This window comes from Granulicella tundricola MP5ACTX9, from assembly GCF_000178975.2.
In the GTDB taxonomy this organism is placed as follows: Bacteria; Acidobacteriota; Terriglobia; order Terriglobales; family Acidobacteriaceae; genus Edaphobacter; species Edaphobacter tundricola.
The window spans coordinates 745633-860975 of record NC_015064.1 but is presented as its reverse complement, the minus strand read 5'-3'; the positions used below and the strand labels follow the sequence as shown (position 1 = coordinate 860975).

The following is a 115343-nucleotide window of genomic DNA, read 5'->3' as shown; positions in this document are numbered from 1 at the left end:
TTATGAGTCCTTCACGCTGCGGCGGTTCGCTGGTGTTGACCTGGGCGTGGCTCCGGCACCGGATGAAACGACAGTGCTGCGCTTCCGCCACCTGCTCGAAAAGCATGACCTTGGCGGTGCCATGCTCGACGCGGTGAACCTGCATCTGGCGGCCAGGGGCATCCGCATCGAGACCGGCACGATCGTGGATGCGACCATTATTCATGCGCCTTCTTCGACCAAGAACGAGAAGAAAGAGCGTGATCCGGCGATGCGTCAGACTCGTAAGGGCAAGCAGTGGTACTTCGGACTGAAGGCGCACATCGGCGTTGATGCAAAAGAAGGTCACGTGCACTCAGTGGCAACGTCGGCGGCCAACGTCTCCGACGTACACATGCTGCCGGATCTGCTACATGGGGAGGAGCGCAAGGTGTGGGGCGACGGCGGCTATCAAGGCCAGACCAAGGCCATCCGGCAGGCCGCGCCCAAGGCCCAGGACATGACCTGCAAGCGAACCAGGTTCAAGAACTATGTCGATGAAGCGGCAAAGAAGAAGAATACGACGAAATCAAAAGTAAGAGCGAAAGTAGAACACGTCTTCCGTATCCTGAAGCGCGTCTTCGGCTTCGACAAGGTACGCTACAGAGGCATCGCCAAGAACCATCACCGGCTATGCGCCAACTTCGCCCTCATCAACCTCTACCTCCACCGCAAGCACCTGGCGGGAACCGCCGCCTAGCGCCGGGAGACGGGCTATGAGTCTTCGACTCCGCACAAACCCCAGCCAGAACAAGCAAAGCACGGCCCAACCGCAGAAAAACTTGGCCGCCGACTCAAGTCACACACCGACATCGTCAAATCGGCCGCCTGCGCAGAGGCTCCCTAGGTCGTTAAGGACTTCATAGCCATAGGCATATTTAGGAAAGTCTGAGAGCTTTAGCAGGACTGCTAATTCTGCCTCAGTGGCAAACTTACTGATTCCAGCCCGTGCCTGATTTACTCGGAATCCACATGCCAAACTCACCCTGACAAGGTTTTCCCGGTTAACTAGAAGATCGCGGCTGATGTAGCCGTTGCGAAGCCCATCACTAAACTCTCCCCGCTTACGTTCGTACAACAAACCAAATTTCTCGTAGAATGCTTTTTGAAGATCCATTTGTAATGGATCATTAGACCTCCTATCGTAGTCATCTACTTTTGTTTGAGCGTTAGTGGCCTTGGAAATCGCGGCGACAAGGAACGTCCTCTCCTTCACTTCCTTTGCAGGAGCGGTTCCTACAAAAGTTATGACCTTAACAAGAACTTCCTTTCCTTGAAACACGCCAAAGTTTCCAGAGTCTATACATGATTCATAAATTTGGCAAAGGGTGTATGCCGTCTGAGCACCATTTACTAACTGCGGATTAGTCAAAACCAGTTGAGCGGTTCCACGCCGGCCAGTATCTTGACTAATTTTCGTATTGTCTGTCGTGATTGTGATGCCGTTGTTGAACAAAGCAAACTCATTTGTTGATTTGTTACGTATAGAGGCTTCAATTTCGCGATTAACCTGATTACGATCGAGTTCCAAGAAACTCCGGGGGTTGAACTTCAGGATGGAGTTTCTGTAGGTCATCATGACACGGCCTATTTCTTTAGTCGGGACGAAGATCAGCTTGATATTCGTCTTCTGTGACTTTGTTTGCGCGTCATAGTCCAGATGTGCTTCCGCCCCTCGGACATTCCCAAGATTTATCTTTATAAGTAGTTTAGGATCATTATAATAAGTCCCCGTAATAACAGGAAAGAGAAGCTCTTGAAAGATTCTCTCGGAAGGATATATTTCGTAATGGTAACCATCTACCAGCCTCTTCAACTGAGCAGTTGATAGGTTCGCGACATTTCCTATCAGGACTATCTCGCGTGCATATCCCGCGGCATCTGGGAGGCGTCTAATTGCTGCTTGAAGATTTTTCTTGATCCGATCGTTGTAGGGTATACCACTCTCATTTTTTAACTCGCCGCTTAGAATCCTCTTGACATCCATTTTTAGAAGATCATTGGCCGTCATGTTTGTGCTGGCAAAATTCCCTGCAGTCGCCCGGAATTTAGACTGAACAAGGTAGATCACTTTCCGTTGATCATCGATATAGAAAGCATCTATTCCTCCGTCATTTGAGCCATCAGTGACGAATGATTCGCGCTGCTGAAAAGCCAAGACGCCGAATCGTGATTTAAGGAAGAGGTGTAATAGCGATCGCGATCGCGCTTGAATCAAGGCATCCCCATTGCTCGGGGGCGGGTGGTAGAGTGCGCTTGAAGCAGGAGCCTCTGCCCGCAAGTCATCTAGCACACCACATAAAACTTGGTAGAGTCTGGCGTTTCCTGCGGCGGCTTCATTAGTGGTTGTTTTAGTGGGCATTGTCAGTCTTACTCCACGGTGACGGATTTCGCTAGGTTTCTGGGTTGGTCTACGTCGCAGCCTCTTCGCACGGCTATGTGGTAGGCGAGGAGTTGGAGGGGGACTACTTCGAGGATGGGGAGGAGGAGCTCCGGGGCGGCGGGGATGTGGATGGTGTGCTCGACGAGCTGGGTGATCTCGTGGTCGCCCTCTACGGCGATGGCGATGACTCGGCCGGAGCGGGCGGTGACCTCCTGGATGTTGGAGAGGGTCTTTTCGTACTTGAGGACGGAGCTGGGGTCGGCGGGATCTTTGGTGGCGATGCAGACTACGGGGAGGGTCTCGTCGATGAGGGCGTTGGGGCCGTGCTTCATCTCGCCGGCGGGGTAGCCTTCGGCGTGGATGTAGGAGATCTCCTTCAACTTGAGCGCGCCCTCCAGCGCGATGGGATAATGGATGCCGCGGCCGAGGAAGAGAAAGTCGCGGGCGGTGCTGAAGGATTTGGCGAGCTCGCAGCACTGAGCATCGACTGTCCGCAAAACCTCTTCGAGTTTTGCGGGGATCTTTGAGAGTTCTGTTACATAGTGCAACGACTCTTCCGGCGTTATCGTCCCGCGCTGCTGGGCGAGGTAAAGGGCGAAGACGAAGAGGGCGGTGAGCTGAGCGGTGAAGGCCTTGGTGGAGGCGACGCCGATCTCCGGGCCGGCGTTGGTAGTGATGGTGCCCTGGGCGGCGCGGGTGATGGCTGCGCCGACGACGTTGCAGATGGCTAGGGTTTTGGAACCCTTTCTGATGAGTTCTTGTTGGGCGGCGATGGTGTCGGCGGTTTCACCGGACTGGGTGATGAGGAGGCCGAGGTTGGTGGCGTCGGGGATGGGGTCGCGGTAGCGGTACTCGGAGGCGTAGTCGACGTCTACGGGGAGGCGGGCGAGGCGTTCAATCATGAACTTGCCTGCCAGGCCGGAGTGCCAACTGGTGCCGCAGGCGGCGATGGTGATGCCGGTGGCTGCTTTGAACTCCTGCTGCGAGATTTGCATTTCGGGGAGGAAGATCTCTCCGGTTTCGAGTGAGACGCGGCCGAGGGTGGTGTCGCGGACGGCGCGGGGCTGCTCGTTGATCTCCTTGAGCATGAAGTGCTTGTAGCCGGCCTTTTCGGCCTGGATGGGGTCCCAGGCTATGCGCTGGATTTTTAGGGGGAGTTCGTTGTTCTCGAAGTCGGTGATGCGGACGCCGGTTTTGGTGAGGACGGCAACCTCTCCGTCCTGGAGGAAGTGGATGTTGCGGGTGTGGTGGAGGATGCCGGGGACGTCGGAGGCGAGGAAGAACTCGCCTTCACCGATGCCGATGACGGCGGGTGGGCCCATGCGGGCGGCGACGAGGGTGTCGGGTGCGTGGGCGGAGAGGACGCCTATGGCGAAGGCTCCGGTGAGGCGCTTGACGGCTCGGCGGACGGCTTCGTCCAGGGGGAGGCGGTCTGGAGTGTTTGAGATTAGGACGGCTTGGGATTCGTTGGCTTCGGTGGAAACCCACGTCTCAGAATCGAGACGTGGGGCACCCATTTTTTCGTGGAGTTCTAGTTCGTCCTGGATGACGTGGGCGATGATCTCTGTGTCGGTTTCCGACTGGAAGGTGTGGCCTTTGGCTATGAGGGATTTTTTCAGGGCCAGGTAGTTTTCTACGATGCCGTTGTGGACTACGACCAGGGTGCCGGTGCCGTCGCGGTGGGGGTGGGCGTTTTCTTCCGTGGGGCGGCCGTGGGTGGCCCAGCGGGTGTGGCCGATGCCGTAGGTGCCGTCGATGGGGGAGGCGGCGATGACGGTTTCGAGGTTCTTGAGCTTGCCGGGGGCGCGGCGGAGGTCGAGCTTGTTGGGGTGCTCGGGGGAGCCGCCTACGGCGATGCCTGCGGAGTCGTAGCCGCGGTACTCGAGGCGGCGCAGACCTTCAATGATGACGGGGACGACTGACTTAGGACCGATGTATCCGACGATTCCACACATGCGGTCTAGTGTAGCCGGTGCGGGTGGTGACGGTCAGTTGACCGTCACCACGAAGCTGAGGGAGGAGGTTGCGCTTCCGCCGGTGGCGGTGACCGGGATGGTGTAAAGGCCCTTGGGTGCATTGGCCGAGGAGCTGCCGGAGCAACCGCTGAGGCCGAGCACCGCTCCGGAGGAGAAAAGCAGGAGGAGGCAGAGGAGTGGGAGGCTGCGGAGATGCCTGCGGCGGAAGACGAGAACGCCAAAGAAGGGGAGGAGCGAGCAGGCTGCGATCGCCTGGAGGGTATTGGAGCCGGGGCGGGTTCGGTTGAGTTGGGAGATGTTGACGCCGGCTGTGTTGACGGTGAGGGTGCTGGTGAGGGTGTTGTTGGCACCGGCGAACGTGAGTGTGGCGGGGGAGAAAGTACAGGTGAGAGGCGATGGGAGAGGCGCGCACGATAGGGAGACAGTACCGGAGAGTCCGCCGACGGTGGCGACGGTGAGAGCTTCTGAGCCCGTGGATCCGCTGGCGATCGTAAGCCCTACGGGAGTGGCGGTGAGGCTGATGGCCGGGGCGGTGACGACCTCCGAGAGGGCGGTGGAGGTGGAGGCATTGAAGTATTGGGAGGCAACGTAGGCAGCGGTGATGTTATGCGTGCCGGCCGTGAGGCTGGAGGTGGTGTAGGTGGCGACGCCGGCAGTGTTCAACTGGCCGTTGCCGATGGCGGTGGTTCCGTCAAAGAAGGTGACGACTCCGGTGGGGATGCCGGCGGGGCTCTTGACCGTCGCGGTGAGGGTGACGGAGGCGTTGAGGTTTGCGCTGAGATTGGAAGAGGCGAGTGTGGTGGTGGTGGCGCCGGGGGCGATGAGGGCTGCGGCGGCGAGGGCTAGTTGATGGTGGCCGGCGGTGGTGGGGTGGAGACCGTCCCAGAAGAGATAGGTATCCGGGTTGACGGCGAGGAAGTTGGAGCTGATGGTGACGTTGGCGAAGCCGTAGGTTGAAGGGGCCGCGATGATGGTGTTGAAGAGGGTGAAGACGTCGAGCGAGTAGAGGTGAAGGGACTTGCCGGGATTGGCGGCGGGGAGTGCGGCAACGTAAGCGGCGAGGGCCTGGTTGAACCCGGCGGCGGCAGCAGTGGCGGAGGCCGCGGAGGCGGTGGTGTTGAGGCGAGGGACGGCACCGAGCGGTGGGAGATTCGGAATGATGAAGTCTGTGGCACCTGCGGCGATGAGAGCCTGGATGACGGCGGCTTCGTTGGCGGCGGCGGTGGTGACCGCAGCGGAGGAGGTGGCGTTGAGGATGTCGTTTGCTCCGCCCCAGACGACGAAGAGGGTCTTGCTGGTGATGGTGGGGTTGGTGGCGAGATAGGTGGAGAGCTGCAGGCCCATGTTGTTGACGGGGAAGGTGAATACATTGCCGGGTCCATACGCGAAGGGGGTAGTGCCGGAACCGGTGAAGGCGAAGCCGTAGGCGTAGTTGGCACCTCCGTCGAGAGAGTTCAGGACGGGCGGCTTGGCGGCGAGCATGGCGGCGAGTTGCTTGATCCAGACGCCGCTATAGAGCTGCGCGGCGGGTGCAGTGTCGGCGCCGTCCGTGAAGCTGCCCTGGGTGTACCCGGTGGCGGGTGTGGGGACTGCGGCGGCTGCGGTGTAGAGGGCGGTGGAGACGTGGGCGTCGTTGCCGGTGTCCGAGAGCGAGTCTCCGATGACGACGATGGAGGTGTACGCCTGGGCATGAAGGAGAACGGCGGAAAAGACGAGAAGGGCGACGGTAAGGGCGTGGCGCAAGGCGGACATGATCAATCCTCCAAATTCCAAACTAGGTTTCCCGGGGTGGGAGGATTAGACCATACGGACGGGAGATCGGAAAAGATGAATTTTCCGATTGCAGGCGACACGGGGCGGCGGGGTGGAGTCATAGGGGAGCGAGCCGTGGTGGGGCATGCTACAGAACGACAAACCCACGGGCATCACAGACCAAGAAGGTTCAAGGGGTAGGGCGATGGCGAAGTTGGGACATGAAGAAGCGGCGGATCACAGCATAGGCAATGGCGGTGAACTACACCAGGCAGCGGGCGAAACTCATCCGCCGATGTCATCGCAACGCGGACTGATTATTGCGGATGACGAGAACTCTCTGAAGGCGAATGAACGTGGTCCTGTGCTGATTGAGGACCATCTGTTGATCGAAAAGACGCAACACTTCGATCATGAGCGGATTCCGGAGCGCGTGGTGCATGCTCGTGGTTATGGCGCGAAGGGATACTTTGAGCTGACCGATAGCCTGGAGGGCATCAGCAAGGCCGGTGTGCTGACACGGGTGGGCGAGAAGACCCCTGCGTTCGTGCGTTTTTCTACGGTGGCCGGCAATGCGGGATCGAGCGATCTGGCGCGCGATGTCAGGGGCTTTGCGGTGAAGATGTATACGCCGGAGGGTAACTGGGACATTGTGGGGAACAACATTCCGGTGTTCTTCATCCAGGATTCGATCAAGTTCACGGACCTGATCCACTCCGTCAAGCAGGAGCCGGACCGTGGTTTTCCGCAGGCTCAGTCCGCGCATGACACGTTCTGGGACTTCGTCTCGCTGGTGCCTGAGAGCACGCACATGCTGATGTGGATCATGTCCGATCGCGCGATTCCGCGTTCCTTCCGGATGATGGAAGGTTTCGGTGTGCATACCTTCCGGCTGATCAACAATGCGGGCAAGTCCACGTATGTCAAGTTCCACTGGCGGCCGAAGCTGGGGATGGAGTCGGTGATCTGGGATGAGGCGCTGAAGATCTCCGGGGCGGACCCGGACTTTCATCGGCGCGATCTCTGGAATGCGATTGACGAAGGAAACTTTCCGGAGTGGGAGCTTGGTGTGCAGTTGTTCGACGAGGAGTTTGCGCAGAGCTTCGACTTTGACGTGCTGGATGCGACGAAGCTGATTCCTGAGGAGACGCTGCCGCTGCGGATCATCGGCAAGCTGGTACTGGACCGCAATGTGGACAACTACTTTGCCGAGACGGAGCAGGTGGCGTTTGCGACGACGAACGTTGTGCCGGGCATCGACTTCAGCAATGACCCGTTGCTGCAGGGGCGCAACCTCTCGTATATCGACACGCAGTTGACGCGGCTGGGCACGCCGAACTATCAGCAGATCCCGGTGAATGCGCCGCGCTGCCCGGTGATGAACATGCAACGGGACGGCCATCACCAGATGTTGCCGCAGAAGGGCCGTGTGTCTTACTCGCCGAGCTCGCTGGAGGCGGATGCTCCTCGTCCGGATGCGGTGAAGGGATTCAGCTCCTTCAAGGCGCATGAAGAGGGCGACAAGATGCGGGTGCGGGCGGCTTCGTTTGCGGATCACTTCAGCCAGGCGTTGCAGTTCTTCAACTCGCAGACTGAGCCGGAGCAGAATCACATTGTGTCTGCGTTCATCTTTGAGTTGAGCAAGGTGGAGACGAAGGCTATTCGTACGCGGATGCTGGGGCAGTTGGCGAATGTGGACGCAACCATTGCGCAGCGTGTGGCTGATGGCCTGGGGATGACCGAGCCGATCAAGCCTGCAGCTACGACCGTGACGGTGCGTACCGATCTCAAGGTCTCTCCGGCGTTGAGCATTGTGCAGAAGATGGTGCCGGGGCTGAAGACGAAGTTGATCGGCGTGCTGATTGCGGATGGCACCGACGCGGCGGAGGTGCTGGCGCTGGAGACGGCTGCAGGCAAGTTGGGGGCGAAGGTGAAGATCGTCGCGCCGAAGATTGGCGGGGCCACGACCTCCGACGGCAAGACGCTGGAGGCTGACTTCCAGCTTGCGGGCGGTGCTTCCGTGCTCTTCGATGCGGTGTTCGTTGCGTTATCCGAGGATGGGGCTAAGCTGCTTTCAACCGAGGCTGCGGCCGTTGGTTGGGTGCATGATGCGTTCAGCCATCTGAAGGTGATCGGCGCGACGAGCGGTGCGCAAGCGCTGCTGGACGCGGCGGGAGTTGTTCCGGATGAAGGCGTGCTGGTGGGTGCGGATGCTGACGCTTATCTGAGCGCTGCTGCCAATGGGCGCATCTACGACCGTGAACCGAATGTGCGGACGGTTTACTAGAGTCTCGTGCCTGATGACGAATATTGGGGTGTCCGCCAATCCTGGTAGGCACCCCTTTTTGCTATTGACGCTGGTTGAGGTGAAGCTCTTTGGTCTTGAGGACGATGAGGTACTCGTAGATGCTTTGGAGGATGGCGTAGGTGACGCCGGCGGAGCCGTCCAGGATGGCGCGGCGGACTACGAGCATGTAGACGAGCTTGATGAGGGGGCGGCCGGGGAGCTGGTAGAAGATGGCCTTCTGGTGGAGGCGCCGAGTGTGGAAGTCGGAGTCTCGCAGGGCGGTGCGGAGGCTGGGGTTGGTGAGGCCCTGCTGCGAGTGGATGAGCTGGGCTTCCATGGTGCTGTACTGGTTGTGCTTGGCCACCCAGTGGGCGATGCCCTTGGAGAAGGGGAAGTGGTCCAGGGGCTCGTGGAGCTCTGCGATGGTGCCTTCGACTTCGAGGACTTCGTTGATGGCTCGGGTGTAACGGCTGCGCTCGGGGCGGACGAGACGGATGTAGAAGGGGCTGAGCTGGGCGTGCTTGAGCCAGGTGTTGAAGAGGAAGTCGCGGCGGCGAAGGCGGAAGCCGGAGACGTCTGCGGGGGCGTTGGCGGCTTGCAGGAGCATCTCGCGTGAGAGCTCGGGGGTGGGGCGCTCATCTGCATCCAGAATGAGGAGCCAGGGGTACTTGAAGGGGAGCTGGAAGCCGAAGTTGCGGTGCGCGGCGTAGTTGTCGAAGGGGCGCTGGGTGACGATGGCTCCGGCGGCCTGGGCGATGGCGACGGTGGCGTCCGTGGAATGGGAGTCGAGGACGTGGACGTCGTCCGACCAGACTACGGAGGCTAGGCAGCCGGGGAGATCCTGGGCTTCGTTTTTTGTGAGGATGAGGACGGAGATCATCTGTGGTGATTATCTCCTGAAGCGGCTTAGAAGGTCCTCAGGGCGAGGATGGCGTTGAGGCCTCCGAAGGCGAGTGAGTTGGCGAGGGCTACGGTGGGGCCGGTGGGTTGTGGGGCTTCAAGGATGAGGTTCAGGTTGAGGGTTGCGTCGGGAGTGATGGTGCCGGCGGTGAAGGGGAGTTGGCCGTGGCGGAGGGCCAGGGCGGTGATGAGGGTTTCGATGGCGGGGGATGCGCCCATGCTGTGGCCGTGGAGGCTCTTGGTGGAGGAGACGGAGATACGCGAGGCGTGGTCGCCGAAGACGGCGTGGATGGCGGCGGCTTCGACCTGATCGTTGGCCTGAGTGGCGGTGCCGTGGGCGTTGATGTAGCCGATTTCTTGCGGGTCTAGTTTTCCGTCTGCCAGGCAGATGCGGATGGCGGCTGCGGGGCCTTCCGGCTTGGGTTGGGTGATGTGGTGGGCGTCCGTGCTCATGCCGAAGCCTAGGAGCTCCGCATAAATGGGGGCGTTGCGGGACTGGGCGGACTCCAGGGTTTCGAGGGCGAGGTAGGCTGCGCCTTCTGCGAGGGTCATGCCGTCCCGGTCTGCGGCGAAGGGGCGGCAGGCGGTGGGGGAGACGACCCGGATGGAGTCCCAGGCGCGCAGGAAGCCGAAGGTAAGTGGAGCTTCATGGCCGCCGGCGATGGCGGCTGAGACGGCTCCGCCGCGGATCATCTGGAAGGCGAGGCCGATGGCGTGAGCGCCGGAGGAGCAGGCAGTGGAGAGGTTGAGGGCGGGGCCGGTGATGTGGAGGTCGATGGCGATCTGGGAGGCGCCGCTGGAGGCCATGGAGCGGGGGACGGTGAGTGGATGGACTCGGGCGTTGGAGGTGTAGAGCTTGGCGGTTTCAGGCTCCTCCGCCTGGCGGCCGGCGGTGCTGCAGCCGGTGAAGATGGCGATGCGGTCGGGGGCGTGGTGGGCGAGGAGTTGGGATTCCACTGCCGCCTGGCGGGCGGCTACGATGGCGAACTGGGCGGCTCGCTCCGTGGTGAGGATCTGGCCGTTGGCGAGATGATCTTCGGGGCGGAAGTCGCGGACCTCACCCATGCGGGTGAAGCGGAGGCCGGGGTGCTCGACCTGCATGGGCGCGATGCCTGTGCGGCCTTCGAGGACGGACTGCCAGAGAGCTTGCGGGGTGTTGCCGATGGGAGTGATGCAGCCCAGACCGGTGATGACGACGCGATGCATGATTCCCTTCCCTGTTTGCGGGCTTTTATTTGACGGGCGCGAAGAGGCCGTGGCGGCTGAAGAGGAGTAGCGCGAGTGCGCCGAGGGCGAGCGCTGAGAACCAGAGCCGGAAGGCCAGGAGGAAGGCTCTGGGTGGGAGCGGACGGCGGCTGTGACGGCGGAGATGGTCTGTGAAGCGGCCGAAGAAGAAGGCTATGGCGCTGAAGATGACGAAGGCAAAGGCTGTGAGGAAGAGGAACTCGTTATCAAGCTTCATGAGGCGGCGGACTTCTCTGCTTGCAGGCGCTGGACTCCGGTGATGACGTCCTGGACGGTGCGGAGAGAGCTGAGGGAATCGTCCGGGATGGTGATGTTGAAGGCTTCTTCGATCTCGAAGGTGAGGTTGATCTTGTCGAGCGAGTCGATCTGGAGATCGTCGAAGTTGCTCTCGGGCTGGATGGACTCGGGCGGGAGGGATTTCGATTTGGCGATGATGTGGATGATCCGGGTGGCTGTGTCTTCCATGGGAGTCCCTATAGATGTGAGTTTACGCTGAGCGTTGGGGTCTTGACTCGGGATGGTTCTGTGGAAGGGTCGTTTGCTGCCGCAAACGATACCCCACCCTGCCGCGATAGGACCGCGTCGAGGATGGGGCACCCGATGTGTCTTAGGGTCTAGCTACCACTGGAGGAGGATGAGTTCGAGGCAGAAGGCGGGGCCCATGGCGGCGAGGATGGAGTAGGTGCCGGGTGCGCCGGGGTGGTTGGTGAGGGTGTCTTCGAGGACGCAGAGGACGGAGGCGGCGCTGAGGTTGCCGACCTCACGGAGGGACTTCCAGCTCAGGGCGAGGGCTTCCGGTGGGAGGGTGAGGGCTTTCTCCGCAGCTTCCAGGACCTTGGGGCCGCCGGAGTGGAAGATCCAGGAGGTGATGTCTGATTGCGTGAGGGATTGCGAGGTGAGGAAGGTGTCTACGTCGCCTTTGAGGTTTTCGAGCACGACCTTGGGTACATCGGGCGAGAGGACGATGCGGAAGCCTGTGTCTCGGATGTCCCAGCCCATGACGTGCTCGGTGTGGCGATAGAAGGTGCTGCGGGTTGCCAGGATTTTTGGGCCGGCGGTGGGTCCAGGGAGCTTTACGTTGTCGCCTGCTATGACGACTGCTGCGCAGCCATCGCCGAAGAGGCCGGTGGAGATCAGGTTGGCGACGGACTGGTCGTCGTCCTGCCAGGTGAGGGAGCAGAGCTCGACCGAGAGGAGAAGGGCGATCTGGTCCGGGAAGGCGCGGACGTAGTCTGACGCGCGTGCGATGCCGGCGGCTCCGGCGACGCAGCCCAGGCCGAAGATGGGTGTGCGCTTGACGTGCGTGGGGAACGGCATGCGGTTGATGAGGCGGGCGTCTATCGTTGGGGACGCGATGCCGGTGACGGAGGCGAAGAAGATGGCGGAGACGTCGGCTGCGGTGAGGCCGATGGGTGCGAGGGCGCGGGTGATGGCTTGCTCGCCGAGATCGACGGCGGCAGTGATCCATGCGCCGTTGGTCGCGCCGAAGCCGACCAGGGATGGGTAGGCTTCGAGCGGGAGGACGGTGTATCGATGCTCTACGCCGCAGTTGAGGTGGAAGCGGGTGAGAAGACGAGGTTCCGGAAGCTTGTCGCGCCAGCGTTCTACGAGGGCTTCTGCGATTTCGGCTTGTGTATAGCGATGAGGCGGGAACGAGGTGCCGACTGAAGCGATCTGCATGGAATCCTTTGTGGTGCGGGGGCCTGCGAACTCCAGTTTAGATGCGGGATTCCGGTGCGTACGGTGTAGCTGCGAGGGTGTGACAAGGAAATGACATTCGCGGGATGAAAGATGGTTTAGTCGGGGAACTTCTGGCGGATGAGAACTGTGCGGTCTAGCTCGTCGGAGAGTTCGAGGACTTTGAGGCGGAGGTCAGGGTCGATGTCCTTGCGGGTGAGCCAGGCGTGGAAGATCTGCTGGGCCTCCGGGCTATGCTGACCGCCGATGAAGGAGCCGAGCCATGCGCCGAGGAAGAAGATCTTGCGATTGCGCTTGATGTCCGGCAGGGCGTCCAGGGCTCGGGTGAGATAAGGCTCGGTGAGCGGTGTCTGGTTCCAGGAGTTGAAACGGCCGAGGGACTGGGTGAGCCAGTCTTCTTGCACGGCGGGCGGGCCGCCGGGTTGGGAGGACGTTCGGAGGTAGTCTGCGAAGTATTGTTGCTTGGTGGCTTCGGTGGGGGTGGCGGCTTGCTGAGCGTAGGCGTACTTCTGGCCTTCGCCGGATTGATCGCGTTGTTTCTCTGCGGCTAAAAGGGCTGGGGCTTCGGGGTCGTTCTGCTGGATGAGCGTGCCGATGAGGTTCCAGCGGTCCAGCGGCTTGAGGGGCATGCCTTCGATCGTAAGCTTACCGGAGAGGAGGTCTTTGATTTGGGCAAGGGCTGTGGGGGTTTGGGCGATGCTGGTGAAGGTGCGGTAGTTGACGATGCGCAGGCCGAGGGTGGGGGCGTGGATCATCCGGTCGGCGGTGACGGATTCTGCTTGCGGGGCTAGAGCTTCCCTTCCCTTGTCCGACAGGTACGCGTGCATGGCTGCGGAGATGCGGCCACCGAGGATGCGGGCTATGCTCTCATCCTGCTCGGTGGGGAGATCTTTGAGGGCTAGCTCTGCGTATGCGCGAGGGGAGGCCTGAGCGGTGTGGACTTGGTCCCAGAGGGCACCCCAGAGTTGGGACTTGAGGAGGGGATCGGTGGGGGTGGTGCTTAGAGCGATGAGCGAGGCGGTGACGGCCTTTTCGCTGATGGGATCAAGGAGGAAGCGGCCGTAGGCTTGATCGCCGTAGTTGGCGAAGATGGAGGTCGGGCATGCTGCATGGTTGCTTATTACATTGATGGCGGGCCGGTTCCAATCTACCCGGATCGGCTCCATCTCATAGACAGGAAGATCAAAAGGCTTTGCCGATGCGGGCTTTGCGGGGAAGCTGAGGAATATCTGGTTTGAGATGGGCCAAACAGCATCCGTCTCGAGTACGTCATGCTGCATGAGATGGATGTTTCCGAGACGATCTCCTCTGCAGGAGAACTCAACCGTGACCTCTGGCATGCCGCGCTGGAGTATCCACGCGCTTGCCCAAGCCTGCACATCGCTCTTACCGGTGGCTTGAAAGGCGCCGATGAGGTCTGCCCATTGGGCGTTGGCATAGGCATGTTGCTTGAGGTAGAGGCGGAGGCCGTCGCGGAAGTTCTGATCGCCGAGGAAGTAGTCGAGCTGCTTCAGGACGGCTGGGGCCTTCTGGTAGACGATGGCTCCGTAGGCGCTTTTGGCATCCTTGAGGTTGGGGATGTTCTGGTAGATGGGGGTGGTGCCCTGGGTCTCGTCGATGGCGTAGGCGAGGGGTTTGATCTCTTCGTAGAAGTGCTTCCAGGGGTTGGTGTCCGGTTTGAGTTGGGCCATGGCTTTATAGGCCATGTACTGGGCAAAGCCTTCCTTGAGCCATAGGTCGTCGAACCAGCGCATGGTGACGAGATCGCCGAACCACTGGTGGGTGGTTTCGTGGAGGACGAGGATGTCGCGGCGGAAGTAGTCGGATGCGGTGGGCGCGGTGCGGAAGAGGACGCCGTCCTCATTGAGGAAGGTGTCACCAGCGTGCTCCATGCCGCCGAAGGGGAAGCCGGGGATGAGGACGAGATCGTACTTGGGAAAGGGGAAGGGCTGGGCGAAGTAGTCGGAGAGATAGGCTACGCCGCGGGCGGTGATCTGCTGGACCTGCGGGGCTTCGGCCTTAGCCCGGGTGAGTTGGGACTTGCGGACGTAGATCGTGGGCTCGCCTGGGTTTCCTTGGATCGCTTCAAACGGCCCGGCGGCAAAGGCGAAGAGATAGGTGCTGATGGGACGGGTCTCAGGGAAGATGGACTGTGCGGAGTCGCCGCGTGCGGTCTTGCTGGTGGCGGCTGTATTGCCGATGACGGTCCAGTCCGTGGGCGCGGAGATGTCAAGGGTGAAGCGGGCTTTGAGGTCGGGCTGGTCAAAGCACGGGAAGGCCATGCTGGCGTCCATGGGGACGAAGAGGGTGTAGAGGTACTCGGTCTTGTCGTCGCGGTCTGTGTAACGGGTGATGGCCTTGCCGGCTGCGGCGATGTTGCTTTGGAAGGCGATGGTGAGGGTGTTCTGGTCTTTGTGGAGGGCGGCGGCGGGAAGGATGATGTGGCCGTTGACGAGTTGCGTGGGGATGGTTGTTCCGTTGAGGGAGGCGGAGGTCAGGGTGCCGTCGCGGTAGTCGAGCGGGAGGTCTCCGGTGCCGGTGTCCGTGAAGGTGAGGGTCTCGTGGGCTTGAGTGACCTCCGCGTGCGGATGGAGCTCATAGCTGAGCTTGTAGTGGAGATCGGACAGACGAGCGGCGCGGGCGGAGGCCAGTGCACGAGAGATGCCGGCTTCGGGCAAACTCTGCGCTGCAAGCGGTGACGAGATGGCAAGCAGGGCCAGCAGCAAGCGTGATGCACGGAAGACAGGACTGCCTGCGAACATTCGTACTCCTCAAATCAGCTTGGACTGCCTGATGGAGTGATCGTAAATGAAGTGGGCTGGGGGGACGCTTCAGTTCTTGACGGGGACGTCTGCGAGTTCGGCTTCGGCGAGCTCGCTGGGGATGAAGAGGGAGAAGACGGTGCCGCCGGGGCAGCCTTCACGGCGCTCCCGGCTGCGGGCGCGGAGGGTGCCCTTGTGCTTGTCGATGATCTCCCGCGAGACCCAGAGGCCGAGGCCGGTGCCGGTGATGCCCTTGGTGGAGAAGAAGGGTTCAAAGATGCGGTTGAGCGTGGCCTGGCTCATGCCGGTGCCATCGTCCGCGACTGAGATGCGGATGCCGGTGCGGCCGGTCTTCCAATCGCGCGAGAGGCCGGTGCGGAGGGTGATGACGCCGCCATTGGGCAGCGCGTCAATGGCGTTGCCGACGAGGTTGGCGAGGACCTGGCGGATCTCTCCGTCATGCGCGAAGATGGGGGGAATTTCTCCGAACTTACGAACCAGGGTGATGCGCTGGCGGTTCATGCGCGAACCGAGCAGGGCGGCTACGGTCTCGATGAGATCGTGCAGGTTGGTATCGGCAGCGTGGGTGGAGCGGCGATAGAAACGCAGGGTCTGGACGGTGATCTGGGCGACGCGATCGAGCTCATCCTGGGCCAGTGCGAGATAGGTGCGGGCATCGGGCGGGAGCTCGGTCTTGCCGACGAGGTAGAGGCAGTTGGTGATGGCCTCCAGCGGATTGTTGATCTCGTGCGCGATGGAGGCAGCGAGGCGGCCGGCAACCGCGAGCTTCTCCGTGCGGCGGAGTACCTCCTCCGACTTCTTCTGGAGCGTGAGATCGGCGATGAAGGCGGCGATCTGGCGGTCCGCGGGCGCGGCTTCAGGATTGAGCAGGGCAACGCCGAGGAGGACCTCAATCTGAGTACCGTTCGCGGTGACGCAGGCGGTCTCAAAGGGCGCGGCGGCGAAGCTGTTCGTATTGCCGAGGTCCTCATTGTAGGCTGCGCGGAGGGTGGGGCAGATGGAGTCAAGGGTGATATCGCCGGAGAGCATGGAGCCGTTGGAGTAGCCGAGAAGGCGCTCCACTGCGCCGTTGGCGTAGACGATGCGGTCGGTCGCGTCGCCGATGAGGAGGCCGAGGGGCATGGCTTCCACGAGGCGATGAAAACGGGCCTGGCTGGCCTCAAGGGCTTCTTCCGCCTGAACCTTCTTGCGGCGGGCGGAGGCCTCGCGGAGCTCTCTGTCCAGGATGGGGACGAGGCGTGCGAGGTTCTGCTTGGTGACGTAGTCCTGTGCGCCGGCGCGCATGGATTCCACCGCCGTCTCCTCCGAGATGGCTCCAGACATCATGATGAAGGGGATATCCGCGCCGGAGGACTTGATGAGCTGCAGCGCGGCAGGCCCGCTGAATTTGGGCAGGTTGTAGTCCGCGATGATGATGTCGGGAACGTTTGGAGGATCGAGGGCGCGGAGCATCTCCGACGCCGTTTCTACACGGGTGAGATCGAGCGAGAAGCCATTGCGGCGGAGATGACGCTCCAGCAGGAAGGCATCATCCGGATTATCCTCAACCAGCAGGACGCGCAGGTGCCCCGGCCTTGAGCCTGAGTTGGAGTCCGCGATCGTCTCTGGATCTAGCTTTTGGGGGGGCATTCGTTGAGGACCAGCCAGTACATTCCGAGCTGACGGGTGGCCTCCGCGAAGTCGTCGAAGCTGACCGGCTTGCGGATGTAGCTGTTGACGCCGAGCTGGTAGCTGCGGACCACGTCACGCTCTTCGTCGGACGAGGTCAGGACGACGACGGGCAGCATCTTGGTGGAGTCGCTTTCACGGATGCGGCGGAGGACCTCAAGGCCATCGACCTTGGGGAGCTTGAGATCGAGCAGGATCACCTGAGGCTTGACCGGCTCAGCGCCGAAGAGCAGATTGATGGCCTCTTCGCCATCGCGGGCGACCTTGACCTCATTGGCGATGTTCGACTTTTTGAGCGCGCGGATGGTCAGGAGTTCGTGGTCGGGGTCATCTTCGACCAGGAGAATGAGTTTTGTTGCCTCTGCCATGCTGGTTATCCTAACGTAAAGAAGAAGGTCGCGCCATGATCCACAGCACTGTCCGCCCAGATGCGGCCGTGATGGCGGCGCACGACGCGGGCGACGGTGGCGAGGCCGATTCCGGAGCCCTTGAAGTCCTTATCGCCATGCAGCCGGTTGAAGGCGTTGAAGAGCTTGTCCGCGTAGTACATATCAAATCCTGCGCCGTTGTCGCGGACAAAATAGGCCTTCTGGCCTTCATCCCATCCGAACTGGACGCTGGGGTGTTCCACTTTAGAACTGAACTTGACCGCGTTCCCCAGCAGATTCTCAAGCGCCACCTGGAGGAGTTTTGGGTCGGCGTCAGCGGTCAGGCCGTCCTGAACCGTGAAGAGGACGCCGTGGCCGGAGACCTTCTGGGCGAGGTCGGCTTCCTGAATGTCAGCGACGATGCTGCGTGCGATGGCGGAGACATTGACGTCCTCACGGGAGATCTCGGCGCGGGTGATGCGGGAGAGCTGAAGCAGGGCGTCGATCAACTGGCCCATGCGCTGGACGCCGGAGCGGACACGGCGGATGTAGTCGCGGCCGGTGGCGTCGACCTCATTGGCGTAGTCCTCTTCAAGCGCGAGGGAGAAGCCGTCGATGGTGCGGAGCGGGGAGCGCAGATCGTGGGAGACGGAGTAGCTGAAGGCTTCCAGCTCTCTGTTGGTGCTTTCGAGCTCTGCGGTGCGCTGGCGAACGCGCTCCTCCAGCGTAGCGTTGAGCTGGCGGATCTCCTCGGCGCGGGCTTCGGTCTCGGCGTGGGCGATCGCGAGACGGTCCGCGGCTTCTTCGGTCGCGATACGCAGACTGCGTTCGTGGGCGAAGTAGCGGAACATCAGGACGATGAGCAGCATGTCCAGACCGCTGGCCAAGGCTATGCTGAAGAGGGCTCGGTGGCTGGAGGAGGTGGCAGTGGCGGTGCGGATGACCAGCAGGCGCTGCTCCTCCTGCTCCATCTGATCTGCGATGGCGCGGAGGTGATCCATCTGGATGCGGCCGGTCCCGTTCTGGATGAAGGCATGGGTGGATTCGACATCGTTCGCGCGCCGGAGTTCGATCACCTCAGCCAAAGTGGCCATGCGCTGCTCAAGGACGGCCTGCATCTCCGTGATGCGAGCCTGCTGAGATGGATTGTCGCCCGTGAGGGAGCTGAAGGTCTTTAGCTCCTGCGGCAGCTCCACCTGGGCGGAGTTGTAGAACTCCAGGTTCTGCTCTTTGCCGGTGATTACGAAGCCGCGGGCACCGCTCTCCGCGTCCTTGGCTGAGCCCATGATGCGCTCCACCTGGTTGATGACCTGCCAGGTGTGCTGGACCCAGTACTCGCTCTGCAGCAACTCTTTGACGGAGACGAAGGCAAACCGTGCGTTCAGAGCCACGATCAGGATGGCGACCGAGAGCAGGATGACGGTGACTTTACGATTGGCCTGACGCTTCATGTTGGATGATTGTACGGCTAGGGTATGAGCTCTGTTGCCGAGGCCGCGCTCAATTGGTGGATGGCCATCCAGGTTTGGGAATAGGCGTTGAGTGCGTCGGAGGTGCTGGATCGTGCGTCGCGGAGGGCGTCGAGGTAGTCGATGAGGGCGAGGCCGCCGTGATCGTAGGCGAAGCGCGCGATGCCGAGGACGTCGATGGACTCATCCAGATAATGCTGGCCGAAGCGGTCTGAGAGCGCCTTGGCTCGGGTGTAACCGACCCATGCCTGATCGACGTCGGAGGTGACCTGGTTGCGGGCGGCGATGCTGGTGAAACGGGTGGACTCTGCCTGCAGGCGAGCCGTCTCCTTGTTGCCCTGATTGCGATCGAAGAAGCGTAGCGGGATGTTCACGTTAAAGCCGAAGGAGTTGTAGCTGCCGGAGCGGTCGTACTCGCCTTCCAGCGTGGGGTCCGTGGTGCCGTTGGCGATGGCGAGGCGGGCGTTGGCCTCAGCCGCGACGATGCCGGCGCGGGCGGCGGCGTAGTCCGGGCGGCGGGTGAGTGCGGCCTGGGTGAGCTCGGCCTGGGTCTGGGTGAGGATGGGCGGGATGATGTCGCCGGTGACATCGAAGTCAGGACTGGAGGTCTGGGAGCCGAGGAGGGTCTGGAGCTGGTATGAGGATTGCAACAGGGTGATCTCGGCGTTGGCCTGGTCCGACTCGAAGGAGCCGAGTTGCAGGTCGAGGCGCTCGAAGTCGAGCTTGCCGATGTCTCCCGCCTTGTAACGGTCGTTGGCGATCTCAACCTCATGGCGATAGTCGGCGAGATTGGCGTTCGAGAGCTCGAGTGCTTCCTTGGCGATGAGCATCTTCGTAAACGCCTGCTTCACCTGGAGGATGGTCTGGCGGGCGGTGTCCTCAAGCTGGGCTGCGGTCTGGACCGTGGTGGCACGGGCGTCTTCCAGGCGATACTCGCGCTTGTTGCCACGCTCAAAGAGGCGTGTGACCTGGACAGCGTAGGACGGGGGATTGCCTTCCGAGCCATCGTTGGGAAGGGTGACGGTTGTGCCGTTGACGCCGAGGGTTGGGTTGACGCGAACGCCTGCCTGGATCTCCTGGGCGCGGACGGCGCGGAGGTTGGCCTCTGCCGCGAGAAGCGTGGGGTTCCTGGCGCGGGCTTGCTCGACGACCTGCTGGAGGGTGAGTGCGCCGGGTTTGGAGGCGGGCGGCTTGCGTGGGTCGGCAGCGGGTGCGGCTGAGGCGGCGTAGGCAGCGGCTGGCGATTGCGGAGCCTGGGCATGGGCCTGGGCAGCTTGCGCGAGTGTTGCGAGGGCCAACGTGAGGACGAGAGATTTCATCAGGCTTCGAACTCCTCATCGCGAATGGGGAGGACGTCGGTGTCGCGTGCGATCCAGACGTAGAGGGTGGGGAGCAGGAAGACGCTGATCAGCAACGCTCCCACCAGGCCGCCAACGATTACGATGGCGAACGGCCGTTGGGAGTCTGAGCCGATGCCGTGTGAGAGTGCCGCGGGCAGCAGGCCAAGTGTGGCGACCAGCATCGTCATGAGGATGGGACGGAGGCGAAGCACCGCGCCCTCAATGGCGGCGCTTTCAACGGAGTGACCGGCGACGCGCATCTGGTTGATGTACTCCAGCATGATGATGCCGGTCTGAACGGAGACGCCGAAGAGCGCGAGAAAGCCGACGCCGGACGAGACCGAGAAGTGGGTGCGTGTGACCAGCAGCGCAAGCAGGCCGCCGATGGGGGCCATCGCAAGATTGCAGAGGATCAGCGCGGCCCATTTGAAGGAGCCGAACATGCTGTACAGGATCATGAAGATGAGGCCGAGCGTGATGGGCAGCACGATGAGCAGGCGGCGAGAGCTGCGCTTCTGGCTTTCATACTCGCCGGCCCAGTCTGTCTTGTAGCCGGGCGGCAGCGGTACTTGCTTGGAGACCTTATCGATGGCCTCCTGCACGGTGGAGCCGAGATCGCGGTTACGCACCGAATACTTGATGGCCACGTAACGCTGGCCGTTCTCACGTGTGATCTCCTCTGCGCCGTCCTCGGTCTTGAGCTTGGTGACCTGGGCGAGGGAGACTCGCTCCCCTGACGGCGAGACGAGACGGATGTTCTCAATGGACTCCGGCGTGGCGCGGAACTGCGGGTTATAACGCACCGTCACGTCGTAGCGAGCTTCGCCATCGAGCACCTGTGTCACGGCGTTGCCGCCCACGGCCGACTCGATCGCATCCTGGATATCGGCGACGTTGATACCGAAGCGTGCGGCTGCATCGCGGTCCACGACGAAGTTGAGGTTGGGCTGGCCGATGACGCGGAAGAGACCAAGGTCCTGCACGCCGCGGATGGTCGACATGACGTTGACGATGGCGTCGCCCTTCTGTTCCAGAGTCTTGAGATCGTCGCCGTATATCTTCACGGCAAGCTCTCCCTTGACGCCGCTGACGGCCTCTTCCACGTTGTCCGAGATGGGCTGCGAGAAGTTCCAGATGACGCCGGGGATAACGTCAAGCTGACGATTGATGGCAGAGATCAGCTCTTCCTTGTTCTCCTTGAAGACGGGACGCCAGTCCTGCTTCTGCTTCAGGTCGACGTAGTACTCCGTGTTGAAGAAGCCGGTGGTGTCTGTTCCGTCGTCGGGCCGGCCGATCTGGCTGACCACCTGCTTGACCTCCGGGAACGAGGCCAGGATGATGCGGGCGCGGTTGGCTACGGCGAGGCTTTCCGTCGGGCCGGTAGACGGCGCGAGCGTGCCTCGGACCCAGATGGCACCTTCATCCAGATGTGGCAAAAACTCAGAGCCGATGACGCCGGTGGTGACCATCAGGATGGAGGTCAGGAGCGCAAGACCGGCGACCGAGAAGGTGATGGCGCGATGCTCGATGGCGAAGGTGGCTGCGTGGCGGTAACGATTCGTCAGCCAGCGCAGGATCGGATTCTCCCACTCCGTGGCTCCGTTGCGGAAGAGGAAGCTGGCAAGCACCGGTGCCAGCAGCATGGAGAAGATCAGTGCGCCGAGGAGCGCGAAGGCGACCGTCCAGCTCATCGGCTTGAACAGGCGTCCTTCCACCGACTGCAGCGTAAAGATGGGCAGGTACGCGGTAATGATAATGCCGATGGCATAGAAGACGGGCCGCTGGACCTCATGCGCGGCCTCGCGGATCTGCTCGGTGACCGTCATGTCTTTCTTGCGGCTGTGCGAGAGGTGGCGGACGATGTTTTCAATCATCACGACTGCACCATCGACCACCATGCCGAAGTCCAGCGCGCCCAGGGAGAGCAGGTTTGCGGGGATGTGGCGGAGATCGAGACAGATGGACGCGAAGAGCAGCGCAAACGGAATGGTGAGGGCGACGATGAGCGCACCGCGTAGGTTGCCGAGGAAGACGAACAGGATCACCACGACGAGGACGATGCCCTCGGTCAGGTTATGCATGACCGTGTGGGTGGTGAGTTCGAGCAGGTTGGAGCGATCCAGGAAGGCGACGACCTTCACGCCCTTGGGGAGGACGCGCTCGTTCAACTCTTTGACCTTGGCGTGAATGGCCTCGAGCGTCTCGTCAGAGTTGGCACCCTTCTGCAGCAGGAGGACGCCTTCGATGGCATCGCTATTATCAGCCAGCTTGCCGTCCACGCGGCGGATGGTCTTGCCGATCTGGCCGAGACGGATCTTGGGCCCCTGCACCACAGTGGCGATGTCCGAGACCTTCAGCGCCGTGCCGTTCTGCGCCTTGAGGACGGTGTTGCCGATGTCATGCGTGGAGGTGAAGAGGCCAATCTCACGCACGTTGATCTGCTGTGCGCCCTGCTCGATGAAGCTGCCACCGGCGTTGACGTTATTGGCTGCAATCTGCTGCTTGACCTGCGAGATGGAGAGGCCGTACGAGACCAGCTTCTCTGGATCGAGAATGACCTGGTACTCGCGCGTGATGCCGCCGAAGCTTGAGACGTCTACAACACCCGGGACGGAGCGGAAGTTCTTCTCGAGCGTCCAGTCCTCCAGGCTCTTCAGCGCCATGGTGTCGTACTTGGGGTCGGAGCTTTCAAGGGTGTACCAGAAGATCTGGCCGACCGGGCTCCAGTCCGTGCCGATCTGCGGCTGCAGGCCTGTGGGCAGCGTGACCTGCGAGAGGCGCTCCAGAACCTTCTCGCGATTCCAATCGTTCTCGCTGTCGTCGTCAAAGACCATCGTCACGCTGGACAGGCCGGCCAGCGATGCAGAGCGCAGATGCGACATGTGCGGGATGCCGGCGAAGGCGATCTCGAGCGGCACCGTGACCTGCTGCTCCACCTCTTCCGACGCGCGGCCGGGCCACTGCGTGATCACCGTGACGTAGTTATTGGCGACGTCCGGATAAGCCTCAACCGGGAGATTGTGAAAGGAGATGGCGCCCCAACCAAAGAGGAAGAAGGCCATCACCAGAATCAGAAAACGGTTGTTGAGCGCAAAGTCTACAAGCTTGCGGATCATTACTGCGCCGCCGTGTTCTGGAGTTCGAGCGCGTTGCCCACGACCTGCTGCCCGGCTGCGAGACCGTTCAAAACCTCAATGTAGTTTGCCGTGGAATCACCTGGAAGCGAGCCGCCCGACTTGATCTCCTGGCGGCGAAAGTCACCTGCACTGCCCGCAGGCACGAAGACGTAGTCCCGGTCATGCAGATGAAGGATGGCGTTGGCGGGGACCGCAACCGTCTGCTTGGGGGTCGCGCCCTTCAACGTGGCCGTGGCGAACATGCCGATGCGCAGGAGGTTATCCGGGTTCTGCACCTGGATGCGCACCTTGGCAGTGCGGATGGAGGGATCGAGGATCGCGCCGATGTCCGAGATCGTGCCGGTGCGGACCTTTCCGGGGAAGGCGTTGAGCGTGATCTGGGCTGCCTCGCCCAGGCGAACGTTGGGCAGGTCATTCTCATACACATCACAGACCACCCATACATGCGAAAGATCTGCGATGGTCAACGAGCCGGCCGCGCCTGCGAAGGTGATTCCAGCCGCGCCGGCAGTGGTCGTGTTCTGGCTGACGACGACGCCCGTGATGGGCGCGTAGACCTTGACGAGTTCGCTGGGATGATTCTTGTCGACGCCCAGGATATGCAACTGCTGCTCTGTGGCTGTCAGTGCGGACTGCGAATCTTCCTCCCCATTTTGAGCGACCTCAAGCTGACTCTGCGCGATGGCCCCCTTGTCATAGAGGAGCTTGTCGCGGGTGAGCGTGGTCTGCGTGAGGTGCTCGTCCGAGACCGCCTTGAGATAGTTTCCGAAGGCCGTGGTCACATCCGGCGACTGCACCTCCATCACAAGCTGCCCCTTCTTGACGTAGTCCCCGAGCCCGACATGCAAGGCCACAACGCGGCCGTTTGCGATCGAAAGTACCGGCAGCTCACGCGAGACATCCGGCTGCACCGCGCCCGTCACGTTGAGCGTGGAGAAGACAGTGCGGGAGGTTGTGGTGACGAGCGGAAACTGATTTGCCTGATCGACGTGAACCACGTTCGCCTGGCCGGCAGGGACGACCTGCGGCACGCTGGGCGGGGCCTCGGCGGCCTGCTTGTTCGTCTCCTGCTGGTGGCAGCCTGCGAGCGTGAGCATCCCAAGGCTGAGGGTGATTGCGTGGGTCAGGTTTGCACGACGCATCGCCGGTAAGACCTTCCCAGCGATGCTGCCCGTGTCCGCTTCTCGCTGCTCAATCGACATGCTGTGCTGGCTCCCTGGACGCTCCAGCTTCAGGAGTCGTATCTGCAATGAATGTGCTGTAACTGAAAACACCGTTGATCGTTTTACGTTGCGGAGCCTTGATGAGTTTCGAGCGCCGGACGATCGCAGGCAAGCCCACTCCGAAGCCCATCTACCAATCTTGCACAAGCTTATCGTGAGATCGCATGAAAAGTACGTGAGTAATCTTCGCTTTTACTTCGGCGGAGCGTAGTACGGGAGCTTCTGCTGCTCTTCGCTGGCGCGTTTCACGCCGATATCTCCGAAGAGCAGGCTGGGGGCGATAATCGTCTCCGGAATGGGGCCGGTCATGTTGTCCACGTATGGGTCGCCACCGGCGGCGACGATATCCGACCGCAGGCTGCGGTTATCGAGCTCGTCGAAGATGGCTCCGCGTACGAGCTGGCGGGTGCCATCGGGATGGACGCGGTAGAGCAGACGCGGTGCAAGTTCGCCGCCCATGGTCTCCACCTCATAGACGTCGCGGCCCTGCTCCTTCGCCATGCCGATCAGCTTCTGATGCAGCTCTGCCGAGGAGATGGGGCTGGTCGATTTGAAGATCATGACACCGGCGCGGGAGTGCGCGGGCTGCCCCGGCGCGGCGCGGCCATGGCCGTTTGAGATGGGGAAGTCGCGGACCGGCGTGCGGCCGATGAGATAGTTCTCCAGCTTGCCTTTTTCAACGAGCTCAACCGGCTTCGCAGGCACGCCTTCGTCATCGATTGCGTAAGCACCGATGAGGCTCTTGCCGGCGAAGGTTGCCTCCAGAGGATTGTCCGTCACGTCCAGTACATCCGGCAGCACGCGTGCGCGGAAGCTCGATTGATACGCGCCGACCGTGCGTGCAGTAGTTCCCATCTCTGGACGGTCTGCTTCGACGTTCGGTAGAAAGAGGCGGCTGAGGACGTCGGCGGAGGCATCGCCTGAGAACAGGACGGGACCGTGGAAGTCCTCAGCGTCCGCCACCGGAGCGTTGCGCAGAGCCTCATAGCTGAGGACATCGTCCACCACTCGCTTGTGGAAGGCGGCTGCGGACTCAAGCTCATCTGCCTTTGCGGCGGCGGTGCCGTTGGCTCGGCTCAGGCTCATGCCATCGTCCGCCTGGCCGCCGACGTTGTAGTTGGCCCCATAGCTGGCGTAACCATGGCGAAAGACGGTGCCCTCCGTGTTGACGAGGTAGCGATTCACCGCGAGGCCACGCACATCGGCGCTTGAATACTGCACATGCGGAGCAGCGGCGGCGAGCGCGGGATCAGTCAGAAACAGTCCACTGGCCTCCGCGATACGCTTGTTCCAGGCCGCCTCATCAAGCGAAAGAGAGACAAGCGGCTCAATCCGCTGCACTGCTGGGATGCGTGAGAAATCCTCTGCGGTGGGGGCCTTCTCAAAGCGCTTCAGGGCAGCCTGCTTGGCGGCATACGCGCGCAGAGCACCCTTGTAGGCTTCGTCGGTCGCGGTCCACAGTGCGTAGTGCAGCGCCTGCGGATCGTTGTCGCGCGGGGCCAGTTCGACGGTGCCATCGCCCCGGCTGGTGCTGGAGTCTGAGGCGTAGTCGCCGATGCGAACCGAGACCCGCACGATGCGCTGATGGCCGCGCTGCTCACGCGAGACCGCGCCATAGTTGGCGACGGCCTCATAGCTGGCAAAATCATCCAGGCGATACTCCATGAAGTAAGGCCGCTGCATGCCGGGCAGGATGAGCAGTTGCTGCTCACGCTGAAGCTCAGCCAGCATAGCCGTAAGCAAGGGGTCGGCGGCGGCTGTGTGCTCCGCCGCAGTGAAATCAATTGGGGCGGCTGGCTTTGGCTCCGCACCCTGCGCGAATGCAGTGAGTGCGAACCCAAGGAGGGAGGACGTGGCAATGCGGAGCGCCCTCATCGGCCAGCCTCACTCATCTTTGCGACTGCAGGCGGTGGAACAATGGGTGGACGGGACGAGCCTTGCGCCTGGCGCTGCGTCTCAATCTCACTGACCAGCATGGCCGGTGCAACCGCACTGACCGGAATGCTTCCGCTCTCCGCGCCGCAGATGCCGTTGAAGACATCCTGATGATTGCCTGTGGCGACGATGCGGCTCAACGCGGCCTGCGGGGTTCCGACGATGGATACGCCGCGCACCAGCTCATCCGGGCGGCCATCGACATAGATCCTGTAGACGACCAGCGGGATCACCGAGAACGCCTGGGGTGAGCGGCGGCTCGTCACGGCGAAGCCCGAGGAGATGTCCTCAAAGTAAAGGCCGTACGGCTTGTTCTGCTTCTTCGCTTCAGCCTTCAACATCTCCCGCAGCTCCGGTTCGCTGACCGACTTCGAAGAGGTCACGATCAGGTTGCCCTGACGCCCGGTCGGCATATGACCCGCTTCAGAACGGCCATGGCCGTTTGAAGCTGAGAAGCTCGCGATGGGCAGGCGCGACATGAGAAACGTCTTCAGGACGCCGTCCTGGATGAGATCGACCTTACGTGCCGGCTGACCTTCGTCGTCAAAGCTATAGTGGCCGCTGAGCGAGATGCCGTCGAAGGTCTTCAGCGTCGGGTCATCGGCGACCGAAAGAAAGGTCGGCAGGATGGGCTTGTTGAGCAGTTTGGTGAAGGTCTGACCCTCTTCGTCGCCGCGCTGCCGTTGTCCTTCCAGCCGATGCCCCAGCACCTCATGGAAGAAGACGGCGCTGGCACGTCCGCTCAGGATGGCCGGGCCATCAAACGGCTCCGTCACCGGCGCAACCCGCAGCTCCTCAAGGTTCTTCGCCATCGCCAGCGTCTTCTCGGTCAGGGTCTTCTGGTCCGGCAGGCGGCCAAGTTCATCGGACTCGAACGTCTCCACGCGAAACAGGTCCATGCCGTCCGCGGCGCGGGTGCGGGCGACGACCACGATGCGCGCGACGTGGCTTGGCGTGCTGATGCGGGTGCCGTCGCTATCGATAAAGTAGTCCACTTCGTTGGAGGCATCGAGCGCTACGGTGTTGGAGAAGATGTCCGGAAATTGCTTGAAGAGGCCGGACAGCTCGCGCAGCCGCTCCTCCCAGGCTGACTTATCCTTCATCAGGGGCGCAGCCGGAGAGAACTTCGCATCGGACGGGACGAACTCCTGCGAGGTCGTCTCATGCGAAAAGTCCGCCGAGGCGTCCTCTTCCTTGGCGCGAACCTGCTGCTCCGTCTTGACCTTCAGGTAGCTGTCCAGCGCCTTGCCGTAGCCGCGGTTTGTCGCAAACCAGAAGCTCCGCGCAAGGGCCTCGCGATCGTCCGTCAGCGGCAGCGGCACGGTGGTCAGGGCGCTGGTGCGATGGTCGCCGTGGGTGTTGTCCTGCGCGTAGTCGCCCAGGCGGACCTGAATATCGGCGTTGCGGCGGCGGGTCTCGTTGGAGTTCGTGATCGCACCAAACTGGGCCGAGATCGAGACGTTCTCCGCGTCGGAGACGGCGTAGCTCATGAAATAAGGCTTGGGCGGAGGGGGGGAGCCAGCGGTCGAAGCGGCCGCCGAGCCAAGCGAACTCATCGCGCGCGTCAGCTCCGCCTGCATCGTCTGGATCAGCACGGGGTCCTGCGCCCCACTGGCTGCAGGCTTTTTATCCGGCCCGGACGCCGCCGCGGACGCGCCAAAGGCTGTCTGTCCGACCAGAAAGGCTGTAAGAAGAGATTGGGTGACACGATTTACCGCAACACGCTTGTTCAAAGAGCCCCGCCTGACCTGATCCATCTTGGAAAAGTTTATCCGAAATCCTGAATCCTTAATCTGAAGACAGACCACAGACGTTAGACGAGACGACCGCTTGAAGGGCAAACAGAACGGCGAAGCCTGAAACCAGGCTCCGCCGTCACTTCAGAACACCATCCTGTGAGTCTTAGCCGCGACTTCCGCCCGCGACGAGGACCGCTTCACCGCTGATCCAGGTGGAATCGTCCGAGGCGAAGAACGCAACCACCTTGCCGATATCATCCGGCTGGCCGATGCGCCCAAGCGGCGTCTGCGCCTCGATGGTCTTGTGGAAGTCGCTGCCCATGAAGCCGGCCGTGCCTTCCGTCTCCACCAGCCCGGGGCTGACGCTGTTGACGCGGATCTTCTTCGGTCCGAGCTCACGCGCCAGGGACAAGGTCACGGCATCGACGGCACCCTTGGTTGCGCTGTAGACGGCTGCGTTCGGCTGGGCAGACTTGCCCACGACGGAGCTGATGTTGATGATCGATCCGCCCTCTTCCGGGAACTCCTTGACCGCTGCCTGCGTGGTCAGCAACAGACCCAGCACGTTGAGGTCAAACTGCTTGTGGAAGTGCTCTGGCGTGATCGCCTCAAGCGGTGCAAAGTCATAGATGCCGGCGTTGTTGACCAGCACATTGATCTTGCCGTATGCCTTGACCGTCTCAGAGATCAGCTTGGCGATCTCCTCCGGCTTGGCGACGTTCGCGCCTACTGCAATGGCCTTGCCGCCGGCCTTGGTGATGCGCTCTACTACTGCATCCGCGCCGCTCTTCGAGCTGGAATAGTTGACGACAACAGAGGCTCCCTCTGCCGCCAGATGTTCTGCGATCGATGCTCCGATACCCTTCGACGCGCCCGTTACGATTGCTACCTTGCCGCTCAGCTTGCTCATGACATCTCCTCGTTCAATGGTTCCGATTCTTTGTACTTTTAGCAACGTTCTAATGGATGTCGGCCCTCGGGAAAATGATTCATCCTCTCTGCGAATATCCCCTATAGATTGCGCGGCCCCATGCCGCTCATGCACACTGGACCCTGACCCGTTCTGCCTTTCAGGGCAGCTTTAAGGAATTGTTCATCATGCGTCTTCGCCCACTTCTGCTCATTCTGCTCGCGTTCGTCGCCCTGCTGCCGCTCAACGGCTGCCAGAAGGCGACGACGCCCACCGAAGCAGCCGCGCTCCAGGCCGCCGCAACCGACACCACCGCCTACACGCTGCCGCCGGATAAGCTCGCCAAGGCCGATGCGCTGGCCCACACGCGCACCGCGGTGCACTTCACGGAAGACATCTGGGGCATTCTGCAGCTCTGGCTGATCTTGCAGTTCGGCCTGGCCGCGCGGATGCGGAACCTCGCCAACAACCTGAGCAAGAATCGCTGGGCGCAGGGGTTTACGTTCCTGCTTCAGTTCCTCATCCTCACCACGATCCTGAATCTGCCGTTGACGCTCTACGCCCACCACGTCGCGGTCGTCTACGGCATGTCCGTCCAGCACCTGAGCAGCTTTCTTTTTGACGAGTTCAAGGGGTTCCTGTTGACTTATCTCTTTGGTGGCCTGGGCGTGATGCTGCTGTTTTACTTCATCCGCAAGTTTCCGCGACGCTGGTGGATTCCCTCCGCGCTGGCAGCCATGGCGCTGGGCGTTCTCGGCATCTTTGCCACGCCGTACATCATTGACCCGCTCTTCAATCGCTTCGAGCCCCTCAGCGCCTCCAATCCCGCGCTGGTGGCGCAGCTTGAGAAGGTCGTCGCACGCGGCCAGGGCATCAATATCCCGCCGGACCGCATGTTCCTGATGAAGGCCTCAGACAAGGTGACGACGCTCAACGCCTACGTCACCGGCTTCGGCTCATCCAAGCGCGTCGTGGTCTGGGACACCTCCATCGCCAAAGGCACGCCAGAGGAGATCAGCTTCATCTTCGGCCATGAGATGGGCCACTATGTCCTGGGCCACATCGTGCAGGGGCTGGAGTTCGGCTTCGCCATGATCGCCGTCGGCTTCTTCATCGCGGTCCATCTCTTCCAGTTCATCCTGCGCCATAAGGCCAAGGCGTGGCGCGTGCATTCGCAGGACAACTGGGCCGCGCTGGTCGTGCTGTTGTTCGTCTTCTCCATCCTCAGCTTTATCGGCGAGCCCATCGGCAACACCTTCAGCCGCAGTGAAGAACACGCCGCCGATGTCTACGGCGAGGAGGTTGTGCACGGCCTCATACCAGACCCGCAAGCCACCGCGCATCAGAGCTTTCAGCTTCTGGGGGAGAACTCCTTCACTGATCCCAACCCTTCGGCGCTATTGGAGTTTTGGACGTACTCGCACCCCTCCATCAGCCACCGCGCGGCGTTTGCGGAGCGTTACGATCCCTGGGCTCCCGGGGCTCAGCCCAAGTACTTTTCAAAATAGGAGTCCAGCATGACAGATTGTCTTTTCTGCAAGATCGCCGCAGGCACCATCCCGGTCACGCCCATCTTTGAGGATGACCGGGTGATCGCCTTCGCGGACATCAACCCGCAGGCACCCACACACTTCCTCGTCATCCCACGCGAGCACTTTGCAGACGTGACGCAGGTGCCGGCTGAGTTGCTCGGCCATCTGCTGCATGCAGCCGCAAGAGTGGCGGAGACGCAGCTTCCGCATGGCCATCGCATCGCCATCAACACTGGGCCGGACGGCGGTCAGACCGTGCAGCATGTCCATCTGCATGTGCTGGGCGGCAGACCGATGGGCTGGCCTCCGGGGTAAAAAAATATCTTCATAGCAAGAAAGAAGCGGCGAAGGAATGATCCTTCGCCGCTTCTTAGTTTGTTCCGCAAGCTACTGGTTGTAGTTCGCCTCTTCAACCTCTTCGATTCCGTACCGCCGAAGCAGGTTCGGCAGGTTCTGCGAGAAGGCTGCGCGCGGCATGACCGTATTGCAACCCGCCTCGACAGCCTTCGCCTTCAGGTCGCCCTGCAGGTGCGAGAGGAAGCCGATGATCGACACCGTCTTCTTCAGCTTCGTCTTCAGCTTCGGAATCAGCGTCAGCGGCTTTGCGTTGGCGTTATTCAGGTCGAATACGATCAGGCTCTGACGCTCGTCTTCATGGGCGGCCGTCACAGTCGCAAGCGACTCCTTATCGTTCTTGACGAACGCAACCTTGACGCCGAGCTTGCGCGCCGTCTCCTGGATCTTCGCGATGAAGAACAGGTCCTCAATGAAGAAGTAGATGTGCGTCGGCGCGTCATCCGGAATCGGAATCGTGCGGCCCTGGGAGTAGTCGATGGGCTGCGAATCGCCCTGGTAGCCGCGGCGCGGAGCGTGTCCGCCAAAGCTGCCATGCGGCTCGATCGTCGAGGGCGGAGTCTCTGTGAAGTTGCCGTTCACGGCGCGGTAGCTGTGGTCCATTGGACCGACGAAGCTGCGGGGGCCACGCTGCTGCTGCTTGCCGCCGCCGCCCGAACCGCCGAAGCCTCCCTTGCGCTTGAAGCCGCCGCCGCCCACGTTGTTCCCTGGCTGATGCGTATCGCGATCACGGAATCCACCGCCACCGCCATTGTTCTGACTGAAGCCGCCGCCGTTATTCTGGCTGAAACCACCGCCGCCGCCAGCGCTCTGCTGGTTGCCGGGGTTCTCCTGACGAGGACCGCGGTCGCGGAACTTCTTCTTCCAGCGCTTGGTGCCGCCGGGAGCCGCGCCCTGGCCTGCCGGGCCGCCATTGTTCTGGCCGCCGTTATTCTGAAATCCACGGTTCTGCTGGAAGCTTCGCCCATTGTTCTGGCCGCCATTCTGGGGTGCGGCAGGAGCCGCGGCACCAGCCTGCACAGAGGCAATCACACCGGCTTCGCCGTTCGATCCGCTATCCCCGCTACCCTGCTCGGAGCCTTCCGCGCCTCCAGCCTCAGGGCCTTTGCCCTTCCGCTTGCGGCGCCGGCGACGGCTGCTCTTGGACTGGCCCATGCCGTGGGGAACGCGCTGGCCGTTCTCGTCCATCTCGTACTGCTGCCCACCGTTGTCACCGGAGTTGTCACCGGAATCGTGCCCCGCCCGCTGCTCGGTCGGCGCATCTACTACGTTCTGCTCTGCACTCATGCTTCTGCTTCCCCTTGCCTGATGATCGGAGCCATCAGGATCCTGGCCGTGCTAAGGTCGTCGCGCCGCGTGCTCTTCCGAGAGTTGCCAAAGTAAGTTTGAGAACCCGGAAACCCAATCCGCACGCACACCTGTCTCGGTCTGCGACGCTTGAATCCTCGGTTTTCTCTCTCTGGTCTCGATCGTGGTGGTCATTCAAGAATGCCGGCCAGCTTCGCCTGCGACGTTCCAACGTCTTTCTAGTGTTCAACGTCCAACTTCGTCAAGTGCAATCCGGAATGCTTTTGACCGGACCGCGAGATGCTCCCCGTTTTTGTCGGTCTGCTGTGAGTCAATGCAAACTTGGCTCAAATCTGTCCCGCAAACCCTTCGCTGTTCAGCGCCAAAACATCAATAGGAGCAGGCTCGAGAAGAATCACCTGAATCTCTGGTTTCGCGTCCTTCAACGCTAAAAGTCTGGCTACATTCCGGGTCAGAATCCCATCTGGATTCATCTGGCCCAATCAAGATCAGGACCAACCCTGAATTGTATGTTTGCCTTACAGGCTCTCGCCTGATTTCGGCAGGAACGCCATCCCAGCGTTCAACACCCACGGCTCTTCTCAGGCCAGCATCAGATTACGCCCAAATCGGCTGCATGGCAATAAACTTTTTTGAGGGGTCGAACGCGCTCTTGTGGAGAACAGGGCGAAATCGTGGATGAGTCAACATCTGGCGGAGGTGGCACGGCCATCCCACTCCCCGCAGGATGGCCCCTTTTCCCTATCCGCATTGGCCAGTCACTGGCCTCCGAGAATCGTCGCACCGCTTGCACAGTAGCGCCGGAACCGCGTCCGGCAAGCTGCACCTACAGTGGGTGAGCTCATTCTCGGAACGTCGGCTGTACCTTGTGCGCGACCGTAAGGATCCATGTCGCTGCACGCAATTACAGGTTGCAATCTCCGTGCCAAAGCAGAACTGCCCTGATATCCCACAAAAGTCGCAATCGCAGCGTCCGCGCCTCGCAAAATTCAGAATTCCGAAGCCGGATGCCTCCAGAATTCTGTAGACCGCACCCCGCATGGCTTCCTTGTCAGCCCTCCAAACCCGGTATCCCAAGGCTCACGCAGTTTGACCCGCCCAAACGCCACACCTATAATTCAGGCAGATTCTGGCGAGTCCCTGTGCGCCTGCCTCTTCCCTTCCGAGGCAAGGACCAAGCAGGAGATAAACCGGATCAAAAGGCAAAGCAGGATGCCGGACCACAGCAGGCGGCGGAGGTACAGAACATAATGTCCCGCGTCCAAGGATGTGGCTCGATGTAAGCAGGACCCAACGGACCGAGAGGCAGGCTTCAGCGAGAGCCGGAAAACGGCAACGCAACGCCTTCGGGAATCGAATCCATGCTTGGTCCAAATCCCACCTATTCCATGAAATTCCACACTTTGTAACTCTTAACCTCTGCACTTCAAACTCCTAAGGAGCACGACAATCAGCATGAACCGCAATCTCACCCTCCTCGCCGCGCTCGGCGCAAGCCTCGCCACCGTCCCCGCCGTCTATGCCCAGGCTGCTCCCGCAGCCGCTCCTGCCGCCGTCGCTCCCGCAGCCACCGACGCCAAGATCGCCCTCGTCAACTTTGAGCAGGTCGTCCTCGCCTCCAACGAAGGCCAGACCGTCACCATCGCCACCCAGAAGAAGTTCGAGCCCAAGAAGACCCAGATCGAGGCCCAGGCTGCTGAAGTCGAGACCCTCAAGAAGGGTCTGCAGAGCGCACCCGCAACCCTCTCCGATGAAGAGCGCACCAGCCGTCTGCGTGCCATCGACACCAAAGAGAAGGCGCTGAACCGCGATGCTGAGGACGCTCAGACCTCCTACAACACGGATCTGCAGGAAGCTCTCGGCAAGGTTGCGCAGAAGCTTGCCGTGACCATGAAGACCTACGCGCAGAGCAATGGCTACACCATCCTGCTCGACGTCTCCAGCCAGTCCTCGAACGTTCTCTGGGCGCTTCCGTCCACGGACGTCTCGCAGGCTGTCGTCGATGCCTACAACAAGCAGTCCGGTATCGCCGCTCCCGCGCCGCAGGCTCCTTCCGCTCCGCGTCCTGCTGCAGCCCGTCCCGCTGCTCCGCGTCCCGCAACCAAGTAACCTAATCAGTAGCAAAGGAAATGGGCTGGACACTCAAGGTGTCCAGCCCATTTCCTTTTGTCCTGCAGCGTACGCGGTCTAGTCTTCCCCGACCTTCAGCACCGCCAGGAACGCCTCCTGCGGAATATCCACCTTGCCGATCCGCTTCATGCGCTTTTTGCCTTCCTTCTGCTTATCCAGCAGCTTGCGCTTACGGCTGATGTCGCCGCCGTAGCACTTGGCGATGACGTTCTTGCGTATGGCCGTAACGGTCTCACGCGCAATGACCTTGGACCCGATCGCAGCCTGGATCGCCACCTCGAACATCTGGCGCGGGATCAACTCCCGCATCTTCGAGACCAGCGCACGCCCGCGAGTCTGCGCAAAGTCTTTGTGGATGATGATCGAAAGCGCATCCACCGCATCGCCGCCGATCAGGATATCCATCTTCACCATCGGCGAGACCCAGCTTCCGGCCAACTGATAGTCCAGCGACGCATAGCCACGCGACACCGTCTTCAGACGATCGTAGAAGTCCAGCACGATCTCGTTCAGCGGCAGCTCATACGTGATCAGCACGCGCGTGTCTGAGACGTACTCCATGTTCTGCTGACGTCCACGCTTATCTTCGACCAGCTTCAGAATCCCGCCGACATACTCCTCATTCGTCAGGATCTTCGCGATGATCACCGGCTCTTCAATCTGCTCGATCTCCGTCGGATCAGGCCAGCGAGAGGGATTATCGACCTCCAGCACCTTGCCGTCGGTCAGCGTGATCTTGTAGCGCACGCCCGGAGCCGTCGTGATCAGGTCCAGATCGTACTCACGCTCCAGCCGCTCCTGGATGATCTCCAGGTGCAGCAGCCCAAGGAAGCCGCAGCGGAAGCCGAAGCCCAGCGCCACGGAACTCTCCGGCTCAAACGAGAACGACGCATCGTTCAGCCGCAGCTTTTCAAGCGCATCGCGCAGCATCGCGTGTTCGTGGGAGTCCACCGTGTACAGTCCGGCGAACACCATGCTCTTGATATCTTCAAAGCCCGGCAGCGCCTCGGCACAGGGGCGGTCGACCTCCGTGATGGTGTCGCCAACCTTGGTGTCGGCCACGTTCTTAATCGTGGCAACAAAGAATCCGACCTCACCGGCTGAGAGTTCATCCAGCGCCACGGGCTTCGGCGTCATCACGCCCATGCTCTCCACGTCGAACTGCCGTCCGTTGGACATGATCTTGATCTTCATGCCCTTGCGCAGCTTGCCGTTGATGATGCGCGCCAGCACGATCACACCGCGATACGCGTCGAACCACGAGTCGAAAATCAACGCCTGCAGCGGCGCATCCGGATCGCCCAGCGGCGGTGGCAGGCGGTGTACGACAGCCTCCAGAATTGCCGCAACGTTCAGCCCCGTCTTCGCACTGACTGCAACAGCATCATCCGCAGGCAGACCCACGGACTTCTCGATCATCTCCTTCGTCCGCTCAATGTCGGCCGAAGGCAGATCGATCTTGTTGATGATGGGAATAATCTCGAGCCCGTTTGAAACCGCGAGATACGCGTTCGCAAGCGTCTGCGCTTCGACACCCTGCGACGCATCGACAACCAGCAGCGCGCCTTCGCATGAGGCCAGCGAGCGCGAGACCTCATAGCTGAAGTCCACGTGTCCCGGCGTATCGATCAGGTTGAGTTGATACGTCTCGCCGTTCTCCGCCGTGTAGTTCATGCGGACGGTGTGGGCCTTGATGGTGATGCCGCGTTCCCGTTCCAGGTCCATGGCGTCCAGAACCTGCGCCTGCATCTCACGCGAGGTGAGTGAGCCGGTGATCTCCAGCAGGCGGTCGGACAGCGTGCTCTTGCCGTGGTCGATGTGCGCGATGATCGCGAAGTTGCGTATGTGAGCCAGATCCATGCGGTTGCTTTAACAGCCTCAAAGTCGATGCTACCACTCAGAGCGCCTGTTTCAGCGCATCCCCGCAGGTACGGACCATGCGTAATTGCCTCGTTCGACAAACCGCCACGCACGCCTATCCGTCTTACAATCAGGTGTGCCTGAATCGACCGATCTGACCAGCCCTGAACGTACTTCGGAAGTTCGTACTCCACGAGCCCTCATGACCTCGAAGCTCTCTGCACACCGCGCGCTGCTCGCCTTATTGTGTGCGCCCCTGCTGCTGCTCGCCGGCTGCCCTGGCGATCCGCCGACCCTGGACACCACCGCGCCAGGCAGCATCTCGCCCATGGCTACCGCGCCCACCAACGGTAAGCAGACGCCTGCCGGAACCGCTCAGGCCGCCGCCGCGCCCAACAGCACATCCGCCGCGCAGCAGCCCGTCCAGACCGGCAGCCCCAAGGCAGACCAGATCATCAAGCAGGCGGAGTCCAGTTACAACTCCGGCGTCGCCAACTATCGCAACAACCGCCTGGATGCTGCGCGCATGGACTTCGATTTCGCCATCGACACGATGCTCTCGAGCGGCCTCGATCTCAAGACCGAATCCCCCGTGGCCGATGAGTTCAATCGCCTGCTCGACGCCATCAACTCACTCGAAATGGCCGCGCTGAAGCAGGGCAACGGTTTCTCCCCCAAGCTGGACGTCGCACCCCTCGACGCCGCGGAAGACATCACCTTTGCCGCCAACCCGGAACTCGTCGCGCGCTTGAAGAATGAGTTGAACGTCACGTCCGACCTTCCGCTCGTCATCAACGACCAGGTCGCTGGTTACATCGGCGTCTTCTCCACCTCCAACAGCTTCCGTGCCCACATGGCGGCGTCGCTGCAGCGCGTCGGCAAGTACCGTGGCCTCATCCAGAACGTTCTCAAGGAAGAGGGCGTACCCCAGGACCTCATCTACCTCGCCGTGGCGGAGTCCGGCTTCCAGCCGCAGGTCGTCAACGCCCACTCCGGCGCCGGCGGCATGTGGCAGTTCATGGCCTCAACAGGAACCGAGTACGGCCTCACCCGCAACGGCTACTTCGACTACCGCTTCGACCCTGAAAAATCCTCCCGCGCCTATGCCCGCTACATCAAGGCGCTCTACAACCAGTTCGGCGACTGGTACCTCGCCATGGCCTCCTACAACTGGGGCCCGGGCAACATCCAGCGTGACGTTCAGCGCACCGGCTATGCGGACTACTGGGCACTCTATCGCCTGGGCCTGATGCCGGCTCAGACCCGCGCCTACGTGCCGCAGATTCTCGCCGCCATCATCATGGCGAAGAATCCTGAACGCTACGGGCTGGACAAGCTCGTGCCCAGCCCCGCCGTCATCTACGACACCGTCTCCACCAGCTACAGCATCGACATGCACCTCGTCGCCGACGTCACCGGCAGCACCGTGCCGGAGATCGTCGCGCTCAACCCCGCGCTGCTCCGTCTCGCCACCCCGCGCGATACCAGCTTCGACCTCCACCTTCCGCCCGGCACCAAGACCCTCTACAACGATCGCCTGAAGGACATCCCGGAAGATCGCCGCGCAAGCTGGCGCTTCCACATCGTCAAGGCCGGCGAGACATTGGACACCATCGCCACCGCCCTGCACGCGCGCACAGCCGACATAGCCGAGACCAACAGCATCACCGCCCAGGACCCCATGTCCACTGGCGATGAGCTCGTCGTACCCGTGCAGACCGTTACCGCCGCTGCACGCCCACAGCGCTACACCCTGCGCCGTGGAGACACGCTCGTCACAGTGGCCGACCAGTTCAACGTCTCGGTGGAAGAGCTGAGGAGCTGGAACAACATCGCCAGCTCAGGCGCTCGCGCGGGCCGCACGATTTATGTCGCGGAGCCCATCCGTCTCGGCTCTTCAGGACGCTCACGCGGACGTGGACGTGGTGGCAGAGGCGGCAGCAAGGGCAGAGGACGCGGCGGACGCGCATCCAGTGGCAAAGCCTCATCGCGCGGTGGTCATGCAGCCTCCGCAAAGGCTTCTTCGCATTCCGCATCTCACTCTTCAGGTCATGCTTCTCACGCCGCGGCCGCTCCCAAATCCGCAAAGGGGAAACATAAGGCTGGCCGATGAGCTTCTCTTATAAAAAGAACACTTGCCTTCGTTGGCGCATGGATGCATCCTGTTGCTATCATTCGTGCCGCGGCATCATATAGTTTGCAGGCGGATGAAGCTGAGTTCGACGTCTTCCGTTTGTTGTTTGTTGGGTGAAGAGTAGAGCAGACTGACCAGGGGATTATGACGATGAAGCACAACACCGAAATCGAAGACGTACTCAAGCAGCACGCAGCCGGCCACGACGAAGACCTTACCCCATCCGCCAAGAGCGCAATCGAAGATGAGGACGATGACATCAACGACGATGAGGATGACGAGGAAGAAGAAGAGGTCTCCGTCAACTCCGACGATGACGACCTCACCAGCAATAGCGTCGTAGCCGCCGACATCGATCTCGACGAGGACGACGACGAAGAGGATGAAGACGATCTCGACGACGAGGACGCGGCTGAAGACGAAGAAGAGGATGAGGCTGGACTGGACGAAGACGAGGACGACACTCCGCACTCCCGCCACAACACTCACTCGGAAGATGCAGTGATCCGCGGCAAGGCCAGCACCCCGGTAGCCCCATACGATCCACCCTCGCAGGAGTCCAAGCTCCCCAAAGCGAATGAGGCGGAGGTACCGCTCAGCGCTGTTCTGTCGAACCTCAAACGTCAGCCCGCAAAGAAGACGGCTCCAGCCAAGAAATCTGCACCAGCGAAGAAGTCGGCTCCGGCCAAGAAAACGGTTCCGGCAAAGAAGTCTGTTCCTGCAAAGAAAACGGTTCCTGCAAAGAAGTCCACCCCAGCCAAAAAGACGGTCGCTAAGAAGGCCGCTTCACCCGCCAAGAAAGCGGTAGCCACAAAGGCCGCTCCGGCCAAGAAAGTACCTGCAAAAAAGATGCCAGCAAAGAAAGCCCCCGCAAAGAAGATCCCGGCAAAGAAAGTTCCGGCAAAGAAGATCCCTGCTAAGAAGATCCCAGCCAAAAAGATTCCAGCGAAGAAGACCGTGCCCGCAAAGAAGGCACCGGCAAAGAAGACGCCAGCTAAAAAGGGCGCTTCCTCCTCGCTCACAGCATCTGCCGCGAAGAAGTTGAGTGCTTTACGCGGCAGCAAGGCAGCAACTAAAAAGGTTGCCGGCAACAAGAGCACCAGCAGCAAAAAATCCATCACGAGAGGTATCACCTTGGCAACCAAGAAAGTAGCAGCAAAGAAGACCGTAGCGAAGAAGGCTGTCGCGAAGAAGGCCGTAGCAAAGAAGGCTGTAGCCAAGAAGGTAGCAGCACCGGCCAAGAAGACCGTAGCCAAGAAGGCACCGGCCAAGAAGACTGTCGCCAAGAAGGCAGCAGCCAAGAAGACCGTAGCCAAGAAGGCCGCGAAGTAACATTCACCCGCTGTAAAACGTAGTCAAGGCAAGCAAAAAGGCCCGGTCTCTCTGAGAGAGTCCGGGCCTTTCTGCGTCTGCCTGTATCGTTTCCGATAAAACTACTTCTTCGCGTCCTGGATCGCGGCAAGAACCTCGTCGCTGTGTCCCTGGATCGCCTTGACCTCCCAGAACTTCAGCACCTTGCCGTCCGGTCCGATGAGGAACGTATCGCGCTTGGCATACTGGTTCGTGCCCATCGTCGCCACCGGCACGCCGTATGCGTCGATCACCTTGTGCTCCGGGTCCGCCAGCAGCTTGAAGTTCAGCCCGTCCTTGGAGCAGAACGTCTTGTGGCTCTCCACCGTATCCAGGCTCACACCCAGCACGACAGCGTTCAGCGCCGCATACTTCGCCGTATCGCGCTCAAAGTTATGCGCCTCGATCGTGCAGCCCGTCGTCTGATCCTTCGGGTAGAAGTACAGCACCACGTACTTGCCCTTGTAGTCCTTCAGGCTCACCATCGAGTCCGTCTGCGAAGGCAGCGAGAAGTTAGGCGCCGTAGCACCAGGCTGCAGCGGCGAATCCACTCCGCCAAACCCATAAGCCTTCATCCCGCACAGACCGGCAGCGACTCCACCGGCAACCACCAAACTCAATACCAACTTACGCATCGCACTCTCCTGTTAGATCTTGGCCTTGCTCATAGCCCTGTCCCATGTACGAACACGCAAGCGCTTTGGACTCTCCGGTCGCCTTTGCCTGCATGACTGAGGACAACGCAATTCTACGCCAGCCGCATTACTCCCGGCCCACCAAGGCGATCCCTGCCGCATCCGCAGCCGCCACCATGGCCGCGCGGTCGAACAGCAACGTCCTACCCGCCTCCACGCACAGGCAAGTCGCCCCCGCATCCTTCATCGCCGCAATCGTTGGCACCCCCACCACCGGCACGTCGAAGCGCATATCCTGGTTTGGCTTAGCCACCTTCACCACCGTCAGCGCACGGCTCAGCGTCGCATCCCCGTCACCCAGCGTCCGGAAGAGTTCCCCAGCCCGAGCGATCGTCGCGTCGGTCCCCTCCATCGCCTCCACCGCCACGCACGCCTGCGCCGCCACCACCACCGTCTGCCCCAGGTCGAACCCCGCAATCCCTCGAGCCACCGTCATCCCATACTCGATATCCTTGCGCTCATCCTCAGTGGGCATCCGCGCACCCATCACCCCCACTGTCGCCAGCAGAGGCTCCAGGTAGGCCGTGGAAGAGATCAACTCGATTCCTTCATCTCCCAGCACCTTGGCTACCGCACCCAGCAGCATATCCGTATTCCGAGTCCTCAGATTCAGCAGCAGCTTCGCCAGCCGCCAGTCCGGCCGAATGCTCGAAAAGATCTGCTTATGCTTCACCTGCCCCGCCATTACGGCTCGAGTCACGCCCTCAGCCCGGAACGTCTCGATCAGCTTTGAAAGCTCCCCCAGCGACATCCAATGCACCCGCACGCCGGCGTCGAGCGCCGCCCGCTCATCCATCTCCACATCCGTTTCTTCTTTGATCGCCGCAACGACAACATCCAACCCATGCGCCCGCGCCGCATCCAGCAGCAGAAAAGGAAACCGCCCATTCCCTGCAATCAACCCCAGCCTACCCACCCCGGACTCAGGCGACATTTGCGAGTTGAGCTGGAAGAAAGCCGTTGATGCTGGCGAAGCTGTGCGCTTTTTCCAGCAACGCAGGGTTATGTTCTATGAGGCGCTTTACGGATATCTGAACCTGACCCGCTGGTTTACCCTCGACCAACTCAACAGGAAAGGAGCCGTTGTAAATCTCCTGAAATCCTTCGGCCGTGAGCTTCAGACAAAGCAAAATATCTGCGTGCGAAGAACTAGAACCCTTTGACCAGCGGATTCCAAACTTCGTCCCTGTTGGACCAGCCAGCATGATCTGGACCGATGCGCCGGAACTGCTGACCGCGTCTACAAAACGCACATCATCCGAGACCGGACGAAGATCATAGATATATTCCGCAACCACCTTCCCGACCGCAGCAACGAAGTGTCCGTCCGGTGTAAAGGATCGTCCTCCAGAAATCTCACGGAGCCGGTGGGAGGCTTTGTAAATCTCCCCAGTGAGCTTGAGCACCTCTTCAATCTTCTCGGACGAAGCAGTCGCTAGCGGCATCTCCCCACGAAGAGAACGGATGGAAATATCTTCATCAATCTCAGGCCAATGGATCCCATCGCCCTTGCCAATGATTCTCCATACACTCCGCTCTTTCGGAGTCGCGTGCAGCAAACGAGGAAATCGCTGGACTGGGGAAGTAGCTTCCGTGCCGTCTTCAAAACGGACCCGCAGTACGGAATCATCCACCATCACTTCAGTCGGTATTGATCTTGAAGTATTCATTCCATTTACTCAGGATCGAAGTGAGATTCTGGTGAAGAATCTGCTCGATCTCCCTTCTCTCCCCGCTACGGAAGCCTTCGTTCTTCTGCAATTCTACGGGAGTAATCCAATACTTCGCTTTCTTCTCACCGGCTTCAACGTGAACGTGAGGCGGCTCCTTCCCTTCTTCTGAGTAAAAGTAGAACCGATAAGGTCCAACCCTCAGCACCGTGGGCATTACCGGATCACGCCCCGCTCGCTCTTCCCCACAAACTCCACCAGGTACTTCACATGCTCGCCCACCTCACCTGCTGCGATCCGCCCGCGCAGCTCTTCGAGAGCCTGCGACACATTCATCTTCCCCGCCGTAATCAGCCGATAAGCCCCACGCAGCTCCTTCAATTGCTCCGGCGTAAACCCTCGCCGTTCCAGCCCCACCTTATTCAGCCCATACGCATGGTTATCCCGAGCGATCGACGTCAGCGAGAACGGCAGCACATCCTGCGTGATCGTCGTGCCACCGCCAATGTACGCATACTTCCCGATCCGGCAAAACTGATGCACGGGACAAAGCGCCCCCACCACCGCATAGTCCTCCACCGTTACATGCCCCGCCAGCGTAGCCGAGTTGGCCAGAATGCACCCATTCCCAATCGAAGAATCATGCCCAATATGCGTGTACGCCATGATCAGGCAGCCATCGCCCACCGTCGTCAGCCCGCCGCCGCCCACGGTCCCACGCGAGATCGTCACATACTCCCGAATCACATTGTCATCGCCCAGCACTACCCGCGTAGGCTCGTCCTTGTACTTCAGGTCCTGCGGAGCAATCCCGATACACGCAAACGAGAACACCTTGTTCCCGCGCCCCAGCGTCGTATGCCCCGCCAGCACCACATGCGAGATCAGCTCGCACTCCTCGCCCAGCACGACATCCTTGCCGATCGTGCAGTAAGGCCCAATCGTGCAACTCTCCGGCACCACGGCTCCCGCCTCGATGATCGCGGTCGAATGAACGCTCACTCCGCGCTCTCCGCACTCGCAGCAGCCGCCTTCTTAGGCCGATCCGTCAACGCGCAGGTAACCGTCGCATCGCAGACCACCTTGCCGTCCACCGTGATCACGCCGGCCATCTTCACCACACGCGTCCGCCAGTTCACCACCTTCACCTCAATGCGAAGCTGGTCGCCCGGCGTAACCGGCCGGCGGAAACGAGCGCTCTCGATCCCCGTAAACACCATCAGCTTCTGGTCGCGGTCTTCAATCTCCGTCAGCAGCAGCGCGCCACCAGTCTGCGCGATCGCCTCCACCATCAGGACGCCCGGCATGATCGGATAGTCCGGGAAGTGTCCCGTGAAGTGCGGCTCGTTCACCGTCACGTTCTTGATTGCGACGATCCGCTGCTTACGCTCGATCTCAATCACGCGGTCGATCAGCAGAAACGGATACCGATGCGGCAGGATCGCCATAATCTCGGTTATATCCATCGTCTGTTTATAGGCAGGCGGCGTAGCCGTTTCGGTCGCAGTCGGGGCGGTTTCAGTCTCACTCATGGCAGACACGAGTATAAACCGCCCTACTTCTTCAGCAGCGGCTTCTCCGGGTCGAACAGCTCCGCTCCCATCGGCTCGCCGTACTTCACCTTCACGTAAAACGTCTGGTCCACCATGTCGCCATTGCGGTAGCGCGTCATATTCATCGGCGTCGCAATCCCCTGGTAGTAGCGCCAGTCGCCGTAGACCTCTTCGTCGATGTCATGATCCTTGAACTGCTCATTCCGCCACTCGAACGCCCGCTGCACCGGCAGGTGCGAGTGCTGATCCAGCTCCAGCGTCACCGCGTCATTGTTCGCCGTGAGCACCGTCACCTTATCCACCGGCAGCCGGTCCCGCATTCCAATCCCCTCTGCGATCACAATCACCCCCGGCTGCTTGATCAGGTCCTTCATCACCGCATCCAGCGTATGCCCACGCCGCCGCATGTAGTCCTCCACCTGCGGCTTCGGCAGCAGCGTCTTGCCCTTGTAGGTCAACTCGACACCCTGGTCTGCCGTCCAGAGGTGCGCCACATCCCGCTTCATTCCCGGCTTGATCATCCCCTTGATTGTCAGGAATTCAATCCGCGTCACCTCCGGCGACCCCGCCGTCTCCAGCCGCTTCCACTCCTCAAACCGGGTCACCGCGCCTGTAGGCTGCCCACGAAAGAACGACGCCACCTGCCCCTCGTCGTACACGGTCCCCCGATTCAGCCAAGCATCACCCCCCAGCGCCTTCAGCATCTCGTCCAGCAGGCGTTTGCCCTTCTGCTCCTGCGTCTCCCCAGGCCGCGAAGCCGGTGCCGCACTCTTCATCTCCTGCGCGCCCTGCTGCGCCACAGCCCCACGACCCGTCCCAACCAACACCAAAGCCAGCAGCAAACCCTTCATCGCAGTTCCTCTTTCACCCAACCAGCACAGCCCCGCCGTTCACATTGAAGATCTCGCCGGAGACAAACCCAGCCAGCGGAGTACACAGAAACAGCACCGGCCCGGCAATCTCCTCCACAGACCCAATCCGTCCCAGCGGAATCAACGCCGTCGCCTTCTTGGACGTCTCCGGATCGCTCAGGGCTGCAAGCGACATCTCCGTCCCCACCCACCCCGGAGCCACGCAGTTGCAAAGAATCCCCTGCCCCGCCAGCTCGCTGGACAAGCTCTTCGTCAGCGAGATCAGCGCCCCCTTACTAGCCGCATAGTCCGCATGAAACGCCTCCCCCCGCTGCGCCGCCGTAGAAGCAATCAGCACAATATGCCCCTTTACAGAGCTGGGTGCCCCAGGTCCGGACTCTCGGACCTGGGTCTGCATCGCTGCCACCCCCGCCCTCACCAGCCCAAACACACTATCCAGATTGATCGAGATCGTCCCCCGCCACTGTTCATCCGTCATCGTCGCAATCGGCTGATCGTGCGCGGGCCAGATCCCATGGTTCACGATCAGGCAATCCACCCGACCAAACGCCTCCACGGCCGCCGCCACCAGCGCAGCCCCATCCGCCGGCGTAGCCAGTGCCTGCCTCACCGCCCGGCAGACCTCCTCGCCACCACACTCCACTACCAGCGCCTCCGCCTGCTCCTGGGCCGCTTGGTAGCTAAACACCACCCGCGCGCCCGCCGCCCGAAACATCCTCACCGTAGCCGCACCAATGCCACGCGACCCACCCGTAATCAAAGCCACCTTACCGGCCAGCGACATCACAACACCGTTCATCTCGCTCATACCTTAGACCCTATCCGCACCACGCCCCCGTCAGCAAACCCGCTTCCTCAAGACGCCGAAAACACCCCGCGCAGGTTACGCCCGCAGCCCGCCCGTTACTACTTTGATTCCTCTCTTTAAACTCCTTACCGAGACCCTGACAACTCAGAAAGCCCTAGAAAACACCCACAGATCTCCGCATAAATCAAGCCATTCCCATAAAAGAAACACCGCTTTTCCCATGCAAAAGTCACGCCCAAAGGTAGGCTTTTTGGGCGAATACCGGTAAACTTATGGGTGGGCCGGAACATCACCGGCATGGAGATGGTTTGCTTCAATATCTCAAGATGGATCTCATCGCAGCGTGCATGGCCGTGACGACTCTGTTCTCACTCCCCACTCCCGTCCCCGCGACAGCTCCCATCGCGACCGTAGCCCCCATGGTGAATCCGCCCGCCCTCGTGCCGGTAGCCGGTAACTCCGTAGCCAAAAAGCTTCCCGTCGCCGCCCGCATCCACGCCAGTGTCGCACCCGTCCTCACCAAGGCATTGCACCCCCTGCGCCTCGCCGGAACCGGCATGGCCTCCTGGTACGGCTCCATGTGGAACGGCAAAAAGACCGCCAGCGGCGAGACCTTCAACGAGACCCTCCTCACCGCCTGCCACCGCACCCTGCCCTTCGGCACCCGCGTCAAGGTCACCGCCGTCAACACCGGCAAATCCGTCATCGTCAAGATCAACGACCGCGGCACCATGACCCCCAGCCGTATCATTGATCTATCCTCCGGCGCAGCCAAACAACTCGGCATCATCAACGCCGGCGTAGCCAAGGTCAAACTGGAAGTCCTGGACAAGGTAGAAAACCCCGCCACCACCCACCAGATGCCCCTCTAGCCCTTAGAACCGCCGCGTAGTATCCGGGAACACATAAACCACGATTCCCAGCGCGAAGATCAACAGCACGTACCGCAGAAACGTTCCGGTCCCCGGCTTCTCCGGCACATCCCCCGTCCAAAGCCGCCAGCCCATCCCCGCCGCCACTCCCAGCAGCATCCACTCCTGGGAGAGCCCGAAGAAGATCAGCGCGCTCGCCAGGATCAGCCAACGCTGCATCTTGTCGAGCGCATACGTCGCCTGTGCCCCATCCAGCCCGAACACCGGGATCAGGTTCAGCAGGTTCAGCCACGCCGTCACATGCGCCAGCGCGCTGAACAGCTCCTGCGTCGTCCCGACGGAAAACTTCGCCACCGCCCCGCACGCCACCGCAAAGATCAGCCCGAAGAACGGCCCGGCGAGCGCGATGCTCGACAGCTCCTCCAGGTTGATCCCCATCGAGTACCACCGCACATAGGCGCCAAGCCCCGGCAGAAACACCGGCAGATCAACCTTCAGCCCGCGCCTCCGCGCTGCCACATAGTGCCCCATCTCATGAACCAGGATCGAGAGCGTAAACCCCAACCCGAACCGCCACCCAAACAGAGCCCAGTAGATCGCAAAGAACCCCACAAAGCTCAGCAGAAACTTCAACTTAAACAGGATGAACAAAAAGCTCTTAGCCTTGGCCAGGAAGAAAACAACTGGAGCCAGCGGCCCAAGCCGTTTCGTCCACTTCGCCTTCGTATCCTCCGCGCCCCTGATCCGCCCGTCGAGCAGCGTCATCCGCTCCACCACCGCGTCGTACTGCTTCGTCTCGGCGGGCAGCCACCCGAGCCCCTGCCGCCAGATCTCCCTCGCCTCCGCCCAGTGCTTCTCGCCCTCTTCCGCCAGAGCCGCCGTAGCAATCGCCTTCATATGCTGCGCATAGACGATCGCATGACAGTCCGGGCAAGCCAGCGTCCCCGGCGCAAGCCAATGGCTGCACTCAGGGCAGTTGAAGATCGGCTCAGGAGCCGAAAGCGGTACAGGCGACACAGCAACACTCTCAGCCACATTCATACTCAAATCAACACTCTCTCTTTAGACGCAACCCAAACCTTTACCGCATCCCAAACGGCGTCATCCTAGGCCCGCCACCCACACGCCCGAAACCCGGCCCACCCGCCGCAATCCGCCACGCAGCCTGCAACCCGAAGAACAGAATCAGCAACCCCAATCCACCATTCAGCGGATTGCTCCGCAGCTGCAGGAACGGCAATCCGACCGCCAGCTTCAGCAGAAATGCAGGCGGCAGCTTCCCCATCAGCGCAAACGGAATCCCCTGAAAGTGAAGAATGTCCACCATATCCCCCACCGAGCACGCAAAGTAAGTCATCAACACCGCCGCCACCTGATAAGGCCGCCCACCCACGCCGCCCGACCCCGTCATCATCGCCTTGCCCACCAGCCAACCCACGCCGATAGACACGATACTCGCCATGATGTGCGAGAGCCCCACCACCGCATACCCCACGCACCCCACCACAGCAGCACCCAGCCCGAACAGCAGCGCCGGTCCGAGCCCGCGGCCACCCGCCGGCTCAACAGGATACCCTTCAATCACCTGGGGCTCGCGATACTCAGCCCGCTCAAAGTTCGGCGTATTCAAGTCCATCTGCAAGCCTCATCTTACGAAATCCCGAATCGCAACTTAAGTACTCCGCCCCGGAAGCGAGATTGCATCCTTCGCATCGCCCAGCGTCACCTTCAGGTTCAGCTTCCGTTGTCCCCGGAACACCGTCACCGTCACCACGTCGCCGGCCTTGTGCCGAGTCAGCGCCTGGCTCAGATCCTGCGGCGTCTGCACCTCCTGCCCATCCATCCCGACGATCAGGTCCCCGCCCAGATCGATCGGCGTATTCCCCATATAGACCCGCTGATTCCCGCCGCGCAGCCCGGCCTTCTCGGCAGCGCCACCCGGCATCGTCTTCTCGACCAGAACTCCATAGTCCGCCGGCAGCCCAATCTGTTCAGCAATATCCGGCCCAATCGGCAGCGTCTCGATATCCAGCGATGGCCGCCTCACCTTGCCATAATGCGCAAAGTCGTCCAGCACCGCCTTCGCCGTATTGATCGGAATCGCAAACCCGATCCCAGCCGACTGATCCGCGCCCGAGCTCGCAATCAGCGTCGTAATCCCAATCACCTCGCCCCGCGAGTTCAGCAGCGGACCACCCGAGTTCCCGGGATTGATCGCCGCATCCGTCTGAATCGCATCCTCGATCGCCCCGCCGCCGCCCTGCGTCCCGGACGTCCCAATGGACCGGATCGCCGAGATCATCCCCCGCGTCATCGTCCCGCTCAACCCAAACGGATTTCCGATCGCATACACCTTCTGCCCCACCACCAGACCGCCGCTATCGGACAGCGTCGCCGGCACCAGCCCCGGAGCCGTAATCGAAAGCAGCGCCAGATCATGATGCGTATCGATCCCGATCACCGTCGCCTTGTACTTATGCTTGTCGGACAGAGTCACCTCAACCCGCTGCGCGTTGTCGATGACGTGATTATTCGTCAGGATGTGCCCTTCCTTATCCAGCACAAACCCCGACCCCTGTCCCTGCTGCGGCACCGGCCGATTGAAGAAGTCGTAGCTCACGGCGGTCGAAGTAATATTCACCACCGAAGGCAGCGCCTTCCGGTAAACCGCAATATTCTGCTGCTCCTCCGCATCGAAAGCCGGCGCAGCCGAAGCCGACTCGGTCAGGTGGAAGTTCCCCAGCGGCCCATCGTCAGACCCCACCGACCGGTCGACCGAACCTTCCCCCGCAGCCGGCACAAACGAAGCCCGCGAGACCCCATGCGCCCACGGAATCAGCGCCCGCGAGGACGCCCCACGCGTCGTCAGGTAGTAGAACCCCGCAAGCAACAGAAGAACCAGCAAAACCGGACGCAGCTTCATGGCAATAACACCCGCAACCCAAGAAAGTCAGGCAAGCTTTCGCCTAATCCCCTATTGTAGCTTTTGCAGTCGCCATCGTTCGTTTGGGGCCAGGTCCTTCTATGACCTACGGACGGCCGCGTCGAAGGGAAGCCAGATCCGGAAGATAGTCCCGCTGGCCCCAGGCATCTGGCGGCTTCGCACCGCAATCGTCCCATGATGCCGATCGATAATCCCTTTACTCACCCAAAGGCCCAGACCCGTCCCCATGATGCCCTTGGTCGTGAAGAACGGCTCGAAGAGCTTCGCACGGAACTTTGCGTCGATCCCGGTCCCTTGATCTCCAAAGAGGATCGCCACCCCGCGATCACCAGTCCTCCAGTTGGTCGCAGTCTGGGTCCGAATTAACAGGCGTCCACCTTCCGCGCTCATGGAGTCCAGCGCATTGCCCAGAAGGTTGCTCAAGACCTGTCGAATCTCTCCTTCGAAGCAACGCACTGGCTGTTGGGCATGGAAACACTCCACAACTTCGATGGGAGAGTTCGCAAGCCTTCCTTGAAAGATTGAAAGAGCGCTTCGGATCAACTCCTCCATCGTGACCGCCTGGGCGTCGGTTGATTGCTTATGGAAGCGCAAGGTCTGGGCAGTGATGGCAGCGACGCGCCTCAACTCCACCTCCGCGTCACGGAGATACTGCCGCACCTCCGTCAAATCATCCGTTCGCTCCGCCAGATACAAGAGATTGGTCACCGCCTCAAGCGGGTTGTTGATCTCATGTGCAATGCTTGACGCCAACCGCCCAACCGCAGCCAGCTTTTCGCTCTGAATGAGAGCCATTTCGGTCTTCTTCTGATGGGTCACCTCAAGAGAGGCAGCCGTAATGCCCGTAACTGTCCCATCGCTTGAAGTCACTGGAAAGTAGCTCACGGTCCAGTAGCGCACGGTATCCGGATCGGTAACCAGTGCCCCCACCAGCGGAAAGTTGATCACGGGCACTCCCGCCGCCACGCCATCGAACAGCTCACGCAAACCTTCGATCGGAGCCATCTCCGTAAGCGTTCGACCGACAACCTCTTCCGGTCTCTTCCCAAAGAAGGCTGCCTGCCGGTCATTCAAACGCAGATAGGTATAGTCGTTCAGGTCGAACAGCGCCAGCCCAATGGGTGCGTTCGCATACACGCTTTCGATCTCAGCCCTTTGACGCTCTTCCTCTTCACTCTTGCTGCGCAAAGACTCGTGCAGAAGCCGATCCTGGGTCACGTCACGAAAGAATACGATGATCCCGTCGTCCGCGGGATAGCTTTGCACGCGCAGCCAGAAGTTGAAGGGCTCAGGATAATAGGCTTCGAACTCCCCGACCTCTCTCCGCTCCATACTGCCTTCGTAAGCTTTGACGTAAGGGGAGCCCTCGTAAACCGTGTCCGGGTAAAGTTCAAACAGCACGCGCCCCAGGATGTCTCCTCCCCCTGGCGCCAGAACTTCAAATGCGCGGCGATTGAGAAATGTAAACCGATAATCCCGGTCCAGAAAGAAGATCGCATCGGTGGCAGCGTCGAAAAACTGTGCCATCTGACGCCGAAATGCTACCTCCGTGACTGATCCTTCGTCTGGCACCTGCCGCACCCCTGTCAGTTTCTTCGTTCTTGAAATCTTACAGCGGGATGCAGGATGGATCTGTACTATGCCAACACTCCCGCACGCTTGTTCAGTTGTATGAAGCGAAAGACATCCTACAACGCATCAGATCGTTGCGGCTCTACTCCTCAAACCGCCCCGCCACCCTCTCCAGCACCCCCCGCACCACCCCAAGCTCCTCCGGCGAAACCCCTTCCCAAAGCTCCGCCTCCATAGCCTTCACCACGCCCTCCGCGTACTCCAGTAACTCCCGCCCAGAGTCTGTCAACCGCATCGTCACCAGCCGTTCATTCTCCGGGTCTTTCCCCCGCACGACCCATCCCCGCTCCACCGCCCGCGCCAGCATCGTCTGCGCGCTCTGCGGACTGACATAGCACGCCCGAGCCATCTGCGCCCCACTCCCACCCGGCCGCTCCCGCAACTCGTACAGCATCCGAATCTGCGCCGTCGTCACCTGATGGTCGCGCAGCCGGTCGTCCAGCCGCGTCCGGAATCCCATCGTGATCCGCCGGATCAACTTTGAAATCGGACGAAGCGGAGCGCCCTCGGATTTTTTTGAGTCCTTCATCATCTGCACATACTCTATATCAACAAACTGATACCCTATCAACTAACTGATGCCAGACGAAACCCATCTCGAAGCCGAGTGGAAGCCCAAATATAACCCCTGGGCCATCGCACTCACGGTCACCCTCGCCACCTTCATGGAGGTGCTCGATACCTCCATCGCCAACGTAGCCCTGCCTCACATCGCAGGCTCTTTGGGCGCAAGCCAAGAAGAGGCCACCTGGGTCCTCACCAGCTATCTCGTCAGCTCCGCCGTGGTCCTTCCCATCTCCGGCTGGCTCTCGAACCGTTTCGGCCGCAAGCGCTTCTATATGACCTGCGTCGCCATCTTCACCGTCTGCTCGTTGCTCTGCGGCCTCGCCCCCACGCTCCCCATCCTCATCATCGCCCGCATCCTTCAGGGCGCCGGCGGCGGCGGCCTCGCCCCGTCAGAGCAAGCCATCCTCGCCGATACCTTCTCCGTTGAAAAGCGCGGCCAGGCCTTCGCCCTCTACGGCACCGCCGTCGTCATCGCGCCCGCCATCGGCCCCACCCTGGGCGGCTACATCACGGACAACTTCAACTGGCACTGGATCTTCTTCATCAATCTGCCCATCGGCCTGCTCTCCTTGTGGCTCTCCAACCGCATGGTTGAAGACCCACCGAAGGCTAAAGCCCTCACCCACATCAAGGCCCCAGTCGACTTCACCGGCCTCGCCCTCGTCGCCGGCGGCGTAGGCTGCCTTGAGTTCTTCCTCGACAAGGGCCAGGAAAAAGACTGGTTCGGCGACCCCATGATCTGCACCGTCGCCGCCATCGCAGTATTCCTCCTTACCTTCTTCGTTATCTGGGAGTGGCGTCACCCCGATCCCATCGTCGACCTCAAGCTCCTCAAAAACCGTAACTTCGGCACCGCGGTCTTCCTCCAGCTGATCCTCGGCATGGTCCTCTTCGGCTCGACCGTCCTCATCCCCCAGTACCTACAGGCCCTCCTCGGCTACACCGCCGAGCGAGCCGGAATGGTCCTCTCCCCCGCCGGCTTCGTCATGATGTTCGGCATGGCCCTCGCCGGCCGTTCGCTCAGTTGGCGGATCGACCCGCGCCTCACCGTCTGTCTCGGCTATATGGCCACCGCCATCGGCCTCTACAACCTCACCCGGCTTTCGCTCGATACCAGCTTCGGCACCGCCACCCTCTGGCGTATGCTCCAGGTCATCGGCCTGCCCTTCATCTTCATCCCCATCTCCACGCTCAACTACGTCGGCGTCCCCCGCTCAAAGTCCAATCAGATCTCGTCGCTCTCCAACTTCGCCAGAAACCTCGGCGGCTCCGCCGGCACAGCCTTGCTGACCACCTTCCTGGCCCGCACCGCCCAGACCCACCAGAACCAGCTCTCCGCCAACGCCGTCCCCGGCACCGTCCCATACATGCAATACATGAACTCGGTCGCAGCCGCCTTACGCCACGGCGGCATGAGCGCCGCCCAGTCCGCGCAGTTAGCGGTCGGCTATGGCTACCAGCAGATGCTCCGCCAGGCCTCCATGCTCAGCTATCAGAACGCCTTCTTCATGCTTGCGGTCTCCGTCTTCTGCCTTTGCCCACTCCCATTCCTCATGCGCCTCCCCGCCAAGGCCGAAAAACCCAGCCCGGAAGAGGTCATGGCGCACTAAAATAAAGTACGTGCCATGATGAGGATAAGTCATCTCGAATGAATACTTTGCAACACTTTACCATCGAAACAAAGAACTTAGCAGCGAAGTCCAGACCTAACTTCAATGGAATAAAGACTTTGGATCATTCGGCCGGGGGAGGGGGGGGTACTACTTCCGAGCCCGAAAAGCATTCGCCAGCCGGAACTCTTCCCTCAGCTCCGGCGTCCGAAGCCCCTCGCGCAGATGCTGCAACCTCTGCTCCAGCGCGAACAACGTAGCCGCCAGCGGCTCAGTATTGCTCATCGCCACATCCCGCCACATGCTGTAAGGACTAGCCCCCAGACGAGTCATCTCCCGCAGCGCCCGCCCCCCGATCGCCTGGAACTCCGCCGCAATCTCCGGCTCCGCCCCAAACTCGTCCTCGTACATCGCCGCCATCGCCGTAGCCACCATCTGCGGCAGATGACTCACCCACGCACACACTTGGTCATGCCGCCGGGCGTCCATATCCATCGTCCGCGCCCCGAACCGGGTAACCCACTCCCGCCACTCCCGCTCCACATCCCACTCCTCCTCGGCAGGGGTGAACAGCCACATAGCCCCCTCAAAGAGCCCCGCATCCCCCAACTCCGCCCCCCCCGACTCCTTCCCAGCCATGGGGTGCCCCGGCAACATCCGCACCCGAACCTCATTCCCCCGCAGCGACCTCACCATCTCAAAGATCTGCAGCTTCGTACTCCCCACATCCGTAATCAACTGGTCCGGTCCCATCAACGGAGCCAGCCGCCCCAGAAAATCCAGAATCGTCAGCACCGGCACGGCCAGCACGACAACATCACACTTCCACACATCGTCGAACGCCCCCACCCGGTCGCAAGCCCCCATGCTGACCGCCATAGCCGCCTCATCCCCCTTGGCATCCACCCCAACGATCTCGCCGTCAAACCCAGCCCGACGCAAAGCGAGGCCGATCGATGTCCCGATCAGCCCCGTTCCGACAATCGCAACACTCTCAATCATGCGTTCCCCCGCTCCATGAGCGCCCGTCTTAAAATCTCCGCCAGAGCTTCATTCTCTCCGCCCACATGGCTCTTGATAGAAGCGTCGATCATCTCCTGCTGCGTAAACCCAGCCCATGAGATCGTATGTCCCGCCCGCACCGCAAGCTGCCGAATAAACTCCCGCTGCGTCCGCCCATTTCCCTCGCGGAACGGATGAATCGCATTGATCTCGCCCAGGTAGAACGCCGCTCGGTCCGCAAACGCATCCACCGTGAGCCCACTCAAAAGCTTCTCTCGAGCCAGCTTCCCAAAAGCATCATCCAGAGCCTGTCCGATGAACATAACAGGGCCAAACATGGGCCCGCCTTTCGAGATATTCACCACCCGGAACTCCCCCGCCCACGGAAACACATCCCGAAACAGATACCGGTGGATCGCCCGCAGATGCTGCGAGTCAAAACTACCCTTCATGGGACGATCTTCAAGTTCTCCCAGCCGCTTGGCAGACAGAGGCGCTTCGAAACGGGATAACTCCGCGTAGTTCGTTATTCCGAATTTATTACGCGGGCAGGCATGGCCACGCTCGGAATGAGGGTCATTCTCAAAGCCGGAACTCACGTCAGGCTAAGCTGCGCCAGCCAAGGCTGACCGCTCACGCAGAAGCCGCGCCACATGAAGATCGATCGCCGAAGAAAGTTCTTCCCGATCGATCTCGCCCTCTTCGTATCGCCTCATCAGGCTCAACGTCTCTTCATCGAGACTCAAGCCTTCCATCGCGTTCGTACCAATCACACTCTGATTGATACGCCGGCGGCGGCTCTTCTCTTCGTCGGAAATGGGCTGCATGGCGTCTCTCCTTCGAAAAGTATACGCCGCCTAAGCCACCGTTCTCCCCACAATTGGAGCCAGTTGCCGCAACTGCGCCACCAGCTTCTCCAACTGTTCCGGGAACAGGCTTTGCGCGCCATCGCTCATCGCTTTATCCGGATTCGGGTGCATCTCCATCAGCAATCCGTCGGCCCCTGCAGCCACGCTCGCGAGTGCCATAGCCGGCACAAACTCACGCTTGCCAACACCATGGGACGGATCGCCAAACACCGGCAGGTGCGTCAGCTTCTTCAGCACTGGAATCGCGGAAACGTCATACGTATTCCGCGTGTAAGTCTCAAACGTCCGAATCCCACGCTCGCACACCATCAGGTCGTAGTTGCCGCCGCTCAGGATGTACTCGGCGGACAGCAGAACCTCTTCAATCGTCGCCGCGATCCCGCGCTTCATCAGCACCGGCATTCGCACATGTCCAAGCTCGCGCAGCAGGTTGAAGTTCTGCATATTGCGCGCGCCCACCTGGAAGCAGTCGATATACGGCAGCATCAGCTCAATCTGCGAGATCTCCATGACCTCCGTGATCACCAGCAGCCCGGTCTCATCCGCAACTTCGCGCAGCAGCTTCAGCCCTTCGAGCCCCATGCCCTGAAAACTATACGGCGAGCTCCGCGGCTTGAACGCACCGCCCCGCAGAAACTGGCAACCCGCCGCCGCAACCTGCTTCGCGCTCAGCAGTATCTGCTCCCGGCTCTCGACCGAACACGGCCCCGCCATGATCGTCACCTGGTTCCCGCCGACCACAACGCCATTCTTGAAGGTCACCGTCGTCCCCTCAGGCCGGAAGCTCCGCCCCGCCAGCTTGTACTGCGACGAGATCCGATACGCCTCATGCACGCCGCTCAGCACCTGGAACTCCGCCACGTCAAAATGATCGGGCGAGCCCACGCCCGCCAGAATCGTCTGCGTCGTGCCCGTCGTACGGTGGACGTTGAAGCCGAGCTCAACCATCCGCTCGATCACCTGCTGAACATTCTCCTCAGTTGCCTGGTCCTGCATTGCTACGATCATCGCGCTTCGCCTTTGTCTTACTTAAGCTCTTACTGCCTACACTGCCGCATACTGCACTTCACTGCCGCTTACTGTCTTTGAAGCGTTCTCATCACATCCATCACACGCTCATACACGTGGATCAACTCCGCATCGGCCAGCGGCCCCGGATTGACCTTCTTCACATGCTCGAACACATCCTTCTCCCGCTGCGGCTCATAGATCGGCATTGCCGTTTTTGCCTTCAACTCGCCGATCGCCTTCGCCGCCTCGGCCCGCTTGCTGATGAGCTCAACAATCTGCTCATCCAGCTCATCGATCTTGTTCCGCCAGTCCGAAATCTCCATGCCTTCGCTCCACCATTCCTGAAAGTAGGTACATCCTGCCGCACAGCAATCTTACCCTTCACGAAGCCCACGAATGAACTCGCCGACTGCTTTCGCTGCATCCGCAGGCCCCGTCTTCTCGATCAAAGCCACCAGCGCACTGCCGATAATGGCCGCATCCGCAAACTCGCCCACAGCCTTCACGTGCGCCGCATTCGAGATCCCAAAGCCGACCGCAATCGGCAGCTCCGTATACTTCCGCAGCCGAGCCACAAGCTCCGGCGCATCGCTCGCCACCTTATCCTGTGTCCCCGTAATCCCCACGCGAGAGATCGCGTACACAAACCCTTTGCTCGCCTCGCCAATCGCCTTCAGCCGAGCATCCGGGCTCGTAGGCGCCGCCAGAAACACCGGCGCCAGCCCATTCGTACTCATCTCCGCCAGGTATTCCCCAGCCTCTTCGACAATCATGTCCGTCAGCAGCACGCCATCCGCACCGGCAGCTTTCGCGGCTGCACAGAAAGACCTCATCCCCATCTTCACCACGGGATTCAGATAGCTGAACAGCACAATCCCACACTCCGGTCGAGCAGCCCGAAGCTCCTTAGCCAGCCCCAGCACATCGCTCAGCCGAGTCCCCCGCGCCACAGCCCGCTCACTCGCCCGCTGAATCACCGGCCCATCCGCCAGAGGATCGCTGAACGGCACGCCAAGCTCAATCACATCCGCACCGGCATCAATAGCAGCTAACGCAATATCCCGCGTAGTAGCCAAATCCGGATCACCCGCAGTGAGATAAGCGACAACACCGGGCTTCTTGAGAAAATCTATAGGCATAAAGTTTGCTTGACCTGACCTTCTTACAATTTCGGGTTTGGTGGCTGTGAACCGTTCTGCGTTGGGAGCATTTCGCCGTTCGCCAACATTTCTTCACGTGCCTTCGCCTGTGCTTCTGCTTTTTTCGCACCAGTGCCCATGTTGAAGTTGACCGTCACCGTTGTATCCACTTCGATCTCATGCCCAAAGTGTCGATACGGTTTGTATATCCAGCCTCGAACCGCGTCGATCGCGGCCTGCTGTAGTTCAGGCGGCCCGCTTAAGACGTTGATATCCAGCATCCTACCTTCTTTAGATACAGTGCCTTTGAGAACGACAGGACCATCAATACCAGCAACTCTTGCAGCCAATGGATAAGCAGGTGGCTTGGCGCTTGCAAGCGTCTGAGCGCCGAGAGAAGCTGGCAAGGCGAATACTGAGATCGCAAACGCCAAGAATCTGCAGGTTAAATTCATCTTTGTCATTCTCATAAGTTGAGCTTGGATCTTACGCACCTTTCAGGTCCAGTTCCTTCGCCAGAATCCCCATATCCTTATCCCCACGCCCGGACAGGTTCACCATGATCACCTCATCCGTCCGCATTCCCTTAGCCATCCGCATCCCCTCAGCCACTGCATGGGCACTCTCGAGCGCCGGCACAATCCCCTCCGTCCGGCTCAACGCCACGGTCGCCGCCAGCGCATCCGCATCCGAGCACGAAACATACGTCGCCCTGCCCGAGTCATGCAGCATCGCATGCTCCGGCCCCACGCTCGCATAGTCCAGCCCCGCGCTCACCGAGTGCGTCGCACTTACCTGCCCCGCATCGTTCTGCAGCACATAGCTATACGTCCCTTGAAGCACTCCCGGAGTCCCACCCCCAACAGTCTGGAACCGAGCCGCATGCTCCCCCAGCGCAGTCCCTCGCCCGCCAGCCTCGACCCCAACCAGCCTCACATCCTTGTCCCCCAGAAACTCATAGAATGCCCCAATCGCATTGGACCCGCCCCCAACACAAGCCACCACCACATCCGGCAGACCGCCCGTCTCCTCCACAAACTGCTTCCGAGCCTCAATCGAGATCACGCGATGAAAGTTCCGCACCATCGTCGGATAAGGATGCGCCCCCAACGCACTCCCCAGGATGTAATAGGTGGTCCGAACGTTCGTCACCCAATCCCGCATCGCCTCATTAATCGCGTCCTTCAGCGTCGCAGACCCCGCCGAAACTCCACGCACCTCAGCCCCCAGCAGCCGCATCCGGTACACGTTCAGCTCCTGCCGGCGCATATCCTCCTCGCCCATGTAGATCACGCACTCCAGCCCGAACAGCGCACACACCGTAGCGGTCGCCACCCCATGCTGCCCCGCGCCCGTCTCCGCGATGATCCGCTTCTTGCCCATGCGCCGCGCCAGCATCCCCTGCCCCAGCGCGTTATTGATCTTGTGCGCGCCGGTATGCAGCAGGTCCTCGCGCTTCAGGTAGATCTTCGCGCCGCCACACTGCTCCGTCAGCCGCTTGGCGAAGTAAAGCGGAGTAGGCCGCCCGCAGTAGTGGTGCAGCAGGTCATCAAGCTCAGCGTGGAACGCCGGGTCCGCCTGCGCCTCCGCATACGCTTCTTCGAGCTCCAGCAGCGCCGCCATCAGCGTCTCCGGCACATACCGCCCGCCGTAAGCTCCAAACCGCCCCGCTACCTCAACCGCCGGATTCACCATCGTCGTCGCCACAGTTCATCTCCTAAAACACAAAAAACCGCTCACCCTGCTCAGGGCGGCGGCTCATCTGGTCTCGTTCGATCTCTCGCTTGTTACTTACTGCAATCCGTCGAGGAATCTACTTCGCCGAAGCCGCCCGGGTGTAAAGCCACCAGGAGCGGTACGTAAACGACGGGCTGAAATAGATGCTCATGTCTGCCCTTTACTCTACATCGCCCTCCCCATCACCGCAACTGCCCCATCACTGCCTGGCCACTTCCCTTCACTGCTTTTGCACTGTCCTTAGGTTTATCCACCTGCGACTGATAGATCTCCTCCACCCTCGCCACCGTATCGATCTCGCCCAGCGGCTTATCCGTCCTGATCCGCAGAATCCTCGGAAACCGCAGCGCAAACCCACTCGCATGACGATCGCTCCGCATGACGTTGTTGAACGCCACCTCAAAGATCACCAGCGGCTCCACCGTCCTGGAGTGCCCATGATCCTCGAGCGTATGCGCCTTGAAGAACTCCGTCAGCTCCAATATCTCCGCGTCGGTGACACCCGAGTAAGCCTTCCCCACATTCAGCAACTCCCCCGCATCCGTCTGTACCGCAAACGTATAGTCGCTCAACGTCCCAGCCTTCCTTCCCTGCCCAAACTCGGCCCCGGTCACCACCACATCCAGCGTCGCCAACTCCCGCTTCAGCTTCACCCACGCAAGCCCCCGCCGCCCCGGCAGATACACCGAATCCGCCGCCTTGATCATCACCCCTTCATTCGCCCGAGCCCTCGCATCCGCATACGCGCGGTCGATCTCCTCCGCACTCTCCACCAGCTTGCTGGGCGAAAGCATCAGCCGCGCCACCCCAGCCTCAGCCTCTTCATCCCCGCCAAACATCCTCGCCTGCGCCTCATGCCGCCGAGCCGCATGCTCCGTCAACACAAGAGGCGACACCGCCTTCTCCGCCAGCGCCCCCACAACCTCCTCCAAGCGCCGACGCCTCTCCCGCAGCGGTAGCCCCAGCGTCAGTTTTCCCCGCTCAAACATTAGATCGAACGCCATAAACACCACCGGCACCTGCTGCCGAATCTCATTTCCCACCTTCTTCCGCCCGATCCTCTGCCCCAGCAAAGCAAACGGCAACGCCACCCCATGCTGAAAATCCCACCCCAGAATCTCCCCATCCAAAATCAGCCCACCAAGCTCACCCGAAGCCTCTGAGAACGCCTCACACAACTCCGGAAAGCTCTCCGTAATGTCCTCGCGATTCCGCGAATAGATCGCCACCCTACCGACCTGCTCCGCATCCCCAAAGTGAAGCTGTGCCCTCATCCCGTCATACTTATCCTCCAAAAACGCCTGCACCCCCACAGTGGCCTCTGTGCTCCTCTCCTTACCCTCCGTGCCCTCTGTGGTTCGCTTGTCGTCTTCAAGCATCGCCCCCTCGATCTCCGCAACCAGCAACTCGTCAGACTCCTCGGTTTTCTTACTTTTCTTCGCCTTCGCCACCTTCACCGGCTTAGCCGTAAACCGCTCGATCGCCTCCTCCGGTGTCTCCACCGGACTAGCCAGCATGAACCCGAGCGGATGAAACAGCCTCATCCTCGCCTCCGCCAGCGTCCCCCCAAACGCCCTCATCGCCGCCCCACCCAGATCCGCCTCCAGCATCACCGCATGTCGAACATCAGCCACCTCAGCCGCGGCCGCCACCCCAATCGCCTCCTCCACCAAACTCTGCTTCACCCCAATCCGCATATCCCCAAGCATCAGCTTCAGCAGATACTTCGCTTCGAGCGCCGTAGCCCGCCGCAGCAGCCCCTCCACCAGCCCCGCCCGAATCGCCGTCGTCTTAGCCGTAGCCATCCCCGCAAACGCATCCCGCACATCCCCCAGCAAAAGCGGGTGCCCCATGTCTCGCGTTTGAGACGTTGGATGGAGCTGCAACAGATCGAACCCCGCCGCCCCCATATCCCCGTACTTCCGATAACCCGCGGTCAGTTGCTCTCCCGTAGCCCCACTCACCGCCAGCAAAGCCTTGCTCAAAAGCGCCCCACCCGCATTCAACTTCCGCGGATCAGCCTCCGCAAACGGCAGCCCTGCCAGATACAAGCAAAACAGCCCAACTTCCTCAGCCAACTCCTCATGCACCGCCAAAATCGCAGCCGCAATCGCAGCCCGCTTCTTCAGCCTGCTGGCAGTACCCGCCATCTCCTCCGCCAACCCCGCCACCGCCCCAAACAAAGCCATCCTGATGCCCTTTCAAAACCACTCCCACTAAAGATGCCTCCCGAACCCAACGCGACCGGAGTAACATCTAAACAGATGCGTATGACCAACACAGCAATCCCGGTGAACTCCTCCCGCGTGACGCCCCCGCGTCACGACTTTGCCTAGCTACGCCCATCAGCCCGCCCCACCCCAAGACAAATTCAAAACCTTTTGCTCAAAGGATCTATATGTTCGATCGCCTCGCCCAAATGGAAGTCCGTTACGACTCGCTCAGCCGTGACATGTCCGACCCCGTCCTCGTCAACGATCAGAAGAAGTTCCAGGCCATCGCCAAAGAGCATCGCCTCATGGAACCCATCGTTGAGAAGTATCGCCAGTACCGCAAGGTAGCCGACGGCATCGCCGAAGCCAAAGCCATGCTCTCGGAGTCCGACCCTGACCTCAAGGAGATGGCCAAGGAAGAGCTCGCCTCCCTTGAGCCGCAGCTCGAGCCCATCGCCGAAGCCCTCAAGGTCATGCTCCTCCCCAAGGACCCCAACGACGACAAGAACATCGTCATCGAGCTACGCGCCGGCACCGGTGGAGACGAGGCCGCACTCTTCGTCGCCGAGATGTTCCGCGTCTATCTCCGCCTCGCCGAGCAGCATCGCTGGAAGGTCCAGGTCCTCTCCGAATCCTTCTCCGGCATCGGCAACGGCCTCAAGGACGTCACCGCCATCTTTGAAGGCGACCGCGTCTACTCCCAGATGAAGTACGAGTCCGGCGTCCACCGCGTACAGCGCGTCCCAGCCACTGAAACCCAGGGCCGCGTCCACACCTCTGCGATCACAGTCGCTGTCCTGCCTGAAGCGGAAGAGGTCGACATCAAGATTGAAGCCAAGGACCTCCGCGTCGATACCTTCTGCTCCTCCGGCCCCGGCGGTCAGTCGGTCAACACCACCTACTCGGCCATCCGCATCACGCACCTGCCCACCAACACGGTCGTCTCCTGCCAGGATGAAAAGTCCCAGATCAAGAACCGTGAAAAGGCCATGCGCGTTCTTCGCTCCCGCCTGTACGAAGTAGCTGAAGAGACCCGTCACCAGGCTGAGGCCAAGATCCGCAAGGACCAGGTCGGCACCGGCGATCGTTCCGAGAAGATCCGCACCTATAACTTCCCCCAGAACCGCCTCACCGACCACCGCATCGGCCTCACCAACCACAACCTCAACATGGTCATGGAAGGCCAGCTCCAGCCCACCATCGACGCCCTCATCGCGCACGACATCGCTGAGAAGATGAAGGGCGAGCCCGTAGCCGTCTAAACCCTTTACCCGGCGAGAACCTCATGAAGCTTCCACTCTTCGCTCTCGTCCTCCTCACCATGCAGGCTGCCGCGCCTCAGCAGCAGCAGCCTGCACCTCCCCGCCCAACCCAACCCCGCATGACCAGCTCCAGCCCGCTCAACGACTCCTTCGACGAGCTCCTCATCCGCATCGAAACCACCGCCGCCCAGTACCGCTCTCTCATCCCATCCCTCACCGTCGACGAGACCGCCGACACCTGGGTCACGCCACCCGCCGCCCCCTTCAAGCACCACGTCGAGCTCAAGTCCACCTTTCGCGTCGTCCGCCAGCCCAACAGCCCCAACCTCAAAGAGTCCCGCGAGATCACCCAGATCGACGGCAAACCCTACCTGCCCGAAGACCGCGCCCGCATCCCCATGCTCTTTGACGGAGCCTTCTCCGGCGGACAGTCCCTCTACTTCCGTCCGGAAAGCCGCCACTGCCTCACCTATATCGCCGCGCCTGGCCTCACTAAAGACAAACTCATCCAGATCACCTTCTACGCCCAGAAGAGCGTAGATAACGACCCCACCTGCTCGGCCATCACGCCCGGCCTCAAAGGTGGCGCCCGTATTGAGCCTCTGTTCCTGCAGGTCGTTCACGTCGAGCGCACCATCCCCACCCCCATCGCCATCCAGCGCAAGACCGCCAGCTTCTCCTCGGTCGATTACGCCCCCGCCGACTTCGGCGACCTCAGCGTCTGGCTCCCCACCCTCATCATCGCCAGCACCCCGGACGACTCCCGCCACTTCGCCGCGCGCTACTCCAACTACCACCACCTCACCGTCAACTCCACCATCCTCCCCGGCACCATTACAGAGCCTGAAAAGTCAGAGCCACCCAAGCCCACTCCCCCGCCACTCCCCAGGCTCAGACCCTGATCGCGTTGGCACACCGCCTCGCCATCGGCGACAATGAGGAGCCAGCCTCCGCCAGATCGTCAAGGAGCCACATGCCCTCGTTCCACCGCATAGCCGCCGCTCTCGCCGTCCTGCTCTCGATCACCGCCGCACATGCCCAGAGCACAGACCTCAACGGCATCGCCCATGTGGCCATCCGCGTCCACGATCTCCCCGCCACCCAGGCCTTCTATGAGAAGCTCGGCTTCGAACACGCCTTCGAGCTCAAAAACAAGGACGGCGTCGTCTACGAAACCTTCATCAAGATCAACGACACGCAGTTCCTCGAGCTCTACTCCCCCACGGAAAAAGATCCGCAGGTAGGCTTCCTCCACCTCTGCTTTGAAGGCGCGGACCTCAACGCACTCCACGACTCGTACGTCTCTCGCGGCCTCACCCCCAACGCCGTCCGCAAGGCCGGCGCCGGCAACCTCCTCTTCACCCTCGCCGGCCCCGCCCAGCCCACCTTCCCCCAGAACATCGAGTACACCCAGTACCAGCCCAACTCCCTCCACACCAACGACACCGGCAAGCACCTCGGAGCAGACCGCATCGCGGACCGCATGACCTCCGTCTCCCTCGCCATGGTCGATCCCGCCGCCGCCCGCGCCTACTACCTGGACAAGCTCCACTTCCTCCCCGTAGCCGGCAGCCAGTCGCTCCTCAGCCTCCCCGGAACCTCCGGCCAGACGGTCGAAATCGTCCCCGCCACGCTCGCCCCCCACGCCCGCTTCACCCTCCAGACCGCCAGCCTTAAGCAAGCCGCCAAGCGCCTCAAGCAGGCAAGCCTTCCCGCCACCAAGTCCTCACACACCCTGACAGTCAATGATCCAGACGGCAACCAGATCGTCCTCTCAGACACCGCCCACAAACCGTAACTCCACTGGCCGATCACTGCCCCACCACTGCCTCATCACTATCCCTACACTGCCTTATGACTGCACTTGAAGCCCTCACCCGAGCCACCGACCAACTCTCCGCCCACCCCGATCTCCGCCCCAGCGCCCTCGCCGACGCAGCCATCCTCCTCACCCACACCCTCGGCATCGACAGCACCACCCTCCGCGCCCACCCGGAACGTCCCATCGACCGCGACCAGCAAGCCGTCTACCAGCGCGCCATCGAGCGCCGCCTCACCTTCGAGCCCATCCAGTACATCCTCGGCACACAGGAGTTCTACGGCCTCCCCTTCCGCGTCACCCCGGCCGTCCTCATCCCCCGCCCTGAAACCGAGCACCTCGTAGAAGCCGTAGCCGCCCGCGTCCCCCATAACCGCCCGGTAAGAATCCTCGACGTAGGCACCGGCTCCGGGGCCATCGCCATAGCGCTCGCCCACCTGCTCCCCCACGCCCACATCACCGCCCTCGACATCTCCCCTGAAGCCATCGAGATAGCTCAGGAGAATGCACGCACCAACCACCTCGCCGCGCGCATCGACTTCCAGCAGTCCGATCTCTTCACCGCCGTCACCAAAGGCCCACCCTTCGCCGCCATCGTCTCCAACCCGCCCTATATTCCGCTCTCCGACTCCGAATCCCTCCACCCCCAGGTCCGCGACTACGAGCCCCACCAGGCTCTCTTCTCCGGCCCCACCGGCTTTGAAGTCTACGAGCGCCTCATCATCCAGGCCCCGTCCCTCCTCCTCCCCAATGGCCTCATAGCCCTGGAGATCGGCCAGGGCCAGCAACCCCGCATGGCAGAGCTCCTACGCTTCTGGCGCTCCGTAGAGTTCCTCCCCGACCTCCAGCAGATCCCTCGCGTAGCCCTGGCCCGCCGCCGCTAGCCATTTGCAACTTTTCTCCTGTTTAGGGGTCCAATCAAGCAGGAGTTCTAACATGTATCGGTCCCTCGGATTCTTTCTCGCCGTAGCGACTCTGTCCGCGCAAGCGCAGTACCCGGACCCAGCCAGCCTTTCCTCTTCTCCCGCGCCCATCGTTCGCGACAATCCTCGCGCGCTCTCCCAACCTCAGCTCTTCGACACCCAGCCCAACGCCGGAGTCTCCGTTCGCTCAGACGTTGCAGACGGCGTCCAGACCGTCGCCTCATCCGCCAACGCCACGGAGCTTCGCATCGTCCAGGGCCGCGCCGACATCACCGTCCACCACCCCACCGATCACTCGGAGATTCTCATCGATCTCCCCGGCGGCCAGGTCGCCCTCCTCAAAGATGGCCTCTACACCTTTAACGCTAAAACCAACACCGTCCGCGTCCTCCACGGAGAAGCTGAGGTCGGCGGCGTCAACGGAGAAAAGGGCGTCAAGGTAAAAGAGACCCAGCAACTCTCGTTCTTCAACAACTTCAAGCCCAAGGCGGTCAACGCCTATGACTACGAGCTCACTGCGGATCTCCTGCAGGAAGGCGGACCCCGCGGCGACGGCCCAGGATACGGCTACGATGACGGCTTCTACGGCGGCTCTCCCTACGATGGAGGCTTTTATCCCTATGGCGGCTTCTACCCCTACGGCTATGGCTACCCCATCGGCATCGGCCTTGGTTTCGGCTATGGCGGCGGCTTCTATCGTGGCGGATACGGTGGCTTCCATGGCGGTGGCTTCCGTGGCGGTGGTTTCCACCGCTAGACTCAAATCTCTGCAACGCCTTGAAGGGCCTCCACACGGAGGCCCTTGCTGTTTCAGACCGCTAATCGGCCGCCCTCTGCTACCCTCTCTCCATGCGCTTTTACACCCTGGCCGCCTCCACCCTCCTCTTCACCACCCTCTCCCTCGCCGCCCAAACAACCTCCGTCGCCGACCGCCTCGCCGCCCAGAACAAGCTCTTTGAAGAGTCCTGGCAGACCAATCTCAAGCTCTCCCCCACCCTCGCCACCTCAGTAGGCGACTACCGCTACAACGATCAGCTCGGCGAATACACCCTCGCCTCCGTCGCCAAGCGCCACGACATCAACGTCGCCTATCTCGCGCGCATCAAGGCCATCTCCCCCGCCGGCTTCTCGGACCAGGACCTCCTCTCGCACGACCTCTTTCTCCGCAACCTCAAGGAAAACCTCGACGACTACGACCTCAAAGATTATGAGATGCCCCTCAGCAGCTCAGGCGGCGGCGGTGGCATCCACACCGGCGTAGCCGACCTCCCGCTCTCCATGCCCTTTGACACCGTCAAGCACTATGAGGACTACATCGCGCGCCTCCACCAGATCCCTCGCGCCTTCCTCCAGACCGAGGAAGTCCTGAAGATCGGCGTCAAAGATCACCTCGTCCCCGTCCGCTTCATCGCGGAAAAGGTCCCCAGCCAGTGCGCCGGTGTCGTCGCCGCCAACCCCTTCTTCATCCCCATCAAGAAGTTCCCCGCATCCTTCTCGGAGGCTGACAAAAAGCGGCTTACCGAAGAGATCACCAACACCGTCAACAACGAGATCTTCCCCGCCTACAAGCAGTTCTCCGCCTTCGTCACCAACGACTACATCCCTTACACCCGCACCGCACTCTCGGTTGAAAGCCTCCCCGGCGGCAAGCGTCGTTATCAGGCCGCCCTCCACCGCTTCACCACCACCGACCTCACCGCCCCCCAGATCCACGAGATCGGCCTCAAGGAAGTCGACCGCATCGAAGCCGAGATGGCCGTCCTCGCCAAGGCCAACGGCTACAAGGACCTCGCCACCTTCCGCGACCACGTCGAGTCCGACCCCAAGTACGTCCCCAGCTCGGAACAGTCCATCGTGGACGACTTCGCACGCTACATCGCCCGCATGCAGCCCAAGCTCATCGAGCTCTTCACCGTCATCCCCAAGGCCCCCGTCACCGTAGAAGCCATCCCAGACTTCCAGAAGGCCGCCGCCACCCACTACCAGACCGGCACCCCGGACGGAAAGCGCCCCGGCCGAGTCTCCGTCGCAGTATCCGATTACGGGAAGCGCAGCTTCATCAACGATGAAGCCGTCGCTTATCACGAAGGCGTTCCCGGCCATCACATGCAGCTCTCCATCCAGCAGACCCTCACCGGCCTGCCGGAGTTCCGCAAACACGGCGGCAACTCCGCCTACACCGAAGGCTGGGGCCTCTATGCCGAGCAGCTCGGCAAGGAGATCGGCTTCTATGAAGATCCCGGCTCCGACTACGGCCGCCTCCGCTCAGAGCTCTTCCGCGCCGTCCGCCTCGTCGTCGACACCGGCATCCACGACATGGGCTGGTCCCGCGAGCAGGTCGTCGACTACATGCGCAAGTCCCACGCCATCGACGAGCCCACCATCCAGGCCGAAACCGACCGCTACATCTCCGGCCCCGGCCAGGCCTGCAGCTATAAGCTCGGCCAGCTCAAGATCCGCGAGCTCCGCGAACGCGCCCAGCAGCAGCTAGGCCCCGCCTTCAACATCCGCACCTTCCACGACGAGATTCTCAGCGGCGGCAGCCTCCCGTTGAACCTCCTCGACGCCCGAGTAGACCGCTGGATCAAATCCCAACTCCCCGCCAACGCAGCCGTGCCGGTCGGAGTCTCCACCCTCGCCAACCGAGTCACACACTAAAGGACCGACAAAGAGAAGGAGGCATAGGAGAGAAACCTCTCCTATGCCTCCTTTAGTATTTGCCTTGCGTTGAAGAGCCGCGGCCTTTCACTCCCCCACAAACGGCAGAAACACACTAAACACCGTCCCGGAAGCCCCTACCCGAGTACTACTCCAAACCCGTATCGTCCCACCCAGCTTCTCGATCAAATCCTTCGCCACCCAAAGCCCCAGCCCATTACCCGTCTCCATCTTCGTCGTGAAGAATGGCTCAAAGACCTTAACCCTCACGGCATCCGGCATCCCACACCCGCTATCCGCAACCACCACCCGCACTCCCCCCGTGCCTCGCCGAGCCCAGTCACGCGAAGCCCTCGTCCGCACCACCAGTCTCCCGCCCGCAGGCGTAGCCTCCAGCGCATTCGAGATCAGGTTGATGAATACCTGCCGCAGCTCTCCATCCTGGCAGTTCACCTCGCCGGCATCCTCTTGGTAGTGCCGTTCTACCGTCACCTCGCTCGCCGCAATCTTCCCGGACAGCAGCGTCAGTGCCGACTCCACGATCCCCGCCGGATCGCAGTGCTTGCGGTTCCGATTCTCCCGGTAAAAACTCAACGTCTGCGACGTAATCTGGTTCATCCGCGCCAGCTCACTCTCCGCCGTCATCGCAAACGACCTCGCCTCCTCCAGCGTCTCGGAGTCCCGTATCAGGTACATCAGCGTGTTCACCGCCTCCAGAGGATTCCTCACCTCATGCGCGATACTCGCCGAAAGCCGTCCCACCACCGCCAGCTTTTCACTTTGGATCAACGCACGTTCCACCTGGCTCTTGCGCATCTCCGCTCGTCCCAGCGCAACACTATCCCTCCACAGGATCAGCGTCTGCACCGCGGTCAGCGTCACCACCACAATCGCCAGCGCAAAACCCGTATCCACGATGCCCCAGCGCAGAGCCAGCATCGGCAGCAGCGCCACCAGCATCGGCAGCAGCGTCACGCCCACCAGCAGCCACCGCGTCCGCCCCTCACGATACGTCTGCTGCATCAGCGAGTGGATCGGTTCACGCTCCGGCCGCGCCGCCAGCCCGGCAATACAAAGCAGCAGTATCCCCGTAGCCGTATGCACCGCCACCGACCGCAGCCACGGCACTCCAAACAGCGGCCCCGCATTGAACACAAAACCCACCAGCGCAGACATCGCAACACCGCCCGCAGTCAGCAGGCATCCCACGCTCAACCCCGGCGACCACTCCATCCAAAGCATCGCCAGGCTCAACAGTGCCAGGCACCCCGCCGTACCCAGCGAAGGCCGCCCCGCAGGATCGCCGAAACGATCAGCCGGTACCCTTAGAATCAGATCGTCCAGCCCAAAGCTTCTTCTAGCCGCATACTCCGCAAGCGTCCCAAAACTGAGTGCCGCTCCCAGGACCGCAGCGCCCACTGCCGTCATCCTCCGCCACGCACGTCCCGGTCCATCCAGCCGCTGCCGCATCCAGCAGGCCAACGCAACCAGTCCCAGCCCCGCCGCCGTGTTCGGCTTCATCGTCGAGTAGTGCGGCACAACGGATGTCAGCAGTGGAATGTGCAGCGCCCAGCCCATCAGATCCAGGCACGCAAGCCCCATCACCACTCCGCAGAGTGTTCGTCCCAGGCCGACGCGTGCACCCGCAGGAATCTGCCCTTGGCTGATCATCTGAGGCCTTACATCGGCCTGATCGTCCTCTTTCATCAACTTCGGCATCGGAAACCGGGGCCTCCACGGCGCTGAACCTTCTCTGATGCAAGAAGTCTACCCGCCAACAACGCCCTCGTCCCGTATCAAACCGAACGCCCCCACAACTAGGGATGTCTTGCTCCTGAAATGGCGCAAACCTCTCTTACAATCCCGCGTACCAGTCATATCCAAGCTTCGTCCAGTAGTCATCCGGCCGGTCATCCGTATACGCGATCAGCCCAATCCGCTTGATCTGCTTATACCCGTACTTGATCGGCATATGCAGCCGCATCGGAGCGCCATGCTCCTGCGTGATCGGCTTACCGGACATCTCCGTCACCAGCAGGCTCTGCGGATGATGACACTCCGCCATCTCATAACCCGTGTAATAGTCGCCGTTTGGCGTCTCCATATACACGTACTTGGGTAGCGACCCATCCGCGTTCCGCGCCGGAGGATACGCCGTCAATAGATCTCCCAGCCGAACCCCACCCCACTGCACAATCTGGCTCCACCCCTCGATGCATTTGAACTGCGTCACCATCTCATGCCGAGGCATCTTCAACACATCATCCATCGTCAGCAGCAGCCCCGGCGTCCCCGGATCGAGCGTGCTATCGCTCTCCCCAGCCTCCTCCTGCCCACGCTGCGGCTTCCCGTCGTTTTCCTTGTCAATCGCCGCAAACGCCTTCTGAAACTCCGGCGGCATGGCAGACCGATCCGGCGCAGCAGGAGCACCTGCCGCCGGAGCCGGAGCAGGAGCCGCGCCTGCCGCCTTCGGCCGAGTCTTCACATTCTCCCCCAGCTCCTTCGCCGTATCCTCCGCATACTTGTACTCCCACGCCGTCACATCCTTGACGTACTGCGGGAGCTTGTCTGCTCCTTCAACCCCCACCATCTGCAGACGAAAGCTATCCAGCTCTATCTTCTGCTTCAGCCCGAAGTTCCCATTGATCTTCAGCTCCGTCGCATGTTTCAGCGAGTAAGTCGGAGCCAGCCCACGCTCATCGAACACCCCACGCGCCACCGCCTCATCAAACTCGAACGTCTTCCGCAGAGGCCTCGGAATCCCCTCCAATCCAGGCGCACGATCCAGCCACCGATAAAACCCATACCCACCCGCAGCCCCCGCAGCCGCCACCAGAAAGCTCCGCCGAGTCCGTCGTCCCGAAGCCTTCAGCACCTCTTGCTCAGTCAATGGCTCGCTCAAAACTTCCCCCGTTCCGCCTCAAGTGAAGGCTCCTCCGCCCGCCGAATCTCGTACCCGCTCACCATCGCCCTGAAGTTGTTCCAACCCGCCAGGATCACCTGCCCCACATGCACCAGGAAGAAACCACAGAACCCCAACGTCAGCAGAAAATGCAGCCACCGAGCCATCTCATATCCACCCAGCGCGCTCGTCAGCCAATGCAGTTGCGAAGGCTTGTAGATCGCCAGCCCTGTCAGCAAAGAGCCCAGCCCCATAAAAATCACAGACGTATACGCGATCCTCTGCCCGCCGTTGTACTTCGTCTGCGGCGGCAGGCCCTTCTTGAGATGAAGGTCCACCAGCGTCACCTGAACAGCATCGCGCAGCGAGCTCTTCAGCGGCACCATGAACTTCCACTCCTTAGAGATCAGCAGGAACGCAACATACAGAATCCCGTTCACCCCAAACAGCCACATGAAGAAGAAGTGGTACCCCAGCCCCGTCGTAGGCATGTACCGGATATCCCAGAGCTTGTTCGTATAAAACCACGCGGGAAAGAACCGAAACAGCGTCCAGCTCCCAATCCCCACCCGATACACCTCATGCGAATGCGCATACGGCGGAATCGAGTCGTTCCAATAGATCAGCAGACCACTCCACATCATCGTGAACAGCACCGGAAAGTTGATCCAGTGCATCCACCGGATCGCCAGCGGATGCTTCCGCTCCAGCACAATCCCCGGCTCCGCCACCGGCGCCTCAGCCGCCATCTCTTCCGCGACCGCCACCTCAACCGGCATACTCTCCGTATCCGCCGCCCGCTGCGCTTCTGCCACCACCACCCGCTCCGGCCCCACGGCAAGCGGCACCGCACCCGCCAGCGCAGAAGTCACCGCAGCATCCGCGGCACTCTCCGCCTCGCGCTCTTCAACGCTCTCAGGCGAGCCTTCTTCCTTGGCAATCGGTTCCTCTGGCATGTCGCTCCGTCCGTCCCACCCTTAGACAGCCATCCTCACCCTTGGTTACAGACAGCGCAACATAAATCAAAAATAAAAGCCCACCTAACGCAGCGTAACCTCGATCAGAGCCCCGTTCTCATCCAGGAACTCAATCTTCCGGTTCGTCATCGTCACCCCCGCAAATGGCGCCCTGTTCCCCCTGGCCCCAATCGAGATCGGCGTCCCGGTGGCCCGGTCGTCATCCGTCAAACAAGCCATCCCGCTCAAACACTTCAGCACGCTCGGAGCCACAGGCTCCTTGTCCCAGTGCTGCACCAGGTAAACCCTGCTCTTGCCGCCCGACCCATCCATCAGCAGCACGTCATTCGAGTAGTTGATCATCGCCTTTGCATGATCCACCTTCACCCCATCCCGCTCCACCCGCGCAATCGGGTCCAGCAGAAAGACCCGCTGCCGGTTGATCACCACGAAAGCCACCAGAATAATCGTCAACAGGATCAGCAGCTTCCGCATCACTCGCTCTCCATGCCGTACTAAGCCGTTATCTTTTCCTTCTCTTCGTGATACTCCTGCTCGGTGTTGATCCCCCAGAGCGCTGCCTTATCGACCTTACCCGCAACCAGACCATCCACCACCGTCATCGCCGTCAGCATGGAGTGATCCTGGTTGTTGTACTTATGCATACCATTTCGCCCGACCAAAAACAGGTTCTCGAACGAATCAGTAAACACCCGCAGCTCGTCAAAGCGATCATACGTCCCAAAGTAGGCCGGATACGTCTTCGGCACCCGAACCACGTGCCCATCGCTCACCGCATCCGCATCCAGTATCCCGATCTTGACCACCTCATCAATCGCAAACTGCTTCAGAGCCTCGTCTTCCATCTTCCAAAGATCGTCCGTGTCATAGCAGAAGTACTCCAGCCCAATCCAAACCTTCGTCGGATCGCTCACCAGGTACGGACTCCAGTTGTTGAAGATCTGCAGCCGTCCCAGGATCACATCCGGCTCCTGCACATAGATCCACGTATCCTTCAGCAGCCCACCATCCGGCTCCTTCACCTTCAGCTTGTCGGCCAGCAGCCCCACCGTAATAAAATCCCGATACTGCAACCCATCGGAGACCTCCTTCACGTTCGCAGGCACCGGAGCATCCATCGCCTGCACAAGCTCCCGCATCGGCATCGTCGAGAAAAAGTAATCCCCCTCGAACGTCTGCCGATCCCCAGCCTCGTTCACGCCCACAACAGCCTTGACGGTCTTGCCCTCGCACTGAATGCTCTCCACCTTCCAGCCCATATGGATCTCGCCGCCCATCCCCACGATCTGATCCGCCACATGCTCCCAGAGCTGCCCCGGCCCAAACTTCGGATACATAAACCGTTCGATCAGGCTCGTATCCGTGCCCTTCTGCGCCAGGTCGCCACCCTTTCCTCTGCGCCGAACCGCCTTCTTCACGAAGTGCTTCACCGCCGTCGTCAGGCTCAGTCCCTTGATCCTCTGCGCCCCCCACTCAGCCGAGATCTGGTCGCAAGGCGTCCCCCAAACCTTCTCCGTATAGCTCTTGAAGAACGTCAGGTAAAGCTCCCGCCCAAACCGGTTGATCAGAAAGTCCTCGAGACTCTTCTCCGGCTTGATCTGGCTCACACGAGAGGCCATATAACTCATCCCCACCCGAACCGTCCGCGTAATCCCCAGGTTCGCCAGCGTCTGCCCCGTCAGCTTGATCGGATAGTCGAAGAATCTCCGCAGATAATAAATCCTGCTCTGCCGGGGCCGTATCAGCATCACCAGATCCGGGTCAGCCGCGTGGTCCTCCACAGTCACGATCGTGTCCGTATGCCCATGCTCCCCAGCATGAATCGTCCCATCCGCATCCGTCTCATCCGTCTCCGTCTCAATCTCCACGACAGCCCGCGGCCCAACGCCCCGCAACACCGGAACCTCTTCCAGCTTCGCTGGAACCGCCACCGACCGCTTCTTGCCCTGGTAGCTGATCTCGGACTCCGCAATCTCCGGCGGCATCAGGTCCATCCACCACTGCATCACCCGGTCGGACTTCGAGAAAAACCGATGTCCCCCAATATCCATCCGGTTGCCCTTGTACCGGATCGTCCGCGAGATCCCACCAATCTCCCCGCTCGCCTCCAGAATCACAGGCCTGATCCCCGTTCGCCGCAGCAACTCCAGCCCGGCCGTCAACCCCGCCGGCCCCGCACCGATAATCACCGCAATCTGTCCCAAACGCTTCACATCCTCTTTCCTGCAACCGCCCAACCTATCCGTTTTACCACGCACTTAACTCGAGACTCGAACTCGCGACTCGAAACTCTTCAATGCCAAGCCTTCTTCATGTCTGACCGCAAACAAAAAGGGGCATCCCGCCAAAAGCCGGAACACCCCAAATTCAGTTTTATTGACCACTAAACACTACTCACTAACCACTCGTTCAGAAACGCTGAACGTAAGCCCGTCCCTCCCCGCATCCACAACCACCCGATCCCCATGCAGCACGCTGCCGTCGAGGATCTTGATCGCCAGCTTATCCTGCACCATCCGCTGAATCGCCCTCTTCAGCGGCCGGGCACCATACGCACGGTCATACCCCGCTTTGAAGATCGCCGCCCTCGCCTCATCCGTCAGTTCGATCACGATCTTCCGGTCAGCCAGCATCTGCGTCAGCTCAGCCAGCCGCAGATCGATAATGTGCGCCAACTGCTCCTCGCCCAGCGGATGGAACACCACAATATCGTCCACGCGATTCAGAAACTCCGGCCTGAAGTGCTGCTTCAGCGAGTCGATCACCCTCACCTTCGCATCCTCAAACCCCTCCTCGTTCTCCGCCCACGCCGTCGACAACTGGCCCGCGCCAATATTCGAAGTCATGATCAGCACCGTGTTCTTGAAGTCCACCGTCCTGCCCTTCGAGTCCGTCAGCCGCCCGTCATCCAACACCTGCAGCAGCACATTGAACACATCCGGATGTGCCTTCTCGATCTCATCGAACAGCACCACCCCATACGGTCTCCGCCGCACCGCCTCCGTCAACTGCCCGCCCTCGTCATACCCCACATACCCCGGAGGCGCGCCAATCAACCGCGAAACAGCGTGCTTCTCCATGTATTCGCTCATATCGATCCGCACCATCGCAGCCTCGTCGTCAAACAGGAACTCCGCCAGCGCCCGAGCCGTCTCCGTCTTCCCCACGCCCGTAGGCCCCAGAAAGATAAAAGACCCAATCGGCCGCTTCGGATCAGACAGTCCAGCACGCGAGCGCCTGATGGCGTTCGCGACAGCCGAGAGGGCCTCATCCTGCCCCACCACCCGCTCCCGCAGCCGAGCTTCCATCTCAACCAGCTTCTGAACCTCACCCTCCAGCATCTTGGACACAGGAATCCCGGTCCACCGCGACACGATCGCCGCAATATCCTCCTCGTCCACCTCCTCCTTCAACATCCGAGAAGCTCGGGGTGCCCCATGTCTCGCATCTGAGACATGGGAAGAATCGACACGAGCCAGCTCATCCTGAGCCTCCGTCAACCCCTTCAACTCCCGCTCCAACTGCGGAATCTCCCCATACTGCAGCTCCGCCGCACGCTGCAGATTCCCCCGCCGAGTCTCCTCCTCCGCCTGAAACCGCAAGCTTTCGAGCCGCCCCTTCAGCTCCGCAACCTTCCCAATCGCCCCCCGCTCCGTCTGCCACCGAGCCCGCAGCCCGGACGCAGTCTCCTGCACCTCCGCCAGTTCCCGTTCGACGATCTCCATCCGCTCCCGGCTCGCAGCATCGGTCTCCCGCTTCAGCGCCTGCTTCTCGATCTCCAACGACGTCCCCCGCCGCTCCAGTTGATCGATCTCAACCGGCACACTCCCAATCTGGATCGCCAGCGCAGCCGCCGCCTCATCCACCAGGTCGATCGCCTTGTCCGGCAAAAACCGGTCCGAAATATACCGATGGCTCAGCGTAGCCGCAGCCACAATCGCCGAATCCTTGATCCGTATCTTGTGGTGCGACTCGTACCGCTCCTTCAGCCCGCGCAGAATCGCAACCGTATCCTCCACATTCGGCTCGCCGACATACACCACCTGGAACCGACGCTCCAGCGCCGCATCCTTCTCGATGTACTTCCGATACTCATTCAGCGTCGTCGCACCGATCGCCCGCAGCCCGCCCCTCGCCAACGCCGGCTTCAGCATGTTCGAGGCATCCATCGCCCCCTCAGCCGCCCCCGCGCCCACCAGCGTATGCAGCTCGTCGATGAACAGAATGATCTCCCCATCCGCGTCCTCGATCTCCTTCAGCACCGCCTTCAGCCGCTCCTCAAACTCCCCACGGAACTTCGCTCCAGCCACCATGCTCGCCAGGTCCAGCGCCACCACCCGTTTATCCTTCAAGCTCTCCGGCACGTCGCCAGAGACGATCCTCCTAGCCAGCCCCTCCACAATCGCAGTCTTCCCCACTCCGGGCTCTCCAATCAGCACCGGGTTGTTCTTGGTCCGCCGGCTCAGCACCTGCACCACCCGCCGAATCTCCTCATCGCGGCCGATGACGGGATCAAGTTTGCCTCTCCGCGCCAACTCCGTCAGGTCCTTCGCATACTTCTCCAGCGCCTGAAACTTGCCCTCCGGCGTCTGATCCGTCACCCGCGTATTTCCCCGCACTCCACTTAGCGCCTTCAAGATCGCCTCATGCGTCGCCCCAAACGCCGCCAGCGCCGACCGAACCGTATCGCTCCCCGCTCCCGACGCACTCAGCGCCAGCAGCAGATGCTCGGTCGAGCAGTACTCGTCCTTGAAGTTCTCCGCCTCCTTGAACGCCTGCTCGATCACCTTCTGCATACCATTAGAGAGCCCCGGCTGCGTCCCACCCTGCACCTTCGGCAGCTTCGCAATGGCCGCGTTCACCCCACTCAGCATCTGCTCCACCGGCACGCCAATCTTTTCGAGCACGGGGATCACCACGCCCTCACGATCCTCCAGCAGCGCCGCCATCAGATGCACGGGCAGCACCTCCGGATTACCGTTCTCCGCAGCAAACCCACTCGCAGCCTGTACCGCCTCCTGCGACTTCACCGTCAACCGATCCCAACGAATAGCCATGCCCCAACCTCTCCAAAAATCCTTTGCCTCTAAAAAACGCGTAGCGTCCAAAACCGTGCGAAGCACCGCCCGCCCGGCGCAAGGGCGCACTTGCAGTTGGTCTTGCCTCTAAACAATAGACTCTTTACAACTCAAAACGTTGCAGAAAATATGATAGCAACTCGCTCACATTCCCAATCAGACACTCTCAGCATCCAATAAGAATGAACCGCACCCATCTCCTCACCCTGGCCGCCACCCTCCTCACCACCTCCACCCTCCTCGCGGCCCCCGCCTCAGACAACGACAAGGCCTGGCAAGCCAAAGTCTCTCAAGGCGGCATGTACGAGGTAGAAGCAAGCAAACTAGCCACCCAAAAGGCCACAGCCCAGGACGTCAAAGACCTCGCCGTCATGGAAGTCCACGATCACGAGCTAGTCGGCGCCGAACTAAAACGCCTCTCCCTGGCCGCCGGCCTGCCCTTCCCCTCCACCCTCAATCCCGAGTTCCAGCAGCGCCTAGCCAAACTCAAATCCAACCCCGCAGGCCCAGCGTTCGACGCCGCCTACCTCGAAGACATGAAGCAGATCCACGATAAAGACGAGAAGCTCTTCGCCCAGGAGTCCAACGATGGCTCCCCCGCCTTCAAGCCCTTCGCCGCCCAGACCGACCGCATCGTCAAACGCCACATAGGAGCCCTCCACGCCGTCTAGCCAAAGGCACTTAAGCCCTAAATAAAGAAAAAGCGGGATAAGTGAGGAAGCCATAAGCTTCTCTGGTATCCCGCTTTTATCGTTCTTATCCCCGTTACGCCTTGCCCTTTCCCTCGCCCCGAATCCAAACCACCCCCATCATCGTCTACCCTGAAACCAGCATGAAAACCCACAAGCCCCTTGCCCCGACTCTGGCGCTCCTCGCCTGCCTCGCCGCCGCCGCTGCCGTTCATGCTGCCCCCGCCCAGACCCCCACCCCACCCGCCGCCCCGCACAGCACCGTCATCGACCTCCCCGGCACCCCCAACTCCCGCCACGCCCAGAAGCAGCACTACGTTGTCCTCGTCTCACTCGACGGCTTCCGCTACGACTACCCCACCAAGTGGTCCACCACCCACATCGCCGCTCTCGCCCGCGCCGGAGCCACCGCACCAGAAGGCATGACCCCGTCCTACCCCTCCATCACCTTCCCCAACCACATCACCCTCGTCACCGGCCTCCTGCCTGAGCATCACGGCATCATCAACAACCGTTTCTACGACCCCACCCGCAAAGAGTCCTACTCCTACAAAGAAGCAAAAACCAACACCGACGGCACCTGGTACACCGGCACCCCCCTCTGGTCGCTCGCCGAGCAGCAGCACATGCGCGCCGCCTCCTTCTTCTGGCCCGGCTCCGAGGCCCTGATAGCCGGGGAACGCCCCGACGACTACGTCCCCTTTGAAGATAAGTTCCCCGACGAAGCCCGCCTCGACCAGATCATCACCTGGCTCAGACTCCCGCCCGCCCAGCGCCCCCACCTCATCACCCTTTACTACTCCAACACCGACCACGCCGGCCACGACTTCGGCCCAAACTCCCCTGAAGTCGAAGCCCAGGTCCACCACGTCGATTCCCTCATGGGCACCCTCCGTGAAAAGCTCGACGCCACCGGCCTCCCCGTCGATCTCATCATCGTCGCCGACCACGGCATGACCACCGTAGAAGGCACCTGGATCACCCTCGATCAGTTCGCCGACCTCACCAACTTCAAGACCGACGGCTGGCTCCTCTACCCCAACTCAGAGGCCGACGCAGCAGCAGCCTACGCGTCCTTCCGCGCCCACCCAGACCCCCGTTTCACCGTCTACCGCCGCGCCGACGTACCCGCCTACCTCCACTACACGGACAGCCCCCGCGAAGGCGATCCCGTCATCGTCCCCAACGGCCCGTACGTCTTCCGCGCCCACGTCAACACCAGCAAACTCCCCACGGGAGACCACGGCTACGACGTCACCCGCATGCCTGAAATGAAGGCCCTCTTCGTAGCCAACGGCCCGGACATCCGCCCCGGCACCCAACTCCCCACCTTCCCCAACGTAGACATCTACGACTTCATCTCCAAGCTCCTCAACCTGAAGGCCGCCAAAAACGACGGCACCCTAACCCCCTTAAAACCCGCCCTCAAAAAGTAGCAACACCCCGGGTGCCCCATCCATCGCAGTCTCACCACGATGGGTGGGAAGTAGATCTCAACCAACCACGTTCTTGCCGTTGCCGTTCGGATTAGAGGTGGGCTTCAGCCCACCGTCAAGGGATAAAAATAAAGAGGGGCTTCAGCCCCGGGCTCTCTCATCCCCACCCTGACCCTCATCCGCCCCCACCACCTCCGCCACAATCCTCAACCTCCCATCCGCCGGCCCATTCAAATACCGCGCCACCCCCTCCAGCACATAAGCCCTCCGAAGCGCAGCCTGCGCCACCCACTGCACCTTAGCCGTATCCGCCGTCCCCACCGTAGCCGACCCAATCAGCAGATCCTCACTCTCGTTCTCTCCCAACTCCTCCGCCATGCTCACGTACTCCGCCCTCACCTCAGGCTCCATCTCCGTCAGAAACCCACGCTTCACCCCCTCCACCACGCACCGGCTCACCATCGCCTGCGCCAACCGCAGCGCCTGCCCCAACTCCCACGCCGGCAGACAGACCGTCCCCTCCGCCATCTCAGGCTTGCTCGTCACCTCGACCACGGGCCGCAGATCCGGTTTCAGATACTCCAGCGGCACCAGGATCCGATCCATTCCCAACACCCACCGCAGCGCCCGAACATCCTCAGCCCTCACCACCATCGGCCACACGGTCTCCCACGCCCAGCCACCCTCCTGCGCCAGCAGCAGACCGCGTTCGTCCTCTGAAAATCCCTCCCATAACTCAGGCCTCTGCGCCAGGTCCAGCGTCCGCCGCCGGCAAGCGCCAGCGTGACTCCCTTTGACATGTCCACCCCGCGTCAAAGCCTCCCCGCCCGCCCGATCCACCAGCGCCGCAACCTGGAGCATCAGCGTCTTCAGCACCTCCCGGTGTCCGCTCATATCGATGTCTGCCGGTTGCGGTCGGCCACGGTGCCTTCGAAGAGCCTCCCCTGTGATCCTGAAAGCATGTAAGAGCAGGGCAGGCACAAAAAAGGTCAGCAAAATGCTTGCAATCCAGGCTGCGGTTCGCCAAAAACCCCGGACACCCCACCCTTGCAAGCAATAGACAAACAGCCACAACCAGATCGGAACGATCCATAGGAGATGGACTGACACAGGTATTCGGAGCCGCCGCACCGCTACCCAAAGATTGCGCCAGAACAGCTCGTTCCGTGTCATCGTCTGTCCTGAGCCTTCCTTGACTCAAGTCTACCCACCCCCGCATCCTACCCAACAGGACATGCCCACCCATCCCGCATCCGAGACGACCGAGCACGTCCCCGCCGCCGCCCTCCTTGCCATCACCGGCGGCATCCTGGACGCAGTCACCTACATCGCCTACGGCCACGTCTTTGCCAACGCCATGAGCGGCAACCTCGTCTTCCTCGGCCTGGAAGCCGCCGCCGGAAACTGGTCCCAGGCCCTCCACCACATCATTCCACTCTGCTTCTTCCTCATCGGCGTCGTCGCCGCCCTGCGCCTGCGCGACTCCAAACTCCCCCACGCCCGCCTCATCGCCCTCCTCGTCGAGATCGTCACCCTCGGCATCCTCGGAGCCCTCCCAGCCTCCTTCCCGAACCTCATCCTCCTCGCCACCGTGAGCTTCGTCTCCGCCTTCCAGGTCACTACCTTCCGTCACGTCGGCCCCTTCAACTACAACTCCACCTTCGTCACCGGCAACCTGCGAGAGGTTGCCGGAGGCCTCTACGAAGCCTTCCGCTCCCCTGACCCCGCCATCCGCTATCACTCCCGCTCCCGAGCCCGCCATCTCGCCCTCATCTGCGCCTGTTTCCTCCTCGGCGCCATCCTCGGAGCTCTCGCCGCCGTCCATCATCCCACCCACTCCCTCTGGGCCGCCGAGCCTCCACTCCTCACCGTCCTCGCCATCCTCCTCATCCGCCCCAAACAGAATCAGGCCCCGGGAACCCCCAGGGCCTGACAGACCATCAACGCAACAATCCTCAGTACTTCATGTTTGACAGATCCTCAATCAACCCCACTCCAGTCGGCTTCCATCCCAGCGCCTTCTGCGTCCATTCGCTTACAGCCGGCATATCCATCGCCGAGACATGCCCCAGGAACGGCCCAAAGTGCTCAGCGGCCTTCTCAGCAGGAATAGAGATCACCGGCAATCCAAGTCCCTTGCCAAGAACCTCCGCAATCTCCCGCAGCGAAACGCCTTCCTCTCCCACCGCGTGATAAGTCGTCACCCCAGCGCCCGTCTTCTCCACAGCCAGATGGTAGAGACGGGAGACATCCATCAAAGACGCAGCGGCCCAGCGATTCGCTCCATCGCCAACGTAAGCCGAAACCCGCTTCTCACGCGCGATCCCGACCAGCCATGTCACCAGCCCCTGCTTGCGCGTGTCGTGGACCTGCGGAAGACGAACAACGGCCACATGCACCCCCTTCGCTGCGACGGCCTGTGCCGCCTGCTCCGGTCTGCGCGGCACCGCCTGCGACTCTGCGGGAGGGTCCGTCTCCTTACGCGCCTGCCCCGGAGCGCCCGCAGTCATCCCAATCCCGGAGGTCACAACCAGCAGCTTGCCTGGCTCCAGCACAGATCCCAACGCCTCGATCGCCGCAATCTCGTCCGTGGCGCTCTGCATAAACTTCGCCATGTCATCGTGATTGAACGCCAGATGCACCACGGCGTCCATCCCCTTGGCTCCGCCACGCAAGCAATCCAGATCGGTAAAATCTCCGCGCAGAACCTCCGCTCCCACCGCCTTCAACTGCTCCTCGCCGGCGTCGCTCCGCGTAAGACCGCGCACCTGGTGCCCAGCCGCAATCAGCTCATTCACTAACTCCGTACCGATAAAGCCCGTAGATCCCGTTACAAAAATACGCATTGCCACTCCTCCTGTTGTTGGTGACGCGGTTCATCGCAGGCCGAGCCAGGTTGACACCGGGGCTCTGGCCTTATAAAACGGGGATAGTCCCCGCATAAGTAAGATAACCGGGGAGTGTCCCCGGTTGCATAACTTTCCCACTATTTATTTCAATGCCCAAGATGTCTTCCCCACTCGCGCTCCCTAGAAAGCCCCGCGCCGACGCGGAGCGTAACCGCGAACGCATCCTCGAGGTTGCCAAGGATGTCTTCACGCGTGACGGCGCGGCCGCCAGCCTTGACGAGATAGCACGCCAATCCAGCATCGGCAACGCCACCCTCTATCGACACTTCCCCACCCGTGAGGATCTCATTGAAGCCGTCTATCGCACCGAGGTTGAAAAGCTGGCTGCGGCAGAACAGCGTTTCGCAGCCATCATGCCGCCGCTTGAGGCGCTCCGTGCCTGGATGCTCCTCTTCATCGATCACGTCGCGGAAAAGAAGCTGATCATTCCCGCCATGGACACCGTGCCCGGTGGTTCGCTGCGGCTTATAGAGGGTGCGCGCTCGACCATTCACAATGCCTTCCTCAACGCAGTCCAGCGCGCTATCGCCAGCGGCGATCTCCGCTCGGACACTAACCCCGACGACCTCATCCGCGCCCTCATCGGCGTTTTTCACACCACCGCGTCGCCCGGTTGGGAGTCCAGCGCTCGCCGCCTTGTGGACATCCTGATCGCCGGTTCGCGATCAACCTCAGAGCGCTCGATCGCCTGGATCTCATCTCCGTCAGCCCTGCCCGAAAAATAATTTCGCGAAACACTGAGCAAATTCGCATGTCAAGCCCCGGAACGACCCTAAAATCGCCTAAATCCTTCATTCGAAGCGAGATACGAGCCAAAAATAGTTGGGGTATTTACCCCCGCCACTTTGGTAAAATAGAAGAAACAGGAAAATTGAAAGACTTACCCTCATCCATGCGAGCTAACTCGTCTGGAATGAAGACTTTGCATGCCTGACCGTTTGTTTTCAAGACCTTACGTGGCATATCCAAACCTAAGTCGTGCAGAATGAAGACTTTGCACTAAAACGCCGGGGGTAGGGGAGGTACCCACGCAGCCATAATTCAGCCATGGAAATCCCGCTTACAATGGGACTATCGTGACACTCGACTTTCTAGGCACCCTTGAACGCACTCACATGTGCGGAGACCTTCGCGCCGCCAATGACGGCCAACCCGTAGTCCTCATGGGCTGGGTCAACCGCCGCCGCGACCACGGCAACTTAATCTTCCTCGACGTCCGTGACCGCACCGGAATCACCCAGATCGTACTCGATAAAGAGCGCGGTGCCGCCGCCCACCTCAAAGCCGAGTCCGCCCGGCCAGAGTTCGTCGTAGCCGCCGTCGGCCAGGTCCGCCTCCGCGACGCAGACCTTCGCAACCCGAAGATGCCCACCGGCGACATCGAGGTCGTCGCCACCGAGCTTCTGCTCCTCAACGACGCGAAGACGCCACCCTTCTCGCCCGCCGAGGACGCCATCGCCAACGAGGAGGTCCGCCTCAAGTACCGCTACCTCGACCTCCGCCGGCCGGAGATGCAGCACAACTTCAGGCTCCGCCATGAGGTCGCCCGTGCCATCCGCAACTACCTCTCGGACGACGGCTTCCTGGAGATCGAAACACCCTTCATGACCCGCTCGACTCCGGAAGGCGCGCGCGACTACCTCGTCCCCAGCCGTGTTCACGCCGGCGAGTTCTACGCCCTGCCCCAGTCCCCCCAGATCTTCAAACAGATCCTCATGGTCTCGGGCTTTGACAAGTACTTCCAGATCGCACGCTGCTTCCGCGACGAGGACCTCCGCGCAGACCGCCAGCCGGAGTTCACCCAGATCGACCTCGAAACCACGTTCCCCTCCCAGGAGCGCATCTTCCGCATCGTCGAAGGCTTCCTCACCGCAGCCTTCAAGGCCGCCAACATCACGCTCCAGCCACCCTTCGTCCAGATGACCTACGACGAAGCCATCCGCCACTATGGCATCGACAAGCCGGACATGCGCCTACCCGCCATGACCGACCTCACCGACACCGTCACCCCGGACCTCCGCACCCAGCTCAAGATCGAGCAGGCACTGCCGATCCTGGGCTTCGTCATCCCCTCCGCCGGCACCCTCAGCGGAACGCAAAAACGATCGCTCATCGAAGAGATCCGCACCTTCTTCGGCGAGACCGGCCTCGACTTCCTCGACGTCGCCCGCCTCAAGACCAACGAGACCTTCGCGCCTCTCGCTGCCGCCATCGCGGACGAGATGAAGCCCGCCGAAGCCGACCTGGTCGTCGTCATCACCCCCAAGCTCGGTACCCCCGAGCGTTGGAACTACGATCCCCAGTGGATCTACAAGAAGGTGGGTGCCCTCCGCCTTGAACTAGCCAAAAAGTTCGCGGACAAGCATGGCCTCTTCAAGCAGACCGGCACCGCAGCCGACTACAAGTTCTGCTGGGTCACCGACTTCCCCATGTACGAATGGGACGAGGAGGCCAAGGTCTGGCAGGCCGCGCACCACCCCTTCACCAGCCCGCATGAGGATGACATCACCTCCGGCCGACTGGTCAGTGACAAGGGTGCCGTCCGCGCCCTCGCCTACGACATCGTCCTCAACGGCACCGAGCTCGGATCGGGTTCCATCCGTATCCACCGCAAGGACGTGCAGGCAGAGATCTTCCGCTCCCTCGGCATGTCCGACGAGGAGCAGAAGGCACGCTTCGGCTTCTTCCTCGATGCCCTCGAGTATGGCACCCCGCCCCACGGCGGCATCGCCCTCGGCCTCGACCGCATCGTCATGATCCTCGCCGGCGCCACCAGCCTCCGCGAGGTCATAGCCTTCCCCAAGACAGCCAGGGCCATCGACCTCATGGTCGACGCCCCCACCCCCGTCTCGGACCAGCAACTCCGCGACCTGAGCTTGAGAACCGTAGTCAGAACCTAACGAGGCCCCACACGATGCCGACCTCAACCGACGCAACTCGCCGCCGCTTCCTCGCCGTCTGCGCCACCGCCGGCCTGGGCCACACCGTCTTCCCCGGTGCCCTCCTCGCCCTGGCCACAACGCAGTTAGCCCCGGATGCGGCCCCATCGCTGCCGAAGATCACGGCAGCGATGATCGACAACGCCGCGGCGATCGCAGGCATCACCATCGACGAGCCCCTGAAGGCCGCCATGCTCGACGGCCTCAACGCCCAGCGCGACGACGTCCAGGAGATCCGCAAGCTCCCCTTGCCGAACTCCGTCGCCCCCGCCATGGTCTTCGACCCAGTCCCCGGCGGCATGGTCCTCGACACAACAAAACAACCACTTCGCATGAGTTCCGCGCCTGACCTCACAGCGCTCACGGCAAAGCTCACCCAGCAGAACCCTGACGCAGCCGCCGAGACCCTCGCCTTCGCCACCGTCCGCGAGCTGGCCGAGTTGCTCCGCACCAAGCGCGTGACACCCACAACGCTGACACGGATGTATCTCGCCCGCCTAAAGCGGCTGGACTCCAGGCTCCACTTCGTTATCACCCTCACCGAGGAGCGCGCCCTCAAGCAGGCCGCCCAGGCCGACCAGGAGATAGCAGCCGGCCACTACCGAGGCCCCCTCCACGGCATCCCCTGGGGCGGCAAAGACCTCCTCGCCGTCAAGGGCTACCCCACCACCTGGGGGGCCGCCGGCTTCGAGCACCAGACTTTCGATGAAGACGCGGAGGTCGTCAAGCGTCTCGACGCCGCCGGTGCCATCCTCATCGCCAAGCTCAGCATGGGCGCGCTGGCACAAGGCGACCTCTGGTTCGGGGGCCGCACCCGCAACCCCTGGAACCCCCGCCAGGGCTCCAGCGGCTCCTCAGCCGGATCGGCATCCGCCACCTCGGCAGGCTGCGTAGCCTTCGCCATCGGGACGGAGACACTAGGCTCCATCTCCAGCCCGAGCACACGCTGCGGAGTCACCGGCCTCCGCCCGACCTACGGTTTCGTCCCCCGCACCGGGGCCATGGCCCTGAGCTGGAGCATGGACAAGATCGGCCCCATCTGCCGCTCCGTGGAAGACTGCGCCCTGGTTCTCTCCGTCATCACCGGACCGGACGGTCATGATCTCGCCGTCAAGCCCGCCGCCTTCAACTGGGACGCCGAGTTCGATTGGCGCAAACTCCGCGTCGGCTTCATCAAGTCCGCCTTCGACGCACCAACGATGCCCGAGCTCAAAGCGCCGACCGCTGGCGGCGACACCGAGATGGAGGCCTACAAGAAGCGCGTGACGCGCATGCAGGCCAACCTTGTCCGCACCACGTACGACGCACAGTTCAACCAGGCAGCTCTCTCCCAACTCACCAAGATGGGTGTCCACATGGTTCCAGTGGAGATGCCCAAGCTTCCCTTTGCCGCAATGGTGCCAGTCCTCGAAGCCGAGGGTGCCGCCGCCTTCGACGAGCTCACCCGCTCCGGCCGTGATAAGCTGCTGACCGGCCAGCAGCCGTTCGACTGGCCTAACAACTTCCGTGTCGCACGCTTCTACTCAGCCGTGGATTACATTCAGGCGATGCGTGCCCGCACCCTCGCCATCAAGGCCATGGCAGAGCTCTTCACGCAGGTAGACGTGATCGTCACACCGTCCCAGGGAATCCAGCTCACGGCGACCAATCTGACCGGCTACCCCGCTGTCATCGTGCCCAACGGCCTCCGGGGGACGGATGCACCACCCTCACCGAACGACGCAGATGGAGCACTGGACAACACGGGCGGACCGGGTACACCGGTCTCCCTCACCTTCCTCGGCAACCTGTACTCGGATGCTCGGCTGGCCGCGTTTGCGCGTGCTTATCAGCAGGCGACGGGCTTCCATAAGCAGCATCCACAGCTCGGATGAACGCGCCTCTTTTTGAGATCAGCGGCCTGACGAAGCAGTATGGCTCCAAGCGCGTCGTCGATGAGGTTTCGTTCTCGATTCAGCGCGGAGAGACGCTGGGATTAGTCGGCGAATCCGGCTCAGGAAAGAGTACGGTCGCCCGGATGCTGTTGCGCCTGGTCGAACCGAGCGCCGGACAGATCGGCTTTGATGGCATTGACCTGCTGGCGGCGAAGACGAAGAAGATGCGGCACCTAAGGCGGCGCATTCAGATGGTGTTCCAGGACCCCTACGCGGCCCTGAACCCGCGGATGAATATTCGGCAGATCATCTCCGAGCCCTTTGCGATTCAAGGCGGCTTTTCTCGCGATGCGGTCAGGCAGAGGCTGGATGAGTTGATGGGGGACGTGGGGCTGTCTCCGGATGTGCTCTCGCGTTATCCGCACGAGTTCTCCGGCGGGCAGCGGCAGAGGATCAACATAGCCCGCGCTCTCGCCCTCAAGCCTGAGTTCCTGGCGCTCGACGAGCCGGTGAGTGCGCTGGACGTTTCTGTGGGAGCTCAGGTCATTAATCTACTAAAGGACCTGCAGCGAACGCATGGGCTCACCTACCTGTTTATCTCCCACTCGATGCCTCTGGTGCGCTACCTGGCGGACCGGGTAGCGGTGATGCAGAACGGCAAACTGGTCGAGATTGGGGATGTGCTGCAGGTGTGTGAGCGGCCCCGGGAGGCCTATACGCAGCGCCTCATCGCCGCGACGCCCCGGCTACCGGACGAAGAATGGAATGCTCGCTCTTAGAGTAGCTCTACAATGGGAAGAGGATGTTTTCTAGCGTTTCAACACATTGGCACTACCTCTGGCTCGTCACAGCCTCCCTCGTCGCGGGGGTCATGAATGCGATGGCCGGGGGCGGGTCCTTCATCTCATTTCCGGCGATGCTGGCTATGGGTGTGCCGCCGATTGAAGCGAACGCGACCAACACTGTCGCCCTCTGGCCAGGACAATTGACCTCGCTTGCCACGCTACGAGGAGATATACGCCGGGAGCTGCTGCCGGTCGTTCTTGGAACATCGGTAATCGGCGGGGTGACCGGGGCCGAGGTCCTGCTGCACACCAGACAGCTCACGTTCCTGCACCTGATTCCATGGCTGCTGCTGACCGGGGCTTTGATCTTCGGAATCAGCGGGCCGATCTCACGCTGGCTGAGGGCACGATCGATCCATGCGGCGGCGGAGCATCACGGCGAGCCGAAGATTCCAAGCGTTCCTCTGGCGCTGGCCCTGCTGCCGATCTGCTTCTACATCGGTTACTTTGGGGCGGGTGGCGGGTTCCTGGTGATGACGGTTCTGGCGCTCTTCGGCATGGAGCAGATGCACGAGTTGAATGCACTGAAGGTGGTCGCCGCCTGCGCTTCAAACCTCTGCGCTATTTTCACTTTCATCATCAGCGGCCGAATCCTGTGGCACTACTGCCTCATCTCCATGGTGTTTGCGGCGGTGGGCGGGTTCGTGGGGGCTCGTTATGCGAAGACCATGAATCCAAGCGTGCTGCGAGCTGTGGTCGTCATCACCGGTGTTGTGATTGCCGGATACTTTTTCTGGAAACAATAAAATGGAAGCAAGCAGGAAGCTGTCCCTATGAGCCATGAAGGAATCCGAATCGTCAGTGAAGAGACCGCACGGCGCGAGAGCGCGGCGGAGCAGCGTCTCCCTGCTGAAGTTGTAACCCCGCTGAAGGTGCGCGTCATGAAGTCCGAGGGGACCGGCGTCGCGATCGAGTGGAAGGACGGGCATCACAGCGCCTGGAACTTTGCGTGGCTGAGGGCTGGTTGTCCGTGCGCGACCTGCAATGAGGAACGAAACGCCTCCGGCCGCAAGCCGGGCGAGGTCAAGCCTTCGGCACCCACCGGCCCGCTGGTGCTGTACCAGGCTCCGCCGCGTCCTGTGGATGTAACTCCTGTCGGCAAGTATGCGATCCGGTTCAAGTGGAACGACGGCCATGAGAGCGGGATCTACTCCTGGGACTACCTGCGGCGCGTCTGCCAGTGCGATGACTGCCGAAACTCTTCTTCAATCTGACTGGGGCATCTGCCTCGTCTCAAGGACATCTATGAGCAACGCACTGATTGAATCGCCTGCAACCATTTCGCCTGCCCTGGAAGTTCTTCAGGAGCGTCTCGCTCCTCTTTATGCGAAGCTGGCGGCGCATCCCCTTTACCGTTCCTTTCACTCGGTGGCGGACGTCCGCATGTTCATGGCGACCCATGTTTTTGCGGTTTGGGACTTCATGAGTCTGCTGAAGACGTTGCAGCGGGGGCTGACGTCGGTAGAGGTTCCATGGGTTCCTACGGCCGATGCTTCCAGCCGTCGGTTGGTCAACGAGATCGTGCTTGGGGAAGAGTCTGATGCCTATGAAGGACGTCCTGTCAGCCACTTTGAGCTTTATCTGGAGGCGATGCGGGCGTGCGGAGCGCCAACGGTCACGATCGAGGCGGTGATTACATTTCTGAACAATGGATTGTCCGTTCCGAAGGCATTGGCTCAGGCTGGGGCTTCGAGGGCTGCACAAGCATTCGTGGCGGAGACGTTTCGCGTGATCGCGGGTGGAAGGCTGCACGAGATTGCGGCTGCGTTTACGTTTGGGCGTGAAGACCTGATCCCGGATATCTTCCGTGGCTTTATCCGAGACCAGGATGATCGGTTGAGCGGGCAACTAACGCTGTTTCGGTGGTACCTGGACCGGCACATTGAAGTGGACGGCGACGAGCATGGGCCGATGGCGCTGCAGATGGTGGCGAATCTTTGTGGCGATGATGAGTTGAAATGGCTCGAGGCGGGCGACGCGGCTGTCGAAGCCGTAGAGGCCCGCCTGGCGCTATGGGATGCGATTGCGGCGGAGTTGCAGAGCACTTAGTTACTCGCCAGAGTGCAGCTTTTCTTCCTGATAGTGACCAATGTGATCGTAGATCTCGGTCGGGAACTTCAGGTTGCGGTAGAGGTTGCCGCAGTCCGGGTCTTCAGGATCGGGAAGGATGGGGAAGTCCTGCTGACTCTGCCACTCCAAGATGCGTTCGCGCTTAGGTGGGCTGTAGTCGCGGCCTTCGACCTGACGCAGCATAAGGAGCGCCTGCTCATTTGAGAAGTCCTTGTCATGCGTCAGGTAGCGCAGCACCTCATCGTGCGGGAGGAAGTGGCGAGCGACCATGGCAAAGACGAGCCTTCCGTGGTGGCCTATATCCTTGCCTGCTGCCAGCGAGTCCAGCAGGTGGGCCATCATGGAGTCCTTACGGAGTTCTTCAACGCCACCTGTGTCCGCCGAGCCAGAAGTTTCTACGTCTGGGCTCTCCTCATCTTCAACGTCGGCGGTGTTGATCTCTGTACTAGGACTCGGCGGTTGCTTGGTCTCTTCCGAGGTTCGGGCAGGGGCCTTTGCAGTCTTCAGTTTGGCAAGCTCTGCTTCAGCTTTTTCGGCACGCTCTGTGGCGTTGCGTAACGCTTCTGATTGTTCGTCTGTTACTTGCGGCTGGTCCAGGACTACTTCGCGTTCACTCATCGGTGACACCTCATTTTTGCGAGCGGCTTATTCGCCATTCATTCGCTTGAGGTGAGACGAGGTGAAGGTCTGGAGAGTTGTCTTTGGAACGTCTACTCGCCCGGGCGGTAGGTGCGCTCTGTGTGGCCTTTGAGCTGGTCGGGGTAGAAGTAGATGTCGCGGAGGTCGCCGGTGATGTAGCGGGAGACTTCGTCGTCAAAGTGCTTCGATTCGGGGTGGCCGCTTTCGCCGCCGGCGGTGACGGCGCGGGCACGGATCTTGTCTCCAAATTCAACGACTGCGACGAAGCTATTGCCGTTGGTGCCGTAACGCTTTTTGGTGCCGGGGTAGGTCTTCGCGCCGAAGGAGGCGAGAGAGCCCCAGAGGGAGGAGGTGAAGGGGACGGCCTGGCTGGGTTTGGCGTCGTTGAAGGGCTGGATAATCTGGCCGTCGAGGCGCTGGAAGCGGTTGATGTCTCCCCAGGGGGTCTTCCAGGTGCCGAAGTCGGTGGTGAGCTGGGTGGAGGCGTTGTTCAAAGCCGCGATAAGGATGGGGGCGGCGGCTGGGGTGGTGCTGTACTCCTCTACGGAGAGGCCGGCTTTGCGGGCGGCGGGGGTGAGTTTGGCGCGGACCTCCTCTGCCCAGTAGACGGCGAGGGAGGTGGCGAAGGAGTCAGACGACCAGCGGTGGTTCCAGTCGCGGAGGGTCTCGACCTGGAGGGCTAGTTTGGATTTTGTGGGGTCGGTGGGGGGTAGAGCGCTCCAGGCGGCCTGGAGGGCGGGGATGGGCTTGTCGAACCAGGGGAGGTAGCTGTCGAAGGCGGCGGCGATGAGGGAGGCGGGGGTGAAGCCGGTCTTGCCGTCGAGGACGCGGATGGCGTGGAGGCCGCGGGGGGTCTCTGTTCCCTGCTCGACGTAGGCGGGGTAGTCCTTCTGGTGGAGGCTGCTGGAGCCTGCGCCGGCCCAGGGCCAGTTGTTGACGTTGAAGAGGAAGCCGCTGGCGGGGTTGAGGAGGTGAGGGGTCTCGGCTACGGTGAGGAGGCCGTGCCAGTCGGTGGCGGGGTCTGTGCCGTCTACAGGGTGGGTGTAGTTGAAGCGGGGGTCGCGGCGGGGAATGTAGTTGCCGTGCCAGTAGGCGATGTCGCCGTCGGCGTCGGCGAAGATGGTGTTGTTGGAGGAGTTGGCCTTGAGCTCCATGGTCTGGAGGTACTGCTGGTAGTTGCGGGCCTTGGTGCGGGTGTAGGACTGCTCGAGGGCCTTGATGTGCTCCTGCATGAGCTGGATGGAGACCCACTTTCCATTTTCTTCGCGGATGATGGGGCCGTGGCTGGTGTAGAGGGCGGTGAAGGTCTTTTGTGCGGGGCCCTGGGGGGTGGCGTAGGGGACGGTGATCTGGCGCTGGGTGACCGGATGTTCCGTGCCGGCGTAGATGTAGGTGTAGTGGCCTTCGGTGCCGTGGATGGACTCGAGGTACTCGTCTACCGCGTCTACGTTGGAGGAGGTGTGCATCCATCCGGCGCGGTCGTTGAAGCCCTGGTAGATGAAGATCTGGCCCCAGGTGACGGCGCCGTAGGCGTTGAGACCCTGATCGCTGGTCATCTGGAGCTCCGACCGGAAGAAGAAGGAGGTGTGTGGGTTGATCCAGAGGAGAGCGTGGTGGGAGGCGGAGTTGGAGGGGGCGATGGCGAAGCCGTTGGAGCCTTTTGGCTCGGGCTCTTCCTTCGGGTTTACGACCTCGGCTACGAGGGGTTTGTGGGTGTAGAAGGCCTCCAGTTTCTTTAGATCGACTCGTTCAATGTCGCCCCCGATGGAGCCTTCGGTGAAGGAGAGGGCCATCCATGGCTCGAAGCGCTGGATGACTTTGGGTTTGACCTCGGGGTGTTTTGCGAGGTAGAAGTTGAGGCCGTCGGCCCAGGCGTTCATGAGTTGCTGCAGCCACTGGGGGCTGGCGGCGTACTCCTTCTTCAGGGCTTCAGGGTCTATGAAGAGCTTCTGGCGCAGGTCCTGGTAGATCTTGCTTTCGCCTTCGGACTCCGCGCGGCGGCCGAGGGAGTCGAGGTAGTTCGACTCGACCCGGTTGAAGTCGTCCTCGGCCTGCGCGTAGATCATGCCGAAGACTGCGTCGGCGTCTGTCTTGCCGTGGACGTGGGCTATGCCCCAGTCATCGCGGACGATCTGGACGGCTGCTGCTTCACGGCTCCAACGAGCCTGCTCTTCCCGATTTGGGACGGCGGCTCCGGCGGGGAGCGTGAGGGCTGCAATCAGGGCCAGGAGCGCGAGGCGGGAGCCTTGGTTCAATGCAGATTCTCCGTGGCCGAGGGGGTACCCCCACCCTGCCTGTTTCGATCTAAAGTCTTCATTCCAGATAGTTTAGGTCTGGACTAGGCATGTAAGATCTTGAAAACACAGGACCTGAGCTGCAAAGTCTTGCATCTAAAGGACTTAGGCTCTGCTTGAGGTACTTCTGCTGATTTTCGGGTATGCATTAATTATACGTGATTGCACAGGGGGAATACCCCAACTTTATTGGTAATAACATACTTGACGAATCAAGATGTTTTCCACTAAAGTTGGGTAGTGAACTCAACAGACTGAAGAATGGGAAATGAATACCTATGCGCACGCTGATCTTGAGGGTTTATGCTGTTCTCCTCATGACTTCCCCGCGAGTTTCGCCCTAATGCTGACAATGTATCTCGATGAGAGCTTAGAGCAAAACGACGGTTATGCGGTAGTAGCTGGCTTCATTGGCAATGATGAATCGTGGAATTTGTGCATGAGGCTATGGGGTGAAAGTCTGGCTCGCCATAATCGCCCAAGCCTTCACATGAAAGATCTTCGCTGGAAACGAAACAGGCATACAGCCATGCTCGCTGATTTGGGTGGAATCCCTAGTCAATGTGGGCTTACCCTCGTGTACGCTTCGGTGAAAGTTAGCGATTACTTGGATTTGATACAGGGAACTTTGGGAGAAGTAATAGCCAGTGGCTATCACTTAGCTATGCTCATGGTTTTGGGTTACTCCATGGCCGTTCTGCCTCCCGAGGACAGAGTTGAAGTTATCTGCGAGCAGCAAGATGAGTTCTCAGGAGTTCGTGAATCTTTCCTAAAATTGGCATTTGAAATGGAAGAGTGGAAAACCCCAGGAGGCCTACCAAGAGTAGCTAAATGGTCGGCTATCCCTAAAAGTAGAATTCTTGAGCCGTCTGATTTTGCTGCATATGCACTCCTTCAAGCTCTGCGAGATGTGAAGAGCAAGAAGACAGAAATGTGCGCTCCTATACTGCTAAATCCTAGAACTATGGGACACTGCATTGGGCGTGAAGAAGCAAGAATTGGCGTGTCTGGTTTTATCGCACAAACTAAGGACGGAGCTATAGCCCAGATTTCTTCTAAAGCTAGAGCGTATGTCAGAAGACGCTTCAACGCAGAGTACGGAGGAAACATATGACGGAACGTGAGAACTTCGATTCGGCAATGAAGAAGATTCTGAGTGTCTCTAAAGAAGAGCTTCAGAAGCGCATAGAGGCTGAGAAAAAAACTAATGCATCTAAACCTAGACCTCGTGGTCTCTCGTAGCAGCCTCGCGCATCTTTAGGTTTTTGATTTCACGCCTCAGATCGGAAATTGACTTTGGTTCTGGTACAGCAAAGAACTGGATGATAAAACCAATGACGATCATGATGAATCCAGTGGTAATGAACGCCGGATGCTCTGTGTTTACCACGGCTGCCGGACGGTCATCTTCTCCCTTTGGGCATCCACTATGCCCCATCATGACTCCTCCTCTAGCGTTGGTGCTGAGAAGGGTATAATCCTCGACACAGATTGAGAACTCTCTATCCTGTTTGAAAATCTCGCTCACCGGTCGCGAGATTAGTCGAAAAGAAGAGGAGGTGGCCTGAAATGAATAGAACAAAAGTAAAGTACCAGCCAAATTCAACGCGAGGGCAATTCTTGTCCACCTACGGCTTCCGAACACGATTGAGGAACCTCGGTCTTTTGGATTGGACTGTGATCGCAATAGGAATAATCGCAGTATGCACGGCGATCTACCTACAAACTCTGCGTCATGCCTGAGTCGCCAATGATAGCAAGCACCTCATGGTTTCACCACGGCTTTCTTGCCGCGTCCCCTCCTGTATAGATCAGAAGGCCGTTTCATGCACCTTGCCGGTGACCTCGGCATAGGTGAGGCGTTTACCAGTCACTTGGGATAGAACCTTGGCGAAGCGGGTTGCGTCGGTCTGTTTGTGGCGATTGTTGAAGCGGAAAACCTGCTCGTCAACATAACGATCAAGGTGAATCGGCTCAACAGAGATGTAGGTTCCGGTAAGGCCACGCTTCAGGCAGGACCAGAAGTTCTCAATGCCATTGGTGTGGATATGGCCGTTCACGTAGCCTTCAACGTGCTTGATGATCTCGTGATAGTAGGCGTTCTGGGCTGCGATGAAAGGATAGACGGCGTGTTCATCGCTGATGAGGTGCGATCCCGCCGCTACGTTTGCCGCTACAGGGCCGTTCATGCTGGGGAGCTTGCGATTCTCTACAACTCCAGCGCGAACCTTACCACCGCGCTCCAGCATCCCGAGGACGATAGCCTTACCGTTGCCAGCGGAGTAGTTCAAGCCTTTGACGCGCTTGGACTTGTGCATATTCTTGACCTTGCCGCCTACGAAAGTCTCATCAACTTCGATGGGTGCCGATCCCGCGCCGCCAAGCTGGGTGTCATCCGTCTCAGTCATGGCGAGACGGATGCGATGCAGCATAAACCACGCGCTCTTCTGAGTTACGCCGATGTTGCGGGCAATCTCATAGGAGGAAACTCCATTCTTGCAATTGGAAAGCATCCAGGTAGCCATCAGCCATTTGTCCAGACCGAGGGGGGAATCCTCGAAGATGGTCCCAACCTTGGCGGAGAACTGGCGTTTCGCGTGTCTGCTCTTGCACTGCCATTTGTTCTGAGCCGCAAGCCATGACACGTCATTGCGGCCACAAGTGGGGCAAATCACCACACCATCGGGCCAACGCTGCGCTACCATCTCCGCAATGCAGTTCTTGGGTTCGGAGTAGAAGATGATCGCTTGCTGAAGTGTCTTAGGGCTGCTCATGAATCTAAGATAACGATTCTATCTTGATTCGTCAACTATATTACTACCACTTTATTCCCTTTGGAATGTAGGAGTTAGGTCGTTTTGGGGCTTGACATGCGAATTTGCTCAGTGTTTTGAAGAAATTATTTTCGAGCGACCTCAACTTCCTCGGATATGGGTGAGGTGGGTGAAGGCTTTTCCTGTCCAGCCGTCAGCTTGGAACTGCCAGCTTCCAGCTTTGCAGGGGCGAGGTAGCGGTCGAGGCGATAGCCGGCTTTCTCCAGCGCAGTGATGGCGTCGACAGCTTTGGGTTTCGCGCCGGTGAGGATGGCTGGGAGATCGAGCCAGGCGGTTAGTTCAGCAAAGCGTTCCTTGTTGAGGTAGGTGATGCCGTTGGACTGGCTGGAACCGGCGAGCCAGAGGAGGTCAGGATCGGTCCAGTCGGGGGTGGTGAGGAGGATGCGGACGAGGGCTGCGGCACGCCACGCTTCTTCACCTTCCAGACCGAGGCTGTTGAAGATCTCCGCCAAGGCAGAGCGGAGGTAAAGGCGGTCATAGATTTCAGCGGGGGTGAGGTCCGGGCGGGTGGGGAGTGCGGCTATGGTGGCCCAGGCGAGGGTGATGGGCCATTTGTTGGCCGGTAATGGGGTGGGAGTTTTCAAGGCTGCTGCGGCCTGGGCTACGAGGGCGGTGGCGAGAGCTTCCGCATTTTGCTGGTAGGTGTTTCCAGGCGCTGCGGGCTCTGGCGCAAGGACGGGTTCGACTGGCGTCTTTGTGACTGCAGAGACCTCGGTTGCGATCTCTTCTGGAGTGGGTTGAGCCGCTGGTTTGGTGGTGAGTTCGGGCGTGGGTGCAGCCGGTTCCTCAGGCAGCATCTCTTTGGCGCGGTCCGCGAAGGTGATGCCGGCGTCAACGAAGGGCTTGAGGCGCGTGCTGAAGGGGGCGGTTGGGGTGGGCTCGAGTGTGAGTTCCGAGACGGCGGCTGGAGGGGCGGGCTTTTCAATCTTGTTGCCGGCGTCCGAAATGGTTTCGTGGGCGGCTTTTTTGGCGGCATCGTCAAAGGCCGCGATGTGGGAGGCGCAGATGGCGTGGCGGAGGGACTCGTGGAGGGGACGGAGGCGGAGTTTGGAGATGGCCTCTTCTACGCTGCGGACTCCGGCTCCCTGGAGCATGTCCGCGAGGCGATCCCAGGGATATTGCTCGGTGGAACGAAGCTGACGCCAGTTCTGGAAGACGACGTAGCCGTAGCCGCGGAGATCGACGGTGAGGCCGCGGTCGCGGAGGTCCGAGGCGCGGTAAAGGTATTCGAGATCACGGACTGGATCGCGGTAGGCGAGCACCATGCCATCGTCTGTGGAGACGGCGAGGCCGTCTACGATGCTGCGCTGGACGAGGTTGCCACTGCCCTTGTCCATGGAGGCGGCGGAGATGTGGATGGTGCCGCGTGTGGACTGATAGGCGTTGTTGTAGAGGACGACGGCGCGCTCGTCTCCGACGCGGTTGGAGTAGGCGAAGACGTTTTCGTCGACGGAGCCGTGCTCTCCCCAGAAGTCGTAGAGGACGAAGTTGGCGCTGCCGGCGAAGAGGTAACGCTTTTTGAGCAGGGGCGCGATTTCGTGCTGGTAACGGCCCATGAGGCCTTCGTTGGGGTGCTCATCCATGCGGGCCTGCTTGAAGTCCATGCCGTACCGCTCGTTGAAGCCCTCAATCTGGCCGTGGGCGAACATGGGGAGGCCGGGGAGGGTGGCCAACAGGGTGCAGGAGCCGAAGAACTTGTCGCCATCGCCGAACTGCTCGCCGGCGGTCTTTTCGTCAGGGTTGGACATGAAGTTGACGTAGCGGCCGAGGATGTCGGGGTCGAACTCGATGGTCTTTTTGAGGTAGGAGCGGTACTTGGCGTTTTCTTCATCGCGAATCATGTTCATGAAGGCGCTGTTGTAGACGCGATGCATGCCGAGGGTGCGGACGAAGTAGCCTTCCAGGAGCCAGAAGGCCTCCGCGAGGAGGAGGGTGCCGGGGACTTCCACGGCGACGCGGTCTACGACCTCACGCCAGAACTCATTGGGCATGAGGGCGTCAAACTCTTCGTTGGAGATGGCGGATTCAGCCCGTGAAGGAATGGAGCCGCCTACGCCGGGGAGCGGGAACCAGAGGCGCTGGACGTGGCGCTTGGCCAGGGTCATCGCCGCGTCGAAACGGATGATGGGGAAGAGACGGGCGACGTAGAAGATGGTCTGGATGACCTGCTCGCGGACGAAGGCCTTGCTGTAGTCAAGCTGGGCGGTGTCGTTCCAGGCGAAGGTGGTGCCGTCGTTGCCGTGGTAGATGAAGCTGGTCTCTCCGGTCGCTCGCTGGCGGAGGCGGAAGGCTACGGCGGCGTCTGTCTGGTCGTAGTAGTGGTCGTCGATTTTGATCTCGACGCGGGAGTCTGTGGAGAGGTCCGGGCCTTCAAAGGAGTAGACGGGGAATGGGGACTCGTTGCGGGAGATGAACCAGTCGGGGTGCTCGGTGACCCAGGTGGAGTCTATGCCCATGTGGTTTGGGACCATGTCCGAGGCGAGGCGGATGCCGTGACGGGCGGCGAGATCGCGGAGGTGCTCGTATGCCTGGGTGCCGCCGAGGTCTTCAGCGATGCGGTACTCCTTGAGCGAGTAAGCGGAAGCTACGGCGTCAGCCTGGCCGCGCAGGCGCTTGATGGTGCGGGAGGCTGTGCTGCGCTCCCAGAGGCCGATGAGCCAGAGGCCGGTCATGCCGCGATCAGCCATGAGACGGAGTTCTTCTTCCGGGATCTGGTCGAGGCGGTAGATGTGGCGGAGATATTTTTTGGAGAGCTGCTCCAGCCAGACGTAGGTGCTCTTGGCCATGAGAACGACGTTGGGCATCCAGGCGTAGTCCTGGGAGAAGGCTTCGTACTCGTTGAGCGGGGCCTGATGGTCTTTATCGTACTTTTTGGCGCGGCGGATGCCGTCTGCGCCTACGACGAAGTCCTCGTCAAAGCCGACGTACTCGTCTCCGACGAAGCCGTGGGAGTGGCGCCCGGGCTCCGAGTGGCCGAAGCGGTCCGGCGTGGGCGGGTGAAAGCGCATCCAGATGGCGATGTCTTCTTCCTTGAGGACGTCGATGGCGAGGAGGAGGCGCTTGAGTTCGGGGCCTAGGGTCTTGGACCAGTGCTCGCGGATGTAGTCCAACTGGCCGGTGAGGGAGTCCGGCGAGGCGAGCATGGGGGCGATGAGGGCGTCGAGGAGACTGCCGATCTCAACCTGGGGGCGGCTGGCGAAGTAGGTGGGGAATGTGGGGGTTACGGTCTTGTAGGTTGTGTTTTCTTCGAGGGTTTTGTCCGCGAAGAGAATCTTGAAGGGGGCGAAGGCGGTGTTTTTGTTGGCGAGCCAGAGGAGGAGGAGTTCCTCGAGGGCGGCTTCGCGGTTGGGGAGGCCTTCCGTGGTGCCTGCAAGCCATTTGGCTGCAGTGATTTGGCCGCGGAGGATGGCGGTGTTGGGGAACTGCTCGGTGAAGGTGATGAGCAGCTTTTCTACTTCGGCTTTGGAGGTTTGCTGCTCGATAAAGGCGAGGGCATCGGTCAGGACGGCGGGGTCTATGTCGCGACGATAGCTGGCGATCATGGCGTGGGAGAGCTCGTCAATGAGCCCCATGGCGAAGAGGGCGCCGGCGTTGACGGGGGCGATGGCGGCTTTTTCCGGGGATAAGTCGTTTAGTTGCTGCGCGAGCTTGCGGCTGGCGGCTACGTTGGCGAAGACGAGGTTGCCGGTGTAGCTGAAGAGGAGGTCGTCGATGTTCAGCTTCTCTCGGAGAGAGCGTGCGATGTGGAATTCCATGTGCGGACGGCTCCAGAGTTTCTTGTCTTGTCATTATGCATAGATGCAGATGAATGGGGGTCGGTCTGTGTGGGGTGGGGATTTTGGGAGTTCGGGGCTGGGGAGACGAAGGGCGCAACGCGGATAAAGAGGATAAAAGCGGGATAAAAACAGGCAACGGCGAGGACAACTGCAACTTCAGAAGCAGATTCCCTTCGGGAATGACAAACATAGGGCAACGACAACGGCAACTGCCAATACGGAGGCTCTGAATGACGACCTTTTTTGGTGACGGCTCATTGCAGGGACGGCTTACTTTGGTATTGGCCAGTCGTTGTGCTTTGGCGGTTATTGGTTATTGCTGGGAGTCGATCCAGTCGGTTAGGTCGGCGGGGGTTTGGAGTTGGTGGGTCAGGAGGGCTTTGATGAGGGGGCGGGTGTGGGAGGCCTCGAAACGATGGCCGATGCGGGTGGGGGTTTGCTGGTGGGGGAGCTTGATGAGGTAGGCGGGGCGCTCGTCGTAGTTGGCGTGGTGGCTGGCGAGGTCTTCTTCGGGGGTCCAGTGGGGGGAGACGGACCAGACGAAGCTGGTGCGCCAGGAGTGGTCGCCCATGACGATGACGGTGGCGTTGTCCCATTGGGCTTGCTTTTCCAGGATCTGGCGGACGTGGGCGAGGTATTCATCGGCGAGGGCGAGGTTGTCGAGGTAGGAGGTCTGGTGGTCTGGGAAGGAGTGGGTGCGGCGGTCGTAGAAGCCGAAGGGGTGGGGGATGGGCATGTGGAGGTAGAGGAAGGTGGAGCTGGGATCGGCCAGGGCGGCGTCACCGGCGGTGAGGAGGGCCTGGTAGTCGGCGCGGTGGCCGTGGACGTCGCGGAGGGCCTGGTCCTGATCCTCCGAGGTTCGGCCGAGGTGGAGGTTCTCAAGGACGTGGCGGCCCAGGGTCTGGAAGGAGGCGACGACGTTGGCGGAGGTGGTGCGGCGGGCGGAGATGCCGCCGGGGATGTCGTCGCCGTAGATCCAGAAGCAATGGTCGAGGACGGAGGGGAAGATGCGGCAGTAGGGCTCGTACCAGCCTACGGCGGAGGTGGAGTAGTGGGCGGCGAGGGCGTCGGCGAAGACGGTGTTGGCGGGGTCGAGGCGGGACCATTGGGCGGTTTCGTCGTCCTTGAGGCCGAGGTGGAGGCCGTCTGAGGATTGGCGGGTGTCTTCGAGGATCTCGCCGGTGAGGAGGGAGGGGACGGCGACGCGGGTGAACTCGTTGGCAGGCTCGACGTGGGTGAGGAGGGAGGATTGGGCGGCGAGGCGGTCAAAGGCGGGGAGCTGGAGGCCGGGGTAGCGGTGCTCGTAGAGCTGGTCGTAGGAGAGCTCGTCGAGGAGGAGCCAGATGATGCGGTTGGGGGCTGGTTGCGAGACCGTTGAGACGTGAAGGACCGGGGGGGCGTTGTTGTTGCGGGCCTGGTAGTTGAACCAGAGGAGCTCGGCGACGATGATGAGGCCGCTGACGGCGATGAAGGCGAAGATGGATTCGACGGCGGGGCGGAGACGGCGGAAGCGGGGGATGAGATGGCGGAGGCGGACGGCGATGAAGAGCAGGGCGAGGATGGGGAGGAAGGCGAAGGCGAGGGTCAGGGGCTGGGGGACTCGCTTGCCGGAGAAGGAGGCGATGGTGCTGAGGAGGATGGCGGGGATGGGAAGCAGGAGGATCGACCAGACGACGAGCTGAACGCGGCGATTGCGAGCGGCGGCGAGGAGCACGGCCGTGAGGACGAGGAAGAGGAGGGCGATATCAATGAGGACGGGAAGGAAGAGGATGGAGGCGGCGGCGGGAAAGTGGAAGGCGAGGTCGTGCTCCGGCGAGATGAGGGGGCCGGTGAGGTTGAGTAGGTAGAGGGTCGTGAGGGCGAAGGCAAGGGACGCGGAACGAAGAACTGATTTCACGCTTCCAGCTTACTGGGTTCGGGCTTGGTGAAGTGGAAGAGGATGCGGCCGTTCTGAAGGGTCTGCTCGCGGAGGATGGAGAAGTGCTGGGCGAAGATGGTGCGGAAGGCGGCCTCGGTAATGGGGGCGAAGATGGATTCGCGGCCGCGGACGAGTTCCAGAAACTTTTCGTCGGTGGGTGGGACCCACTCGAGGATGAGGTGGCGGGTGGTGATGGCGGCGCAGAGGTCTGCGATGCGGTCCAGGGGGATCTGCTCGCGGAGGAGGACGTGGTGGATGACGGCGAGCATCATTACGGTGTCGAAGGTGCCTTGGGTGCGGTCGAGGAAGGAACGGGACTCCTGGTTGCGCCAGCCGGCGGCGGGGGTGGGGTGGGCCAGGTTTACGACCAAGGGGAGGATCTTCTTGCCGGAGTTGCGGAGGGTGATGGAGAGGTGGTCGATCGTCTGCTGATCGGTGTCGATGGAGACGACTTCTGCCCCGGCCTCGAAGGCTAGGTTGGAGAAGACGCCGCTGTTGCAGCCTACGTCGAGGACTCGGGTGGGGGATGACTGGGCCAGGGCTTCTGCGACGAAGGTGAGCTTGGCATCGCGGTCCTGCTGCTCATAGTGGGTGAGGGCGTTGGTGTAGCCGGTCCAGGTGCTGGCGTGGGGAGCCGGGGTGGCACGGCGCATGTGGCCGAGGAGGGTGGTGAAGGTCTTGCGGAGGATGTGCTGGACGAGTTCAGGGTCGTCCTGCTTCTTCTTTGGGGGCGCGATGGGGGCGGCGGAGGATTTCTTTGAGGCGAGGAACTGGGGTAGGGTAACGGCGGAGAGTGCGGGCTGGCGGAGGCGGGCGGTCCATGGGAGCGCCGCGTAGAGGTCTTCGGGCTCGTAGCCGTCGCGGCGTGCGATGGTGGCGCTGAGAGGCCAGCCGAGGCGCGAATAGGCCAGCATGGGGAGCAGGAAAGTGCGGATGAACTGTCCGTAAGCAAACCAGATGGGCTGGGTGGTGTCGAGCCGGGCGATGGAGCCTACGTCTACGAAGATTGGGTCTGGGCCGTTGAAGAGGACGTTGAGAGGGGTGGCGTCCTTGAGTATCCAGCCTTCGGCGAGGAGGTCGAGGGAGAGGTTGAGGGTGAGTTCGGCGGCGGCAAGCCACTCGGCCGGGGACCACTCCCAGGGATAGGACGGGAAGGCGATGCGAGGGTGGCGGAGGACGGTGGGGCTTGTCTCAATTTGTTCAGAAGCGACGAGGCGACCCTGGGCTACGAGGGTGGCGGCGAGGGGAGTGGCGAGGAAGGAGAGGAGCTCTTCGTCGTGCGGGGCGTGCACGGTGCGGTAGATGGCGTCGGTGCGGAGTTCGACGGAGCCGGATGGATCTCGGAAGGTATGGAGGGGAGGCGCAGCAATCATGTACGGAGAGGCCAGTTCTGTGGGTAGGGGCTTTGCGCCGAGATGGGGAAGACCCGAGGCTAAAGCCCCTTCTTTTCTCGTCCGTGGACGGGGGGCTGAAGCCCCCCTCTCATCCGAACGGGAACTGCGCGGGTGTTACTGTTTGCGGGCGAGGACAGGGATTGCGGGTTGCTGGGCGGGCTTCACAGGCGTGCGGGTGAAGAGGCGCTTGATGCGGCGGCGGAAGTAGAATAGGACGCCGGTGGCGACAGTGCTGACGCTTTGGAAGAGGAGCAGGCTTGAGCCTGGGTCGACGTAGGCGTAGGCGTGACCTTCAAAGGAGAAGGTGAGTGCGACAAAGAACATCAGGGTGAGGGTCCAGTAGGTCAGCTTAAGTGCCATGCGAGTTCCTTTGACTGAATTTTTCCAATGATGCGTTGATAGAAACTGAGACGCGATTTTGGCGAGGGAAGTTTCGTTGGGTGAACAAAGTATTAATCGCGGCGGAATGGAACTATTGCAGGGCGAAGGGGATGGGCGGCGGATGAGCGGGTCCCTCCAGAGAAAACGACGAGAGACACCTCCGGCTTTCCATCTGGTGGTTTTGTCTTTTTCTGTCTTCAGTTTTTGGGTGCGGTGTGGGGAGCGTGCTCGAGGACCTGGGCCCAATGGGAGATCTGGGCGGGGGTGATGGGGGTGCCTTCGGGGGTTTCGAGGCTGGCTAGCTGGATGGCGAAGTTGCCGAGGGTGCTGGATTCCTGGGAGCCCCTGTGGACTTGCAGGCCGGTTGCGGCTTCCGTGAGGCGGTTGAGGAAGAGGTTCTGGCTGCCGCCTCCGACGAGGAAAAGACGACGGAAGGTCTTGCCGGAGTGGAGGGCGATGTGGATAAGGACCTGGGCGTAACGGGCGGCGAGGGAGTGGAAGATGAGGTTGGCGATGGCGGGGGCGTCATTCTCATCGATTTTTGGCAGGCTGCGGGTGGTGAGTTGCTTGTTGATGCGCTGGGGCATGTGGCCGGGGAGCAGTAGGTCGGGGTCGTCTACGTCGAGGAGGTCCGTGGGGGCGGGGAGTTTTTCTGCTGCGGCTACGAGGTCCTGGACGGTCCAGGTTTGGCCGTTTTCGCACCAGAAGTCGATGGACTGGCGGATGAGCCACATGCCGTTGACGTTCTTGTGGAAGCAGGTGAGGCCGCCGGCTGCGCCGAGGTTGGTGAAGTTGTCGGCGGCGGCTTCGGGGTGATTGCTTGGGGTCTCAAGGAGAGTGCCGACTAAAGACCAGGTGCCGGAGGAGATGTAGGCCCAGTCGTCACCATGGGCGGGGATGCCGGCGATGGCGGAGGCGGTGTCGTGAGTGGCGGGGGCTATGAGGATGGTGTCTTTGTAGGCTGGAAGGGCGGCCAAGGGGCCTGTCAGGCGGCCTAGCTGGGTGCCGGGGGGGACTAGTTCGGGGAAGGTTGTTATCGGGAGGGAGGCTGCGGTCAGGATTTCTGAGGACCAGGTGCGGGTGGCGAGGTCGATCATCTGGGTGTGGGTGGCGTTGGTGTACTCGGCGACCGGGCGGGCTCCGAGGGTGTGGAGGATGTACTCGGGGAGGTTGAGCCAGGGTCGTTGCTGATTATCCGGGGTGTCTGCTGATTGCTGGTAGAGGGTGTTGATGCGGAGGATGCCTATGCCGGTGATCTCTCGCATGCGGTCTGCGGAGATGATCTTATGGAGGGCGGCTTCAGAGGCCAAGGTGCGCTCGTCGCGGTAGCAATAGGGGTCTGCTGTGGCTACGCTGCTTTCGTTGAGGCGGACGTAGTCTACGGCCCAGCCGTCTACGGCTATGGAGCGGATGCCCTCTGGGGCTAGTGCGGCGGCTTCTGTGAGGCCCTGGTGAAGGCCCTTTTTTATGTGAGCCAGGTCCCAGCGGAGGCCTTGCGGGGTTTCGCGGGGGGAGTTTGGGAAGCGGTGGACGAGGGTGAGGGTGGGCTTGGAATCGATCCAGCGGAGGAGGGAGACGCGACAGGATTCGGCGCCGAGGTCTATGGCGATGAGGGCGCGGGGGTCGGTGGGGTGAGGCACGGGTGGGCTCCGTAAGAGATAGATGGCGGGCGATCGGAGAGCAGGTCCCGGGGGCTGAAGCCCGGATTTGTTGGTGTTCCTGATAGGCCGGGGCTGAATCCCCGGCCTATCTCAGAAGCAAGAACAAATGCAACGGCGAAAGCCAATACGGAGGTTCTGAGCTTCGCTCAGAATGACGACTTGAAACAAACAGCGGCAAAGACCCTTAGCGGAGGTAAGCCTCAACCAAACCGCCGTCTACCGGGATAAGGTGGCCGGTGGTGCAGCGGGCTGCGGGGCCGGCCAAAAACATGATGGCCTGGGCGCAGTCGCGGGGGTCAATGGGGGTGTGAGTGAGGGTGCGCTTGGCGTAGAAGCCGGCTAGGACGTTGCGGAGTTCGTCGTCTGTCATCGTCTCCTGGAAGGGCAGGTTGTACTTGCTCAAGGAGGCGATGACGCGGTCGCGGGGGAACATGGTGCTTCCCTTGACGACCGTGGCGGGCGAGATGCCGTTGACGCGAACGAGAGGGCTCATGGAGACGGCCAGCTCGCGGACGAGGTGGCTGAGAGCGGCCTTCGAGACGTCGTAGGCTTCGGAGCCACGCTTGGCGACGACGGCGTTGGCGGAGGAGGTGAGGACGATGGAGCCGTCGATTCCCTGCTCCTTGAAGATGATTGCGGCTTCGTCGGTCAGCTTGAAGTTCGCGGTGACGTTGACCTCAAGGGTGACAGCCCAGAGGTTGTCGTTGATGATGCCGTCGGGCGATGAGGGGAAGATGGCGGCGGTGTTGATGAGGATGTCTATTCCACCAAACTGCGCGATCGTGGCGTCCAGGGCCGAGCGGATGGCCTTGCGGTCGGTGATGTCGATGGCGACGTGGGTGACGGCTTCCTTGCCGATGAGGGCTTTGACCTCTGCGGCTACGGACTCGGCGCCCTTGGTGTCACGGTCCGCGACGACGACGTGGGCTCCACGCTCGGCTGCGAGCAGAGCGACCTCACGGCCGATGCCGCTGCCTCCTCCGACGATCAATGCGATGCGGCGGCTGAGTTCTTTCTCGGGTGGCTGGCGGCGGATCTTGGCTTCTTCAAGGGCCCAGTACTCGATGCGGAAGGCTTCGCTGGCGGGCAGGGCGACGTAGTTCTGGTGGACCTTGAACTTGTCTGCACTGGCTGCGGGGCCGGCCTGCGGAACGTCCAGGCACTGCTTGCCTTCACCGAGTGCTCCGGCACCCTGCATGACGCCTACGGCGTTGATGTAGAACTCGCCGGTGATGCGGGCTTCGGTCTTGTTCTTGCCGAAGCTGAACATGCCTACGCCGGGGATCAGAACGACGGTGGGGCTGGCGTCGCGGAGTGCGGGCGAGTCCAGCAGGGCGTGAGCCTTGTAGTAGTCGGCGTACTCTGCGCGGTAGGTTTCGAGGGCGGTGGCGATGAGTTCCTTCAACTCCGAGGGGTCGCCGGCGGGGTTCCACTTGATGAACATGGGGCGGATCTTGGTGCGGATGAAGTGGTCCGGGCAGCTGGTGCCGAGGTGCGCGAGGGCTTCGGCTTCAGCGGAGTTGACGAAGTTGAGGACCGAGGCTGCGTCCGTAAAGCTGCCGATCCAGCGCTGCCTGCGGGAGACGATGCCGCGGAGGTAGGGGAAGATGGACTGGGCTATTTCTGAGCGGTCGGTGCGTGCTTGAACTTTGGCTCCGCTGAAGAGCTGGTAGCCGGGCTGGGCGGCGTGGCGCTCGATGAACTGGCCGATCTGGTCGATGATGGTGACGGTGTTGAGGTAGGACTCGCGCTGGGTGTTACCCCAGGTGAAGAGGCCGTGGCCGCCGAGGACGACGCCATCGCAGCCGGGGGTCTCCTGGACGATCTTGCGGAGCATCATGCCGAGCTCAAAGCCGGGACGCTGCCAGGGGAGCCATGCGAGCTTGTGGCCGAACTCCTTGTTGAACTCCTCCATCTTGATCTTGCCGTTGGCCGATGCGGCGAGGGCGATGCCCCAGTCGGGGTGAAGGTGATCGACGTGCGGGAAGGGCAGGAAGGCGTGGAGGGAGGTATCGATAGAGGCGGCTACGGGGTTGTTGCCGAAGGTGCAGAGGGGGTACATGCCGACCATCTCATCTTCCAGCTCGACGCCGCGGTAAGCGTTCTCGAGGGCGAGAACCTTATCGAAATAGAGGGTGGCAAAGCCGGCGCGCTTGATGCTGCCGAGATCTCCGCCGGAGCCCTTGACCCAGAGAATCTGCTTGGTCTGGCCGTCCAAAGGGTCTTTCTGATCGAGCTTGGAGCTGGTGTTTCCGCCGCCGAAGTTGGTGATGCGGAGATCCGAGCCGAGGAGGTTGGAGCGGTAACGGAGGAGTTCGGGTGCGTCGAGCGTTTCCGCGAGCTTATCGTCCCAACGGTCCTCTAGAAACTTGAGTTGATTCTGTGCCATGGTGTGCCTGATCTCCTGGTGGTTCTACGGTGGGGTCTGCGAATTTTTGCGCCCACCAATCATTCCATACTGAATGTCAATACGGCAACTTTTTCGGATTGGGATTTGGTGAATGCGTCGGGGATGGATGGCTGCGGCTATTCCCTCGGCGGCTAAAGCCGGTTTTGTGGGTGGGGGCCAAGCGGCGGGACTGAAGTCCCGCCCTTTCAAAGCAAGAGCAAGAGCAAATGCAACGGCAAAAGCCAATACGGGGGTTCTTCGCTTCGCTCAGAATGACGGGCGTTAAAGAGGAGGAAGGGTTTCGCGGGTGACGAGGCGGTGGTTGACGTAGTTGTATGGGGCTACGGTTTGGCCGCGGAGGAGGGCGAGGCCGAGGTGGATGAGATTCTGGCCGTAACTGCCGGTCTCATGGGAGATGGAGGCGATCATGGGGGAGTTGGGGACGCGCATCTCTGCGATGGCCTCCGCGATGCAGTCCTGACCGACGATGACGACGTTGCGCTCGCGCTTCTGCTCGCGGACGGCGTCAAGCGCGCCGAGGGCGCTGGTGTCCGTGGCTGCCGCGAGGAGGATGTGTTTGTCTTTGGGGTGGCGCTGGAGGAAGTCCGAGACGAGCTTGCGGCTGCGCTCTCGGATGCCGCGGCCGTCCATGCGGACGAAGCACTCGTCCGGGAGGTCCGCGATGGTGGCTCGGACGCCTTCAAAGGCTCCGGTAATGCGGCTTTGGACGAGCTGGCCGGCTTCGGGGAGGTCGAGGCCGAGGATCCAATCGACCTTGCCGGACCAGTGGCGGACGGCGTGGGCGGCGAGGACTTCGCCGGCCTCTACGCCTACCCGGTAGTTGTCTACGCCGAAGAAGGTGGCGTGGGGGTGGGGGATGTCGATGGCGATGAGGGGGATGTTGGCGGCGGCGATCTTGTCGGCGATGATGGGGGCGACGTTTTGCTCGACCTGGAACTCGATGATGAGGTCTACGCGGGCTTCGACGAACTGCTCTACGTTGCGGATGGCGGTGGGGCCGTCGTAGGAGTTGTCGAGAATCATGAGGTCTACGCCGACGGAGGCTGCCGCGAGCTTGAGGGATTCGGTGACCTCGTTTGAGAAGGGCATCTCCGCGCTCTGACCGCCGAAGCCGAAGCGCATCTTCTTGGGGCGGGAGACCTGGCGGTAGAGGCCGTCTTGCGACTGCGAGAGGTAGCCGCGATGGACGAAGGTCTTGAGGATTCGGTAGACGGTGGTTTTGGAGATCTTCGTCTCGCGGTGGATTGCTTCCAGCGTCATCTGCTGGTTTTCCGTCTGGAGGAGCTCAAGGATATCCAGCGCTTTGGAGAGGACGGGGATGAGGTAGAGGCGCTTGGTGGTTTTTCTCAATGGAACGTACTCCTGCGGCGTTTCAATACACACCACATTACCACTGGGAACGGCAGATGGGATGGTTGGCTTCACAGGAAGATGCGGTGGCGCGATTCCCTCAGCGGCTCAAGCCGGTTCATCGCCACAAACAGAGCGGCGGGACTCAAGTCCCGCCCTTTCAAAACAGTTGAGCTACGTGCAGATCCTAGACGGCCCTGCGATCAGGCGTAGCTGGAGACGCTGGCGGCGTTCTTTGCGCTGCGCTCCTGCGAGATCTTTTCCACGTAGCCGCTTTCTGCGAGAGCGGTGAGAGGGTTGGCGGGAAGGTTGTGGGACTGGCGCCAGGCGCGGACGATGGGGCGAACGTCGGTCCAGAAGGCTTCTCGGAAGGTCTCCTCGGCTTCGACGAGGCTGCAGGACTTCTGGAGTTCGGCTAGCTTGGCGTGGTCCACGAGGGCGGCTTTGGCGTAGAGCTCCTGGGCGGTGGCTACGGTTTGAACCATGGCTTCGACCTTGCCCTTGAGGTTGTGGCTTTGATCGATCATGAAGGCGATGTCGTTGAAGTTCGTGGTCGTATCGGACAGGATCTCGTGGAAGATGCGGAAGACCTGGTAGGGGTCGATGGAGCCGAGGGTGAGGTCGTCATCGGCGAACTTGCGATCGTTGAAGTGAAAGCCACCGAGGGCGTTGAGGTGGAGGAGCCAGGCGACGATCTGCTCGATGTTGGTGCCCTGGAGGTGGTGGCCGGTGTCTACGAGGACCTTGGCCTTGGGGCCGGCGCGGCGTGCGAGCTCGAGGGCCATGCCCCAGTCAGCGATATCGGTGTGATAGAAGGCGGGCTCGAATGGCTTGTATTCGACGAGCATGCGCTGGTCCGGACCGAGGGCGGCGTGGGTGGCGGCGAGGACCTCTTCCATGTACTCGATGCGGCGGCGGATGCTCTGGGTGCCGGGGTAGTTGGAGCCGTCGGAGACCCACATGGAGACGTCACGGGAGTTGAGGGCGCGGCCGATCTCTACGGAATCGAGCAGGTGCGAGAGGGCGTTGCCGCGAATCTCCGCGCTGGGATTGCAGATGGAGCCGTACTTGTACTCCTGGTCTTGGAAGAGGTTCGGGTTGATGGAGCCCGAACGGATGCCGTAGGTGCGCTCAAGCTGCTGGATCTTGGGGATGTCGGATTTGCCGCTGGGAAGGTCCCAGAGGACGTGCAGGGCCATGGTGGAGGAGACGCCGGTAAGGGCGTTGACCTGGGCTGCATCCGCGAACTTTTCTTCGATGGTGCTGGCGGCTGCGGGCTGTGAAAATTTGCCGAAGCGGGTGCCGGTGTTGGCGAAGCCCCAGGACGGGATCTCGATGCGAAATTTGTCGAGCGCTGCCCACACGCGCTGTTGATCCTGCTCCGTTACTGCACCGTTCAAATCCGGCATGATGAAATCTCCCCCAAGCACAACAATACTGAAAAAACATCTCTATTGAAACTCAGTTAGACTGCGCTGTGCCGGGGGCTGTTGTCAAGAAGGATCTGGGTGGATGGCGGTTACTCGGACGAGATGAGGATGACGTCCAGGAAGCGCGGGCCGTGGACTCCCTTGATGCGGGTCATCTCAATGTCCGCAGTGGCGGATGGGCCAGAGATGAAGGTGGTGGGGAGCGCGGCGGTGGGCTGGAGGGCTGCGACGGCTTCAGGGACGGTGGCTTTGACGTCTGCTGCGTTGACGAGGCAGAGGTGGTAGTCCGGGACGAGCGATGCGGCTCGCCTTCCCTGCCCTGGGACGTTCTGGAGGACGAGGGTACCGGTTTCGGCGATGGCAAGAGTGCTCAGGGTGATGACGCCGTCCGTGGCGTCCAGCTGGGCTGCGGTGAGGGATTCACCCTCTCTTCCGTCGGGGATGTACTCGAAGCCTTGCGGCAGGATGTCTTCGGGGAAGCCTGCGGGCAGGAGAAGCTTGCGGACGCCTCGGGCGGTGAGCATCTTTGCGATGGACTCTGTGATGCCGGAAGGCGTGCAGGTGAGGACTTGCGCGTCGTAGTCGTGGAGACGGTCTATCAGGAGGTGCAGGACGTCTTGCGGGGAGGCCTGGGTGTCATGGCGGAAGGTGCGTGGGATGGCGGACCAGGAGGTGGCGATGTGGTCTTCCGGCTGACTCTCTGGTGTTGGCAGGAGGGCCATGTTGATGCGGGAGAGGATGGCTTCTCGGGCTGGATTTTTCAAATTAGAGGACATCAGTGCCTCCCTTTTTGGGGGCTGGTTTGCCGGTCGATTGGGGGCGGTTTTCGAACCACTCGCGGAAGGTCTGTTTGGGCATGGATTGGAGATCGCGGACCTGGGTCCAACCGCCTAACAGACCGGGGAGCCAGCCGATCCAGCCCTGGCCCTGGCCGTCCTTGCGGACGAGGGGAGTCTCTGCGATGCGGCCGAAACGCTGCGCGGCACGGAAGCGGCTTTCACTGCGGAAGATCATGCCCATGGTGCGCATGGCGAGAGCTTCCGGGGTGAGTGCGCCGTTCTGTTTGACGACCTTGTTGCGGAGGTGGATGAGGACCTCCGGGATGTTGATCTTGACGGGACAGACCTCATAACAGGCGCCGCAGAGGGAGGACGCATACGGCAGGGACTGGGCGTGCTCCATGTGTTGAAGCTGCGGGGTGAGGATGGCGCCGATGGGGCCAGCGTAGACCGAACCGTAGGCATGGCCGCCGGTCTGGCGGTAGACGGGGCAGGCGTTCTGGCAGGCGCCGCAACGGATGCAATTGAGGGTCTGGCGGCCTTCGTGGTCGGCGAGGATCTCGGTGCGGGCGTTGTCGAGGAGGATGACGTGGAAGTTCTTTGGGCCATCGCCGGGCGTGACGCCGGTCCAGACGGAGTTGTAAGGGTTCATGCGCTCGCCGGTGGCGGAGCGGGGGAGAAGCTGGAGGAGGACTTCAAGGTCCTGGAAGCGGGGGATGACCTTGTCTATGCCGGCTATTGTGATGAGGGTCTTGGGCAGCGTGAGGCACATGCGGCCGTTGCCTTCACTTTCCACGACGCAGACTCCGCCGGTCTCCGCGATGAGGAAGTTGGCACCGCTGACGGCGGTGTGGATGGTGAGGAACTTCTGGCGGAGGTAAAGGCGGGCCGCGTCGGCGAGGTCCTGCGGGGTGTGGCCGAGGTTAGGGAGGTTCATCTCGCGCATGAAGATCTCACGGATCTGGGCGCGGTTCTTGTGCAGGGCTGGGACGACGATATGGGAGGGCTGGTCGCCGCCGAGTTGGATGATGAGTTCGGCTAGATCCGTCTCGAAAGGCTGGATGCCGGCGGCCTTGAGAGCCGGGTTGAGGAAGATCTCCTCGGTGGTCATCGACTTGATCTTGATGACCTCTTTGGCTTTGGCGGACTGGGCGAGATCGACGACGATCTGGCGGGCTTCGGCGGCGTCTCGGGCCCAGTGGACCTGGCCTCCCGCGGCGATGCAGTTGCGCTCAAACTGCTGGAGGTAGTGGCCGAGGTGCTGCATGGTGTGGGCGCGAAGCTGCTTGCCGGACTCTCGGAGGGCCTCCCAGTCCGGCATCTCGCCGACCACGATGCGACGCTTGTTCTGGATAACGTCCGTGGCGTGGCGGACGTTCTTGCGGAGTTGGGAATCGCCAAGGAGCTTGTGGGCGGCCATGGGAAAGATGGGGGCGGTGCGTGGGTCGAGGGCGGTGCCGCTCATGCCTGGGCTCCTTCGTCGCTGGCGAGGATCTCAGCAAGGCTGAGGGTGCGGACGCCGGTGCGCTGGCGATGGAGCGCACCCTGGATGTGCATGAGGCAACTGTTATCGCAGGCGGTGCAGACCTCTGCTTTGGTGTTGAGGATGGCGGTGGTCTTCTCTGCGAGCATGGCGCTCGAGACCTCGGCGTTTTTGACGGCGAAGGTTCCGCCGAAGCCGCAGCATTGCTCGAGGCCGCTGATCTCTACGAGGTCTATGCCGCGGACAGCGCGGAGGAGCTTCTGGGGGCCATCGCCGAGGTGCAGGTTGCGGAGGCCGTGGCAGCTTGCGTGATAGGTGACGCGGTGGGGGAAGTAGGCTCCTACGTCTTCCAGGCCGAGGCGCTGGGTGAGGAACTCTGAGAACTCGAAGACGCGGGGTAGGAGGGCTTCGACCTCACGGACGAGTTGGGGGTGCTTGCCCTGGCTGGCGATTTGGGCGGCCATGATGGGGTAATGGTCGCGCATCATGGCGACGCAGGAGGAGGATGGGACGACGACGGCTTCGGAGTTGCGAAACTGCTCGACGAAGCGCTCGAGGAGCGGCATGGCGTCTGCCTGGTAGCCGGTGTTGTAGTGCATCTGGCCGCAGCAGGTCTGGCCGGCGGGGAAGTCTACGGTGTGGCCGAGACGCTCGAGGACGCGGACGACGGCTTTACCTGTGTCCGGGAAGAGAGTGTCGTTGTAACAGGTGATGAAGAGCGAGACTCGCACTACGAGGGACCTCCGGGGAGCGGGCTGCCGGGGAGCGAAGAGCCGGCGGCCGATTCAATAGGCAGTATATTTCCCTTTCGCACTTTCGATCAGATACGATGAGTGCGATTTAGGCTTACGACAATTGGGCGTACATTCCGTTCACGAGGCATGCGTTGGGAAGCAATCCGTTTATCGGCGTTATCTACCACTGGATCGGCGGGTTTGCGTCCGCCACCAACTTTATCCCTTTTCGCGGAATCAAGCGCTGGTCGTGGGAGATCTACTGGCTGATCCAGGGTGTGGCGGCATGGATTATTGCGCCGCTGGTGCTTGGATGTTACTTTGTGCCGAACCTGTTCCGGATTCTGCGGGAGTCGTATGCGGCGCATCCACGGAACGTCATTTATGCGCTGCTGTTTGGGATTCTGTGGGGTGTGGGTGGGCTGACGTTCGGGCTGGCGATCCGCTATCTGGGGATCGCGTTGGGGTATGCGATTGCGCTGGGATTGTGTGCGGCGTTTGGGACCGTGGTGCCTCCGATCATCCATGGGCAGTTCGGGGAGATTCTGCACCAGAGCTCCGGGCAGGTGATTTTGCTGGGGGTGGCGGTTTGCGTGATCGGCGTGGCGGTGAACGGAGCGGCGGGCATCTCCAAAGACAAGGAGTTCACGCCGGAGGAGAAGGAAGAGGCGGGCGAGACGGACTTCAACTTCGGCAAGGGGCTGGCGATTGCAGTGCTTGCGGGGCTGATGAGCTCGTTCTTTGCGTTTGGGCTGGATGCGGGTAAGCCGATCGGCGATCTGACCAAGGAGCGGCTGCTGGCTGGTGGACGGTTGGATCTTTGGCAGAACCTGCCGATCCTGGTGGTCGTACTTTGGGGCGGGTTTATTACGAACTTTGTTTGGTCTTCGATTCTGATTTTGAAGAACCGGTCGATTGGGCAGTTTACGGGGACGCCGGGGCTGAACCCGATGCGGGCGGCTAAGACGACTGGCGACACGCTGGCTGACTTCGATCCTGAAGACCCGCAGTACTCGGAGCGGTTGTCTGGTGCGACGCTGCTGTTCAACTACCTCTTCGCGGGCCTGGCGGGCGTGATCTGGTACTTCCAGTTCTTCTTCTACTCGATGGGTCAGACGAAGATGGGTAAGTACGACTTCTCAAGCTGGACTCTGCACATGGCAAGCATCATCATCTTCGCGACGCTCTGGGGGATCTTCCTGAAGGAGTGGAAGGGGACGAGCATGCGGACGAAGATGCTGGTGGCTTGCGGGCTGGCGTTGCTGATTGGGTCTACCGTGATCGTTGGGTATGGGAACTATATGAAAGCTGCTGAGACGCTGGGCGTTGGGAGATGACGATGCGTGGGCTTGTTCTTGCTGGGTTGATGTTGGTGAGTGGGGTGGTCTGGGGGCAGGTTCCGGGAACTCCGGATGCTCCGGTTCAGGGGTCGTTGACGGCAGAGCAACAAGCGCCGCTGAATCCGGCGCTGCCTACGCTGTTCATTGTGGGGGACTCTACTGCTCGGAACCAGGCTGATCTGGGTTGGGGCGATCACCTGGCGCACTATTTCGACACGACGAAGATCAATGTGGCGAACCGGGCGCGGGCGGGGCGGAGCAGCCGGACGTTCATCAACGAGGGGGCTTGGGATAAGGTGCTGGCGGAGATGAAGCCGGGGGACTTCCTCATCCTGCAGATGGGGCATAACGACGGCGGCGATCTGGACGGCGCGAAGCCGCGTGGGACGCTGAAGGGGCTAGGCGATGAGTACAAGGAGGTGACGCTGCCGGATGGGCATCACGAGATTGTCCATACCTATGGCTGGTATCTGCGGAAGTACATCAGGGAGGCTCGGGAGAAGAAGGTGACCCCGATGCTGATGACGTTGACCATCCGCAATATCTGGAAGGATGGGCAGATCGAGCGGGACATGGGGTACGACGCGCAGTTGAAGGACCTGGCGGCGCAGCAGCATGTGCTGCTGGTCGATATGGGGACGCTGGAGGCCGATGGACTGCAGGCCACGGGGCCGGAGGCTACTGCGCTGCTGTTTCCGAAGGACCATACGCATACGAGTGCGGAGGGTGCCGAAATGAATGCGGGCTATGTTGTTCAGGCGTTGAAGGCTGCTCATGCTCCGGTGGATCAGTACCTCAAACCCCAGGGCTAACGTCCGTAGGGTTTGGCGGTGTCGACCATGGGGCTTTGGGGCATGGTGAAGGTGGCGACCGGGTCGGGGTGGGTGGGGTCGAAGGTGGGGTTGTTCTTGATCAGGTATGGGGCTAACGCGAGGTGCTGGTCGCGAATGCTCTGGACGACCGCACGGGCCAGTTCATAGGCGCCGTAGGAGTTGAAGTGGGTGTCGTCCTTGAGCTCCTCTGACTGGCCGGGGAAGGTGTTGGCGGGGTAGTGGACGAAGGCCTTGAGGGTGCCGGTCTCGCCCATAGTCTCCCAGAGGGTTTTGCTCATGGCGTTGAGGTCGATGAGAGGGACCTTCTGTTCTGCGGCGATGTCGCGCATGGCCTGGGGGTAGTCGCCGAGGCTGGGAGTGATCTTGCCTGCCGCGTCAAAGGTGCGGCGGTTCATGGAGGTGACGAGGATGGGGAAGGCTCCGTGGGCGCGGGCGTCCGAGATGTAGCGGCGGAGGTAGGTCTTGTAGTCGGTCTCGGCGGGGACGTAGCCGGTGCCCTGCTTCTGGTCGTTGTGGGCGAACTGGATCATGAGGTAGTCGCCGGGGCGGATGGTGGAGAGGACCTTGTCGAGGCGGCGCTCGCCGACGAAGCTGCGGATGGTTTCGCCGGACTCGGCTTCATTGGCGATGGTGAGGCCGGGGCCGAAGAAGACGGGGAGCATCTGGCCCCAGGCGGCCCAGGGCTCCTTGTCCTGGTCTACGACGGTGGAGTCGCCGGCGAGATAGACGGTGGGGACGTTGGTGATGGGCTTGATGGCGATGGAACGGACGCTGGGGTTGGTGCCGTTGAACTCGAGGGTGAGCTTGTCGTCCCAGTCGAGTGCGCCGATCTCTCGGGGTTTGAGCTTGACAGTGGGGACTGGCAGGTCAGGAGATACTTTGTCGGAGTGGATGGGGGCGGTGCGGACGTGGACGTTGAAGACGACCTGGCGGGAGGCTCCTGCGGGGATGACCATGCGGTCTACGAAGAGGCGGCGGGACTCGGCGCGGACGGTGACGACGGAGGCGGTGGG

Annotated in this window: 96 protein-coding genes (2 of these 96 only partly in view); 28 read left to right on the top strand and 68 right to left on the bottom strand. The window is 61.2% G+C overall.

Going from position 1 to position 115343, the window contains the following annotated elements:
* Positions 1-718: the 3' portion of an IS5 family transposase gene (locus ACIX9_RS03555; RefSeq protein ID WP_041597230.1), read on the top strand. 242 nt of this gene lie to the left of the window's left edge; the window shows 718 of its 960 coding nt (coding positions 243-960); its start codon lies beyond the left edge, outside the window; it ends in the stop codon at positions 716-718.
* A 99-nt stretch (positions 719-817) separates the two neighbouring features.
* Here the strand turns inward: ACIX9_RS03555 and ACIX9_RS03550 are convergent, their stop codons facing one another.
* From ACIX9_RS03550 to ACIX9_RS03540, 3 genes are read right to left on the bottom strand one after another with little or no spacing between them, the layout of a single operon-like run.
* The gene (locus ACIX9_RS03550) at positions 818-2380 is read right to left on the bottom strand and encodes an AIPR family protein (protein ID WP_013579106.1); all 1563 of its coding nucleotides are present in this window, start codon (positions 2378-2380) and stop codon (positions 818-820) included.
* An 8-nt stretch (positions 2381-2388) separates the two neighbouring features.
* A complete protein-coding gene (gene glmS, locus ACIX9_RS03545) occupies positions 2389-4356 on the bottom strand; it encodes a glutamine--fructose-6-phosphate transaminase (isomerizing) (RefSeq protein ID WP_013579105.1) in 1968 nt (655 codons plus the stop codon).
* 33 nt (positions 4357-4389) lie between these two features.
* Positions 4390-6129, bottom strand: a complete 1740-nt coding sequence (locus ACIX9_RS03540) for an SGNH/GDSL hydrolase family protein (protein ID WP_013579104.1) — start codon at positions 6127-6129, stop codon at positions 4390-4392.
* A gap of 205 nt (positions 6130-6334) precedes the next feature.
* On the opposite strand from ACIX9_RS03540, the gene ACIX9_RS03535 reads away from it, so the two are divergent.
* The gene (locus ACIX9_RS03535) at positions 6335-8416 is read left to right on the top strand and encodes a catalase (protein WP_013579103.1); all 2082 of its coding nucleotides are present in this window, start codon (positions 6335-6337) and stop codon (positions 8414-8416) included.
* Positions 8417-8477: 61 nt separating this feature from the next.
* On the opposite strand, the gene ACIX9_RS03530 is transcribed toward ACIX9_RS03535, so the two are convergent.
* From ACIX9_RS03530 to ACIX9_RS03460, 15 genes are all read right to left on the bottom strand, one after another.
* Entirely contained in the window at positions 8478-9296 is an 819-nt protein-coding gene (locus tag ACIX9_RS03530) for a glycosyltransferase family 2 protein (protein WP_013579102.1), read from the bottom strand.
* Between the two features lie 26 nt (positions 9297-9322).
* Complete coding sequence (locus ACIX9_RS03525; protein ID WP_013579101.1) at positions 9323-10522, bottom strand: beta-ketoacyl-[acyl-carrier-protein] synthase family protein; 1200 nt, start codon at positions 10520-10522, stop codon at positions 9323-9325.
* Between the two features lie 25 nt (positions 10523-10547).
* Entirely contained in the window at positions 10548-10778 is a 231-nt protein-coding gene (locus ACIX9_RS03520; RefSeq protein ID WP_013579100.1) for a hypothetical protein, read from the bottom strand.
* Complete coding sequence (locus tag ACIX9_RS03515) at positions 10775-11026, bottom strand: acyl carrier protein (RefSeq protein WP_013579099.1); 252 nt, start codon at positions 11024-11026, stop codon at positions 10775-10777. The genes ACIX9_RS03520 and ACIX9_RS03515 overlap by 4 nt, the downstream gene beginning before the upstream one ends.
* Before the next feature lie 153 nt (positions 11027-11179).
* Entirely contained in the window at positions 11180-12241 is a 1062-nt protein-coding gene (locus ACIX9_RS03510; RefSeq protein WP_013579098.1) for a type III polyketide synthase, read from the bottom strand.
* Positions 12242-12357: 116 nt separating this feature from the next.
* The gene (locus ACIX9_RS03505; RefSeq protein ID WP_013579097.1) at positions 12358-15021 is read right to left on the bottom strand and encodes a M1 family metallopeptidase; all 2664 of its coding nucleotides are present in this window, start codon (positions 15019-15021) and stop codon (positions 12358-12360) included.
* Positions 15022-15090: 69 nt separating this feature from the next.
* Entirely contained in the window at positions 15091-16671 is a 1581-nt protein-coding gene (locus tag ACIX9_RS03500) for a hybrid sensor histidine kinase/response regulator (RefSeq protein ID WP_013579096.1), read from the bottom strand.
* Positions 16653-17078, bottom strand: coding sequence for a response regulator (locus ACIX9_RS03495; RefSeq protein WP_013579095.1), 426 nt, complete (start codon positions 17076-17078; stop codon positions 16653-16655). Before ACIX9_RS03495 ends, ACIX9_RS03500 begins: the two co-directional genes overlap by 19 nt.
* Before the next feature lie 5 nt (positions 17079-17083).
* Positions 17084-18529: a sensor histidine kinase gene (locus ACIX9_RS03490; RefSeq protein WP_013579094.1), complete on the bottom strand. Its 1446-nt coding sequence runs from the start codon at positions 18527-18529 to the stop codon at positions 17084-17086.
* 17 nt (positions 18530-18546) lie between these two features.
* Positions 18547-19866, bottom strand: a complete 1320-nt coding sequence (locus ACIX9_RS03485; protein WP_013579093.1) for a TolC family protein — start codon at positions 19864-19866, stop codon at positions 18547-18549.
* Complete coding sequence (locus ACIX9_RS03480) at positions 19866-23003, bottom strand: efflux RND transporter permease subunit (protein WP_013579092.1); 3138 nt, start codon at positions 23001-23003, stop codon at positions 19866-19868. The genes ACIX9_RS03485 and ACIX9_RS03480 overlap by 1 nt, the downstream gene beginning before the upstream one ends.
* Positions 23003-24226: an efflux RND transporter periplasmic adaptor subunit gene (locus tag ACIX9_RS03475; protein WP_013579091.1), complete on the bottom strand. Its 1224-nt coding sequence runs from the start codon at positions 24224-24226 to the stop codon at positions 23003-23005. The genes ACIX9_RS03480 and ACIX9_RS03475 overlap by 1 nt, the downstream gene beginning before the upstream one ends.
* A 213-nt stretch (positions 24227-24439) precedes the next feature.
* Positions 24440-26122 (bottom strand): metallopeptidase TldD-related protein, encoded by a 1683-nt coding sequence (locus ACIX9_RS03470; protein ID WP_013579090.1) that lies wholly within the window; start codon positions 26120-26122, stop codon positions 24440-24442.
* Positions 26119-27915 (bottom strand): TldD/PmbA family protein, encoded by a 1797-nt coding sequence (locus tag ACIX9_RS03465; protein WP_013579089.1) that lies wholly within the window; start codon positions 27913-27915, stop codon positions 26119-26121. The genes ACIX9_RS03470 and ACIX9_RS03465 overlap by 4 nt, the downstream gene beginning before the upstream one ends.
* A gap of 169 nt (positions 27916-28084) precedes the next feature.
* Positions 28085-28831 carry an SDR family NAD(P)-dependent oxidoreductase gene (locus ACIX9_RS03460; protein WP_013579088.1) on the bottom strand — a complete coding sequence of 249 codons (747 nt, stop codon included), beginning with the start codon at positions 28829-28831 and terminating at the stop codon, positions 28085-28087.
* Positions 28832-29019: 188 nt separating this feature from the next.
* On the opposite strand from ACIX9_RS03460, the gene ACIX9_RS03455 reads away from it, so the two are divergent.
* Together ACIX9_RS03455 and ACIX9_RS03450 are read left to right on the top strand one after the other, a co-directional pair.
* Positions 29020-30339, top strand: coding sequence for a M48 family metallopeptidase (locus ACIX9_RS03455; RefSeq protein ID WP_013579087.1), 1320 nt, complete (start codon positions 29020-29022; stop codon positions 30337-30339).
* Between the two features lie 9 nt (positions 30340-30348).
* The gene (locus ACIX9_RS03450) at positions 30349-30678 is read left to right on the top strand and encodes a histidine triad nucleotide-binding protein (RefSeq protein WP_013579086.1); all 330 of its coding nucleotides are present in this window, start codon (positions 30349-30351) and stop codon (positions 30676-30678) included.
* Between the two features lie 72 nt (positions 30679-30750).
* On the opposite strand, the gene ACIX9_RS03445 is transcribed toward ACIX9_RS03450, so the two are convergent.
* Positions 30751-32004, bottom strand: a complete 1254-nt coding sequence (locus ACIX9_RS03445) for a hypothetical protein (protein ID WP_013579085.1) — start codon at positions 32002-32004, stop codon at positions 30751-30753.
* Positions 32005-33480: 1476 nt separating this feature from the next.
* On the opposite strand from ACIX9_RS03445, the gene ACIX9_RS03440 reads away from it, so the two are divergent.
* Positions 33481-34134: an OmpH family outer membrane protein gene (locus ACIX9_RS03440; protein ID WP_013579084.1), complete on the top strand. Its 654-nt coding sequence runs from the start codon at positions 33481-33483 to the stop codon at positions 34132-34134.
* A gap of 78 nt (positions 34135-34212) precedes the next feature.
* On the opposite strand, the gene lepA is transcribed toward ACIX9_RS03440, so the two are convergent.
* Entirely contained in the window at positions 34213-36015 is a 1803-nt protein-coding gene (lepA, locus tag ACIX9_RS03435) for a translation elongation factor 4 (protein WP_013579083.1), read from the bottom strand.
* A 136-nt stretch (positions 36016-36151) separates the two neighbouring features.
* Here lepA and ACIX9_RS03430 point away from each other — a divergent pair, with 136 nt between their 5' ends.
* Positions 36152-38128, top strand: coding sequence for a lytic transglycosylase domain-containing protein (locus ACIX9_RS03430; protein WP_232298781.1), 1977 nt, complete (start codon positions 36152-36154; stop codon positions 38126-38128).
* A 75-nt stretch (positions 38129-38203) separates the two neighbouring features.
* Here ACIX9_RS03430 and ACIX9_RS26270 read toward each other — a convergent pair whose 3' ends face one another.
* Both ACIX9_RS26270 and ACIX9_RS26265 read right to left on the bottom strand, forming a co-directional pair.
* On the bottom strand, positions 38204-38638 hold the full coding sequence (locus tag ACIX9_RS26270) for a hypothetical protein (protein ID WP_198152150.1): 435 nt from the start codon (positions 38636-38638) through the stop codon (positions 38204-38206).
* A gap of 134 nt (positions 38639-38772) precedes the next feature.
* On the bottom strand, positions 38773-39270 hold the full coding sequence (locus ACIX9_RS26265; protein WP_198152149.1) for a hypothetical protein: 498 nt from the start codon (positions 39268-39270) through the stop codon (positions 38773-38775).
* 13 nt (positions 39271-39283) lie between these two features.
* Between ACIX9_RS26265 and ACIX9_RS26260 the strand changes: the two genes are divergently transcribed.
* Entirely contained in the window at positions 39284-39481 is a 198-nt protein-coding gene (locus tag ACIX9_RS26260) for a hypothetical protein (RefSeq protein WP_198152148.1), read from the top strand.
* A 101-nt stretch (positions 39482-39582) separates the two neighbouring features.
* Here the strand turns inward: ACIX9_RS26260 and ACIX9_RS03420 are convergent, their stop codons facing one another.
* The 8 genes from ACIX9_RS03420 to ACIX9_RS03380 all read right to left on the bottom strand — a co-directional run bounded on the left by ACIX9_RS03420 (position 39583) and on the right by ACIX9_RS03380 (position 45097).
* Positions 39583-40134 carry a peroxiredoxin gene (locus tag ACIX9_RS03420; protein ID WP_013579081.1) on the bottom strand — a complete coding sequence of 184 codons (552 nt, stop codon included), beginning with the start codon at positions 40132-40134 and terminating at the stop codon, positions 39583-39585.
* A 127-nt stretch (positions 40135-40261) separates the two neighbouring features.
* The gene (locus tag ACIX9_RS03415) at positions 40262-41128 is read right to left on the bottom strand and encodes an LpxI family protein (RefSeq protein ID WP_013579080.1); all 867 of its coding nucleotides are present in this window, start codon (positions 41126-41128) and stop codon (positions 40262-40264) included.
* Positions 41118-41831 carry a DUF2442 domain-containing protein gene (locus ACIX9_RS23460; RefSeq protein WP_013579079.1) on the bottom strand — a complete coding sequence of 238 codons (714 nt, stop codon included), beginning with the start codon at positions 41829-41831 and terminating at the stop codon, positions 41118-41120. Before ACIX9_RS23460 ends, ACIX9_RS03415 begins: the two co-directional genes overlap by 11 nt.
* A gap of 4 nt (positions 41832-41835) precedes the next feature.
* Complete coding sequence (locus ACIX9_RS03400; protein WP_013579078.1) at positions 41836-42081, bottom strand: DUF4160 domain-containing protein; 246 nt, start codon at positions 42079-42081, stop codon at positions 41836-41838.
* Entirely contained in the window at positions 42081-42866 is a 786-nt protein-coding gene (gene lpxA, locus ACIX9_RS03395) for an acyl-ACP--UDP-N-acetylglucosamine O-acyltransferase (protein WP_013579077.1), read from the bottom strand. Before lpxA ends, ACIX9_RS03400 begins: the two co-directional genes overlap by 1 nt.
* Positions 42863-43396: a 3-hydroxyacyl-ACP dehydratase FabZ gene (gene fabZ / locus ACIX9_RS03390; RefSeq protein WP_013579076.1), complete on the bottom strand. Its 534-nt coding sequence runs from the start codon at positions 43394-43396 to the stop codon at positions 42863-42865. Before fabZ ends, lpxA begins: the two co-directional genes overlap by 4 nt.
* A 23-nt stretch (positions 43397-43419) precedes the next feature.
* On the bottom strand, positions 43420-44268 hold the full coding sequence (locus tag ACIX9_RS03385; RefSeq protein WP_013579075.1) for a hypothetical protein: 849 nt from the start codon (positions 44266-44268) through the stop codon (positions 43420-43422).
* 13 nt (positions 44269-44281) lie between these two features.
* Complete coding sequence (locus tag ACIX9_RS03380) at positions 44282-45097, bottom strand: SDR family NAD(P)-dependent oxidoreductase (protein ID WP_013579074.1); 816 nt, start codon at positions 45095-45097, stop codon at positions 44282-44284.
* A 308-nt stretch (positions 45098-45405) separates the two neighbouring features.
* Here ACIX9_RS03380 and ACIX9_RS23455 point away from each other — a divergent pair, with 308 nt between their 5' ends.
* Positions 45406-45969 carry a septal ring lytic transglycosylase RlpA family protein gene (locus ACIX9_RS23455; protein WP_013579073.1) on the top strand — a complete coding sequence of 188 codons (564 nt, stop codon included), beginning with the start codon at positions 45406-45408 and terminating at the stop codon, positions 45967-45969.
* 3 nt (positions 45970-45972) lie between these two features.
* Here ACIX9_RS23455 and ACIX9_RS23450 read toward each other — a convergent pair whose 3' ends face one another.
* The 5 genes from ACIX9_RS23450 to ACIX9_RS03350 form a co-directional block, all read right to left on the bottom strand.
* Entirely contained in the window at positions 45973-47010 is a 1038-nt protein-coding gene (locus ACIX9_RS23450; protein WP_013579072.1) for a site-2 protease family protein, read from the bottom strand.
* A gap of 40 nt (positions 47011-47050) precedes the next feature.
* Positions 47051-47605 carry a hypothetical protein gene (locus ACIX9_RS03365; RefSeq protein WP_013579071.1) on the bottom strand — a complete coding sequence of 185 codons (555 nt, stop codon included), beginning with the start codon at positions 47603-47605 and terminating at the stop codon, positions 47051-47053.
* Positions 47606-47641: 36 nt separating this feature from the next.
* Positions 47642-48892: a S1C family serine protease gene (locus ACIX9_RS03360; RefSeq protein ID WP_013579070.1), complete on the bottom strand. Its 1251-nt coding sequence runs from the start codon at positions 48890-48892 to the stop codon at positions 47642-47644.
* Positions 48893-48991: 99 nt separating this feature from the next.
* Positions 48992-50440 carry a PAS domain-containing protein gene (locus tag ACIX9_RS03355; protein WP_013579069.1) on the bottom strand — a complete coding sequence of 483 codons (1449 nt, stop codon included), beginning with the start codon at positions 50438-50440 and terminating at the stop codon, positions 48992-48994.
* A 187-nt stretch (positions 50441-50627) separates the two neighbouring features.
* Entirely contained in the window at positions 50628-51077 is a 450-nt protein-coding gene (locus tag ACIX9_RS03350; protein ID WP_013579068.1) for a MarR family winged helix-turn-helix transcriptional regulator, read from the bottom strand.
* Between the two features lie 46 nt (positions 51078-51123).
* Here ACIX9_RS03350 and ACIX9_RS03345 point away from each other — a divergent pair, with 46 nt between their 5' ends.
* Positions 51124-52722: a DHA2 family efflux MFS transporter permease subunit gene (locus ACIX9_RS03345; protein WP_013579067.1), complete on the top strand. Its 1599-nt coding sequence runs from the start codon at positions 51124-51126 to the stop codon at positions 52720-52722.
* Between the two features lie 150 nt (positions 52723-52872).
* On the opposite strand, the gene ACIX9_RS03340 is transcribed toward ACIX9_RS03345, so the two are convergent.
* The 9 genes from ACIX9_RS03340 to ACIX9_RS03300 form a co-directional block, all read right to left on the bottom strand.
* Positions 52873-53724, bottom strand: coding sequence for a prephenate dehydrogenase (locus ACIX9_RS03340; protein WP_013579066.1), 852 nt, complete (start codon positions 53722-53724; stop codon positions 52873-52875).
* The gene (locus tag ACIX9_RS03335; protein ID WP_085940613.1) at positions 53721-54176 is read right to left on the bottom strand and encodes a Fic/DOC family protein; all 456 of its coding nucleotides are present in this window, start codon (positions 54174-54176) and stop codon (positions 53721-53723) included. Before ACIX9_RS03335 ends, ACIX9_RS03340 begins: the two co-directional genes overlap by 4 nt.
* Before the next feature lie 153 nt (positions 54177-54329).
* Entirely contained in the window at positions 54330-54551 is a 222-nt protein-coding gene (locus ACIX9_RS03330) for an antitoxin VbhA family protein (protein ID WP_013579064.1), read from the bottom strand.
* Between the two features lie 30 nt (positions 54552-54581).
* Positions 54582-55601 carry a 3-deoxy-7-phosphoheptulonate synthase gene (gene aroF, locus ACIX9_RS03325; RefSeq protein WP_013579063.1) on the bottom strand — a complete coding sequence of 340 codons (1020 nt, stop codon included), beginning with the start codon at positions 55599-55601 and terminating at the stop codon, positions 54582-54584.
* Positions 55602-55669: 68 nt separating this feature from the next.
* Positions 55670-55927 (bottom strand): chorismate mutase, encoded by a 258-nt coding sequence (pheA, locus tag ACIX9_RS03320; RefSeq protein WP_013579062.1) that lies wholly within the window; start codon positions 55925-55927, stop codon positions 55670-55672.
* 51 nt (positions 55928-55978) lie between these two features.
* Positions 55979-56743 (bottom strand): tryptophan synthase subunit alpha, encoded by a 765-nt coding sequence (trpA, locus tag ACIX9_RS03315; RefSeq protein WP_013579061.1) that lies wholly within the window; start codon positions 56741-56743, stop codon positions 55979-55981.
* 23 nt (positions 56744-56766) lie between these two features.
* Positions 56767-57177 (bottom strand): energy transducer TonB, encoded by a 411-nt coding sequence (locus ACIX9_RS23445; RefSeq protein ID WP_198152147.1) that lies wholly within the window; start codon positions 57175-57177, stop codon positions 56767-56769.
* A gap of 52 nt (positions 57178-57229) precedes the next feature.
* The gene (gene trpB, locus ACIX9_RS03305) at positions 57230-58438 is read right to left on the bottom strand and encodes a tryptophan synthase subunit beta (RefSeq protein WP_041596915.1); all 1209 of its coding nucleotides are present in this window, start codon (positions 58436-58438) and stop codon (positions 57230-57232) included.
* 224 nt (positions 58439-58662) lie between these two features.
* Positions 58663-60669, bottom strand: coding sequence for an ATP-dependent DNA ligase (locus tag ACIX9_RS03300; protein ID WP_013579059.1), 2007 nt, complete (start codon positions 60667-60669; stop codon positions 58663-58665).
* Between the two features lie 209 nt (positions 60670-60878).
* Between ACIX9_RS03300 and prfA the strand changes: the two genes are divergently transcribed.
* The 6 genes from prfA to ACIX9_RS03270 all read left to right on the top strand — a co-directional run bounded on the left by prfA (position 60879) and on the right by ACIX9_RS03270 (position 67355).
* Positions 60879-61955 carry a peptide chain release factor 1 gene (gene prfA, locus ACIX9_RS03295; protein WP_013579058.1) on the top strand — a complete coding sequence of 359 codons (1077 nt, stop codon included), beginning with the start codon at positions 60879-60881 and terminating at the stop codon, positions 61953-61955.
* Between the two features lie 23 nt (positions 61956-61978).
* Positions 61979-62857, top strand: a complete 879-nt coding sequence (locus ACIX9_RS03290; protein WP_013579057.1) for a hypothetical protein — start codon at positions 61979-61981, stop codon at positions 62855-62857.
* A gap of 71 nt (positions 62858-62928) precedes the next feature.
* Positions 62929-63753, top strand: coding sequence for a VOC family protein (locus tag ACIX9_RS03285; protein ID WP_013579056.1), 825 nt, complete (start codon positions 62929-62931; stop codon positions 63751-63753).
* A 56-nt stretch (positions 63754-63809) separates the two neighbouring features.
* Positions 63810-64658 carry a peptide chain release factor N(5)-glutamine methyltransferase gene (prmC, locus tag ACIX9_RS03280; RefSeq protein ID WP_013579055.1) on the top strand — a complete coding sequence of 283 codons (849 nt, stop codon included), beginning with the start codon at positions 63810-63812 and terminating at the stop codon, positions 64656-64658.
* A 52-nt stretch (positions 64659-64710) separates the two neighbouring features.
* The gene (locus ACIX9_RS23440; protein ID WP_013579054.1) at positions 64711-65454 is read left to right on the top strand and encodes a hypothetical protein; all 744 of its coding nucleotides are present in this window, start codon (positions 64711-64713) and stop codon (positions 65452-65454) included.
* Between the two features lie 92 nt (positions 65455-65546).
* A complete protein-coding gene (locus tag ACIX9_RS03270) occupies positions 65547-67355 on the top strand; it encodes a DUF885 domain-containing protein (RefSeq protein ID WP_013579053.1) in 1809 nt (602 codons plus the stop codon).
* 87 nt (positions 67356-67442) lie between these two features.
* Here ACIX9_RS03270 and ACIX9_RS23435 read toward each other — a convergent pair whose 3' ends face one another.
* The 6 genes from ACIX9_RS23435 to clpB all read right to left on the bottom strand — a co-directional run bounded on the left by ACIX9_RS23435 (position 67443) and on the right by clpB (position 76291).
* Positions 67443-69074, bottom strand: a complete 1632-nt coding sequence (locus tag ACIX9_RS23435) for a sensor histidine kinase (protein ID WP_013579052.1) — start codon at positions 69072-69074, stop codon at positions 67443-67445.
* 136 nt (positions 69075-69210) lie between these two features.
* Entirely contained in the window at positions 69211-70245 is a 1035-nt protein-coding gene (locus tag ACIX9_RS03260; RefSeq protein WP_049789195.1) for a molybdopterin-dependent oxidoreductase, read from the bottom strand.
* An 8-nt stretch (positions 70246-70253) separates the two neighbouring features.
* The gene (locus tag ACIX9_RS03255; protein WP_013579050.1) at positions 70254-71213 is read right to left on the bottom strand and encodes a cytochrome b/b6 domain-containing protein; all 960 of its coding nucleotides are present in this window, start codon (positions 71211-71213) and stop codon (positions 70254-70256) included.
* Positions 71214-71297: 84 nt separating this feature from the next.
* Positions 71298-71708, bottom strand: a complete 411-nt coding sequence (locus ACIX9_RS03250; RefSeq protein WP_013579049.1) for a hypothetical protein — start codon at positions 71706-71708, stop codon at positions 71298-71300.
* Positions 71709-71728: 20 nt separating this feature from the next.
* Positions 71729-73447, bottom strand: a complete 1719-nt coding sequence (locus ACIX9_RS03245; RefSeq protein ID WP_013579048.1) for an NAD(P)/FAD-dependent oxidoreductase — start codon at positions 73445-73447, stop codon at positions 71729-71731.
* Between the two features lie 177 nt (positions 73448-73624).
* Positions 73625-76291 carry an ATP-dependent chaperone ClpB gene (clpB, locus tag ACIX9_RS03240; protein ID WP_013579047.1) on the bottom strand — a complete coding sequence of 889 codons (2667 nt, stop codon included), beginning with the start codon at positions 76289-76291 and terminating at the stop codon, positions 73625-73627.
* A gap of 203 nt (positions 76292-76494) precedes the next feature.
* On the opposite strand from clpB, the gene ACIX9_RS03235 reads away from it, so the two are divergent.
* Together ACIX9_RS03235 and ACIX9_RS03230 are read left to right on the top strand one after the other, a co-directional pair.
* On the top strand, positions 76495-76983 hold the full coding sequence (locus tag ACIX9_RS03235; RefSeq protein WP_013579046.1) for a DUF4142 domain-containing protein: 489 nt from the start codon (positions 76495-76497) through the stop codon (positions 76981-76983).
* Positions 76984-77144: 161 nt separating this feature from the next.
* Complete coding sequence (locus ACIX9_RS03230) at positions 77145-78437, top strand: alkaline phosphatase family protein (RefSeq protein ID WP_157477250.1); 1293 nt, start codon at positions 77145-77147, stop codon at positions 78435-78437.
* Between the two features lie 141 nt (positions 78438-78578).
* On the opposite strand, the gene ACIX9_RS03225 is transcribed toward ACIX9_RS03230, so the two are convergent.
* Positions 78579-79331 (bottom strand): hypothetical protein, encoded by a 753-nt coding sequence (locus ACIX9_RS03225; RefSeq protein ID WP_157477248.1) that lies wholly within the window; start codon positions 79329-79331, stop codon positions 78579-78581.
* Positions 79332-79671: 340 nt separating this feature from the next.
* Between ACIX9_RS03225 and ACIX9_RS03220 the strand changes: the two genes are divergently transcribed.
* Positions 79672-80370 carry a YoaK family protein gene (locus tag ACIX9_RS03220; RefSeq protein WP_013579043.1) on the top strand — a complete coding sequence of 233 codons (699 nt, stop codon included), beginning with the start codon at positions 79672-79674 and terminating at the stop codon, positions 80368-80370.
* Positions 80371-80392: 22 nt separating this feature from the next.
* Here the strand turns inward: ACIX9_RS03220 and ACIX9_RS03215 are convergent, their stop codons facing one another.
* Complete coding sequence (locus tag ACIX9_RS03215; RefSeq protein ID WP_013579042.1) at positions 80393-81283, bottom strand: SDR family oxidoreductase; 891 nt, start codon at positions 81281-81283, stop codon at positions 80393-80395.
* A 161-nt stretch (positions 81284-81444) separates the two neighbouring features.
* Here ACIX9_RS03215 and ACIX9_RS03210 point away from each other — a divergent pair, with 161 nt between their 5' ends.
* The 7 genes from ACIX9_RS03210 (at position 81445) to ACIX9_RS03180 (ending at position 89053) form a co-directional block, all read left to right on the top strand.
* On the top strand, positions 81445-82071 hold the full coding sequence (locus tag ACIX9_RS03210) for a TetR/AcrR family transcriptional regulator (protein ID WP_049789393.1): 627 nt from the start codon (positions 81445-81447) through the stop codon (positions 82069-82071).
* Positions 82072-82461: 390 nt separating this feature from the next.
* Positions 82462-84246 carry an aspartate--tRNA ligase gene (gene aspS, locus ACIX9_RS03205; RefSeq protein ID WP_049789194.1) on the top strand — a complete coding sequence of 595 codons (1785 nt, stop codon included), beginning with the start codon at positions 82462-82464 and terminating at the stop codon, positions 84244-84246.
* Positions 84247-84260: 14 nt separating this feature from the next.
* On the top strand, positions 84261-86159 hold the full coding sequence (locus ACIX9_RS03200; RefSeq protein WP_013579039.1) for an amidase: 1899 nt from the start codon (positions 84261-84263) through the stop codon (positions 86157-86159).
* Positions 86156-86938 carry an ATP-binding cassette domain-containing protein gene (locus ACIX9_RS03195; protein WP_013579038.1) on the top strand — a complete coding sequence of 261 codons (783 nt, stop codon included), beginning with the start codon at positions 86156-86158 and terminating at the stop codon, positions 86936-86938. Before ACIX9_RS03200 ends, ACIX9_RS03195 begins: the two co-directional genes overlap by 4 nt.
* 23 nt (positions 86939-86961) lie before the next feature.
* On the top strand, positions 86962-87750 hold the full coding sequence (locus ACIX9_RS03190; RefSeq protein WP_013579037.1) for a sulfite exporter TauE/SafE family protein: 789 nt from the start codon (positions 86962-86964) through the stop codon (positions 87748-87750).
* A gap of 27 nt (positions 87751-87777) precedes the next feature.
* Positions 87778-88218 (top strand): gamma-butyrobetaine hydroxylase-like domain-containing protein, encoded by a 441-nt coding sequence (locus ACIX9_RS03185; RefSeq protein ID WP_013579036.1) that lies wholly within the window; start codon positions 87778-87780, stop codon positions 88216-88218.
* A 31-nt stretch (positions 88219-88249) separates the two neighbouring features.
* Positions 88250-89053 (top strand): DUF3050 domain-containing protein, encoded by an 804-nt coding sequence (locus ACIX9_RS03180; RefSeq protein ID WP_013579035.1) that lies wholly within the window; start codon positions 88250-88252, stop codon positions 89051-89053.
* Here ACIX9_RS03180 and ACIX9_RS26255 read toward each other — a convergent pair whose 3' ends face one another.
* A complete protein-coding gene (locus ACIX9_RS26255) occupies positions 89054-89692 on the bottom strand; it encodes a hypothetical protein (protein ID WP_013579034.1) in 639 nt (212 codons plus the stop codon).
* A 92-nt stretch (positions 89693-89784) separates the two neighbouring features.
* The gene (locus tag ACIX9_RS03170; protein ID WP_013579033.1) at positions 89785-91968 is read right to left on the bottom strand and encodes a penicillin acylase family protein; all 2184 of its coding nucleotides are present in this window, start codon (positions 91966-91968) and stop codon (positions 89785-89787) included.
* 568 nt (positions 91969-92536) lie between these two features.
* Between ACIX9_RS03170 and ACIX9_RS03165 the strand changes: the two genes are divergently transcribed.
* Positions 92537-93121, top strand: coding sequence for a hypothetical protein (locus ACIX9_RS03165; protein ID WP_198152146.1), 585 nt, complete (start codon positions 92537-92539; stop codon positions 93119-93121).
* Positions 93122-93226: 105 nt separating this feature from the next.
* Here the strand turns inward: ACIX9_RS03165 and ACIX9_RS03160 are convergent, their stop codons facing one another.
* The 13 genes from ACIX9_RS03160 to ACIX9_RS03100 all read right to left on the bottom strand — a co-directional run bounded on the left by ACIX9_RS03160 (position 93227) and on the right by ACIX9_RS03100 (position 112154).
* The gene (locus tag ACIX9_RS03160; protein ID WP_157477243.1) at positions 93227-93535 is read right to left on the bottom strand and encodes a hypothetical protein; all 309 of its coding nucleotides are present in this window, start codon (positions 93533-93535) and stop codon (positions 93227-93229) included.
* 283 nt (positions 93536-93818) lie between these two features.
* Positions 93819-94781, bottom strand: coding sequence for an IS1595 family transposase (locus ACIX9_RS03155; RefSeq protein WP_013579029.1), 963 nt, complete (start codon positions 94779-94781; stop codon positions 93819-93821).
* A 125-nt stretch (positions 94782-94906) separates the two neighbouring features.
* Positions 94907-98596 carry an alpha-amylase family protein gene (locus ACIX9_RS03150; protein ID WP_013579028.1) on the bottom strand — a complete coding sequence of 1230 codons (3690 nt, stop codon included), beginning with the start codon at positions 98594-98596 and terminating at the stop codon, positions 94907-94909.
* A 334-nt stretch (positions 98597-98930) separates the two neighbouring features.
* Positions 98931-100514 (bottom strand): sulfatase-like hydrolase/transferase, encoded by a 1584-nt coding sequence (locus ACIX9_RS03145; protein WP_013579027.1) that lies wholly within the window; start codon positions 100512-100514, stop codon positions 98931-98933.
* A complete protein-coding gene (locus ACIX9_RS03140) occupies positions 100511-101908 on the bottom strand; it encodes a class I SAM-dependent methyltransferase (RefSeq protein ID WP_013579026.1) in 1398 nt (465 codons plus the stop codon). The genes ACIX9_RS03145 and ACIX9_RS03140 overlap by 4 nt, the downstream gene beginning before the upstream one ends.
* A 135-nt stretch (positions 101909-102043) precedes the next feature.
* Positions 102044-102289 (bottom strand): hypothetical protein, encoded by a 246-nt coding sequence (locus ACIX9_RS03135; RefSeq protein ID WP_013579025.1) that lies wholly within the window; start codon positions 102287-102289, stop codon positions 102044-102046.
* A 218-nt stretch (positions 102290-102507) separates the two neighbouring features.
* Entirely contained in the window at positions 102508-103950 is a 1443-nt protein-coding gene (locus ACIX9_RS03130; RefSeq protein ID WP_013579024.1) for a rhamnulokinase, read from the bottom strand.
* A gap of 205 nt (positions 103951-104155) precedes the next feature.
* Positions 104156-106360, bottom strand: coding sequence for a bifunctional rhamnulose-1-phosphate aldolase/short-chain dehydrogenase (locus ACIX9_RS03125; RefSeq protein WP_013579023.1), 2205 nt, complete (start codon positions 106358-106360; stop codon positions 104156-104158).
* Positions 106361-106642: 282 nt separating this feature from the next.
* Positions 106643-107731, bottom strand: a complete 1089-nt coding sequence (locus tag ACIX9_RS03120) for a substrate-binding domain-containing protein (RefSeq protein ID WP_013579022.1) — start codon at positions 107729-107731, stop codon at positions 106643-106645.
* A gap of 203 nt (positions 107732-107934) precedes the next feature.
* Positions 107935-109140: a TIM barrel protein gene (locus tag ACIX9_RS03115; protein ID WP_013579021.1), complete on the bottom strand. Its 1206-nt coding sequence runs from the start codon at positions 109138-109140 to the stop codon at positions 107935-107937.
* 110 nt (positions 109141-109250) lie between these two features.
* Positions 109251-109937 (bottom strand): LutC/YkgG family protein, encoded by a 687-nt coding sequence (locus ACIX9_RS03110; RefSeq protein WP_013579020.1) that lies wholly within the window; start codon positions 109935-109937, stop codon positions 109251-109253.
* The gene (locus ACIX9_RS03105) at positions 109927-111405 is read right to left on the bottom strand and encodes a LutB/LldF family L-lactate oxidation iron-sulfur protein (RefSeq protein WP_013579019.1); all 1479 of its coding nucleotides are present in this window, start codon (positions 111403-111405) and stop codon (positions 109927-109929) included. Before ACIX9_RS03105 ends, ACIX9_RS03110 begins: the two co-directional genes overlap by 11 nt.
* On the bottom strand, positions 111402-112154 hold the full coding sequence (locus ACIX9_RS03100; protein ID WP_013579018.1) for a (Fe-S)-binding protein: 753 nt from the start codon (positions 112152-112154) through the stop codon (positions 111402-111404). Before ACIX9_RS03100 ends, ACIX9_RS03105 begins: the two co-directional genes overlap by 4 nt.
* 155 nt (positions 112155-112309) lie before the next feature.
* Between ACIX9_RS03100 and ACIX9_RS03095 the strand changes: the two genes are divergently transcribed.
* Together ACIX9_RS03095 and ACIX9_RS03090 are read left to right on the top strand one after the other, a co-directional pair.
* Positions 112310-113494 (top strand): L-rhamnose/proton symporter RhaT, encoded by a 1185-nt coding sequence (locus ACIX9_RS03095; RefSeq protein ID WP_013579017.1) that lies wholly within the window; start codon positions 112310-112312, stop codon positions 113492-113494.
* A 2-nt stretch (positions 113495-113496) separates the two neighbouring features.
* Positions 113497-114309: a rhamnogalacturonan acetylesterase gene (locus ACIX9_RS03090; RefSeq protein ID WP_013579016.1), complete on the top strand. Its 813-nt coding sequence runs from the start codon at positions 113497-113499 to the stop codon at positions 114307-114309.
* Here ACIX9_RS03090 and ACIX9_RS03085 read toward each other — a convergent pair.
* Positions 114306-115343 carry the 3' portion of a rhamnogalacturonan acetylesterase gene (locus ACIX9_RS03085; RefSeq protein ID WP_013579015.1) on the bottom strand. The gene runs 285 nt beyond the window's last position, so 1038 of the gene's 1323 nt are visible here — the last part of the coding sequence; its start codon lies off the right edge, out of view; it ends in the stop codon at positions 114306-114308. The genes ACIX9_RS03090 and ACIX9_RS03085 overlap by 4 nt on opposite strands.

Coding starts and splice junctions, on each gene's coding strand:
- ACIX9_RS03210 (WP_049789393.1), top strand. CDS start 81,445: ATGTCTTCCCCACTCGCGCTCCCTAGAAAGCCCCGCGCCGACGCGGAG.
- trpB (WP_041596915.1), bottom strand. CDS start 58,438: ATGGTGAATCCGGCGGTTGAGGTAGCGGGGCGGTTTGGAGCTTACGGC.
- ACIX9_RS03515 (WP_013579099.1), bottom strand. CDS start 11,026: ATGGAAGACACAGCCACCCGGATCATCCACATCATCGCCAAATCGAAA.
- ACIX9_RS03335 (WP_085940613.1), bottom strand. CDS start 54,176: ATGAAGGGTAGTTTTGACTCGCAGCATCTGCGGGCGATCCACCGGTAT.
- ACIX9_RS03235 (WP_013579046.1), top strand. CDS start 76,495: ATGAACCGCACCCATCTCCTCACCCTGGCCGCCACCCTCCTCACCACC.
- ACIX9_RS03150 (WP_013579028.1), bottom strand. CDS start 98,596: ATGGAATTCCACATCGCACGCTCTCTCCGAGAGAAGCTGAACATCGAC.
- ACIX9_RS03355 (WP_013579069.1), bottom strand. CDS start 50,440: ATGGCACAGTTTTTCGACGCTGCCACCGATGCGATCTTCTTTCTGGAC.
- ACIX9_RS03520 (WP_013579100.1), bottom strand. CDS start 10,778: ATGAAGCTTGATAACGAGTTCCTCTTCCTCACAGCCTTTGCCTTCGTC.
- ACIX9_RS23440 (WP_013579054.1), top strand. CDS start 64,711: ATGTATCGGTCCCTCGGATTCTTTCTCGCCGTAGCGACTCTGTCCGCG.
- ACIX9_RS03380 (WP_013579074.1), bottom strand. CDS start 45,097: ATGAGCGAGATGAACGGTGTTGTGATGTCGCTGGCCGGTAAGGTGGCT.
- ACIX9_RS03450 (WP_013579086.1), top strand. CDS start 30,349: ATGACAGATTGTCTTTTCTGCAAGATCGCCGCAGGCACCATCCCGGTC.
- ACIX9_RS03475 (WP_013579091.1), bottom strand. CDS start 24,226: ATGTCGATTGAGCAGCGAGAAGCGGACACGGGCAGCATCGCTGGGAAG.
- aroF (WP_013579063.1), bottom strand. CDS start 55,601: ATGATCGTAGCAATGCAGGACCAGGCAACTGAGGAGAATGTTCAGCAG.
- ACIX9_RS03360 (WP_013579070.1), bottom strand. CDS start 48,892: ATGAAGCTGCGTCCGGTTTTGCTGGTTCTTCTGTTGCTTGCGGGGTTC.
- ACIX9_RS03225 (WP_157477248.1), bottom strand. CDS start 79,331: ATGAGCGGACACCGGGAGGTGCTGAAGACGCTGATGCTCCAGGTTGCG.
- ACIX9_RS23460 (WP_013579079.1), bottom strand. CDS start 41,831: ATGGTGGATGATTCCGTACTGCGGGTCCGTTTTGAAGACGGCACGGAA.
- ACIX9_RS03180 (WP_013579035.1), top strand. CDS start 88,250: ATGAGCAACGCACTGATTGAATCGCCTGCAACCATTTCGCCTGCCCTG.
- ACIX9_RS03190 (WP_013579037.1), top strand. CDS start 86,962: ATGTTTTCTAGCGTTTCAACACATTGGCACTACCTCTGGCTCGTCACA.
- ACIX9_RS03470 (WP_013579090.1), bottom strand. CDS start 26,122: ATGAGGGCGCTCCGCATTGCCACGTCCTCCCTCCTTGGGTTCGCACTC.
- ACIX9_RS03115 (WP_013579021.1), bottom strand. CDS start 109,140: ATGCCGGATTTGAACGGTGCAGTAACGGAGCAGGATCAACAGCGCGTG.
- ACIX9_RS03490 (WP_013579094.1), bottom strand. CDS start 18,529: ATGAAGCGTCAGGCCAATCGTAAAGTCACCGTCATCCTGCTCTCGGTC.
- lepA (WP_013579083.1), bottom strand. CDS start 36,015: ATGGATCTGGCTCACATACGCAACTTCGCGATCATCGCGCACATCGAC.
- ACIX9_RS03385 (WP_013579075.1), bottom strand. CDS start 44,268: ATGAAGGGTTTGCTGCTGGCTTTGGTGTTGGTTGGGACGGGTCGTGGG.
- ACIX9_RS03270 (WP_013579053.1), top strand. CDS start 65,547: ATGCGCTTTTACACCCTGGCCGCCTCCACCCTCCTCTTCACCACCCTC.
- ACIX9_RS03525 (WP_013579101.1), bottom strand. CDS start 10,522: ATGCATCGCGTCGTCATCACCGGTCTGGGCTGCATCACTCCCATCGGC.
- trpA (WP_013579061.1), bottom strand. CDS start 56,743: ATGCCTATAGATTTTCTCAAGAAGCCCGGTGTTGTCGCTTATCTCACT.
- ACIX9_RS03090 (WP_013579016.1), top strand. CDS start 113,497: ATGCGTGGGCTTGTTCTTGCTGGGTTGATGTTGGTGAGTGGGGTGGTC.
- ACIX9_RS03485 (WP_013579093.1), bottom strand. CDS start 19,866: ATGAAATCTCTCGTCCTCACGTTGGCCCTCGCAACACTCGCGCAAGCT.
- ACIX9_RS03500 (WP_013579096.1), bottom strand. CDS start 16,671: ATGCCCCCCCAAAAGCTAGATCCAGAGACGATCGCGGACTCCAACTCA.
- ACIX9_RS03250 (WP_013579049.1), bottom strand. CDS start 71,708: ATGCGGAAGCTGCTGATCCTGTTGACGATTATTCTGGTGGCTTTCGTG.
- aspS (WP_049789194.1), top strand. CDS start 82,462: ATGTGCGGAGACCTTCGCGCCGCCAATGACGGCCAACCCGTAGTCCTC.
- ACIX9_RS03505 (WP_013579097.1), bottom strand. CDS start 15,021: ATGTTCGCAGGCAGTCCTGTCTTCCGTGCATCACGCTTGCTGCTGGCC.
- ACIX9_RS03290 (WP_013579057.1), top strand. CDS start 61,979: ATGAAGCTTCCACTCTTCGCTCTCGTCCTCCTCACCATGCAGGCTGCC.
- ACIX9_RS03185 (WP_013579036.1), top strand. CDS start 87,778: ATGAGCCATGAAGGAATCCGAATCGTCAGTGAAGAGACCGCACGGCGC.
- clpB (WP_013579047.1), bottom strand. CDS start 76,291: ATGGCTATTCGTTGGGATCGGTTGACGGTGAAGTCGCAGGAGGCGGTA.
- ACIX9_RS03510 (WP_013579098.1), bottom strand. CDS start 12,241: ATGCAGATCGCTTCAGTCGGCACCTCGTTCCCGCCTCATCGCTATACA.
- ACIX9_RS03540 (WP_013579104.1), bottom strand. CDS start 6,129: ATGTCCGCCTTGCGCCACGCCCTTACCGTCGCCCTTCTCGTCTTTTCC.
- ACIX9_RS03155 (WP_013579029.1), bottom strand. CDS start 94,781: ATGAGCAGCCCTAAGACACTTCAGCAAGCGATCATCTTCTACTCCGAA.
- ACIX9_RS03495 (WP_013579095.1), bottom strand. CDS start 17,078: ATGGCAGAGGCAACAAAACTCATTCTCCTGGTCGAAGATGACCCCGAC.
- glmS (WP_013579105.1), bottom strand. CDS start 4,356: ATGTGTGGAATCGTCGGATACATCGGTCCTAAGTCAGTCGTCCCCGTC.
- ACIX9_RS23450 (WP_013579072.1), bottom strand. CDS start 47,010: ATGAATGTGGCTGAGAGTGTTGCTGTGTCGCCTGTACCGCTTTCGGCT.
- ACIX9_RS03550 (WP_013579106.1), bottom strand. CDS start 2,380: ATGCCCACTAAAACAACCACTAATGAAGCCGCCGCAGGAAACGCCAGA.
- ACIX9_RS03165 (WP_198152146.1), top strand. CDS start 92,537: ATGCTCGCTGATTTGGGTGGAATCCCTAGTCAATGTGGGCTTACCCTC.
- ACIX9_RS03330 (WP_013579064.1), bottom strand. CDS start 54,551: ATGCAGCCCATTTCCGACGAAGAGAAGAGCCGCCGCCGGCGTATCAAT.
- ACIX9_RS03350 (WP_013579068.1), bottom strand. CDS start 51,077: ATGATGAAGGACTCAAAAAAATCCGAGGGCGCTCCGCTTCGTCCGATT.
- ACIX9_RS03365 (WP_013579071.1), bottom strand. CDS start 47,605: ATGGACTTGAATACGCCGAACTTTGAGCGGGCTGAGTATCGCGAGCCC.
- ACIX9_RS03200 (WP_013579039.1), top strand. CDS start 84,261: ATGCCGACCTCAACCGACGCAACTCGCCGCCGCTTCCTCGCCGTCTGC.
- ACIX9_RS03440 (WP_013579084.1), top strand. CDS start 33,481: ATGAACCGCAATCTCACCCTCCTCGCCGCGCTCGGCGCAAGCCTCGCC.
- ACIX9_RS03455 (WP_013579087.1), top strand. CDS start 29,020: ATGCGTCTTCGCCCACTTCTGCTCATTCTGCTCGCGTTCGTCGCCCTG.
- ACIX9_RS03345 (WP_013579067.1), top strand. CDS start 51,124: ATGCCAGACGAAACCCATCTCGAAGCCGAGTGGAAGCCCAAATATAAC.
- ACIX9_RS03300 (WP_013579059.1), bottom strand. CDS start 60,669: ATGGCTTTGTTTGGGGCGGTGGCGGGGTTGGCGGAGGAGATGGCGGGT.
- ACIX9_RS03140 (WP_013579026.1), bottom strand. CDS start 101,908: ATGATTGCTGCGCCTCCCCTCCATACCTTCCGAGATCCATCCGGCTCC.
- ACIX9_RS03230 (WP_157477250.1), top strand. CDS start 77,145: ATGAAAACCCACAAGCCCCTTGCCCCGACTCTGGCGCTCCTCGCCTGC.
- ACIX9_RS03530 (WP_013579102.1), bottom strand. CDS start 9,296: ATGATCTCCGTCCTCATCCTCACAAAAAACGAAGCCCAGGATCTCCCC.
- ACIX9_RS26255 (WP_013579034.1), bottom strand. CDS start 89,692: ATGAGTGAACGCGAAGTAGTCCTGGACCAGCCGCAAGTAACAGACGAA.
- prfA (WP_013579058.1), top strand. CDS start 60,879: ATGTTCGATCGCCTCGCCCAAATGGAAGTCCGTTACGACTCGCTCAGC.
- ACIX9_RS03125 (WP_013579023.1), bottom strand. CDS start 106,360: ATGGCACAGAATCAACTCAAGTTTCTAGAGGACCGTTGGGACGATAAG.
- ACIX9_RS03400 (WP_013579078.1), bottom strand. CDS start 42,081: ATGCCCACGGTGCTGAGGGTTGGACCTTATCGGTTCTACTTTTACTCA.
- ACIX9_RS03480 (WP_013579092.1), bottom strand. CDS start 23,003: ATGATCCGCAAGCTTGTAGACTTTGCGCTCAACAACCGTTTTCTGATT.
- ACIX9_RS03110 (WP_013579020.1), bottom strand. CDS start 109,937: ATGTCCTCTAATTTGAAAAATCCAGCCCGAGAAGCCATCCTCTCCCGC.
- ACIX9_RS03135 (WP_013579025.1), bottom strand. CDS start 102,289: ATGGCACTTAAGCTGACCTACTGGACCCTCACCCTGATGTTCTTTGTC.
- ACIX9_RS03105 (WP_013579019.1), bottom strand. CDS start 111,405: ATGAGCGGCACCGCCCTCGACCCACGCACCGCCCCCATCTTTCCCATG.
- ACIX9_RS03460 (WP_013579088.1), bottom strand. CDS start 28,831: ATGAGCAAGCTGAGCGGCAAGGTAGCAATCGTAACGGGCGCGTCGAAG.
- ACIX9_RS03445 (WP_013579085.1), bottom strand. CDS start 32,004: ATGAGTGCAGAGCAGAACGTAGTAGATGCGCCGACCGAGCAGCGGGCG.
- fabZ (WP_013579076.1), bottom strand. CDS start 43,396: ATGAGTGAGACTGAAACCGCCCCGACTGCGACCGAAACGGCTACGCCG.
- pheA (WP_013579062.1), bottom strand. CDS start 55,927: ATGGAGATTTCGGACTGGCGGAACAAGATCGATGAGCTGGATGAGCAG.
- ACIX9_RS03420 (WP_013579081.1), bottom strand. CDS start 40,134: ATGCGTAAGTTGGTATTGAGTTTGGTGGTTGCCGGTGGAGTCGCTGCC.
- ACIX9_RS03195 (WP_013579038.1), top strand. CDS start 86,156: ATGAACGCGCCTCTTTTTGAGATCAGCGGCCTGACGAAGCAGTATGGC.
- ACIX9_RS23435 (WP_013579052.1), bottom strand. CDS start 69,074: ATGCCGAAGTTGATGAAAGAGGACGATCAGGCCGATGTAAGGCCTCAG.
- ACIX9_RS03415 (WP_013579080.1), bottom strand. CDS start 41,128: ATGTCGCCTGAGTCCGGGGTGGGTAGGCTGGGGTTGATTGCAGGGAAT.
- ACIX9_RS03285 (WP_013579056.1), top strand. CDS start 62,929: ATGCCCTCGTTCCACCGCATAGCCGCCGCTCTCGCCGTCCTGCTCTCG.
- ACIX9_RS03535 (WP_013579103.1), top strand. CDS start 6,335: ATGGCGAAGTTGGGACATGAAGAAGCGGCGGATCACAGCATAGGCAAT.
- ACIX9_RS03220 (WP_013579043.1), top strand. CDS start 79,672: ATGCCCACCCATCCCGCATCCGAGACGACCGAGCACGTCCCCGCCGCC.
- ACIX9_RS03255 (WP_013579050.1), bottom strand. CDS start 71,213: ATGCCAGAGGAACCGATTGCCAAGGAAGAAGGCTCGCCTGAGAGCGTT.
- ACIX9_RS03215 (WP_013579042.1), bottom strand. CDS start 81,283: ATGCGTATTTTTGTAACGGGATCTACGGGCTTTATCGGTACGGAGTTA.
- ACIX9_RS03340 (WP_013579066.1), bottom strand. CDS start 53,724: ATGATTGAGAGTGTTGCGATTGTCGGAACGGGGCTGATCGGGACATCG.
- prmC (WP_013579055.1), top strand. CDS start 63,810: ATGACTGCACTTGAAGCCCTCACCCGAGCCACCGACCAACTCTCCGCC.